The organism is Mycolicibacterium sp. TUM20985, assembly GCF_030295745.1.
GTDB lineage: Bacteria > Actinomycetota > Actinomycetes > Mycobacteriales > Mycobacteriaceae > Mycobacterium.
The window spans coordinates 1,535,337-1,648,803 of the sequence record NZ_AP027291.1; the positions used below are offsets into that span (position 1 = coordinate 1,535,337).

105 protein-coding genes, 1 tRNA gene and 3 rRNA genes (2 of these 109 only partly in view) are annotated in these 113,467 nt (G+C 66.7%); 62 read left to right on the forward strand and 47 right to left on the reverse strand.

The features are described 5' to 3' along the window. The 5 genes in view from atpA to QUE68_RS07615 are tightly spaced (at most 45 nt apart) and all read left to right on the forward strand, a layout consistent with a single transcriptional unit that may run on beyond the window. Positions 1-287, forward strand: partial view of a F0F1 ATP synthase subunit alpha gene (gene atpA, locus QUE68_RS07595; protein ID WP_284233405.1) — the 3' portion only. It extends 1,363 nt beyond the left edge of the window; 287 of the gene's 1,650 nt are visible here — the last part of the coding sequence; its start codon lies off the left edge, out of view; the stop codon is at positions 285-287. A gap of 5 nt (positions 288-292) precedes the next feature. After that, positions 293-1,216 (forward strand): F0F1 ATP synthase subunit gamma, encoded by a 924-nt coding sequence (locus QUE68_RS07600; protein WP_284225362.1) that lies wholly within the window; start codon positions 293-295, stop codon positions 1,214-1,216. A gap of 45 nt (positions 1,217-1,261) precedes the next feature. Next, entirely contained in the window at positions 1,262-2,695 is a 1,434-nt protein-coding gene (gene atpD / locus QUE68_RS07605) for a F0F1 ATP synthase subunit beta (protein ID WP_284233407.1), read from the forward strand. Between the two features lie 29 nt (positions 2,696-2,724). Then, positions 2,725-3,090, forward strand: a complete 366-nt coding sequence (locus QUE68_RS07610) for a F0F1 ATP synthase subunit epsilon (RefSeq protein WP_284233408.1) — start codon at positions 2,725-2,727, stop codon at positions 3,088-3,090. A gap of 7 nt (positions 3,091-3,097) precedes the next feature. Beyond that, positions 3,098-3,544 carry a DUF2550 domain-containing protein gene (locus tag QUE68_RS07615; protein ID WP_284225368.1) on the forward strand — a complete coding sequence of 149 codons (447 nt, stop codon included), beginning with the start codon at positions 3,098-3,100 and terminating at the stop codon, positions 3,542-3,544. Here the strand turns inward: QUE68_RS07615 and QUE68_RS07620 are convergent. After that, entirely contained in the window at positions 3,541-4,116 is a 576-nt protein-coding gene (locus tag QUE68_RS07620; RefSeq protein WP_284233410.1) for a cob(I)yrinic acid a,c-diamide adenosyltransferase, read from the reverse strand. The genes QUE68_RS07615 and QUE68_RS07620 overlap by 4 nt on opposite strands. 70 nt (positions 4,117-4,186) lie before the next feature. Here QUE68_RS07620 and murA point away from each other — a divergent pair, with 70 nt between their 5' ends. The 4 genes from murA (at position 4,187) to rrf (ending at position 11,064) form a co-directional block, all read left to right on the forward strand. Further along, entirely contained in the window at positions 4,187-5,440 is a 1,254-nt protein-coding gene (gene murA / locus QUE68_RS07625; protein WP_286275385.1) for a UDP-N-acetylglucosamine 1-carboxyvinyltransferase, read from the forward strand. Between the two features lie 347 nt (positions 5,441-5,787). Beyond that, positions 5,788-7,307: ribosomal RNA gene (locus QUE68_RS07630) — 16S ribosomal RNA — on the forward strand. Positions 7,308-7,691: 384 nt separating this feature from the next. After that, positions 7,692-10,825, forward strand: a 23S ribosomal RNA gene (locus tag QUE68_RS07635). A 126-nt stretch (positions 10,826-10,951) separates the two neighbouring features. Beyond that, a 5S ribosomal RNA gene (gene rrf, locus QUE68_RS07640) occupies positions 10,952-11,064 on the forward strand. The 16S, 23S and 5S rRNA genes sit together here, the layout of an rRNA operon. 73 nt (positions 11,065-11,137) lie before the next feature. Here the strand turns inward: rrf and QUE68_RS07645 are convergent. Together QUE68_RS07645 and QUE68_RS07650 are read right to left on the reverse strand one after the other, a co-directional pair. After that, on the reverse strand, positions 11,138-11,641 hold the full coding sequence (locus QUE68_RS07645; RefSeq protein ID WP_284225375.1) for a methylated-DNA--[protein]-cysteine S-methyltransferase: 504 nt from the start codon (positions 11,639-11,641) through the stop codon (positions 11,138-11,140). Beyond that, the gene (locus QUE68_RS07650) at positions 11,641-13,140 is read right to left on the reverse strand and encodes a DNA-3-methyladenine glycosylase 2 family protein (RefSeq protein ID WP_284225377.1); all 1,500 of its coding nucleotides are present in this window, start codon (positions 13,138-13,140) and stop codon (positions 11,641-11,643) included. Before QUE68_RS07650 ends, QUE68_RS07645 begins: the two co-directional genes overlap by 1 nt. 617 nt (positions 13,141-13,757) lie before the next feature. On the opposite strand from QUE68_RS07650, the gene QUE68_RS07655 reads away from it, so the two are divergent. Continuing rightward, positions 13,758-14,765 (forward strand): zinc-dependent alcohol dehydrogenase family protein, encoded by a 1,008-nt coding sequence (locus tag QUE68_RS07655; RefSeq protein WP_284225379.1) that lies wholly within the window; start codon positions 13,758-13,760, stop codon positions 14,763-14,765. 4 nt (positions 14,766-14,769) lie between these two features. On the opposite strand, the gene QUE68_RS07660 is transcribed toward QUE68_RS07655, so the two are convergent. The 3 genes from QUE68_RS07660 to QUE68_RS07670 all read right to left on the reverse strand — a co-directional run bounded on the left by QUE68_RS07660 (position 14,770) and on the right by QUE68_RS07670 (position 18,646). After that, positions 14,770-15,717: a GlxA family transcriptional regulator gene (locus QUE68_RS07660; protein ID WP_284225381.1), complete on the reverse strand. Its 948-nt coding sequence runs from the start codon at positions 15,715-15,717 to the stop codon at positions 14,770-14,772. Positions 15,718-15,948: 231 nt separating this feature from the next. After that, positions 15,949-17,442, reverse strand: coding sequence for an MFS transporter (locus tag QUE68_RS07665; protein ID WP_284225383.1), 1,494 nt, complete (start codon positions 17,440-17,442; stop codon positions 15,949-15,951). A 7-nt stretch (positions 17,443-17,449) separates the two neighbouring features. Then, positions 17,450-18,646 carry an FAD-dependent monooxygenase gene (locus QUE68_RS07670; RefSeq protein WP_349816693.1) on the reverse strand — a complete coding sequence of 399 codons (1,197 nt, stop codon included), beginning with the start codon at positions 18,644-18,646 and terminating at the stop codon, positions 17,450-17,452. Positions 18,647-18,800: 154 nt separating this feature from the next. Here QUE68_RS07670 and QUE68_RS07675 point away from each other — a divergent pair, with 154 nt between their 5' ends. Together QUE68_RS07675 and QUE68_RS07680 are read left to right on the forward strand one after the other, a co-directional pair. After that, positions 18,801-19,409, forward strand: coding sequence for a TetR/AcrR family transcriptional regulator (locus tag QUE68_RS07675; protein ID WP_284225385.1), 609 nt, complete (start codon positions 18,801-18,803; stop codon positions 19,407-19,409). A gap of 105 nt (positions 19,410-19,514) precedes the next feature. Then, the gene (locus QUE68_RS07680) at positions 19,515-19,727 is read left to right on the forward strand and encodes a hypothetical protein (protein WP_284225386.1); all 213 of its coding nucleotides are present in this window, start codon (positions 19,515-19,517) and stop codon (positions 19,725-19,727) included. A 47-nt stretch (positions 19,728-19,774) separates the two neighbouring features. Here the strand turns inward: QUE68_RS07680 and QUE68_RS07685 are convergent, their stop codons facing one another. Then, a complete protein-coding gene (locus tag QUE68_RS07685) occupies positions 19,775-21,028 on the reverse strand; it encodes an MFS transporter (protein ID WP_284225387.1) in 1,254 nt (417 codons plus the stop codon). A 147-nt stretch (positions 21,029-21,175) separates the two neighbouring features. Here QUE68_RS07685 and QUE68_RS07690 point away from each other — a divergent pair, with 147 nt between their 5' ends. Next, positions 21,176-23,371, forward strand: coding sequence for a S9 family peptidase (locus tag QUE68_RS07690; protein WP_349816895.1), 2,196 nt, complete (start codon positions 21,176-21,178; stop codon positions 23,369-23,371). A 31-nt stretch (positions 23,372-23,402) separates the two neighbouring features. Beyond that, positions 23,403-24,746 (forward strand): alpha/beta hydrolase, encoded by a 1,344-nt coding sequence (locus tag QUE68_RS07695; protein WP_284225389.1) that lies wholly within the window; start codon positions 23,403-23,405, stop codon positions 24,744-24,746. Here the strand turns inward: QUE68_RS07695 and QUE68_RS07700 are convergent. Then, positions 24,743-25,465: a helix-turn-helix domain-containing protein gene (locus QUE68_RS07700; protein ID WP_284225391.1), complete on the reverse strand. Its 723-nt coding sequence runs from the start codon at positions 25,463-25,465 to the stop codon at positions 24,743-24,745. The genes QUE68_RS07695 and QUE68_RS07700 overlap by 4 nt on opposite strands. Positions 25,466-25,531: 66 nt before the next feature. Between QUE68_RS07700 and QUE68_RS07705 the strand changes: the two genes are divergently transcribed. Both QUE68_RS07705 and QUE68_RS07710 read left to right on the forward strand, forming a co-directional pair. Continuing rightward, on the forward strand, positions 25,532-27,427 hold the full coding sequence (locus QUE68_RS07705; RefSeq protein ID WP_284225392.1) for a S9 family peptidase: 1,896 nt from the start codon (positions 25,532-25,534) through the stop codon (positions 27,425-27,427). Beyond that, positions 27,424-28,080, forward strand: a complete 657-nt coding sequence (locus tag QUE68_RS07710) for a DUF3159 domain-containing protein (RefSeq protein ID WP_284233424.1) — start codon at positions 27,424-27,426, stop codon at positions 28,078-28,080. The genes QUE68_RS07705 and QUE68_RS07710 overlap by 4 nt, the downstream gene beginning before the upstream one ends. 6 nt (positions 28,081-28,086) lie before the next feature. Here QUE68_RS07710 and QUE68_RS07715 read toward each other — a convergent pair whose 3' ends face one another. Further along, the gene (locus QUE68_RS07715; protein WP_284225394.1) at positions 28,087-28,530 is read right to left on the reverse strand and encodes a pyridoxamine 5'-phosphate oxidase family protein; all 444 of its coding nucleotides are present in this window, start codon (positions 28,528-28,530) and stop codon (positions 28,087-28,089) included. Next, entirely contained in the window at positions 28,527-28,946 is a 420-nt protein-coding gene (locus QUE68_RS07720) for a Rid family hydrolase (protein WP_284225395.1), read from the reverse strand. Before QUE68_RS07720 ends, QUE68_RS07715 begins: the two co-directional genes overlap by 4 nt. Before the next feature lie 124 nt (positions 28,947-29,070). Here QUE68_RS07720 and QUE68_RS07725 point away from each other — a divergent pair, with 124 nt between their 5' ends. After that, a complete protein-coding gene (locus QUE68_RS07725; RefSeq protein WP_284225396.1) occupies positions 29,071-29,577 on the forward strand; it encodes a MarR family winged helix-turn-helix transcriptional regulator in 507 nt (168 codons plus the stop codon). Between the two features lie 35 nt (positions 29,578-29,612). Here the strand turns inward: QUE68_RS07725 and QUE68_RS07730 are convergent, their stop codons facing one another. After that, a complete protein-coding gene (locus tag QUE68_RS07730; RefSeq protein WP_284225397.1) occupies positions 29,613-30,752 on the reverse strand; it encodes an SGNH/GDSL hydrolase family protein in 1,140 nt (379 codons plus the stop codon). Positions 30,753-30,828: 76 nt separating this feature from the next. Here QUE68_RS07730 and QUE68_RS07735 point away from each other — a divergent pair, with 76 nt between their 5' ends. The 3 genes from QUE68_RS07735 (at position 30,829) to glsA (ending at position 34,915) form a co-directional block, all read left to right on the forward strand. Continuing rightward, a complete protein-coding gene (locus QUE68_RS07735; RefSeq protein WP_286275386.1) occupies positions 30,829-31,602 on the forward strand; it encodes a hypothetical protein in 774 nt (257 codons plus the stop codon). Positions 31,603-31,678: 76 nt separating this feature from the next. Then, positions 31,679-33,607, forward strand: coding sequence for a hypothetical protein (locus QUE68_RS07740; RefSeq protein WP_284225399.1), 1,929 nt, complete (start codon positions 31,679-31,681; stop codon positions 33,605-33,607). 21 nt (positions 33,608-33,628) lie between these two features. Next, entirely contained in the window at positions 33,629-34,915 is a 1,287-nt protein-coding gene (gene glsA / locus QUE68_RS07745) for a glutaminase A (protein ID WP_284225400.1), read from the forward strand. A 1-nt stretch (position 34,916) separates the two neighbouring features. Here glsA and QUE68_RS07750 read toward each other — a convergent pair whose 3' ends face one another. Both QUE68_RS07750 and QUE68_RS07755 read right to left on the reverse strand, forming a co-directional pair. Then, the gene (locus QUE68_RS07750; protein ID WP_284225401.1) at positions 34,917-35,219 is read right to left on the reverse strand and encodes a hypothetical protein; all 303 of its coding nucleotides are present in this window, start codon (positions 35,217-35,219) and stop codon (positions 34,917-34,919) included. A gap of 90 nt (positions 35,220-35,309) precedes the next feature. Further along, the gene (locus QUE68_RS07755) at positions 35,310-36,914 is read right to left on the reverse strand and encodes an adenylate/guanylate cyclase domain-containing protein (protein WP_284225402.1); all 1,605 of its coding nucleotides are present in this window, start codon (positions 36,912-36,914) and stop codon (positions 35,310-35,312) included. A gap of 47 nt (positions 36,915-36,961) precedes the next feature. Here QUE68_RS07755 and nucS point away from each other — a divergent pair, with 47 nt between their 5' ends. Together nucS and QUE68_RS07765 are read left to right on the forward strand one after the other, a co-directional pair. Next, positions 36,962-37,633 (forward strand): endonuclease NucS, encoded by a 672-nt coding sequence (gene nucS, locus QUE68_RS07760; protein WP_284225403.1) that lies wholly within the window; start codon positions 36,962-36,964, stop codon positions 37,631-37,633. A 17-nt stretch (positions 37,634-37,650) separates the two neighbouring features. Then, a complete protein-coding gene (locus QUE68_RS07765) occupies positions 37,651-37,947 on the forward strand; it encodes a hypothetical protein (RefSeq protein ID WP_284225404.1) in 297 nt (98 codons plus the stop codon). A gap of 13 nt (positions 37,948-37,960) precedes the next feature. Here QUE68_RS07765 and mce read toward each other — a convergent pair whose 3' ends face one another. Next, positions 37,961-38,434: a methylmalonyl-CoA epimerase gene (mce, locus tag QUE68_RS07770; RefSeq protein ID WP_284225405.1), complete on the reverse strand. Its 474-nt coding sequence runs from the start codon at positions 38,432-38,434 to the stop codon at positions 37,961-37,963. Positions 38,435-38,516: 82 nt separating this feature from the next. On the opposite strand from mce, the gene QUE68_RS07775 reads away from it, so the two are divergent. The 3 genes from QUE68_RS07775 (at position 38,517) to QUE68_RS07785 (ending at position 41,041) form a co-directional block, all read left to right on the forward strand. Next, on the forward strand, positions 38,517-39,698 hold the full coding sequence (locus tag QUE68_RS07775) for an acetyl-CoA C-acetyltransferase (RefSeq protein ID WP_284225406.1): 1,182 nt from the start codon (positions 38,517-38,519) through the stop codon (positions 39,696-39,698). 76 nt (positions 39,699-39,774) lie between these two features. Next, positions 39,775-40,137: a DUF3817 domain-containing protein gene (locus QUE68_RS07780; protein ID WP_284225407.1), complete on the forward strand. Its 363-nt coding sequence runs from the start codon at positions 39,775-39,777 to the stop codon at positions 40,135-40,137. Positions 40,138-40,150: 13 nt separating this feature from the next. Then, on the forward strand, positions 40,151-41,041 hold the full coding sequence (locus QUE68_RS07785; RefSeq protein WP_284225408.1) for a tetratricopeptide repeat protein: 891 nt from the start codon (positions 40,151-40,153) through the stop codon (positions 41,039-41,041). 39 nt (positions 41,042-41,080) lie between these two features. Here QUE68_RS07785 and glgB read toward each other — a convergent pair whose 3' ends face one another. Both glgB and QUE68_RS07795 read right to left on the reverse strand, forming a co-directional pair. Beyond that, positions 41,081-43,318, reverse strand: coding sequence for a 1,4-alpha-glucan branching protein GlgB (gene glgB / locus QUE68_RS07790; protein WP_284225409.1), 2,238 nt, complete (start codon positions 43,316-43,318; stop codon positions 41,081-41,083). Then, positions 43,315-45,414 (reverse strand): alpha-1,4-glucan--maltose-1-phosphate maltosyltransferase, encoded by a 2,100-nt coding sequence (locus QUE68_RS07795; RefSeq protein WP_284225410.1) that lies wholly within the window; start codon positions 45,412-45,414, stop codon positions 43,315-43,317. The genes glgB and QUE68_RS07795 overlap by 4 nt, the downstream gene beginning before the upstream one ends. A gap of 159 nt (positions 45,415-45,573) precedes the next feature. Here QUE68_RS07795 and glgP point away from each other — a divergent pair, with 159 nt between their 5' ends. The 3 genes from glgP (at position 45,574) to QUE68_RS07810 (ending at position 49,859) form a co-directional block, all read left to right on the forward strand. Beyond that, complete coding sequence (gene glgP / locus QUE68_RS07800; RefSeq protein ID WP_284225411.1) at positions 45,574-48,201, forward strand: alpha-glucan family phosphorylase; 2,628 nt, start codon at positions 45,574-45,576, stop codon at positions 48,199-48,201. After that, positions 48,198-49,046 (forward strand): virginiamycin B lyase family protein, encoded by an 849-nt coding sequence (locus tag QUE68_RS07805; RefSeq protein WP_284225412.1) that lies wholly within the window; start codon positions 48,198-48,200, stop codon positions 49,044-49,046. Before glgP ends, QUE68_RS07805 begins: the two co-directional genes overlap by 4 nt. Before the next feature lie 105 nt (positions 49,047-49,151). Then, complete coding sequence (locus QUE68_RS07810; RefSeq protein WP_284230758.1) at positions 49,152-49,859, forward strand: MspA family porin; 708 nt, start codon at positions 49,152-49,154, stop codon at positions 49,857-49,859. Positions 49,860-49,931: 72 nt separating this feature from the next. On the opposite strand, the gene QUE68_RS07815 is transcribed toward QUE68_RS07810, so the two are convergent. The 3 genes from QUE68_RS07815 to QUE68_RS07825 all read right to left on the reverse strand — a co-directional run bounded on the left by QUE68_RS07815 (position 49,932) and on the right by QUE68_RS07825 (position 54,737). Further along, a complete protein-coding gene (locus tag QUE68_RS07815) occupies positions 49,932-51,368 on the reverse strand; it encodes a neutral zinc metallopeptidase (RefSeq protein WP_284225413.1) in 1,437 nt (478 codons plus the stop codon). Positions 51,369-51,485: 117 nt separating this feature from the next. Next, a complete protein-coding gene (locus tag QUE68_RS07820; protein WP_284233430.1) occupies positions 51,486-53,387 on the reverse strand; it encodes an ATP-dependent DNA helicase in 1,902 nt (633 codons plus the stop codon). 84 nt (positions 53,388-53,471) lie between these two features. Then, positions 53,472-54,737, reverse strand: coding sequence for a nicotinate phosphoribosyltransferase (locus QUE68_RS07825; protein ID WP_286275764.1), 1,266 nt, complete (start codon positions 54,735-54,737; stop codon positions 53,472-53,474). A gap of 116 nt (positions 54,738-54,853) precedes the next feature. On the opposite strand from QUE68_RS07825, the gene clpS reads away from it, so the two are divergent. From clpS to QUE68_RS07880, 11 genes are all read left to right on the forward strand, one after another. Continuing rightward, positions 54,854-55,168: an ATP-dependent Clp protease adapter ClpS gene (clpS, locus tag QUE68_RS07830; RefSeq protein WP_284225416.1), complete on the forward strand. Its 315-nt coding sequence runs from the start codon at positions 54,854-54,856 to the stop codon at positions 55,166-55,168. A gap of 18 nt (positions 55,169-55,186) precedes the next feature. Beyond that, complete coding sequence (gene aosR / locus QUE68_RS07835; RefSeq protein WP_284225417.1) at positions 55,187-55,768, forward strand: oxidative stress transcriptional regulator AosR; 582 nt, start codon at positions 55,187-55,189, stop codon at positions 55,766-55,768. Positions 55,769-55,838: 70 nt separating this feature from the next. After that, positions 55,839-56,909 carry a P1 family peptidase gene (locus QUE68_RS07840; RefSeq protein WP_284225418.1) on the forward strand — a complete coding sequence of 357 codons (1,071 nt, stop codon included), beginning with the start codon at positions 55,839-55,841 and terminating at the stop codon, positions 56,907-56,909. Between the two features lies 1 nt (position 56,910). After that, positions 56,911-57,333 (forward strand): M67 family metallopeptidase, encoded by a 423-nt coding sequence (locus QUE68_RS07845; protein WP_284225419.1) that lies wholly within the window; start codon positions 56,911-56,913, stop codon positions 57,331-57,333. A 13-nt stretch (positions 57,334-57,346) separates the two neighbouring features. Then, on the forward strand, positions 57,347-57,619 hold the full coding sequence (locus QUE68_RS07850) for a MoaD/ThiS family protein (RefSeq protein WP_284225420.1): 273 nt from the start codon (positions 57,347-57,349) through the stop codon (positions 57,617-57,619). A gap of 13 nt (positions 57,620-57,632) precedes the next feature. Further along, positions 57,633-58,601 (forward strand): PLP-dependent cysteine synthase family protein, encoded by a 969-nt coding sequence (locus QUE68_RS07855; protein WP_284225421.1) that lies wholly within the window; start codon positions 57,633-57,635, stop codon positions 58,599-58,601. Next, complete coding sequence (locus QUE68_RS07860; RefSeq protein WP_284225422.1) at positions 58,592-59,251, forward strand: rhomboid family intramembrane serine protease; 660 nt, start codon at positions 58,592-58,594, stop codon at positions 59,249-59,251. Before QUE68_RS07855 ends, QUE68_RS07860 begins: the two co-directional genes overlap by 10 nt. 161 nt (positions 59,252-59,412) lie before the next feature. After that, on the forward strand, positions 59,413-60,186 hold the full coding sequence (locus QUE68_RS07865) for a cyclic nucleotide-degrading phosphodiesterase (protein ID WP_284225423.1): 774 nt from the start codon (positions 59,413-59,415) through the stop codon (positions 60,184-60,186). A 20-nt stretch (positions 60,187-60,206) separates the two neighbouring features. Beyond that, positions 60,207-60,989, forward strand: a complete 783-nt coding sequence (rph, locus tag QUE68_RS07870; RefSeq protein ID WP_286275387.1) for a ribonuclease PH — start codon at positions 60,207-60,209, stop codon at positions 60,987-60,989. Continuing rightward, complete coding sequence (rdgB, locus tag QUE68_RS07875; protein WP_286275765.1) at positions 60,986-61,585, forward strand: RdgB/HAM1 family non-canonical purine NTP pyrophosphatase; 600 nt, start codon at positions 60,986-60,988, stop codon at positions 61,583-61,585. The genes rph and rdgB overlap by 4 nt, the downstream gene beginning before the upstream one ends. A gap of 157 nt (positions 61,586-61,742) precedes the next feature. Next, a complete protein-coding gene (locus QUE68_RS07880) occupies positions 61,743-63,104 on the forward strand; it encodes an MFS transporter (RefSeq protein ID WP_286275766.1) in 1,362 nt (453 codons plus the stop codon). A gap of 12 nt (positions 63,105-63,116) precedes the next feature. Here the strand turns inward: QUE68_RS07880 and QUE68_RS07885 are convergent, their stop codons facing one another. Together QUE68_RS07885 and QUE68_RS07890 are read right to left on the reverse strand one after the other, a co-directional pair. Further along, positions 63,117-63,497 carry a DUF3817 domain-containing protein gene (locus tag QUE68_RS07885; RefSeq protein WP_286275388.1) on the reverse strand — a complete coding sequence of 127 codons (381 nt, stop codon included), beginning with the start codon at positions 63,495-63,497 and terminating at the stop codon, positions 63,117-63,119. After that, on the reverse strand, positions 63,494-63,880 hold the full coding sequence (locus tag QUE68_RS07890) for a hypothetical protein (RefSeq protein ID WP_286275389.1): 387 nt from the start codon (positions 63,878-63,880) through the stop codon (positions 63,494-63,496). The genes QUE68_RS07885 and QUE68_RS07890 overlap by 4 nt, the downstream gene beginning before the upstream one ends. A 145-nt stretch (positions 63,881-64,025) precedes the next feature. On the opposite strand from QUE68_RS07890, the gene QUE68_RS07895 reads away from it, so the two are divergent. Then, a tRNA-Leu gene (locus QUE68_RS07895) sits at positions 64,026-64,110 on the forward strand. A 16-nt stretch (positions 64,111-64,126) separates the two neighbouring features. Here QUE68_RS07895 and QUE68_RS07900 read toward each other — a convergent pair. From QUE68_RS07900 to QUE68_RS07950, 11 genes are all read right to left on the reverse strand, one after another. Next, positions 64,127-64,465, reverse strand: a complete 339-nt coding sequence (locus tag QUE68_RS07900; protein ID WP_286275390.1) for a hypothetical protein — start codon at positions 64,463-64,465, stop codon at positions 64,127-64,129. A 118-nt stretch (positions 64,466-64,583) separates the two neighbouring features. Next, positions 64,584-66,398, reverse strand: a complete 1,815-nt coding sequence (locus QUE68_RS07905) for a sulfatase-like hydrolase/transferase (protein WP_286275391.1) — start codon at positions 66,396-66,398, stop codon at positions 64,584-64,586. After that, complete coding sequence (locus tag QUE68_RS07910) at positions 66,391-66,858, reverse strand: SRPBCC family protein (RefSeq protein WP_286275392.1); 468 nt, start codon at positions 66,856-66,858, stop codon at positions 66,391-66,393. The genes QUE68_RS07905 and QUE68_RS07910 overlap by 8 nt, the downstream gene beginning before the upstream one ends. A 40-nt stretch (positions 66,859-66,898) precedes the next feature. Beyond that, positions 66,899-69,304, reverse strand: coding sequence for a lysylphosphatidylglycerol synthase domain-containing protein (locus tag QUE68_RS07915; RefSeq protein WP_286275393.1), 2,406 nt, complete (start codon positions 69,302-69,304; stop codon positions 66,899-66,901). Between the two features lie 113 nt (positions 69,305-69,417). Next, the gene (locus QUE68_RS07920) at positions 69,418-70,227 is read right to left on the reverse strand and encodes an SDR family NAD(P)-dependent oxidoreductase (protein ID WP_284225432.1); all 810 of its coding nucleotides are present in this window, start codon (positions 70,225-70,227) and stop codon (positions 69,418-69,420) included. Between the two features lie 48 nt (positions 70,228-70,275). Beyond that, entirely contained in the window at positions 70,276-71,859 is a 1,584-nt protein-coding gene (locus QUE68_RS07925) for an FAD-binding protein (protein WP_284225433.1), read from the reverse strand. A 9-nt stretch (positions 71,860-71,868) separates the two neighbouring features. Next, the gene (locus QUE68_RS07930; RefSeq protein WP_284225434.1) at positions 71,869-72,687 is read right to left on the reverse strand and encodes a mycofactocin-coupled SDR family oxidoreductase; all 819 of its coding nucleotides are present in this window, start codon (positions 72,685-72,687) and stop codon (positions 71,869-71,871) included. Between the two features lie 6 nt (positions 72,688-72,693). Then, a complete protein-coding gene (locus QUE68_RS07935) occupies positions 72,694-73,527 on the reverse strand; it encodes an oxidoreductase (RefSeq protein WP_284225435.1) in 834 nt (277 codons plus the stop codon). Position 73,528: 1 nt separating this feature from the next. Further along, entirely contained in the window at positions 73,529-74,782 is a 1,254-nt protein-coding gene (locus QUE68_RS07940; protein ID WP_286275394.1) for a hypothetical protein, read from the reverse strand. Continuing rightward, complete coding sequence (locus QUE68_RS07945) at positions 74,775-76,010, reverse strand: sulfotransferase family protein (RefSeq protein WP_284225438.1); 1,236 nt, start codon at positions 76,008-76,010, stop codon at positions 74,775-74,777. Before QUE68_RS07945 ends, QUE68_RS07940 begins: the two co-directional genes overlap by 8 nt. Before the next feature lie 4 nt (positions 76,011-76,014). After that, entirely contained in the window at positions 76,015-76,458 is a 444-nt protein-coding gene (locus QUE68_RS07950; protein ID WP_284225439.1) for a nuclear transport factor 2 family protein, read from the reverse strand. Positions 76,459-76,539: 81 nt separating this feature from the next. On the opposite strand from QUE68_RS07950, the gene QUE68_RS07955 reads away from it, so the two are divergent. After that, positions 76,540-77,430, forward strand: coding sequence for an SDR family NAD(P)-dependent oxidoreductase (locus QUE68_RS07955; protein ID WP_284225440.1), 891 nt, complete (start codon positions 76,540-76,542; stop codon positions 77,428-77,430). 6 nt (positions 77,431-77,436) lie between these two features. Here QUE68_RS07955 and QUE68_RS07960 read toward each other — a convergent pair whose 3' ends face one another. The 5 genes from QUE68_RS07960 to QUE68_RS07980 all read right to left on the reverse strand — a co-directional run bounded on the left by QUE68_RS07960 (position 77,437) and on the right by QUE68_RS07980 (position 82,628). Then, positions 77,437-78,234, reverse strand: coding sequence for an oxygenase MpaB family protein (locus QUE68_RS07960; protein ID WP_284230762.1), 798 nt, complete (start codon positions 78,232-78,234; stop codon positions 77,437-77,439). 149 nt (positions 78,235-78,383) lie between these two features. Further along, positions 78,384-79,358 (reverse strand): acyl-CoA dehydrogenase family protein, encoded by a 975-nt coding sequence (locus QUE68_RS07965; protein WP_286275395.1) that lies wholly within the window; start codon positions 79,356-79,358, stop codon positions 78,384-78,386. Continuing rightward, positions 79,355-80,548 (reverse strand): acyl-CoA dehydrogenase family protein, encoded by a 1,194-nt coding sequence (locus QUE68_RS07970; protein WP_286275396.1) that lies wholly within the window; start codon positions 80,546-80,548, stop codon positions 79,355-79,357. The genes QUE68_RS07965 and QUE68_RS07970 overlap by 4 nt, the downstream gene beginning before the upstream one ends. Next, complete coding sequence (locus QUE68_RS07975; protein WP_286275397.1) at positions 80,545-81,477, reverse strand: acyl-CoA dehydrogenase family protein; 933 nt, start codon at positions 81,475-81,477, stop codon at positions 80,545-80,547. Before QUE68_RS07975 ends, QUE68_RS07970 begins: the two co-directional genes overlap by 4 nt. Continuing rightward, positions 81,474-82,628, reverse strand: coding sequence for an acyl-CoA dehydrogenase family protein (locus tag QUE68_RS07980; protein ID WP_286275398.1), 1,155 nt, complete (start codon positions 82,626-82,628; stop codon positions 81,474-81,476). The genes QUE68_RS07975 and QUE68_RS07980 overlap by 4 nt, the downstream gene beginning before the upstream one ends. 46 nt (positions 82,629-82,674) lie before the next feature. Here QUE68_RS07980 and QUE68_RS07985 point away from each other — a divergent pair, with 46 nt between their 5' ends. Beyond that, positions 82,675-83,451 (forward strand): FadR/GntR family transcriptional regulator, encoded by a 777-nt coding sequence (locus tag QUE68_RS07985; RefSeq protein ID WP_284225447.1) that lies wholly within the window; start codon positions 82,675-82,677, stop codon positions 83,449-83,451. Here the strand turns inward: QUE68_RS07985 and QUE68_RS07990 are convergent. The 4 genes from QUE68_RS07990 to QUE68_RS08005 are packed head-to-tail and all read right to left on the reverse strand — an operon-like array spanning position 83,448 to position 86,775. After that, complete coding sequence (locus QUE68_RS07990) at positions 83,448-84,086, reverse strand: DedA family protein (protein ID WP_455013417.1); 639 nt, start codon at positions 84,084-84,086, stop codon at positions 83,448-83,450. The genes QUE68_RS07985 and QUE68_RS07990 overlap by 4 nt on opposite strands. Before the next feature lie 51 nt (positions 84,087-84,137). Next, the gene (locus tag QUE68_RS07995) at positions 84,138-84,449 is read right to left on the reverse strand and encodes a hypothetical protein (protein WP_284225449.1); all 312 of its coding nucleotides are present in this window, start codon (positions 84,447-84,449) and stop codon (positions 84,138-84,140) included. After that, the gene (locus tag QUE68_RS08000; protein WP_284225451.1) at positions 84,446-85,942 is read right to left on the reverse strand and encodes a class I adenylate-forming enzyme family protein; all 1,497 of its coding nucleotides are present in this window, start codon (positions 85,940-85,942) and stop codon (positions 84,446-84,448) included. Before QUE68_RS08000 ends, QUE68_RS07995 begins: the two co-directional genes overlap by 4 nt. Continuing rightward, on the reverse strand, positions 85,939-86,775 hold the full coding sequence (locus QUE68_RS08005; RefSeq protein ID WP_286275400.1) for an SDR family oxidoreductase: 837 nt from the start codon (positions 86,773-86,775) through the stop codon (positions 85,939-85,941). The genes QUE68_RS08000 and QUE68_RS08005 overlap by 4 nt, the downstream gene beginning before the upstream one ends. A gap of 218 nt (positions 86,776-86,993) precedes the next feature. Here QUE68_RS08005 and QUE68_RS08010 point away from each other — a divergent pair, with 218 nt between their 5' ends. From QUE68_RS08010 to QUE68_RS08025, 4 genes are read left to right on the forward strand one after another with little or no spacing between them, the layout of a single operon-like run. Further along, positions 86,994-88,583, forward strand: coding sequence for a methylmalonyl-CoA mutase family protein (locus QUE68_RS08010; RefSeq protein WP_286275401.1), 1,590 nt, complete (start codon positions 86,994-86,996; stop codon positions 88,581-88,583). Further along, a complete protein-coding gene (locus QUE68_RS08015) occupies positions 88,583-88,981 on the forward strand; it encodes a cobalamin B12-binding domain-containing protein (RefSeq protein ID WP_284225456.1) in 399 nt (132 codons plus the stop codon). Before QUE68_RS08010 ends, QUE68_RS08015 begins: the two co-directional genes overlap by 1 nt. A gap of 49 nt (positions 88,982-89,030) precedes the next feature. Beyond that, the gene (locus QUE68_RS08020) at positions 89,031-89,987 is read left to right on the forward strand and encodes an LLM class F420-dependent oxidoreductase (RefSeq protein WP_284225457.1); all 957 of its coding nucleotides are present in this window, start codon (positions 89,031-89,033) and stop codon (positions 89,985-89,987) included. After that, positions 89,984-91,015, forward strand: coding sequence for a CaiB/BaiF CoA transferase family protein (locus QUE68_RS08025; protein WP_284225458.1), 1,032 nt, complete (start codon positions 89,984-89,986; stop codon positions 91,013-91,015). Before QUE68_RS08020 ends, QUE68_RS08025 begins: the two co-directional genes overlap by 4 nt. On the opposite strand, the gene QUE68_RS08030 is transcribed toward QUE68_RS08025, so the two are convergent. Further along, positions 91,003-91,311, reverse strand: coding sequence for a 2Fe-2S iron-sulfur cluster-binding protein (locus QUE68_RS08030; protein ID WP_284225459.1), 309 nt, complete (start codon positions 91,309-91,311; stop codon positions 91,003-91,005). The two genes, QUE68_RS08025 and QUE68_RS08030, sit on opposite strands and share 13 nt — an antisense overlap. Positions 91,312-91,411: 100 nt before the next feature. Here QUE68_RS08030 and QUE68_RS08035 point away from each other — a divergent pair, with 100 nt between their 5' ends. From QUE68_RS08035 to QUE68_RS08050, 4 genes are read left to right on the forward strand one after another with little or no spacing between them, the layout of a single operon-like run. Next, positions 91,412-92,824, forward strand: a complete 1,413-nt coding sequence (locus QUE68_RS08035) for a class I adenylate-forming enzyme family protein (RefSeq protein ID WP_284225460.1) — start codon at positions 91,412-91,414, stop codon at positions 92,822-92,824. Continuing rightward, the gene (locus QUE68_RS08040) at positions 92,809-93,624 is read left to right on the forward strand and encodes an acyl-CoA dehydrogenase family protein (protein WP_284225461.1); all 816 of its coding nucleotides are present in this window, start codon (positions 92,809-92,811) and stop codon (positions 93,622-93,624) included. The genes QUE68_RS08035 and QUE68_RS08040 overlap by 16 nt, the downstream gene beginning before the upstream one ends. Then, complete coding sequence (locus QUE68_RS08045) at positions 93,611-94,699, forward strand: acyl-CoA dehydrogenase family protein (protein ID WP_284225462.1); 1,089 nt, start codon at positions 93,611-93,613, stop codon at positions 94,697-94,699. The genes QUE68_RS08040 and QUE68_RS08045 overlap by 14 nt, the downstream gene beginning before the upstream one ends. Positions 94,700-94,703: 4 nt before the next feature. Continuing rightward, positions 94,704-95,468, forward strand: coding sequence for an enoyl-CoA hydratase/isomerase family protein (locus tag QUE68_RS08050; protein WP_284225464.1), 765 nt, complete (start codon positions 94,704-94,706; stop codon positions 95,466-95,468). A 234-nt stretch (positions 95,469-95,702) separates the two neighbouring features. On the opposite strand, the gene QUE68_RS08055 is transcribed toward QUE68_RS08050, so the two are convergent. Then, positions 95,703-96,467, reverse strand: coding sequence for an SDR family NAD(P)-dependent oxidoreductase (locus QUE68_RS08055; RefSeq protein WP_284225465.1), 765 nt, complete (start codon positions 96,465-96,467; stop codon positions 95,703-95,705). A gap of 146 nt (positions 96,468-96,613) precedes the next feature. Between QUE68_RS08055 and meaB the strand changes: the two genes are divergently transcribed. From meaB to QUE68_RS08075, 4 genes are all read left to right on the forward strand, one after another. Beyond that, positions 96,614-97,501, forward strand: a complete 888-nt coding sequence (gene meaB, locus QUE68_RS08060) for a methylmalonyl Co-A mutase-associated GTPase MeaB (RefSeq protein WP_284225466.1) — start codon at positions 96,614-96,616, stop codon at positions 97,499-97,501. A 69-nt stretch (positions 97,502-97,570) separates the two neighbouring features. Beyond that, positions 97,571-97,984 carry a Zn-ribbon domain-containing OB-fold protein gene (locus tag QUE68_RS08065; protein ID WP_284225467.1) on the forward strand — a complete coding sequence of 138 codons (414 nt, stop codon included), beginning with the start codon at positions 97,571-97,573 and terminating at the stop codon, positions 97,982-97,984. An 11-nt stretch (positions 97,985-97,995) separates the two neighbouring features. Beyond that, positions 97,996-99,141: a thiolase family protein gene (locus tag QUE68_RS08070; RefSeq protein ID WP_286275402.1), complete on the forward strand. Its 1,146-nt coding sequence runs from the start codon at positions 97,996-97,998 to the stop codon at positions 99,139-99,141. A 58-nt stretch (positions 99,142-99,199) separates the two neighbouring features. Beyond that, positions 99,200-100,105: an enoyl-CoA hydratase gene (locus QUE68_RS08075; RefSeq protein ID WP_286275403.1), complete on the forward strand. Its 906-nt coding sequence runs from the start codon at positions 99,200-99,202 to the stop codon at positions 100,103-100,105. A 51-nt stretch (positions 100,106-100,156) separates the two neighbouring features. Here the strand turns inward: QUE68_RS08075 and QUE68_RS08080 are convergent, their stop codons facing one another. Then, on the reverse strand, positions 100,157-101,794 hold the full coding sequence (locus tag QUE68_RS08080; protein ID WP_286275404.1) for an FAD-dependent oxidoreductase: 1,638 nt from the start codon (positions 101,792-101,794) through the stop codon (positions 100,157-100,159). Between the two features lie 20 nt (positions 101,795-101,814). Beyond that, a complete protein-coding gene (locus tag QUE68_RS08085) occupies positions 101,815-102,522 on the reverse strand; it encodes an IclR family transcriptional regulator (RefSeq protein ID WP_284225471.1) in 708 nt (235 codons plus the stop codon). A gap of 106 nt (positions 102,523-102,628) precedes the next feature. On the opposite strand from QUE68_RS08085, the gene QUE68_RS08090 reads away from it, so the two are divergent. From QUE68_RS08090 to QUE68_RS08120, 7 genes are read left to right on the forward strand one after another with little or no spacing between them, the layout of a single operon-like run. Continuing rightward, positions 102,629-103,498 carry an alpha/beta fold hydrolase gene (locus QUE68_RS08090; RefSeq protein WP_286275406.1) on the forward strand — a complete coding sequence of 290 codons (870 nt, stop codon included), beginning with the start codon at positions 102,629-102,631 and terminating at the stop codon, positions 103,496-103,498. Continuing rightward, complete coding sequence (locus QUE68_RS08095; protein ID WP_284225473.1) at positions 103,495-105,204, forward strand: bifunctional 3-(3-hydroxy-phenyl)propionate/3-hydroxycinnamic acid hydroxylase; 1,710 nt, start codon at positions 103,495-103,497, stop codon at positions 105,202-105,204. The genes QUE68_RS08090 and QUE68_RS08095 overlap by 4 nt, the downstream gene beginning before the upstream one ends. Then, on the forward strand, positions 105,152-106,069 hold the full coding sequence (locus QUE68_RS08100; protein WP_284230764.1) for a 3-carboxyethylcatechol 2,3-dioxygenase: 918 nt from the start codon (positions 105,152-105,154) through the stop codon (positions 106,067-106,069). Before QUE68_RS08095 ends, QUE68_RS08100 begins: the two co-directional genes overlap by 53 nt. Before the next feature lie 59 nt (positions 106,070-106,128). Continuing rightward, a complete protein-coding gene (locus QUE68_RS08105) occupies positions 106,129-107,817 on the forward strand; it encodes an FAD-binding protein (protein ID WP_286275767.1) in 1,689 nt (562 codons plus the stop codon). A gap of 2 nt (positions 107,818-107,819) precedes the next feature. Next, positions 107,820-109,130 carry an LLM class flavin-dependent oxidoreductase gene (locus QUE68_RS08110; RefSeq protein ID WP_286275407.1) on the forward strand — a complete coding sequence of 437 codons (1,311 nt, stop codon included), beginning with the start codon at positions 107,820-107,822 and terminating at the stop codon, positions 109,128-109,130. A 17-nt stretch (positions 109,131-109,147) separates the two neighbouring features. Next, positions 109,148-109,975 carry a coniferyl-alcohol dehydrogenase gene (locus tag QUE68_RS08115; protein WP_284225475.1) on the forward strand — a complete coding sequence of 276 codons (828 nt, stop codon included), beginning with the start codon at positions 109,148-109,150 and terminating at the stop codon, positions 109,973-109,975. Beyond that, positions 109,972-110,958 (forward strand): cyclase family protein, encoded by a 987-nt coding sequence (locus QUE68_RS08120; protein ID WP_454786464.1) that lies wholly within the window; start codon positions 109,972-109,974, stop codon positions 110,956-110,958. Before QUE68_RS08115 ends, QUE68_RS08120 begins: the two co-directional genes overlap by 4 nt. Positions 110,959-110,965: 7 nt before the next feature. On the opposite strand, the gene QUE68_RS08125 is transcribed toward QUE68_RS08120, so the two are convergent. Together QUE68_RS08125 and QUE68_RS08130 are read right to left on the reverse strand one after the other, a co-directional pair. Next, a complete protein-coding gene (locus QUE68_RS08125) occupies positions 110,966-112,162 on the reverse strand; it encodes a cytochrome P450 (protein ID WP_284233488.1) in 1,197 nt (398 codons plus the stop codon). 8 nt (positions 112,163-112,170) lie between these two features. Continuing rightward, positions 112,171-113,007: a mycofactocin-coupled SDR family oxidoreductase gene (locus QUE68_RS08130; RefSeq protein WP_284233489.1), complete on the reverse strand. Its 837-nt coding sequence runs from the start codon at positions 113,005-113,007 to the stop codon at positions 112,171-112,173. A gap of 166 nt (positions 113,008-113,173) precedes the next feature. Between QUE68_RS08130 and QUE68_RS08135 the strand changes: the two genes are divergently transcribed. Next, positions 113,174-113,467, forward strand: the 5' portion of a protein-coding gene (locus QUE68_RS08135) for an alpha/beta fold hydrolase (RefSeq protein ID WP_284233490.1). Its footprint extends 537 nt past the window's final position; 294 of the gene's 831 nt are visible here — the first part of the coding sequence; its start codon is at positions 113,174-113,176; the stop codon falls past the right edge of the window.

Genomic DNA, 113,467 nt, shown 5'->3' on the forward strand with positions numbered 1-113,467 from the left:
ACCTGGATTCGGTCCCCGTGGAAGACGTCCAGCGCTTCGAGTCCGAGTTCCTCGAGCACGTCGGCGCGAGCCACGAGGGCATCTTGAGCGACATCCGGGAGAGCAAGAAGTTCCCGGAAGAGGCCCAGGAGAAGTTGACCGAGATCGTCAACGACTTCAAGAAGGGATTCGCCGCCACCGACGGTAGCTCCGTTGCCGTCAACGAGGCCGAGACCGAGGCGATGGACGAAGAGGACGTCGAGAAGGAATCGGTCAAGGTTCGCAAGCCGGCGCCGAAGAAGAAGTAGGAGACATGGCAGCCACACTGCGCGAGCTACGCGGACGCATCCGCTCCGCCGGGTCGATCAAGAAGATCACCAAGGCCCAGGAGCTCATTGCGACGTCGCGGATTGCCAAGGCGCAAGCGCGCGTTCAGGCAGCTCGGCCGTACGCAGAAGAGATCACCAACATGCTCACCGAGTTGGCGGGTGCCAGTGCGCTGGATCATCCGCTGCTCGTCGAGCGGGAGTCGCCCAAGCGCGCCGGTGTGCTCGTCGTGTCCTCCGACCGGGGGCTCTGCGGGGCCTACAACGCCAACGTGCTGCGGCAGTCCGAGGAGCTCTTCGCGCTGCTGCGTGACGAGGGCAAGACGCCCGTGATCTACGCGGTGGGACGAAAGGCCTTGGGCTACTACAACTTTCGTCAGCGCGAGGTCAAGGATTCCTGGACCGGCTTCTCCGAGCGACCCACCTACGACCAGGCCCGTGAGATTGCCGACGTGCTCGTCGCCGCCTTCATGGCGGGGGTCGACGACGAAGACGGGGACGCTGGCGACGACGGCATTCTGGGCGTAGACGAACTGCACATCGTCTTCACCCAGTTCAGGTCGATGCTGTCTCAGTCGGCAATTGCCCTGCGGGTCGCGCCGATGGTGATCGAGTACGTCGGTGAGCACGAAGACGGTCCGCAGACGCTGTTCTCGTTCGAGCCGAACGCCGAGCAACTGTTCGACGCGCTGCTGCCGCGCTACATCGCCACTCGGGTCTACTCGGCACTGTTGGAAGCCGCGGCCTCCGAATCCGCGTCGCGGCGCCGCGCGATGAAGTCGGCCACCGACAACGCCGACGATCTGATCAAGGCGTTGACGCTGGAGGCCAACCGCGAGCGTCAGGCTCAGATCACCCAGGAAATCAGCGAGATCGTCGGCGGCGCGAATGCGCTCTCCGACGCCAAGTAGCCCTCGATACCCACATCCCCGGAAGCGAAGAGAAGCGAAGAGACAATGACTGCCACCGCAGAAGATTCCAAGACCGCCGGTCGCGTGGTCCGCATCACCGGCCCGGTCGTCGACATCGAGTTCCCGCGGGGGTCGGTGCCCGAACTGTTCAACGCGCTACACGCCGAGATCACCTACGAGCAGATGGCCAAGACGCTGACGCTCGAGGTGGCTCAGCACCTCGGTGACAACCTGGTGCGCACCATCTCGATGCAGCCCACCGACGGCCTGGTTCGCGGTGTCGAGGTGACCGACACGGGCGCCTCGATCTCCGTACCCGTCGGCGACGGTGTCAAGGGCCACGTCTTCAACGCCCTCGGTGACTGCCTCGACGACCCGGGCTACGGCACGGACTTCGACCACTGGTCGATCCACCGCAAGCCGCCGCCCTTCTCCGAGCTCGAGCCCAGAACTGAAATGCTCGAGACCGGTCTGAAGGTCGTGGACCTGCTCACCCCGTACGTGCGTGGCGGCAAGATCGCCCTGTTCGGTGGTGCCGGCGTCGGCAAGACCGTGCTCATCCAGGAGATGATCAACCGCATCGCCCGCAACTTCGGTGGTACGTCGGTGTTCGCCGGCGTGGGGGAGCGCACCCGTGAGGGCAACGACCTCTGGGTCGAGCTCGCCGACGCCGACGTGCTCAAGGACACCGCGCTCGTGTTCGGCCAGATGGATGAGCCGCCAGGCACGCGTATGCGAGTCGCCCTGTCGGCCCTGACCATGGCGGAGTACTTCCGCGATGAGCAGAAGCAGGACGTGTTGTTGTTCATCGACAACATCTTCCGGTTCACCCAGGCGGGTTCCGAGGTCTCGACGCTCCTCGGTCGCATGCCGTCCGCGGTGGGTTACCAGCCGACGCTGGCCGACGAGATGGGTGAGTTGCAGGAGCGCATCACCTCCACCCGCGGCCACTCCATCACCTCGATGCAGGCCGTCTACGTGCCCGCCGACGACTACACCGACCCGGCGCCGGCGACCACGTTCGCGCACTTGGATGCCACCACCGAGCTCTCTCGCGCGGTGTTCTCCAAGGGCATCTTCCCGGCGGTGGACCCGCTGGCCTCCAGCTCGACGATTCTCGACCCGGCGGTGGTTGGCGAGGAGCATTACCGCGTCGCCCAGGAAGTCATTCGAGTCCTGCAGCGCTACAAGGACCTTCAGGACATCATCGCCATCCTCGGCGTCGACGAGCTGGCCGAGGAGGACAAGCAGCTGGTCAACCGGGCACGCCGCATCGAGCGCTTCCTGAGCCAGAACATGATGGCGGCCGAGCAGTTCACCGGCCAGCCCGGCTCGACGGTGCCGCTGAAGGAGACCATAGAGGCCTTCGACAAGCTGACCAAGGGTGAGTTCGACCACCTGCCCGAGCAGGCGTTCTTCCTCATCGGCGGCCTGGACGACCTCGCCAAGAAGGCCGAGAGCTTCGGCGCAAAGTTGTGATGAGCGCTCTTACCGAGAGGTGGTGACCGGTGGCTGAGATTCACGTCGAGATCGTCGCCGTCGAGCGTGAGTTGTGGTCGGGTGACGCGACATTCGTGTTCACCCGCACCACGGCGGGCGAGATCGGCATCCTGCCCAGGCACATCCCGTTGGTCGCCCAACTGGTCGACGACGCCATGGTGCGTGTCGAGCGCGATGGCGAGGACGACCTCCGCATCGCCGTCGACGGAGGCTTCCTGTCCGTCACCGAGGAAGCCGTTCGGATCCTGGTCGAGAACGCTGAATTCGAGTCGGAGATCAACGCCGACCAAGCCAAGCAGGACGCCGAGTCGGATGACGAGCGCACCGCGGCATGGGGCCGGGCCCGCCTGCGCGCACTAGGCGAACTCGACTGACGTCGCGATGAGCGCGTCCATGCTGATCATGGTCGTGCTGGTCGGTGTGTTGGGGCTGGTCGTCGTGGCGCTCAGCTACCGGCTGTGGAAGCTACGTCAGGTTGGCGGATCGGCAGCGATCCTGCGCGACGTTCCCGCGGTCGGCGGGCACGGGTGGCGCCACGGAGTAGTCCGCTATCGCGGTGGTGAGGCCGGTTTCTACCGGCTGTCGAGCCTGCGATGGTGGCCCGACCGGCGGCTTTCCCGGCGTGGCATCGAGGTGGTGTCGCGCCGCGCGCCACGAGGTGACGAGTTCGACATCATGAGCTCGGAGATCGTCGTCCTCGAACTCCGCGACACCGGTCCGGAGAGCCGCAGGGGGTACGAGATCGCCCTCGACCGTGGCGCTTTGACCGCGTTCACCTCGTGGCTCGAGTCGCGGCCGTCCCCCAGGGCCCGCAGGCGACCGAGCTAGCTCTTCGTCCGGCCGGGCTGCCAGAGCACATCGCCATCGGGATTGGCGACGCGCGACAGGATGAACAGTAGGTCCGAGAGCCGATTGAGATATTTGGCGGGCAGCAGGCTGATCGAATCCCCGTGCGCGTCGATCGCTTGCCACGCGGAGCGCTCCGCTCGTCGCGCCACCGTCCGCGCCACGTGCAGCAGTGCGGACAACGCGGTCCCGCCCGGCAGCACGAACGAATTCAGGGCCGGGAGAGGCTCATTGAACTCGTCGCACCAGGTCTCGAGGCGGTCGACGTAGTCCTGGGTGATGCGCAAGGGCGGATGTTCCGGGTTGTCGACGACGGGTGTGGACAGGTCGGCACCCGCGTCGAACAGGTCGTTTTGGATCTGGCGTAGGACGCCGAGGATCCGCTCGTTGGGCGCGCCAAGCGACACCGCGACGCCGATCGCGGCGTTGGTCTCGTCGCAGTCGGCGTAGGCCTTCAGCCGGGGATCGTTCTTCGACACCCTGCTGAAATCGCTGAGGCTGGTGGATCCGTCATCGCCAGTTCGCGTGTAGATGCGGGTCAGGTGGACTGCCATGGAAGAAACCGTACCCGGGCCCACCGGGCGAAACGGACCTCGGTCGTCCCCGCTGTTTACACTGAGCTCCGTGAGCGAGCGATTCGTGGTGACCGGTGGTACTCGGTTGTCAGGCGAAGTTGCCGTCGGGGGAGCGAAGAACAGTGTGCTGAAGCTGATGGCCGCGTCGCTTCTTGCGGAGGGCACCAGCACCATCACCAACTGCCCCGACATCCTGGACGTTCCGCTGATGGCCGAGGTGCTTCGAGGTCTAGGAGCCACGGTCGAGCTCGACGGCGACACCGTACGGGTCACCTCACCCGACGAGCTGAAGTACGACGCGGACTTCGCGGCGGTACGGCAGTTCCGGGCGTCGGTATGCGTCCTTGGCCCGCTGGTCGGACGGTGCAAGAAGGCGAAGGTCGCGCTGCCGGGGGGTGACGCGATCGGATCGCGGCCGCTCGACATGCATCAGGCCGGCCTGCGCCAACTCGGCGCACGCTGCAACATCGAGCACGGTTGCGTGGTGGCCGAGGCGGATCATCTGCGAGGTGCGGAGATTCAACTCGAGTTCCCGTCGGTCGGCGCCACCGAGAACATCCTGATGGCCGCCGTTCTCGCCGAGGGCGTCACGACGATCCACAACTCCGCGCGCGAACCCGACGTGGTCGATCTCTGCACGATGCTCAACCAGATGGGGGCGGAGATCTCCGGGGCGGGTTCACCGACAATGACGATCACCGGGGTGGATCGACTGCATCCCACCGAGCACCGGGTAATCGGCGACCGGATCGTGGCCGCCACCTGGGGTATCGCCGCCGCGATGACGCGCGGCGACATCTCGGTGACCGGCGTCGACCCGCAGCACCTCCAACTGGTGCTCCACAAACTTCACGACGCCGGCGCGACGGTCACGCAGGACGACAACGGGTTCCGCATCGTGCAGTACGAGCGGCCCAAGGCGATCAACATGGCCACGCTGCCGTTCCCGGGCTTCCCGACGGATCTGCAGCCGATGGCGATCGGTCTGGCGAGCATCGCCGACGGAACGTCGATGATCACCGAGAACGTGTTCGAAGCACGTTTCCGCTTCGTGGAGGAGATGATCCGGCTCGGTGCGGACGCGCGCACGGACGGGCATCACGCCGTGGTCCGCGGCATCAAGCAGCTCTCGAGCGCGCCGGTGTGGGCCTCGGACATCCGCGCCGGCGCCGGCTTGGTGCTGGCCGGACTGGTGGCGGATGGGGACACCGAGGTGCACGACGTCTTCCACATCGACCGCGGTTACCCCTTGTTCGTGGAGAACCTCGTCAGCCTGGGGGCCGAAATCGAGCGCGTGTCATAGCTTTTCGCCAGAAAACGGCGCTGGCGTGCAGTTTTGGGATATGGGCATTCCCGGGGTAGTCTCTATTCAGTGCCTACGGCCCCGGTCCTAGACCGGAAGGACGAGGATTGACGTCACCGCCACTATGAAGTACAGTGGCAGGGTTGCCTGAAATCCGGGTGTGTTGTTTGAGAACTCAATAGTGTGTTTGGTGGTTTTTGTTTGTTGTTTTTGGCTGCCTGTGGTGGGGGACTCCTCGTCTTCCTTTTTTCATGGGTGGTTTTGTTTTTTTGCCAGTTTTGACTGGTTGCTTGGTCAGGCTTGTTCTGATTCGGATTCCACCTGTCCCTTTGGGGGTGGGTTGTTTTTGTTTGGAGAGTTTGATTCTGGCTCAGGACGAACGCTGGCGGCGTGCTTAACACATGCAAGTCGAACGGAAAGGCCCTTCGGGGTACTCGAGTGGCGAACGGGTGAGTAACACGTGGGTGATCTGCCCTGCACTTCGGGATAAGCCTGGGAAACTGGGTCTAATACCGGATATGACCTCAGGATGCATGTCTTGTGGTGGAAAGCTTTTGCGGTGTGGGATGGGCCCGCGGCCTATCAGCTTGTTGGTGGGGTCACGGCCTACCAAGGCGACGACGGGTAGCCGGCCTGAGAGGGTGTCCGGCCACACTGGGACTGAGATACGGCCCAGACTCCTACGGGAGGCAGCAGTGGGGAATATTGCACAATGGGCGCAAGCCTGATGCAGCGACGCCGCGTGAGGGACGACGGCCTTCGGGTTGTAAACCTCTTTCAGCACAGACGAAGCGCAAGTGACGGTATGTGCAGAAGAAGGACCGGCCAACTACGTGCCAGCAGCCGCGGTAATACGTAGGGTCCGAGCGTTGTCCGGAATTACTGGGCGTAAAGAGCTCGTAGGTGGTTTGTCGCGTTGTTCGTGAAAACTCACAGCTCAACTGTGGGCGTGCGGGCGATACGGGCAGACTGGAGTACTGCAGGGGAGACTGGAATTCCTGGTGTAGCGGTGGAATGCGCAGATATCAGGAGGAACACCGGTGGCGAAGGCGGGTCTCTGGGCAGTAACTGACGCTGAGGAGCGAAAGCGTGGGGAGCGAACAGGATTAGATACCCTGGTAGTCCACGCCGTAAACGGTGGGTACTAGGTGTGGGTTTCCTTCCTTGGGATCCGTGCCGTAGCTAACGCATTAAGTACCCCGCCTGGGGAGTACGGCCGCAAGGCTAAAACTCAAAGAAATTGACGGGGGCCCGCACAAGCGGCGGAGCATGTGGATTAATTCGATGCAACGCGAAGAACCTTACCTGGGTTTGACATGCACAGGACGTATTCAGAGATGGGTATTCCCTTGTGGCCTGTGTGCAGGTGGTGCATGGCTGTCGTCAGCTCGTGTCGTGAGATGTTGGGTTAAGTCCCGCAACGAGCGCAACCCCTATCTTATGTTGCCAGCGCGTCATGGCGGGGACTCGTAAGAGACTGCCGGGGTCAACTCGGAGGAAGGTGGGGATGACGTCAAGTCATCATGCCCCTTATGTCCAGGGCTTCACACATGCTACAATGGCCGGTACAAAGGGCTGCGAATCCGCGAGGTGGAGCGAATCCCTTGAAAGCCGGTCTCAGTTCGGATCGGGGTCTGCAACTCGACCCCGTGAAGTTGGAGTCGCTAGTAATCGCAGATCAGCAACGCTGCGGTGAATACGTTCCCGGGCCTTGTACACACCGCCCGTCACGTCATGAAAGTCGGTAACACCCGAAGCCGGTGGCCTAACCCCTCGTGGGAGGGAGCCGTCGAAGGTGGGATCGGCGATTGGGACGAAGTCGTAACAAGGTAGCCGTACCGGAAGGTGCGGCTGGATCACCTCCTTTCTAAGGAGCACCACGAGTTTCGGGCCGGCCCGCATGTCGCGGATCACCGTGTCCCGGACGAATCGTGAGATGGCCGGCGCCTGTAGTGGGCGCGGGTCTGGTGCACATGACGAACGTCAAAAACCTGCTGGCTTCGATTCGTCGAGGTGGGTGGGATCATCAAACACACTGTTGGGCTTTGAGACAACAGGCCCGTTCTTCCCTGGCCACTGCGTGTGGTGGGAGGCGTGTTGTTGCCCCAGGTTTTGGTGGTGGGGTGTGGTGTTTGATTCGTGGATAGTGGTTGCGAGCATCAACTCGCAGCAGTGCGGGCTGCCTTCGGGTGGTCTGTCGTGTTGTGGGTTGTTGTGGTGTAATTTCGATTTTTGACAATTGGTTTTTGTGTTGTAAGTGTTTAAGGGCGCATGGTGGATGCCTTGGCATCAGAGGCCGATGAAGGACGTAGGAGGCTGCGATAAGCCTCGGGGAGCTGTCAACCGAGCGTTGATCCGAGGATGTCCGAATGGGGAAACCCAGCACGAGTGATGTCGTGTTACCCGTATCTGAATTCATAGGGTGCGGGAGGTAACGCGGGGAAGTGAAACATCTCAGTACCCGTAGGAAGAGAAAACAATAGTGATTCCGTGAGTAGTGGCGAGCGAAAGCGGAGGATGGCTAAACCGTATGCATGTGATACCGGGTAGGGGTTGTGTGTGCGGGGTTGTGGGACCCATATTTCTAGGACTACCTTCCTGGAGGGCAGTAAGAAAGTGTCGTGGTTAGCGGAAGTGGTCTTGGGATGGCCTGCCGTAGACGGTGAGAGCCCGGTACGTGAAAACCCGACGCCTGCCTTGTGTGGTGTTCCCGAGTAGCAGCGGGCCCGTGAAATCTGCTGTGAATCTGCCGAGACCACTCGGTAAGCCTGAATACCTTCTGATGACCGATAGCGGATTAGTACCGTGAGGGAATGGTGAAAAGTACCCCGGGAGGGGAGTGAAATAGTACCTGAAACCGTGTGCCTACAAGCCGTCAGAGCCCTCTCCTAGAGTGGGGTGATGGCGTGCCTTTTGAAGAATGAGCCTGCGAGTCAGGGACATGTCGCGAGGTTAACCCGTGTGGGGTAGCCGCAGCGAAAGCGAGTCTGAATAGGGCGTATCCACACAACAGTGTGTGGTGTAGTGGTGTGTTCTGGACCCGAAGCGGAGTGATCTACCCATGGCCAGGGTGAAGCAGCAGTAAGATGTTGTGGAGGCCCGAACCCACTTAGGTTGAAGACTGAGGGGATGAGTTGTGGGTAGGGGTGAAAGGCCAATCAAACTCCGTGATAGCTGGTTCTCCCCGAAATGCATTTAGGTGCAGCGTTGCATGGTTCTTGCCGGAGGTAGAGCTACTGGATGGCCGATGGGCCCTAAAAGGTTACTGACGTCAGCCAAACTCCGAATGCCGGTAAGGCAACAGTGTGGCAGTGAGACGGCGGGGGATAAGCTCCGTGCGTCGAGAGGGAAACAGCCCAGATCGCCGACTAAGGCCCCTAAGCGTGTGCTAAGTGGAAAAGGATGTGCAGTCGCGAAGACAACCAGGAGGTTGGCTTAGAAGCAGCCACCCTTGAAAGAGTGCGTAATAGCTCACTGGTCAAGTGATTGTGCGCCGATAATGTAGCGGGGCTCAAGCACACCGCCGAAGTCGCGGCAACGAGTACACCTTCGGGTGTGACGTTGGGTAGGGGAGCGTCCTGCACACCGGTGAAGCCACCTAGTGATGGTGTGGTGGAGGGTGTGGGAGTGAGAATGCAGGCATGAGTAGCGATAAGGCAAGTGAGAACCTTGCCCGCCGAAAGACCAAGGGTTCCTGGGCCAGGCCAGTCCGCCCAGGGTGAGTCGGGACCTAAGGCGAGGCCGACAGGCGTAGTCGATGGACAACGGGTTGATATTCCCGTACCCGTGTGTGCGCGCCCGTGACGAATCAGTTCTGCTAACCGCCCAAAAGGTGGTTCATCAATCCCTTCGGGGGGCGAGGACCGCTGGCTGCGCGGGACCCGAGTTGGTAGTAGTCAAGCGACGGGGTGACGCAGGAAGGTAGCCGTACCAGTCAGTGGTAATACTGGGGCAAGCCCGTAGGACGAACGATAGGCAAATCCGTCGTTCACGTAGTCCGAGAGGTGATGCATAGCCGAGTGAGGCGAATTCGGTGATCCTATGCTGCCAAGAAAAGCCTCTAGCGAGTGCTCACACGGCCCGTACCCCAAACCGACACAGGTGGTCAGGTAGAGAATACCAAGGCGTACGAGTGAACTATGGTTAAGGAACTCGGCAAAATACCCCCGTAACTTCGGGAGAAGGGGGACCCCTTACTGTCATGGCACTTGCTGCCGGCAGCGGTGGGGGGTCGCAGAAACCAGTGAGAAGCGACTGTTTACTAAAAACACAGGTCCGTGCGAAGTCGCAAGACGATGTATACGGACTGACGCCTGCCCGGTGCTGGAAGGTTAAGAGGACCGGTTAACCCGTAAGGGTGAAGCTGAGAATTTAAGCCCCAGTAAACGGCGGTGGTAACTATAACCATCCTAAGGTAGCGAAATTCCTTGTCGGGTAAGTTCCGACCTGCACGAATGGCGTAACGACTTCTCAACTGTCTCAACCATAGACTCGGCGAAATTGCACTACGAGTAAAGATGCTCGTTACGCGCGGCAGGACGAAAAGACCCCGGGACCTTCACTACAACTTGGTATTGGAGTTCGTTACGGTTTGTGTAGGATAGGTGGGAGACTGTGAAACCGATACGCCAGTATTGGTGGAGTCGTTGTTGAAATACCACTCTGATCGTATTGGGCTTCTAACTTCGAACCGTATATCCGGTTCAGGGACAGTGCCTGGTGGGTAGTTTAACTGGGGCGGTTGCCTCCAAAAAAGTAACGGAGGCGCCCAAAGGTTCCCTCAACCTGGACGGCAATCAGGTGTTGAGTGCAAGTGCACAAGGGAGCTTGACTGCGAGACGTACATGTCGAGCAGGGACGAAAGTCGGGACTAGTGATCCGGCACCCCCGAGTGGAAGGGGTGTCGCTCAACGGATAAAAGGTACCCCGGGGATAACAGGCTGATCTTCCCCAAGAGTCCATATCGACGGGATGGTTTGGCACCTCGATGTCGGCTCGTCGCATCCTGGGGCTGGAGCAGGTCCCAAGGGTTGGGCTGTTCGCCCATTAAAGCGGCACGCGAGCTGGGTTTAGAACGTCGTGAGACAGTTCGGTCTCTATCCGCCGCGCGCGTCAGAAACTTGAGGAAACCTGTCCCTAGTACGAGAGGACCGGGACGGACGAACCTCTGGTCTACCAGTTGTCCCACCAGGGGCACGGCTGGATAGCTACGTTCGGACAGGATAACCGCTGAAAGCATCTAAGCGGGAAACCTCTTCCAAGACCAGGTTTCTCACCCATTCAGTGGGATAAGGCCCCCCGCAGACCACGGGATCGATAGACCAGACCTAGAAACCCCGCAAGGGGCGCAGGGAACTGGCACTAACCGGCCGAAAACTTACACACACCCAAAAGAGCCAATTGGCCAGGAATCGTGTAACACCACACTGACCTCGCAACCACACCATGTTCACGAAACGAACAGACCACACCCCACCACCAAATAACACGGGGCTGAAAATAAAATAGAGTTACGGCGGCAACAGCGGTAGGGAAACGCCCGGACCCATTCCGAACCCGGAAGCTAAGCCTACCAGCGCCAATGATACTAACCATACGGTTGGAAAAGTAGGACACCGCCGAACACCCTTTAAGCCCTGAGGCCCCCAATTCATTTTGGGGGCCTCAGGCATTTCTATATGTAGATGTCTTACTTAGTTAATCGAAGAGTGTCGCGACGGGATACGCGCGATTCTTCTCCATGTCGAGCAGCTGTTTCTTCCGCTCCAATCCACCGCCGTAACCGGTCAGGCTGCCGTTCGCCCCGATGACGCGGTGGCACGGGACGATGATTCCGATCGGATTGTGCCCATTCGCCAGCCCGACGGCCCTCGATGCTCCCGGTGCGCCTATCTGACGGGCGATCTCCCCGTATGAGCGAGTTTCGCCATACGGAATGGTGGTCAACGCAGTCCACACGCGACGCTGGAAATCCGTGCCCACCATGTCGAGGTGGAGATCGAAGTCGACCAGGTCACCGGAGAAGTACGCCTCCAGCTGTCGGACCACGTCTTCGAACATCACGGGATCGGGCTCCCAGCCCACTCGATCGGGTTCATAGGTCTGGTCGACCATCCGGAGGTGCCGCAGGCGGCCCTCGGTGCCTGCCAGGGTCAACGGCCCCACGGGGCTGTCGACAGTGCGGTAATGCAGGGTCTCCATTACTTCTCCTTCGCGGCCGTCTTGGGCGGCCAGATGTTGACTTCGTGGTCTAGCGCTGTCCAAAGGTGTTGGGTCGCATATGCTCTCCACGGCCGCCAGCGGCTGCTGTGTTCGGTCAGAGCCCGCGGATCCGCCGGCAAGCCGATGGCCTTCGCCGCCGCGAGCACGCCGAGATCGGTGACCGGAAACGCGTCCGGATCGCCAAGGGCGCGCATCGCAATCACTTCTGCCGTCCATGGCCCCACCCCGGGCAGGGCAAGCAGCTGCTCACGGGCACGGTTCCAATCGCAGCCCGGATTCAGGGCGACGTCCCCGTCGGCCAAGGCGCGGATCATCGTGATGAAGGTTTGCTGCCGGGACTTGGGGAAGGCAATGTGGGTCAGGTCGAGGTCGGCGAGCTGTTCCACGCTGGGAAACGTATGCGTGAGAGCGCCTTTGGCATCGTCGACGGGTGATCCGTAGATTCGCGCGAGACGACCGGCATGCGTTCGCGTGGCCTTGACCGAGATCTGCTGTCCGATGACGACGCGCAACGCAAGTTCCGATTCGTCGACCGTCCGTGGGATGCGCTGACCCGGCGCCTTGGCGACCAGCGCCGTCATCTGCGGATCACGGCCGAGCACGTCGACGACCGCTTCGGGGTCGGCGTCCAGATCGAGCAGTCGGCGGCATCTGGCGATGGCCGACGACAGATCCCTGAAGTCGTCGAGCGTCAGCTCGCAATGGACGTGGTCCGGCTGCGGGGTCAGGCTGACGACGCCGTTGCCGGACGCGAGCCGCAACGTCCGGCGGTAGGCGCCATCGCGGAATTCCTCGACCCCGGGCACGCCGCTCGCCGCGAGATGACCGAACAAGCCCTCGTAGGCGAACGGCGTTCGGACCGGCAAACGCAGCACCACCACACCCGCACCCGCCGACTTGCCGGGGCCGAAACGTGTTCGCGCACGCTGGCGTAGCGCAGTCGGCGTCAAGGCCGTCACCGACATCAGCGTTTCGTTGAACTGGCGGATGCTGGAGAAGCCGGCGGCGAAGGCTACATCGCTGAACGGGAGCTCCGTCGTCTCGATCAGTATCCGGGCGGTCTGCGTCCGCTGCGCACGGGCCAGCGCAAGGGGGTTCGCGCCGACCTCGGCCTGCAGCAGGCGTTCGAGTTGCCGCGTGGTGTACCCGGTTCGGGTGGCCAGTCCGGTCACCCCTTCACGGTCGACGGTGCCGTCGGCGATCAACCGCATGGCGCGCGCCACGACGTCACCGCGCACATTCCATTCGGGCGACCCGGGAGAGGCGTCGGGCCTGCAGCGCTTGCAGGCCCGGAACCCCTCTCGCTGCGCCGCCGCGGCTGTCGGGTAGAAGCGGACGTTGCGGGCGAACGGAGGCCGCACGGGACAGCTGGGCCGGCAATAGATCCGAGTCGTGAGGACGCCCGTCACGAACCAGCCGTCGAACCGGGAATCCTTCGACTGGACGGCCCGGTAACACCGGTCGAAGTCTTCGTGCATGGTTCGACTCTTACACGCGGACTCCGCGAGCACTAGCGGAAAACCGACATGTGAGTGTCGCCGGACACCCGCCAACCCGCTGTAGGTTCTCATGCTGCGCTCATTGCTCGGGTTGCGGACTTCGACCTCTCCGAGTTGTCTCTCGACAGCCGCATGGCGGTTGGACTACCGCCGAATGCGGCGGCAACGCCGCCTCGGGCGGCTCACTCCGTCGAGTTTGAGTCAATCAAGAGCGTCGCTCACGCGGCCTGAATCGCGACCCCCGCCCGTCAACTGAACTGGGGGCAGTCCCCTGCTGCTTCGTGGCCTCACCAGCAGCGACGACAGAACAGACTTGTGCGAATCGGCCGTGCAATCACCGGTCGGTGGTGGCGGACGGGGCCGTGGTGACGTGGCCCTCGTACACCTTGTATCTGGATTCGAGCTGGAGATCGCGGCGATCGTCACCGCGGCATCCCCCAAGGAGCACTCCGGAGCGCCGTGCAGCTGTGTGTCACTATCCTCGCGGATATTGGCATTGTCGCCACTAGAAGTGACTGGATCGTGCGCGCGACACTGAGGGAGAACCGCCCGTCCCGGCACGTCGCGCGCCCAGAACCACGATGAGGAACACCGATATGACTGATCTGATGAAGGCCGTCGTGCTCACCCGTTTCGGCGGTGCCGACGCCTTCGAGCTGCGCGAGGTCTCCGTACCGAAGGTCGAACCTCGCCAGGTACGGGTGCGCGTCCATGCGACCGCCGTCAACCCGCTCGACCTCCAGATCCGTCGCGGAGACTACGCCGATCACGTGCCGCTCCCGGCGATCATCGGGCACGACATCTCCGGCGTGATCGAGGAAGTCGGATCCCACGTGACCGACTTCCGGGTCGGCGATGCGGTGTACTACACGCCCCGGATCTTCGGCGGCCCCGGCTCCTACGCCGAGCAGCACGTCGCCGACGTCGACCTTGTCGGCCGTAAGCCCGAGAACCTCAGTCACCTGGAGGCGGCGAGCCTGACCCTTGTCGGCGGAACGGTCTGGGAAGCCCTAGTGACCCGAGCTCAGCTCACCGTGGGGGAGACGATCCTCATCCATGGAGGCGCGGGCGGTGTCGGCACGATCGCGATCCAGATCGCGACGGCGATCGGCGCACGCGTGATCACCACCGCAAAAGCCGGCGACCACGAGTTCGTGCGCTCCCTCGGAGCGGATGCGGCGATCGACTTCACGTCCGCGGACTACGTCGACGCCGTGGCCGAGATGACGCGAGGCAAGGGGGTCGACGTCGTCTTCGACACGATCGGTGGCGACGCGCTCACGAGAAGCCCGCTGGCGCTCGCCGACTTCGGACGCGTCGTCAGCATCGTCGACATCGCGCAACCGCAGAACCTCATCGACGCGTGGGGCAAGAACGCCGCCTATCACTTCGTCTTCACACGACAGAACCGAGGAAAGCTGGACGCGCTGACCACAATGGTCGAGCGTGGTCTCGTGAAGCCCGTCATCGGCGCGACTCTTCCGCTCGCGCGAATGGGCGAGGCTCATGAACTCCTGGAGAACAGGCGGTCCTATGCACTCCGCGGCAAGTTCGCGATCGACGTGGCGGGCGAGACCGTTGCGCTTCCCCGCCGCATCTCGTAGCGGATCAACTCCGCCCGGCGAAGGTGGCGCGGTACTCCGAGGGGGACACATCCAGGAGCCGGCGGAAATGCAGTCGGAGGTTCGATCCGGTTCCCAGCCCGACCTGGTCCGCGATGCGGTCGACCGACAGCCTCGTGCTCTCGAGGAGTCCGCGGGCGGTGTCGACCCGCGCCCGCAGGATCCACTGCAGCGGGGTGCTGCCGGTCTCGTCGGCGAAGCGGCGCAGGAACGTGCGTGGCGACATTTGCGCGTGTGCGGCGAGTCCGGCGATCGTGAGCTGCTGGTCGAGCCGCGCCATGGCCCATTCCCGCGTCGCGGCGAGGGTTTCGCCCTGGGCTGCCGAGCTGGTCTTCGGCAAGTACTGGGCCTGACCCCCGGTCCGATAGGGCGCGGTGACGAGTCCTCGTGCGATCTCGTTCGCCGCGCTCACGCCGAGGTCGCGCCGAACGATGTGCAGGCACAGGTCTAGACCGGCGGCGGCCCCCGCCGAGGTGAGGACGGATCCCTCGTCGACGAAGAGCACGTTCGGCTCGACCGTGATCTGCGGATAAAGCTTCGCGAGCTTCTCCGCCGCATCCCAGTGCGTCGTCGCCCGCAGGTCGTCGAGCAGGCCGGCATCCGCGAGGGCGAATGCGCCGTAGCAAATCGACGCGATACGTGTCCCGCGGGATGCGGCAGTCCGGAGCGCTTCGCGCACCTCCACCGGTATCGGCCGACCCGCCGGCGCATACCCCGGGACGACGATCGTGTCCGCGTCGGCCAATGCATCCAGGCCCCGCGGGACCGCGTAGCCGAAGCCCCCGTGGGACGGCACCGTTCCGGCGGTGACCCCGCAGGCCGACACCTCGTAGGGATACCCCGACTCCGGATGGAACACTTCCGCCGGGATCCCGACGTCCAGCGGGAGCGCCCCGTCGAGTATGAGGACCACCACCTGATGCGGTCGAAGCATCACCCGACTCCGATCCGGTCGACGCGGGCCGACCGCGTCATCATCCTCGCACGTGTGGGCATTCCCGCCATGCGTGCGCATCTCGCCTCGCGGCGCTCACCGAGCATCGCAGCTGGTGGCTAGCGTCATGAGTGTGATCGATTTGCAGAACGGCGTCCGTTTCGAGCGCGGGCCGGGCGGCCCTTGCGCCGAACGCCGCCGAACTCGCATTGGTCGAACCGTTGTGAGCGTTTACTTTTCAGCTGCACTGGAACGCAGCCGGTCCTCCGCTGATCGCGGTGTCGTCTCCGAAGATGCCGCCGCCGGGTTTCGCATCAGCATGATCGCCGGCATTGCAGCGAGGACGAAGAGCACTCCTGCCATGACGACGTAGACATAAACGCCGGTCGCCGCGCTCGCGGGGGCATCGTCGGTCGAGGTGCCAGAAATTTGGGTCGCCTTGAGCACCTCACCCCCGGCAAAGTTGACGACGACCGAGCTGAGGGCGATCACGACCGACACCACACCGGCGATGGTGCCCTGCCGCTGGGGGGCTTCGAGGCTGGTCGCGAGGTTGTAACCGGAGGCGCCGATCGCACCGGCGGCCATGCCGAGCATGGCGCTGCAGGTGATCGCCAACGGGAGGACGGATACGCCCGCCAGCATCGCGAAGGTCGCCACCATCCCGAGGACGATTCCGCCGAGGAGGGGCAGTGCAGGACCGCACCGCCCTGCGATCCATCCGGCGCCGATGCCACCGATGGCGATCCCGAAGTTGGCCGCCGCGAACAGGACTGCGATCGCCTCGCCGTCGCCCAGCCCGTAACCGAGCCCCGCGTCGGGGGGCACTTGGGCGACGATGCTGATCAATTGCAGCATGCTCCGGAAGGAGCCTGCCGCCAGTACCAGGGCCAGTAGCGTCAGCAAGATCGGGCGGCTCAGCGCCTTAATGTCGATGATGGGTTCGTCGACCCGCAGCGCGAGGACGGCCCAACCCGCCAACGCGGCGGCACCAGCCGCCGCCAAGGTGATCATGCCCCCGGACAGCCATCCGAAGTCACCGCCAAGGCTGAGGTAGGCCAGCACCGCGCCCAGGCCGCCGCCGAGCAGGAGCGCCCCGCCCACGTCGATGTGGCCGGTGTTGCGGACCGGCGACTGCGGGATGAAGGAACGCACGCTCAGCGCGGCCACCGCCGCGAGCAGCGCCGCCACGATGAACACGCTTCGGTACCCGAATACGTCGATGACCGGTTGCATCAGAAACGGTTCGACGATCCCGACGATCGACGAGCCGGACGTCACGAGTCCAACCACGGCCATCGCCACCCGCGGGGGGCAGATCTGGCGGGTGAGGGCCACCGTGAGGAAGATCGCGGCGAAGGCGGCGCCCTGGAGGAAGCGCCCCATCAGGAAGATCCAAACGTTGGGGGCGACGAGGCAGACCAGCGCCCCCACGCCTGCCAGGAGCAGGGTTTCGATGAGTATCCGGCGCGAGCCGAAGATGTCGGAACTCTTCGCCAGCAGCGGCGACCAGATGGCCCCGGCCAGCATTGCACTGGCATTCAGCCACGCGGCCTGGTCGGTGTCGAAGTGCTCCAGCAACTGGGGCAGGACCATCATCGGCGAGCCGATGACCACGTCGGATAAGACGTTGGCGAGGGTGAGAACGGTCGCCCACACGATGAGCCGTTTGCTCCAGTGGTGCTCTCGGGCGTCGGGGGAGGATGTCTCCTTCGTGTCTTCCACGAGTTCTCTACCGTGCGTCGACGGTTGAAGGATCCGGCGCACCGCGGTCGGCACCGGGTGCCTTCAGCGCCGCGTTGCGGGCGGCAATGGCCGCCCACGTGGTCGGCAGCATGCGGTCGCGGCCGCTGGAAGCACGACTCTGGGCGAGGGTGACGTAGGGGCGCTGCCGGGCCTCGTACCGCGCGAACGCGGTGGCGTGGTCGTTGCCGCACCCTTCGAGTTCTTCGGCAAGGAAGCGGGCGCCGGTGAGCGCAAGTGAGGTGCCCCGACCGGACAGGTAGGCCGGGCAGTAGCCGGCGTCCCCGACGAGGACGACGCGGCCGCGTTGCCAGGCCGGCAGGTGGACCTGGCTCGCGGCGGTGAAGTAGAAATCAGGATCGGCGCGCGCGGCATCGAGCAGCTCCGGGATCCGCCACGAGCGGTATTCCGCGAAGGCGTCGAGGAGGATTTCCTTCTGGGCGTCCAGGTCGTGGTGGTCATAGGCGATCGGTTCCGAGCGGAACTGAAATGCCCCGACGGCCTTGCCGTTGTACCGGAAGATGCCTGCCATTCGGCCGGGCACGTTGTGTATCGAGTTGGTGCCCTCCGATTGCGCATCGCCGGGGAGATCGGCGAGGGCGAAGTAGACACCTAGGTGCCGCAGGAAGTGCTTCTCGGGCCCGAACACCAGCCTGCGTACCGCGGAGTGTTGGCCGTCGGCACCGATCACCAGGTCATATCGTCCGGTGCGGCCCGCGGTGAAACGTACGTCGACGCCGCCGGCGCCGTGGGTCAGTGTCTCGATCGAGTCGCCGAAGCGGATTACGGCAGTGTCCGGGAGCGCATCGGCGAGGATGTGTACGAGATCCTCACGGAGAAGCTCGATGTCGTCGCCAAAGTCGCTGATCTCCGCCATCGGTATCCCCCCCACCGGCTTGCCGCCGCTGTCGACGAACTGGGTGAGCTCGGACATCCGGACCCGTCGCTGCTGGATCTTCGGGAGCAGTCCCATCCTGTTCACGGCCTCGATGGCGTCACCGCGGATGTCGATGGGTGTGCCGGTGACCCGGAGGTGGCGGGCAGACTCGACGACGGTGACGTCGTGGCCGAGGGTGCCGAGGGTGAGTGTGCAGGCGAGCCCGGCGATACCGGCTCCCGAGATGAGGATTTTCAGTGTGCGCTCCAGATTTCGCTGAGGTCGGGGTCGATCGGATCGGCGGATCAGACGCCGAACCCGCGGCGGAGCGACGTCCCTGCTTAAAAAGACAAAATGTTGCTTTAATCAGGACACTACCGATCATCGGCTTGCACGGCAACGCCGCACCTGGCGACAATCGGTCCCGGGCAGAGAACGGAATGTGAGTGTGGTGGGCGGCGCGATGGACAAACGGAGCAGCGATCGGCCGCCCGCGCGGCGCCCCGGCGGCCGCAACGCGCGGGTGCGCGCGCGAATCCTCGACGCTACGGCCGAGCTCGTGGCACGCGACGGCATCGCGGGCTTCCGCTACGAGGAGGTCGCCGAGCTCGCCGGCGTACACAGGACCAGCGTGTACCGAAATTGGCCCGACCGCGAGGAGCTGGTCACCGAGGCGCTGTTGCAGTACGCCGAGGACCTCGCGTCCATCGCCGACACCGGCGACCTCCATCGCGACCTGGTGGACTATCTGATGGCCCTCGCCGGGGGCCTGGACACGCCGTTCGGCCGGGCGCTCGAACTGGCGATGCAGCCCACCCGAGAAAACCCCGCGGTTCGGCAGACGGTCGCCAACATCCTCGAGCAACGCGGAGCAGACACGCAGCGGCGGGTGAACCTCGCCGTCGGCCGGGGCGAGCTGCCACCGGTCGACAGCGTCTTCCTCGGCGAGATGCTTTCCGGCCCGGTACGCCTGATCGTCAACCGCGGCATACGACCCTTCACCCTGATGGACGCGGAGCGCATCGTTGACGTGGTGCTCGCCGGCATCCGTGCCACGACACCGCATGTCTGAGCGCTCGCGACCCCGGAAAACACTTTCCGTCGTCGAGAACCGGGAACCCCTCCGGGTGGTAACGGACTCAACGTCGTTCATCAAGCGCGCCTATGGTCGGGTGCCATGACCGATCTCAGTGGGAAGTCGCGCGAGACCCTGGTAGCCGAACTGGTCAAGTTCGATCGCAAGAACGTCGTCGCCCAAGCGCAATTGCACGACCTGGACCCCGACGACACCGACGACCGCGTGATGGCCGAAGCCATGGGCAAGGTGGCCTACACCGAGCGCAAGCACCGCGAGGTCCTCGCCGAGCAGGAGAAACGGGGCACTGCGTAACGAGGGTGAACGACGAGCGGAACTCACTGAGCCACGGTGGGCCTACCTCAACTCCCGACCCGATTGGCCGAGGCAACGTCGGCCGTATAGCCGGCGGACTTGGCCTCAGGTTCGAGGTCTACCAGTGCTCGGGACAGGGCGACGGTGATGAGGACGACTAGCCACACGGCGATGATGGTGAGGCCGGCCGCGATGGGCGAACCGTACTCGGCAACGACCCCGGCCAGGCCGATGCCCGCTGGAGTAGCGACGTGTAGGCATGCGTTCTGCAGACTGAGCACCCGACCGCGGACCGCGTCCGGGATGCGTTCTGCCTGAAGGACTCCGAGCACCGCTCCCTGCACGGCGACGGCAACACCGAGCAGTGCGGCACCGACGAACACCACTGCCGGCGAGGCCAGCGTCGCGATCAGCACGAAGCCGGCCGTCGTCCCAGCCAGTGCGGCGGACACCCAGGACCAGCGTTTCCCGTTGGCGCCGATGATTGCGAAAATAGTTGTCCCGGTTAGCATTCCGGCAGCGAGCGAGGTCAGGACGAATCCAAGCAGGTCCGGCCGTGCGATGGCGCTGAAGTACAGTGGCAGCACCAGGCCCTGCAGCCCGCCCAGCGTCACCGCCATGCCTACCGTCAGAGCGACGGTGCCGGTCAGAAGACGACTGCGGCGTAGCACCGCGGCACCTGACCCGAACTGCGCCCGCGGCGAGTCTCGTTGGTGGGGGCTGGCAACGACGGCGCCAAGGCGATGTGGCATGGCGGCGGTGAGCAGCGCAGCGGCACCGGAAGTTGCCGCGGTGACGAGCAGGACCGCTGTGCCGTCGAACAGCGTGAGCAAGGTGCCGGCGGCTGCGGGTCCGATGATCAGTGCCATCGAGGTCATCGACTGGCGCAGGCCCACCAGTCGTTCCAGTGGCATGCCGGTGTGTCGGGCCACCGCCGGGGCGAGTACCTGCCGCGCAGTCATTCCCGGGACGTCGCCGAAGGAGCCAATGATCGCGAGTGCGATCAGCGACCACAGGTTCAGGCCCCAGAGCACGTCGACCAGCGGGACGGCGCCGACCGCGCCAGCCGAGACGACGTCGGCGAGTATCGAGCACGATCGGCGGTTGACTCGATCCAACAGGACACCGGCGAACAGCCCGACGAGCAGCGCTGGTGCTGCCGTCGCAATGGAGACTGCTCCCATACTCAACGGGCTCAAGCCTGTCTGTAGGACGATCAGGGGTAACGCGACGGCGAGAATTCCGTTGCCGAGCAGGCTCAGGAAGTGCGAGCCGAGGTAGACGATCGCGACTCGTGGCATGCGTCCAGCAGAAACTGTGACGCTGCGGCGGAGTCAACCACTTGACTGTGCCGCTACGTCCGGGTGTTCCATCGAATAGTGACGCTCAACGACACAACACAGACACAGATTCACTTGACGGACTCCGACTACGCGCGTGCTGAGCAGATGCTCGCCCCCTACCGGATGCGGCGGGTGCCCGGAAGTTCGATACAGCCACAGTGGTTTTCCGAGGGTAAGCGATTTTGGTATCAGGTGGGGACGCGCTTCATCGTGGTGGATCTCGATGGTGGCGGTCGCCGCGACGCGTTCGACCACGATCGGTTGGCAGCTGCACTGTCGCTGGCGTCTGGCCACGCAGTGAGTGCCGCCGACCTACCCATCACGGCCGTCGAGGTTGGAGAATCGTTGCGGTTCAGTGCATTCGAGTCGCGGTGGGCGTGGTCGGACGACGCGGGCACGTGCGTTCAGCTCGACGGTGACGAACCGTCTCCGTTCGGCGAGGTGGTGTCCCCGGACAAGTCTTGGGTGGCGTTTCGCCGGGACGGCAACATCTGGGTCCGGAGTCTGGATCGTGAGCAGGAGTTCCCGCTCACCGACGATGCCGAGCCGCAGTTCGACTACGGCGGGTTGCCCGATGCCACCGGGATGCGGGCGCTGATGCGACTGTTAGGTCTGCCACCGCTTTTCCACGTGTCGTGGTCGCCGGACTCGACCCGAATCCTGGTGCAGCGCATCGACCAACGCGACCTGCCCGAACTGGTGCTCGTCGAATCGTCTCCCCGCGATGGAGGCCGCCCGGTGGAGCACCGCACCCGCTACCCGATGCCCGGGGAAGAGGCGCAAGCGACGATGTCGTGGACGGTCCTGGACGTCGCCGAGCGCACCGTGGTCCGACAGCAGGACGAGCCGACCGTAATCACCCACCCGACTGCCATCGTGTACGCGTGGTGGACTGGGAAGGCGGGCGAGGCGGTGCACTTCCTGCGTCAAGCCCGCGATGCCCGCACACTGGAGCTGCGGCGTCTCGATCCCGCCAGCGGCGTCACCACCACGTTGATCAGTGAGACCGGTGAAACCCGGGTCGACCCGACTCCGCAGCTGGGCGACCCGGCGATGGTGCGGGTACTGGACTCCGGCGAGATCCTGTGGTGGTCGCAGCGTGACGGCTGGGGACACCTCTACCTGTATTCGGCTGATGGGCTACAGGTCACGCAGGTCACCATGGGGCAGTGGCTGGTACGCAGCCTGCTCTGGGTCGATGAAGATCAGCGCCAGGTGTGGTTCCTCGCGGGCGGGCTCCTCGAGCACGACCCCTACGTCCGCCAGATCTGCCGGATCGGTCTCGACGGCACCGGGTTCACCCGACTGACCGACGACCACCTCGACCACGACGCGGTGAGCCCAGACGAGGGCGGCTACCTCGTCGACCGAGCCTCCACGTCGAGCCAGCCGCCCCGTTCGGAGGTGCTCGACGGTGACGGGCAGGTTCTGGTCGAGCTCGAATCTCCCGACGTGGCTGCCCTGGAAGCCCTCGGCTGGAGTCCCCCCGAGCGGTTCCGCGCGACCGCCGCCGACGGCAAGACCCCGATCTACGGCCTGTTGTGGCGACCGCATGGTTTCGATCCGCAACGGCGCTATCCGGTGATCGAGCACGTCTATCCCGGGCCGCAGAACTTCCGGGCTGGCCCCTCGTTCAACGAGATGCACTACGGCGAGCCGGAGGCGTACGCCGCCCTAGGGTTTGCCGCGGTTGCGATAGACGGTCGGGGTACCGCGGGGCGTAGCAAGGCCTTTCACGACCACTCCTACGGTGACATGGGCAATGCCGGTGCCTTGGACGACCACATCAGCGCCATCCGCGAACTGGGCCACCGGTATCCCTGGCTCGACACCGAGCGGGTCGGGATCACCGGCCAATCCGCAGGCGGCTTCGCCGCCGCCCGTGCTCTGCTGATGTACCCGGAGTTCTACCGAGTCGCAGTAGCGGTGTCCGGCAACCACGACAACGGCGTGAACCTGACGATGTGGGCCGAGCACTACCACGGCGACGCCAGCGACGAGGGCAAGCGAGCCATCTCCAACGTAACTCTGGCCGCCAATCTGGAGGGCAAGCTGCTGCTCATCCACGGGGAGCTCGACGACAATGCGCATACCTATCAGACGATGCGCCTCGTCGATGCACTCATCAAGGCGGACAAGGACTTCGACATGTTGCTCATCCCGGGGGCCGAACACGCCCTGGTCGGCCGCCAGCACTACTTCCTACGACGAACCTGGGACTACTTCACCCGTCACCTGCACGGCTCCGAGCCACCTACGTATCGGCTCGCGCCGTTGCCGATGCCAGCGCTAGGGGGCTGAGTTTTGGTAGAGCAGTGGTCAGAACCCATGGATGAGCCTCGGCGAAGGCCAGACACGAGCAAGGGGATTCGCGATGGAACGGGATGCTGTCACGACTGGTATGACGGTGATGCAGATGCTGCAGGCGGGCCGGTTCGCCGATGTCTGCGAGCTGCTCGTCCCGGCGCTGCGCGAGCTGGTCTCGCCAGACACATTGCGGGCCCCCTGGCAGGGATTGATCGCGGCGCACGGCCCGGTCACGCTGGTCGGTACACCGTTGAGTGAGTCGGCCGGTCCGAACAAGACGATCGTGCAGATTCCCGTGACGTGTGAACGCGGCGCTATCACCGTGGTCATGGCGATCGACAAAGCGGGCAGCGTGGCGAGTCTGCAGTTCGCTCCGCCGGAAGCGATTCAACCGTGGCAACCGCCGCCCTACGTGGACCCGACCAGCTTCACCGAGCACGAAGTCACGGTCGACTCCGGGCCGCTGGCGACACCGGGCACGCTGAGCCTGCCGAAGTCGCTGCGTCGGCTGCCGGCCATCGTGCTGCTCGCCGGTTCCGGGCCGCTCGACCGGGACGCGACACTTGGCCGCAACAAAGTGATGAAGGACCTCGCGTGGGGCCTCGCGAGCCGGGGAATCGCGGTGCTGCGCTTCGACAAGGTCACCTACACCCACGGCGATTCGCTGGCTGGTGTCATCGACTTCACCGTGATCGACGAATACGTGCGGCCCGCGGTCGCGGCGGTTCGGCTGTTGCGGGAGCACCCATCGGTCGACGCCGCGCGGGTGTTCCTGCTCGGTCACAGCCAGGGCGGCACCGTGGCCCCACGTATCGCAGCCGCCGAACCGGCCGTCGCGGGGCTGGTCGTCATGGCCGGCGCCACACAGCCACTGCACCACGCGGTGGTGCGCCAGTTTCGTTACCTCGCAGCCCTTCGTGAGCCTGGGGCGGACGTCGCCACCGATCCGGCAGTGCAGACGATTACCGGGCAGGCCGCGCTGGTCGACAGCCCCGCCTTATCCCCTTCCACACCAGCCCGCCTGTTGCCATTGGGCGTCCCCGCCCCGTATTGGTGCGATCTACGCAGCTATGACCCGGTCGCGATGGCCGCGGAGCTAGACAAACCGATGCTCATCGTGCAAGGCGGACGCGACTACCAGGTGACCGTCGCCGACGACCTCGTCGGCTGGCAGACCGGCCTCACTCATCGCAGCGACGTCACCATCCGCATCTACGATTCGGACAACCACTTGTTCTTTCCGGGCGCCGGACCATCCACACCCGCCGAATACGAACCGGCGCAACACGTCGATGAAGCCGTCGTCGCCGACATCGCCGTCTGGTTTGCCCGCGGCGGCGAGCCTGACCAGACTCATGACTCTCGCTAAGCCTGCAGGAGCTCATTCGCCCGGCGAAGTACGTCGAGTTGGGCCGCGTTGTACAGCTCCGCTACCGCTGCCGCGATGGTCTCATCGGCGAAGTGGGCCCCTCCAGGGGCGTCGGTTCGCGCTTCGGGCAAGCCGGGGTGCGCCGCACGCACCGCCCGGATGTGCGGGACGAGGTGTTCGGCAACCTCCTGTCGGGTCGACTCGTCGGCGTCGGCCGGTAGGTCGTCGAAGACGGCGACCGCAGGCTCGGCCGGGGCATCCTTCAGAAGGTCGGCGTAGACCTGCAGGCCCCGCGGTCCGAGCACGCGACTCAGGACGACGACCAGCGAGCGGTCGGCGTCGGACAACGTGGCCACGGTGTCCGGTGCAATGAACTCCGGGGACAGGTCGGTGGGTGCCGAGCTCTGCAGAATCAGCCCCAGTTCCTCACGCGCCCGCTGCAGCCGTGCAATGGTGGCGGCGAGTTCGGCGTCCAACGCCCGCAGGGCATCTTCTGGGTGATCGCTGGTGTCGCCCATGTCGGCGATTTGGGGGAGGGCGAATCCGAGATCGGTGAGTCGTTTGATCCGCACCAGCCGAACGAGGTGAGCGACGCCGTACTGCTTGTAGCCGTTGGAGTTCCGTTCGGGCTCGGGGAGCAATCCGATCTGGTGGTAGTGCCGCACCGCCCGCAGGCTGGTGCCTGCCAGCTCGGCGATTTCACGGGTGCTCCATGCCACTGCTCCAGTGTGGCCCACGCCGACCGGACTTGACTATGCCGCAACGTCCGGGTGTGTCCTGGTGACATGGCAACACACGAACACCTTTCCGTCGACGATCTGTTTCGTTCTCCGACTCGGGCCCTGGCGACCATGTCGCCGGACGGCACCAGGATCGCCTACCTGGCGCCGTGGAAGGACCGCCTGAATGTGTGGGTACATAGCGTTGATTCCGATGGAGACGCACGATGCATCACCGCCGACGAAACCCGCAGCGTGGTCAACTATCAGTGGACCGACGATCCGCGGTGGATGCTCTATACCCAGGACAACGGTGGCGACGAGAACTGGCACGTCTATCGCATCGATCTGACCGACCCGTCAGCGGCTGCCGTCGACCTCACACCGTTCCCCGGGGTCCGGACGTATTTCGAACTGCTGGCCGGACGCCCCGGCAAGGCGCTGGTCGGCATGAACAGGCGCACCCCGGAACTCGCCGACGCCTATGAACTCGACATCGCCACCGGCGAACTGACCCTGCTCGCCGAGAACCCCGGCAAGGTCGCCGGGTGGTTCGCCAGCCGCAACGGCGATCTGTTCGCGCTCTCGACCACCGTCAAGGGCGACGTCGAGCTGTCAACCTGGGAGCCGGCAGAGCGCACCCTGCGGTCCATTGCGCTCTACGACGGCGCCGACTACACGGTGGGGATCTGGCCCATGGCCGTCACCGCGGATGGCAAGGGCCTGCTGCTCGGCTCGAACCGGAACCCGGACCGGACGACGCTGATACGGCTGGACATCGCCACCGGCGAAGAGACCGACGTCGACAGCCATCCGACCCTCAGCATCGACCCGAGGGCCGCGGTTTCTCCGACGCTGCCCTCGCCCCTCATCCTCAGCCAACGGACGGGTGACCTACTCGGGGTGCGCTATCTCGGTGAGCGACAGGTCATTCGCACACTGGATCCTGAATTCGCCGACGTGCTCGCCAATCTGGAAAAGCTGTCTGACGGCGACGTATCCGCGATCTCCTCCGATGACGCAGGCCGGCTCTGGGTGGTCACCTTCACCCACGACCGTCAACCCGGCGTGACCTACTTCTACGATCACACCACCGGGCAGAGCCGGGAGCTGTTCCGCCCCTTCCCGCATCTGAATGCCGCGACGCTGGCACCCATGACACCGGTCACGATCCGTTCCCGCGACGGGCTGGACCTGCACTCGTACCTGACGTTGCCAGTCGGTCTCGAGCCGCAGGGTCTGCCGATGGTGCTCGCGGTGCACGGCGGGCCGTGGGCGCGCGACACCTGGGGCTATCAACCCGATGTGCAACTGCTGGCCAACCGTGGATATGCGGTGCTGCAGGTCAACTTTCGCGGCTCCACCGGCTACGGCCAAGGATTCGTCAAGGCGGCGGTCGGCGAGCTCGCCGGCAAGATGCACGACGATCTCATCGACGCGGTGAACTGGGCCGTCGAGCAAGGCGTTGCCGATCGCGATCGGGTGGCGATCTATGGGGGCTCCTATGGCGGTTACGCCGCGCTGGTCGGCGTGACCTTCACCCCGGATGTGTTCGCGGCGGCAATCGACTACGTGGGCATCTCCAGTCTGGCGAATTTCATGCGGACCCTTCCTGACATCGCGCGGCCGCACCTGGCCAACAACTGGCACCTGTTCGTAGGTGACCCCGACATTCCGGAGCACGAGGCGGACATGCTGGCCCGTTCGCCGATCACGCGGGTGGATCAGATTCGCACCCCGCTGCTGGTGATCCAGGGCGCCAACGACTCTCGCGTCGTCAAGGCCGAATCAGACAACCTCGTGGAGGCGCTACGCGACCGCGGGGTCGGCGTCGAGTACATGGTCAAAGACGACGAGGGCCACGGTTTCCTCAACCCGGAGAACGTGATCGACATGTACCGACTGGTCGATCGATTCCTCGCCGAGCACCTGGGCGTTTGGCGCAAGGAGCTCACGGCATGACCGAGGCAGTCACCGATGACCGGGTACCGACCTTGCTCGAGCGGATGGGCGGTGTGTCGGGACTGGTGGTCGGCGCCGTACCGACCTTCGCCTACGTGATCGCGAATGCGATCGCTGGGTTGGACGCGGCGGTCTTGGTGGCCGTCAGCATCAGCATCGGGCTGATCGTGCTGAGGAGAATCCGCAAAGAGTCGATCCAGCCGGCTGTCTCCGGACTGCTGGGTGTGGTGGTCGCGTCGCTGATCGCGTTCTACACCGGATCAGCAGAAGGCTTTTTCCTGCCGGGCATCTGGGTGAGTCTGGTGATGGCCGTCGTCTTCGCGGCCTCCGTGCTGGTGCGACGGCCCCTGGTGGGAGTGATTTGGAACGTGCTGACCAGTGCCGGTGAGCGGAAATCATGGCGCACCGAGAAGGGCGCACTCCACGCGTTCGACATTGCGACGCTGGCGTTGGTGGCGGTCTTCGCCGCGAGGTACGTCGTCCAGGACTGGCTCTATGATGCCGGCTCCACTGGCTGGTTGGCCTTCGCGCGAATCGCGATGGGGTATCCGATGCTCGCTCTGGCTCTACTCGTCACCTACTGGGCGGTCCGGCATGCACGCAGAAAGCTCGACGTGGTGACCGACGAACAGTACGAGAAGCTGGCGACGTGACGGTGCTTACTCCATCGCATAGCGGCTCACGGATTCCGGGTGGATGACGAGGCGAACCTGATCTTCGGCCAGGATGCCGGCGAGGTCGCCGGAACGTGCCGGATCGTCGAGGTCCCAATAACGCGCTGCGAGGCGCGCGGAGAGTTCGCGCGCTCCGTCGGGTTCCACGACGGTGCGGCCGGTGACCGTCACCCACCGTTCGCGTTCACCGACCGGGGCGGCGACGACGATCGAGGCGCGAGGGTCCCGGCGCAAGTGACGAACCTTGAGAGTATCTGGGCCGGTGAACAATTGGATCGTGCCTTCGGCGGTAGCCTCGAACCACACCGGCCGAGGCTGGGGTGGTCGTGGCCCTGCGGCAACGGTCAGGAATCCGTACAGGGGGCGTCGGAGGAACTCGAGGTCATCCGCGGTCAGCAAAGCGGTCAGCGACGCGACGTCGGCGGTCATATTTGACCGACGATGGCGGTAACCCGGATCTCGACACGCATCTTCGGGGCCCCTAGGGCGGCGACGCCTATCTCGGTCCAGATGGGCGCTTGGTCGCCCATCCGCTTGCGAAGTTGCTCCACCATGACTCGGTTGTGATCGTCTCCGATCGAGTCGCTAGAAGTGGGGATGTGGAACGAGTCCACGGCGATGACGTCACCCCAGGTAGCGCCGGCCAGGGCGATGGTGCGCTCGAGGTTGTCGAATGCCCGAACGATCTCGTCCTCGAGGGCCTCGGGGAAATTGAAGTCGTCGTCCCAACCCCCTTGCCCGGAGGTCTCGACACGGTCGCCGATTCGGACCGCCTGGTGGTAGTGCATGTTGGCCAGCTGAGTGTCGCCGTACCCGGGGGTGGCGAAGAACTCCGTCGTTGACATGTTGGGTCCTTTCGATTGCGCTTATCCCGAAGACGATGCGCCTTGAGGCATCACTTCAAGCGTGAACTCAATATAGCACGTAGTTACTTCACGGGTGAAGTGTGGTCCGAGATAGCATGGCCCCATGGCCGCCGATGTGCACTCGACTCCGAACCCTGGCGCAGACCTCCCCGACGAGGGGCTTTGGTTGACCGCCGACGAGAAGGAGGCATGGACCGGGCTGGTCTCGCTGGTTCTCCTGCTGCCGGGTCGACTGGAAACGCCGTTGCAGAGCGGTGCTGGTCTGACACTCTTCGACTACCTGACGCTGAGCCACATCTCGGAGGCTCCGGAGCGGAGTTTGCGGATGAGTGAGCTGGCGTATCTCGCCAACGGCTCTCTGTCGCGGCTGTCAAACGTCGTCAAGCGGTTCGAGCACAAGGGTTGGGTGGAGCGATCGCCGGACCCGAGCGATGGTCGCTTCACGATCGCGGCTCTCACCGACAGCGGTTACGCGGTCGTCGTGGCCGCCGCGCCCATCCACGTGCGGACGGTGCGCGAGTTCGTGCTCGACCCACTCAACGCCACCGACCGGCGTGCGCTCGCCCGCATCGCCGCCAAGCTCCGAGCACGGCCCGTCGACCTGACCTAGTGGTGCGGTGGGCTGCGACATGGCCTGCTGATTGGCTAGGCCAAGAACGCGACCCGCGCGAAGCGTTGACCGATTAGATGATGGGTCGATGCGTCGGGGTGGAGGTTGTCGGGAAGGGGATGATCGTCGATGTCGCCGGGGCCGTAGAGGTCTCGGCCGTCGAGGTATTTCAGCGTGGGGTCGTCAAGCATCCGTTCGGACACGATGTGAGCGAGCTGGTCGCGGATGACGGACAGGGTAAGGCGGCCGCGGGCCGTGTCGGCGGGGTCGCCGGTCGCACGGAACCTGACCTCGCCGAGGGCGAGGGCGTCCAGGTCGAAGGTCACCGGCCCGGGGGTGTGTTCGTGCATGGGGCAGGACAATGGCCCGACGACGAGCAGCGGTGTGTCGGGGTGTCCGTCACGGATGGTGTCCAAGAAGCCGTGGACCGCCGGGCCGAAGGCGCGCTCCCGCATGACGTCGGCGTTGACGAGGTTGATGCCGATCTTGACGCTGAGGAAGTCAGCCGCAGTGTCGCGCATCGTGCGGGCCGTGAAGGGGTCGAGCATCGCGCTACCCGACAACCCGAGATTGATCAGCTCGACGCCGCCAAGCGACGCGGCGAGCGCGGGCCACGTGGTGCTGGGGCTCGCCGCGTTGGAACCCTGGCTGATGGAGCTTCCGTGGTGCAGCCAGGTTCGACGTTCCCCGGTCGGCGCACGAGTGATCGGTTCATCGGTGCGTACGGCGACGAGTTCGACTCGCTCGTAATGCGGCAGCCACATCGCCACGTCCTTGTCGTGCGCAGGCAAGGCGTCGAAGCGCACGGTCCCCGGCGCGCCGCGCTCGATCTCGGTCCGACCCGACGCCGGGTCGGTTCGCATGACGTCGCCGCCGGTGGTCCTCGCTTGCCGCGCCAACTTCCCATCGAGCAGGAGGTCGACGGTGCCGTCTGCGCGATCGGGCACTCCGACGAGGACTGCCGTTGTCCGCAGCAGATCGAGTTCGATGACCGTGGCGCGGGTGCGAAAGACCAGCCGCACCCCTGCGGGTTGGGCCTCTACCGCGCGGAGCTGTGGATCGGGACATTGAGCGCGGGCGCGGGCAGGCAACCGGTGGGGCAGCCATCCTCGCTCGGTCCGTTCGAGTTCCGCCAGTCCGCGAAGGAGGCCGAGGTCGATGGAGTGGTCAATCATCCAATGCAGCTCCTTCCGCGACAGGTTGTGGCATCGAGAATCGACATGGTCGTTTAGAAGAGTAGGTCGCGGCGCCATGAGCGAGAATTTGGCCATGCCACTCATCCCCATGCCCACCGCCGAGATCGACGATGCCGACGTAGCCGGCGTCCTGGACCGTGCCGTTCGGATCATCAACCCCGTGATCGACGTGCTGTCCCGGGTCGACCCGTTCGGTCTGAAGGGCCGCAGCCACCATCTCGGAGACGCCGACGGCTCGGTGGACAAGGCGCTCGACGCGTTGGCCTGGGTGCTCAACACCGCCGACGTCCCCGGTACTCAGGCGTGGGCGGGCATGACGCTGGACGATCGGGTCCACTGGTGGGTGCGCAGGGTCGGCGCCGTGGACACCGTCATCGTCGCGTTCCCCGGGGTCTTCGGCGTGGTGGCCGACCGGCTGCCCGTCCAGGACGTCCTCGGTTTCGCCAGTCAGGCCATCGTGTTGTGCGCCGTGGCCCGTGAATGCGGCATCGACGACTACGGACGACAGGTCCGCCTCCTCGCCTCGGTGATGTGTCACCGCGAGATCGGTGCCGCAGACGAGGCCGAGCCCTCCGCAGAGCCGGAGTCCCCGGACGCAGGCAGTGGGCCAGGCGCCTTCGTGGCCGCCCTGTGGCGGATCGCCGGGGTGATGCGGGCCATCGGCGGGGAGATCGCCAAGCGTCCGCGGCCGCGGCGCATCTTCCGCTATCTGGGCATGCTGCCTGCGGTGGGTGCCGTCGCCGACTACTTCGGTGAATACGGAGCCTTGGTCCGAGCGGCGAAGGCGGGACGCAAGTGGATCGAACAGCAGACGGTTCTCGTTCCGTAGCTGCCATCGCCATCGGGCGGCCGCCGATGCTGCTATAACCAGTCCAAGAGGTCACCCACAACGGAGTGGAGCGTCGATGTCGATCTCGAATCACGCCCGATACGTCGGCCGGGTGGGTGCCTTGGCCGTCGCGCTCGGGATCGGCGCAGCCATCGCCGGCGTCACTGGTACCGCGTGCGCCGACGACGGTGAGTCCGGCTCGTCGCCCGGCCCGTCCGCCTCCTCGACCTCGACCTCGACCTCGACGGACACCCACGAGTCCACCGCGACCGCCGACCACGTGCGGCCCGATGCGCCTGCTACGGCTCGGGAGGACACCACCCGGGACGACGCTTCGACATCCGAACCGGCTACCACGCCGGACGAACCGGTGACGTCGAAGAAGAGCAAGCGCTCGAGCACCGCGGCCGCCGAGAGTGCGGTCGCCGATAGCCAGGCCGAGGAGAGCCAGGCCGAGGGGGAGAGCGAGGGGGCCGCTGCGCGCCAGGTCGACAGCGCGCCGAAGACGCTCGCGCCCGCTGACACCGCGACGCGTCAGGTCTCCATCCCATCCGCCCCCGTCGTGAGTGCCGCGGCGGTGCCGATGACGGCCGCAGCGCCGGCGGCGGCCGTGACCGTGACCAGTCCGCTGGCGACACAGCAGCAACTCGACGCCGAGCGGTTGGCCACCCGCACCGTCAACACCCTGCCCGTCGCGCTGATGCAGTTGGTCCTGCGGTTCGGGTTCCTCATGGCGGCCCAGCAACAGTTCGCCCAAGTCGGCGGTCCCGATCGGGGCAACCTCGACCAGCTCGACGCTGCCGTGAACGAATACGCCATGGGTGCGGCGTTCCAACAGCAGATCCTGAACTCCAACGACCCCAGCGTCGTCATGCAGGTGGCGCCACCGCACACCTGGTACGGGATGGCGGTGCCCGGTTCGCGGATCTTGTACGACAACCCCGACACGATCTACCGGTTCATGGGGGTCAACGCTGCCTCGTCCTACGTCATCCGTGGGCAGTTCACTGGCGACCGGCCCGCCGATACGACCTTCAGCGTCCTTACCGGGCTGTCGGGGAACACCGCGTCGGTCCTCGGCGGTCGCGACCTCGTGGTCGATCAGGACGGTACCTTCACCATCACGGTCAGTCGCGACGCCGCGGCACCAGGTCAGACCAATCATCTTCAGCTGACCAATGATTCGACGCTGATCGCCACCCGGAACACATTGTCTGACTGGGGTGCCGAGGTGCCGATGACGCTTGCGATCGAGCGGATCGGTGGCCCGCCGAACAGCCTCTTCAGTCAGCTCGGCGGGTTCGCTATTCCCGGTCTCGGACCGCTTGTGGTGGGCAATTCGGCGCTCACGACGTTGGTGTCATTGATACCGCCGCTGCCCTACACGCCTCCGCTGCTGCGGGGCGCCGTCGCCGCCGTGATCATGGCGCTGGGAATTCAGCGCGAGGCCACCTACATGGCGGTGGCCACGACCGATCCGGTGACCGGACAACGGATTCCGCCCAACGTCTTGAAGGACCCCGCCCGCAACGCGGAATTCCTTGCCACGCAACTGCAGAGCGCAGGCTACTTCCAATTGGCCGACGGCGAAGCACTGGTCGTCACGATCGATCCGGGCAACGCCGGCTACTTCGTCCTGCCGGTGACCAACGACTGGACCATCTCCAAGGACTACTGGAATCAACAGACCAGCCTGAACGATTCGCAGGCGATCGCCAACGCCGACGGCACCTACACGTTGGTGATCTCGAAGACCGATCCCGGTGTGGCGAACTGGGTGTCCACGGGCGGCCTCGACCAGGGGACCATCTCCATGCGGTTCCAGGATCTCGATCCCGACTCCTCGGATCTGCCCACGGTGAGATCGCAGGTGGTGGCGCTGGACCTGTTGGGCACCGTGCTGCCCCCCGGCACGGTGTACTACACCGAGGCGCAACGCGGCGCGCAGCTGTCCACCCGCAAGTCCGGCTACGACAACAGGTTCGCGCCGTACCCGCAGCCGTAGCCGAGAACCTAGAATCCGAACGTGGCCCGACTGGTACAGCGTTACCTGGACCGCATCCTCGACCAACACCGACCGGTGACCGAGGGCGCGCTCGCCAGCTACATCCCCGAGCTCACGCGCGTCGACCCGAACGGATTCGGCCTGACGCTGTCATCGGGCGACGGCTTCGTCTACGAATGCGGTGACGCGGGAATCGAATTCACGATTCAATCGATCTCGAAGCCGTTCACGTACGCGTTGGCGCTCGACCGGATCGGGCAGGACGCCGTCGACGCCAAGATCGGTGTCGAGCCCTCTGGTGAGGCGTTCAACGAAATCAGCGTCGACGAGACCACCAAGAGGCCGAAGAATCCGATGATCAACGCCGGTGCGATCGCGGCGGTGTCGCTGGTTCCGGCCGGCTCTGCTGACGAACGCTTCGCGATGATCGCGGAGTTCTACTCGGCGTGTGCGGGTCGTCGGCTCGAGCTCGACCACGACGTCTACACCTCCGAGCGGGCGACGGGTAGCCGCAACCGCGCGATCGCCTACATGCTGCAGAGTTTCGGCGTCCTCGACGACGATCCCGACGACGTGCTCGACGTGTACTTCCGGCAGTGTTCGTTGAAGGTCACGTCGACCGATCTGGCGCGGATGGCGGCCACGCTGGCCCGGGGCGGCGTCAATCCGCTGACGGGGCGGCGGGTGACCAACGCCTCGGTGGTCAGGCGCACGCTGTCGGTGATGGTCACGTGCGGTATGTACGACGCGGCGGGTGACTGGGTCAGCGCCGTCGGCATGCCGGCCAAGAGTGGGGTGGGCGGTGGCATCGTCGCGGTCCTTCCCGGCCAGCTCGGCATCGGGGTGTACTCACCTCTACTGGATGCCAAGGGCAACAGCGTGCGCGGAGTTCGCCTGTGCCGCAGCCTGTCCGAGCAACTTGGTCTGCACTTCCTGACGGTGGCCCGCGACTCGCGTGCCACGCTGCGGGCGGTGTACGAACCGCATGACGGCATCCGGGTCTACGAGACGCACGGCGATCTGCTGTTCAGTGGTGCCGAGCAGGTGGCCCGCACCATCGACCGCGAGCGCGATGAGTTCGCAGCGGCCATCCTCGACGTGTCGAGGGTGGACGACATCGACGATGCCGCCCGAGAACTGCTGTCCGGCACCAGCGCTGCGCTGCGTGCGGAAGGCAAGATCGGCCTTCTCGTCGATCCGCAGGGAATCGTGATTCGCCACGAGCCAGGCTACGAGGCCATGCGCCATGCCACCGTCGACGACGCCGTGGCGGCAGCAGGAGACGCTCTGCGACGCGGTGGAAGGTGAGTCAGCCGTGGGTGATTGGACACGCCACGCTGACGTCGACCGCTCTGGTCTTCGTCGGGTCGGGCGTCGGCATGCCCGGATTGTGAATCGACGTCACGGTGCACGTGGTGAGCAGTGAGATGTCGCCGGCGGGGGATCCGTTCACCGTCACCGGATATCCCTGTTTCTGCAGCTGGTCGATGACGGCCGCCGCCGATTCGCCGTCGCTGGTCGGTTCCGCCGCGCCGGGTGCCGCGAGACCGACTGCGGTGACGGCACCCAAGACGACCAATGCGGAGGCGAGACGTCGCGGTACCAGCGACATGAGGTCTGTCCTCTCGGCAATGCTCAACTTCCGGGCCCCACCTGGGGAAACGGTCAGAGCCTAACTGCTGGGAGGAGCTGTTCCCGGCTTCTACACGGGTACGGCGAGCCGTGTCGGCTCGTCATGGCCGCGCAGCGTGACGGTCTCGCCAAGAGTCCAATGCGCGCTCTCGGCTTCGGATGCGCGGGCGACGACGGCGGACGAGGCGACGAGGTGCCCGTCGACCGTCTTCGAGAGCTCGCACAGCCGGGCCGCCTCGTTGACCGGTTCGCCGATCACCGTGTATTCGAAGCGATCCTTGGCGCCGATGTTGCCCGCCACGACCTGGCCCGCGGCCACCCCGATGCCGGCCTCGCACTCGGGCACCTCGACGCGCAGCCGCTCCGCCATGCCACGGGCCGCGGCCAGGGCCTCTTCCTCGGCGTTTTCGAGTGTCACCGGGGCGCCGAACACGGCCAGCACCGCGTCGCCCTCGAATTTGTTGACCAAGCCGTGATGCTTGTCCACCTCGTCGACGACGACGGCGAAGAAGCGGTTGAGCAACTCGACGACTTCGACCGGAGGTCGGCTCGTCACCAACCGGGTCGATCCGATGATGTCCACGAAGATGACGGCGGCAGGCCGTTCCTCGCCACCGAGCTTGGGCCTCTCCTTCTCCGCAAGTGCCGCTACCTCGCGACCCACGTGTTGGCCGAACAGGTCCCGGACCCGTTCCCGCTCCCGCAAACCGGCGACCATCGAGTTGAATCCCCGCTGCAGCTGTCCCAATTCCGTGCCGTCGAAGACCACCAGGTTGGTGTCCAGGTCACCCTGCTCGACGCGGTTGAGCGCCGCGCGGACCACCCGGACCGGGGTGGCGATCAACCATGCCAGGATCCACATCAGGATGAAGCCGAACACCAACGCGAAGACTGCGAGAACTACGATCGCCCAGGCGAACTGGGTGGGGGTGAGATTCTCCAGGGTCAGGGCGAAGATGGCGGCCAAGAGGATGCCCAGTACGGGCACACCCGATCCGAGCAGCCACACCAGCATGATGCGGCCCATGACACCGGGGGCGAAGCGCTGCGGCGGAGGGCCGACCTCGAGGGCCTGGGCAGCCACGGGGCGCAGCGCGAACTCGGTGAAGAGGTAGCAGCTGGCGGACACGACGATGCCGGGAAAGCTAATGCCCAGCAGCCACTTCGGGATGAACTGACTGTCGACGAGTCCGTACATCGTGGTGAACACGACGGTGCCGGTGCCCCACAGGATCAGCAGTACGCGCGTCAGCCGCCACGGTGCGAAGAACGTGTGGTGCTGATCCGCCTTGGTGGGTTCGCGCTCCTCGATGGCCCAGCGGACGTTCATCATCACGCGCCGGGTGGCCCAGAACGTACCGACGATCAACGCGCAGAACAGATAGACCGGAACCGCGATGAACGTGATCCACCGGACGTCCGGAGCGAACACGTTCGGGCTGGGGAAGGCGACGATCACGACGAGCGCCGCAACGCCCATCCCGATCAGGTTCGCAATGATCACGAACGTCGTGAGGATGACCTGGATGCGAACGCGCCGGCGGACCTGGCTCTCGGAGACGCGACCAAGGATCCACGAGCCGTATTCGGGAGTGGTCGTCACCCGTGTGCTCTGATGTGTCACCGTCTCGAGGACCCGGCCGAGACGCTGAGCCGTGCTCATCTTCTCCGTCATCGTGGCGTCAGCCTAGCCACCTCGTTGCCGCCATCTATGGTGGTTCGGTGCGCCTCGTCATCGCCCAGTGCACCGTCGATTACGTCGGCCGCCTCACCGCCCATCTGCCCTCCGCGCGTCGGCTGCTGCTGATCAAGTCGGACGGGTCGGTCAGCGTGCACGCCGACGACCGCGCCTACAAACCGCTGAACTGGATGAGCCCGCCGTGCTGGATCGTCGAGGAAGCCGGCGGCCCGAGTCCGGTCTGGGTGGTGGAGAACAAGGCCGGCGAACAGCTCCGCATCACCGTCGAGGACGTCGAGCACGACTCCAGCCACGAACTCGGCGTCGACCCGGGTCTGGTCAAGGACGGTGTGGAAGCTCATCTGCAGGTGCTGCTCGCCGAGCACGTCGAGTTGCTTGGCGTCGGGTACACGCTCGTGCGGCGGGAGTACATGACCGCGATCGGCCCGGTGGACCTGATGTGCCGCGACGAACTGGGGCGTTCGGTGGCCGTCGAGATCAAGCGCAGGGGTGAGATCGACGGAGTCGAGCAGCTGACCCGTTACCTCGAACTGCTCAACCGCGACACCGTGCTGGCCCCGGTCAGTGGTGTCTTCGCCGCCCAGCAGATCAAACCGCAGGCCCGAACTCTGGCCGTCGACCGTGGAATACGCTGTGTCACATTGGATTACGATCAGATGCGCGGATTGGACAGCAACGAGTTCCGGTTGTTCTGACGCCGTAGGATGGTCGGATGGCCAAGCGCCGCAGCCCACCACGAAAGCAGCGGACGATGCCGCCGCTCCCGGCGCCGCGCCGCATCGAGGTCGGGCCGGACGGGTACGACTACGACGTCAAGGTGGTCGCCGCGTCGAGGGCCGTCAAGACCTATCGATGCCCAGGTTGCGACCACGAGATCAAGCCGAGCGTGTCGCATGTGGTGGTGTGGCCGGCCGATCTTGGCGAGTCCGCGGTCGAGGACCGCCGACACTGGCATACGCCGTGCTGGACCAACCGGTCGAACCGCGGACCGACCAGGACGTGGTCCTAGCCGTTAGTGCCGGTCAGTCCTCGTCGGCGGCGGGTTCGACGAGTTCGACGAGCACACCACCGGAGTCCTTGGGGTGGATGAAGTTGATCCGCGACTGCGCGGTGCCGCGTCGTGGCGTGTCGTAGATGAGCCGCACGCCGTCTTCGCGCAACCGCTCGGACAACGCATCGAGATCGCTCACCCGGTAGGCGAACTGCTGCAGTCCAGGTCCGCGCTTGTCGATGAACTTGGCGATGGTGGACGTCTCGTCCAGGGGTGACATCAGCTGGATCTGGGTGCTGCCCTTGGCGGCGCCACGGACCGACAGCATGGCCTCGCGGATGCCCTGATCGTCGTTGACCTCTTCGTGCAGCACGATCATCCCGAGGTGGTCGTGGTACCACTTGATCGCGACGTCCAGGTCGGGCACGGCGATGCCCACGTGGTCGACGGCGGTTACCAGTGCGCTGGCGAGGGCCGGACGTGCACCAACATGCTCGGTGGTCATTTAGTCACGGTAACCTTTACCCGATTGTTTACGTAAGTGTGATAGGCCACACAGTCCTTCACAACGCCTCTGGAGGTAGCACATGACGACGTCGGTGATCGTTGCGGGAGCTCGCACGCCGGTCGGCAAGTTGATGGGTTCGCTCAAGGACTTCTCGGGCAGTGACCTGGGTGCGATCGCCATCGCGGGCGCTCTCGACAAGGCCGGGGTGGCGGCCTCGGCGGTGGAGTACGTGATCATGGGTCAGGTCCTGACCGCGGGCGCAGGGCAGATGCCCGCTCGTCAGGCCGCGGTGGCCGCAGGCATCGGCTGGGACGTGCCGTCGCTGACCATCAACAAGATGTGCCTGTCCGGTATCGACGCGATCGCGCTTGCCGACCAGTTGATCCGGGCGGGCGAGTTCGACGTCGTCGTCGCAGGTGGCCAGGAGTCGATGACGCAGGCGCCGCACCTGCTGATGAACAGTCGGGCGGGGTACAAGTACGGCGACGTCACCGCGCTCGACAGCATGGCCTACGACGGTCTGCACGACGTGTTCACCGACCAGCCGATGGGCGCCCTGACCGAGCAGCGCAACGACGTCGACGAATTCACCCGGGCTCAGCAGGACGAGTTCGCCGCACTCTCGCATCAGAAGGCTGCGGCGGCCTGGAAGGACGGCGTGTACGCCGACGAGGTGGTGCCCGTGCAGATCCCGCAGCGCAAGGGCGACCCGATCGAGTTCACCACCGACGAGGGCATCCGCGCCAACACCACCGCCGAATCGCTGGCCGGGCTCAAGCCCGCGTTCCGCAAGGACGGCACCATCACCGCAGGCTCGGCATCGCAGATCTCCGACGGCGCGTGCGCCGTCGTGGTGATGAACAAGGCCAAGGCCGAGGAGCTGGGCCTGACCTGGTTGTGTGAGATCGGCGCGCACGGCGTGGTCGCCGGACCCGATTCGACGCTGCAAAGCCAGCCCGCCAACGCGATCAAGAAGGCCATCGCCAAGGAGGGCATCAGCCTCGACGACCTCGACGTCATCGAGATCAACGAGGCGTTCTCGGCGGTAGCGCTGGCGTCGACGAAGGAGCTGGGCATCGCAAGTGAACGCGTCAACATCAGCGGCGGAGCGATCGCCATCGGGCACCCGATCGGAATGTCCGGCGCCCGGATCACCCTGCACGCGGCGCTGGAGTTGGCCCGCCGTGGTTCGGGGTATGCGGTCGCCGCGTTGTGCGGGGCCGGCGGGCAGGGCGACGCGCTGATCCTGCGGCGACCCTGAGGGTTGCCGGACCGGTCGGCCCGACCTCAAACGACGCGACGTAGTAGCTGACGTCGCCGTCGGGCACAATGGGGCCATGAAGACCACCGTCGATCGTCACAGGGCTGCTGGCTGGTTCCGGATCATCGCCTTCACCGAAGCCGTCACCTGGGTGGGGCTGCTGGTCGGGATGTACTTCAAGTACCTGGGCTCGCCGCGCACCGAGGTCGGTGTGAAGATCTTTGGAATGGCCCACGGCCTGGTGTTCGTCGCGTTCGTCGCAACGGCGCTGCTGGTCGGAATCGCGTTCAAGTGGGCGGTGTCGACCTGGCTTCTGGCGTTGCTGGGGAGCATCGTGCCGCTGGGCAGTGTGATCTTCCTCATCTGGGCGGAACGATCGGGTCGGGTGAGCTTCGGCGGTACCACCGTGGCCACTCCGCCCGTCGCCGAAACGACGTGACAAACTTGACCGCGTGACACGACCACGACCTTCCGTCGGCCCCGCGCTGGCGGGTGCGGTTGACCTCTCGGCGCTCAAGCAACCCCCACCATCGCGTGAGGGCGCGGCCAGCGCCGGCCCCGTGGGTCTCGACATCACCGAGGCGAACCTCGAAGCCGAGGTGCTCGCCCGGTCCAACCAGGTTCCCGTCGTCGTGCTGCTGTGGACCCCGCGCAGCGAGGCCAGCACCCAGCTTGGCGATGCGCTGGCGGCTCTCGCCAACGCCGATGGCGGCACGTGGGCACTCACCACGGTCAACGTCGACACCGCGCCTCGGGTCGCGCAGGTGTTCGGCGTGCAAGCCGTGCCCACGGTGGTCGCCGTCGCCGGTGGCCAGCCCATCTCGAGCTTCGAGGGCGTTCAGCCCCCGGAGCAACTGCGACGCTGGATCGACTCGCTGCTCGGTGCCACGGCGGGAAAGCTGGCGGGCGACGAATCCGAGAACGCCGAGGAGGTCGACCCCGAGCTCGAGCGGGCGCGGTCCCTGTGGGACGACGCGGAGTTCGATGAGGCCATCGCCGCCTACCAGGCGATTCTGGACGCCCAGCCCAATCACGTCGAGGCCAAGGATGCGCTCCGCCAGATCGCGTTCCTCAAGCGTGCGACCGTCCAGCCCGCCGACGCCATCGCCGTCGCCGACGCCGCACCCGGCGACATCGAGGCCGCCTTCGCCGCCGCCGACGTCGAGGTGACCCAGGATCTGGTCGTCGAGGCCGTCAACCGCCTGATCGGTCTGGTGCGAACGACCGCCGGTGACGATCGCACCACGGTGCGCACTCGGTTGGTCGAGCTGTTCGAGCTGTTCCCGCAGGACGACCCGCGGGTCATCGCCGGCCGGCGCAACCTCGCCAACGCGCTCTACTGACTCGCGATTTCGGCGCGTAAACGTTCGCTCAGCGAACGTCTACGCGCCGAAATCGCTTGGAGGACTTGGAGTAGAGGGTTCGAACCAGACCGCGGCCAGCGGTGGTAGCACCATGACCGCCGACGCAGGGCGCCCGTGCGACGGCTCGTCGGTGGCCTCGACCGCACCGAAGTTGCCGATGCCCGAGCCGTTGTACACGTCGGAGTCGGTGTTGAGCACCTCACGCCAGGTGCCGACGTGTGGCAGCCCGAGTCGGTAGTGCGCGTGCTCGGCTCCGGAGAAGTTGAACACGCAGGCCAACACGGACCCGTCGTCGCCGTACCGAAGGAAGCTCAGCACGTTGTTCGCCGAGTCGTTGGCGTCGATCCACGAGTAGCCCTCGTGGCTGGAGTCCCGCGACCAGAGGGCCCGACGGGACTTGTAGACCTCGTTGACGTCGCGAACCATGCGCTTGATGCCGCCGGAGAAGCCGTCCTCGTCCAACTGGAACCAGTCCAGGCCACGCTCCTCGGACCATTCGGCGCGTTGACCGAACTCCTGACCCATGAACAGCAGCTGCTTGCCCGGGTGAGCCCACTGGTAGGCGAGGAGACCGCGCACGCCGGCCGCCTTCATGTGGTCGTCACCCGGCATGCGTCCCCACAGAGTGCCCTTGCCGTGCACGACCTCGTCGTGGCTGATGGGCAGCACGAAGTTCTCGCTGAACGCATAGATCATCGAGAATGTGATCTCGTGGTGGTGAAAGGTGCGGTGGATCGGGTCGCGCTGGATGAACGCCAGCGAGTCGTTCATCCAGCCCATGTTCCACTTCATCGAGAAGCCAAGGCCGCCAAGGCTCGTCGGTCGGGTGACGCCGGGCCACGACGTCGACTCCTCGGCGATGGTCACGATGCCGGGAGCGATCTTGTGGACGGTCGCGTTCATCTCCTGCAGGAACTGCACCGCCTCGAGGTTCTCGCGCCCGCCGTAGATGTTGGGACTCCAGCCGCCCTCGGGTCGGGAGTAGTCGAGGTAGAGCATCGACGCGACGGCGTCCACCCGCAACCCGTCGACGTGGTACTCCTGCAGCCAATAGAGCGCATTGGCCACCAGGAAGTTGCGCACCTCGGCGCGGCCGAAGTCGAATACGTAGGTGCCCCAGTCCAATTGCTCACCACGGCGGGGATCGGAGTGCTCATAGAGCGGGGTGCCGTCGAACCGCCCCAAAGCCCACGCGTCCTTCGGGAAGTGGGCGGGCACCCAGTCGACGAGTACGCCGATCCCTGCCTGGTGCAGCGAATCCACCAGGAAGCGGAAGTCATCGGGACTGCCCAGCCGCGACGTCGGCGCGTAGTACGAGGTGACCTGATAACCCCACGAACCGCCGAAGGGATGCTCGGCGACGGGCAGCAACTCGACGTGCGTAAATCCCTGTTCCACGACGTAATCGGTGAGCTCCGTGGCGAGTTCGCGATAGGTCAGACCCGGCCGCCACGACATCAGGTGCACCTCGTAGGTGCTCATCGGTTCGAACACCGGATTCTTCATGGCGCGTTCCGACATCCAGTCGTCGTCGCTCCACGTGTACTCGCTGATGTTGACGCGCGAGGCCCGCTGCGGCGGCACCTCGGTCGCGAACGCCATGGGGTCGGCGCGCTCGGTGACGACGTCGTCGGCACCGTGGATGCGGAACTTGTAGAGCCCGTCGGTCGGGAAGCCGGGCCAGAAGACCTCCCAGACGCCCGTCGACCCGAGTGTGCGCAGCGGAGCCTCGTTGCCCGCCCAGTGGTTGAAGTCTGCGATCAGGCTGACGCCCTTGGCATTCGGCGCCCACACGGCGAAGGAAACACCTTCGACCTCGCCGTCGGGAGTGGTGAAGCTGCGCGGGTGGGCACCGAGGACCTCCCACAGCCGCTCGTGCCTGCCCTCGGAGAACAGGTGCAGGTCCATCTCGCCGAGGGTCGGCAGGAAGCGGTACGGGTCGGCCGCGGTGTGAACGTGGGGAGTGTCACCCTCGCCCGCATAGCTGACCTCCAGTCGGTAGTCGGCCAGGTCGGTGTACGGCACGGCCACGGCGAACAGGCCGGACTCGACGTGGGAGAACGGGAATCGTTCACCTCCGACGATCGCGACTACTGCCTGGGCATTCGGACGGAGCGTGCGGATGACGGTGTGGTCATCGTATTCGTGCGCTCCCAACACCGAGTGGGGATCGTGGTGGTGTCCACCCAGCAGGCGGCCGAGGTCGGCGTCGTCGGGGCGCAGGCGCGCTGTGGCGAGGTCATTGGTGCGGGTCATGAGAGTTTTTCCCTCCGAAGCAACTCGAGCCGCTTGTCGATCGGTATTGACGGCATGTTCAGGACGTGGGCGACGGCGCGCACTGGGTCGATGCGAACGTAATTGGCGTTGCCCCATTGGTATTCGTCGCCGGTGATTTCATCGCGCACCCAGAATCGGTCGTAGTCGGCCATCCCCAGCGCGGCCATGTCGAGCCACAGGGTGGATTCCTCCGGGCCGAACGGGTTCAACGTCACCACCACCAGCACGCAATCGCCGGTGATGGGGTCGAACTTGCTGTAGGCCAGCAGCGCGTCGTTGTCGATGGCGTGGAACTTGATGGTGCGCAGTTGGCTCAACGCGGGGTGGAGTTTGCGGATTTCGTTCAGGCGCGTCAGGAACGGCTCGAGCGATCGACCCGACGCCAGGGCGGCATCGAAGTCGCGGGGTCGCAGTTCGTACTTCTCGGAGTCCAGGTACTCCTCGCTGCCCTCCCGGACGGCCTGATGCTCGAACAGTTCGTAGCCGGAGTAGACCCCCCACGTCGGGCTCATCGTCGCGGCCATCGCCGCCCGGATCGCGAACATTCCGGGCCCGCCGTACTGGAGGCTCTCGTGCAGAATGTCTGGCGTGTTGACCCACAAACTCTGGCGGGCGTAATCGGCGTGCTCGGCGATCTGCTCGCCGAACTCCTGCAACTCCCACTTGGCCGTGCGCCAGGTGAAGTAGGTGTACGACTGCGTGTATCCGAGCTTGGCCAGCCCGAACAGACGCGCGGGGCGGGTGAAGGCCTCGGCCAGGAACAGCACGTCGGGGTCGACGTTCTTGGCCTCACCGATCAGCCAGGCCCAGAAGTTCGGCGGTTTGGTGTGCGGGTTGTCCACCCGAAACACCTTGACGCCGTGAGACATCCAGAACTTGACGACGCGAAGCACTTCGGCGTAGATGCCCGCCGGATCGTTGTCGAAGTTGACCGGATAGATGTCCTGGTACTTCTTGGGCGGGTTCTCGGCGTAGGCAATGGTGCCGTCGGGCAGGACGGTGAACCACTCGGGGTGGTCCTTGGCCCACGGGTGGTCCGGCGCGCACTGCAATGCCAAGTCGAGCGCGACCTCGAGGCCCTCGCCGCGGGCTTGTTCGACGAAGTCGTCGAAGTCCTCGATCGTGCCGAGGGCCGGATGCACCGCGTCGTGCCCGCCCTCGTCACTGCCGATCGCCCACGGCGAGCCCACGTCCCTCGGCGCCGCGGTCACGCTGTTGTTGCGCCCCTTGCGGTGCACCTTTCCGATCGGGTGGATCGGCGGCAGGTAGACGATGTCGAAACCCATCCGGGCGATGCGCGGCAGCGTCTTGGTGGCCGTCGCGAACGTGCCGTGCACGGGTTTGCCGTCACCGTCCCAGCCACCCGTCGAGCGCGGAAAGATCTCGTACCAGGCGCTGAAGCGCGCCAGGGGTCGATCGACCCACACGCCGTACTGGTTTCCGCGCGTGATCAACTCCCGCAGCGGATAGTCGTGCAGCAGCACGGTCACTTCGGGGGCGAGCGCGGCACCGGCCCGGGTGAACGGGTCGCCCGCTGTGCGGAGGTTCTTCGCCGCCTCCAATAGGGGATAGCGGTCTTGGCGCGGCACACCGGTAGAGGCGCGTTCGAAGAGTTGCGCGCCGATCAGGAGGTCGTTGTCGAGTTCGGCCTCACCTTGTCCGGCGTTCAGCTTGGCCGTGACGTTCTTGCGCCACGTGGCGATCGGGTCTCCCCAGCCGTCCACCCGGAACGTCCACAGCCCGACGGTGTCGGGAACGAACTGCCCGTGGAAGAAGTCGGGTTCAGCACCCGGCTCCATGGGCAGTCGCTGTGGCTTGACCCGCTGGGAGAGGCCGACGACCTCCTCGATCGGCACCGCCTCCACGTGGGGGGCGGCCAATCCGGCGGGCGCCGCCGCCAGCTGGGGATAGGTGTCTCCGTGATAGCGGACCACCAGCGTCGCAGACACCGCGTCATGGCCCTCTCGCCAGACCACCGCATTGACCGGGACCACTTCGCCGACCACGGCCTTGGCCGGATACCGGCCATGCGAAACCACGGGCGCGACGTCATCGATCTCGATTCGTCCGGCCACCACTTCTCCTCACGCCCACGGATCGACCGGGGGCTGTCGTGTCATCGATTACCTCGTCGCGCCCTATACCCACCGTAGTGTCCGGCTCAACCCCATGGGCCGGATGTCATCACGATCGGTCTCCCGCGCGGACCCGTCGAGTCGGTAGGGTGAAGTCGCGTGAAGGCGCTACGAAGGTTCACCGTCCGTGCCCACCTACCCGAGCGTCTCGCGGCACTCGAACGACTCTCGGTCAACCTGCGATGGTCGTGGGATACGCCGACGCAAGAGTTGTTCGCCACAATCGATTCCGACCTGTGGGAACAGTTGGGTCAGGACCCGGTCGCGCTTCTTGGCGGGGTGAATCCCAAGCGACTCGACGAGCTTGCCGGCGATGACGCGTTCCTGAGTCGGCTCGACTACCTGGCGGCTGCGTTGGACACCTATCTGACCCGTCCCATGTGGTATCAGGAGATGCAGAAGGATGACGCGACAGGCTCCTGGCCGACCGGCATCGCCTACTTCTCCATGGAGTTCGGCGTCTCCGAGGTGCTGCCGAACTATTCGGGCGGGCTTGGCATCCTGGCCGGCGACCACCTGAAGTCGGCATCCGACCTCGGGCTTCCGCTGATCGCGGTGGGGTTGTACTACCGGTCGGGATACTTCCGCCAGTCCCTGACCGCCGACGGTTGGCAACACGAGGACTACCCACCACTCGATCCGCAGGGCTTGCCGTTGCGACTGTTGACCGACGCTGCGGGGCAACCCGTGCTGATCGGCCTCGCCATGCCCGACGCCGGCGAGCTCAAGGCCAGGGTGTGGGTGGCGCAGGTCGGACGAATTCCGTTGCTGCTGTTGGATTCCGACATCCCCGAAACCGAACACGAACTGCGCTCGGTGACCGATCGGCTGTATGGCGGCGATCAGGAGCACCGGATCAAGCAGGAACTCCTGGCCGGCATCGGCGGCGTGCGGGCGATCAGGGCGTTCACCGCCGTCGAGGGGTTGCCGGAACCGCAGGTGTTCCACATGAACGAGGGCCACGCCGGATTCCTGGGCGTCGAACGGATCCGTGAGCTCGTCACCGACGGGGGGCTCGACTTCGACACGGCGCTGGCCGTGGTCCGGTCGAGCACGGTGTTCACCACCCACACGCCGGTGCCCGCAGGCATCGACCGGTTCCCCGTCGAGATGGTCGAACGGTACTTCGGCGGCCGCGGGACGACGGCAGATCTTGCAGCCAGTGACTCCTCCGCGCTGCTGCCCGGCGTGCCCGTCGATCGGATCATCGGGTTCGGCGCCGAGGAGGAGGACCCGTCGAAGTTCAACATGGCCCACATGGGTCTGCGGTTGGCGCAGCGCGCCAACGGGGTGTCTCTCTTGCACGGCCGGGTGAGCCGGGGCATGTTCAACGATCTGTGGCCGGGGTTCGATCAGGACGAGGTGCCCATCGGGTCCATCACCAACGGCGTGCACGCCCCGACGTGGGCTGCCCCGCAGTGGCTGGAACTCGGCCGCGAACTCGTCGGCGACGAAGGGTTGCGCTCGCCCAACGAGCCCGCGGTCTGGCAGCGGCTGCAGGAGGTCGACCCGGGGCACCTGTGGTGGATCCGGTCCCAGCTGCGCTCGCTGTTGATCGACGACGTGCGGCGACGGCTGCGGCGTTCGTGGCTGGAGCGGGGTGCGGCCGATGCCGAATTGGGTTGGATCGCAGATGCCTTCGATCCGAACGTGCTGACGGTCGGATTCGCCAGGCGGGTGCCGACCTACAAGCGGCTGACGTTGATGTTGCGGGACCCGGAGCGCTTGGAGAAGCTGCTACTCGACGAGCAGCGACCGGTGCAGTTGATCGTGGCGGGCAAGTCTCATCCCGCCGATGACGGCGGCAAGGCGTTGATCCAGCAGGTCGTGCGGTTCGCCGACCGGCCCGAGGTGCGCCATCGCATCGCCTTCCTACCCGACTACGACATGTCGATGGCCCGGTTCCTCTACTGGGGTTGCGACGTGTGGCTCAACAATCCGCTGCGACCTTTGGAGGCGTGTGGCACGTCGGGGATGAAGAGCGCCCTCAATGGTGGTCTGAACCTGTCGATCCGCGACGGGTGGTGGGACGAGTGGTACGACGGCGAGAACGGCTGGGAGATCCCGACGGCCGACGGACTCGCCGACGAGGCGCGGCGCGACGACCTGGAGGCCGCCGCCCTCTACGAACTGCTCGAGAAGTCCGTGACGGCGCGATTCTACGAACGCGACGAACACGGGATCCCGCGTCGTTGGATGGAGATGGTGCGGCACACGCTGCAGGTGTTGGGGCCAAAGGTGTTGGCGTCGCGGATGGTTCGCGACTACACCGAGAAGTACTACGTACCGGCGGCGCAGTCGCTGCACCGCACCGTGGAGGCGGTCGAGGGCGTGCCGTTCGGCGCGGCACACGACCTGGCGGCGTACTGCGAGCGCGCCCGGAACGCCTGGCCGAAGGTGAAGATCACCGACGTCGACGGCTACGGGTTGCCGGACACTCCGCTGCTCGGCTCGGAACTGACGCTGACCGCCATGGTGCACCTCGAGGACCTGCGGCCCGACGAGGTGGTCGTCCAGGCCGCCGTGGGCAGGGTGGACGCCAGCGATGCGCTGCTCGATCCCGTCACGGTGCCGATGACCCACACCGGCTCCGCCGACGGCAAGGAGATCTTCTCGACCACGACCGCTCTGCAGGTCGCCGGCCGGGTCGGATACACCGTTCGGGTGCTCCCTCACCATCGGTTGCTCGCCGCCGACGACGAGCTGGGTCTCGTCACGTTGGCGTGAGCCGCATCTTCGAGGTCGCCGTCGACGGGGGGCCGTACGCGCTGGCGGCGGGATCGGACGGTGCCATGTGGGTGACGCTGGTGCACCGGGGTGCGATTGCGCGGGTCACCCACGACGGGGACCTGGAGGTGTATCCGCTGGCGCCGGACAGCAAGCCGTCGATCATCACGGCCGGGCCCGACGGCGCGCTGTGGTTCACGTGTGCGGGCGACGACCGGATCGGGCGGATCTCGACGGAAGGTGAGCTCACGGCCTTCGAATTGCGTTCGGGCAGTGTGCCTCTCGGCATCACCGCCGGGGCGGACGGGGCGCTGTGGTTCGCCGCGTCGGGCACCGGCGTGATCGGCCGGATCACCGTCGACGGCGAGATCGGCGAGGTGGCCGCGCCGGGTGGGATGCCGTCGATGATCGCGTCCGGACCCGACGGCGCGCTGTGGTTCACGTTGAACCAGGCCAACGCGATCGGTCGACTCGACCGCGACGTGGTGACCCTGCGCAAGCTGCCGACGCCGGGCGCCGGCCCCGTCGGCATCGCGGGCACGCACGACGACGCGGTGTGGTTCACCGAGATCCTCGCCGACAAGGTGGGGCGCATTCCGTTGCACGAGGCGATGCAGGAGCTGGATCTGCCGGGCAAGCCGCACGCGGTGATCGCCGATCCGGTCGGTGGGGTGTGGGTCAGCCTGTGGGGTGCCGATCAGATCGCCCGCGTCAGCGCCGATGGCGAGGTGGCGATCATCGATCTCCCCGCGGGCAGTGATCCGCACGGGCTGGCGATCGGGCCCGACGGAGCATTGTGGGTGGCGCTGGAAGCCGGCTTCGTCATGCGTCTGCCGACGGTGTGATCGACACGTTTGGGCACTCCGCGTAGCAGGCCCTACTACGCGCTGTAAGTTCGGCCAGAACCGTCAATGAGGGAGTTCGTCGTGCGCCGTCGCCACCTGGAAGTCATGGCCGTCTGCGTGTCGATCGTCGTGTTGACTCCCGTGCCGGTGGCCGGCGCCGACCCCGATCCGGGTGGCCAACCGGTGGCGGCCGTGGAACCGGCACCCGACGCGGCGCCGCCCATCGACGACGGCCGTGTCGTATCGCCGCCGCCGCAGATGCTCAAGACGCCGGACGGCTGGACGCTGACCTTGTCGGCCAAGGACGAGACGCAGATGATCAGTGCACCTCTGACCACCGCGCTCTCCTCACGCGAATACGTGGTCGGCGGGACGTTCACGGGTTCGCTGGCCGGCCCCGAGGAGGCCGAGGTTCCTGGCGGCACGATCGAGGTGGGCTACCAGATCGGCTGCGGCATCGACATGAGTACGTCGAACGGTGTCTCGCTGACCGGCACGGTCGGGCTCAACTCGTCGTTGGGCATCCTCGGGACCGATGTCATCTCCCCTGAGCCGGACGGCATCCTGCCGGGCATCGGCGGCAACATCGGCGGCGGTGTGACCGTAGGTCTGAAGCCGGGCATCATCAACGTCGTCCCGGTGACGAAGAAGGATTACGAGGGCGCCGAACCGTGGGTCATGATCAGTAACTTCCACGTCAAGATCGACGGCTGCGTGGGCCAGTCCTTCATTCGGTCGTACGCGTTCTTGAGCCGTTCGACCAAGATGTCCGACGCGATCGTGGCCTACTACGGCGAGACCAAGGTCGTCTGAGCCCAGCGATTTCGGCGCGTTCCCGTTCGCTCAACGAACGTTTTCGCGCCGAAATCGCGACGGGTGAGGGGTTTAGTCGAAGCGTTTGAAGCAGCGGTCCAGGTCGCCGAGCACGCCCACCCGGAAGGCGTCGATGCGCGAGAAGCCCGACGGCACCGAATCGCCGTTGACGTCGCTGGCCACCAGACCGTTGACCAGGATGCCCGACACGGCCTCGTCGACGTCGCCGGCCGTCAGCGCGATGGTGTCTCCGCCGGGGGTGGTGATGTTCTCGGTCATCTTGACGGTCGCGACTCCGGTCAGACACGCGGTGCGCAGCGCGGCCTCGGCGTTGTCGAGCGCAACGCCGCCGCGTTCGTTCTGGATCGACTGCATGAAGCGCGAGACCACCACCGAGTAGGCCGTGTTGTCGCCGGTGACGACCCCGCTGTCATCGGCGTTCTGCGCGCCCAACTCCTGGAGGGCGGGCAGGTCGACCGTGATCGTGTTGGTCGCCGGGCAGTACGACGCCGGTCCGCCGACGCGGGCGTCGGGGCACTCGCCGTCGGTGAAGCTCAGCTGCGGCGGATCGGCGGGGCTGAAGACGACGTTCATGGCGTCGACGATGGACTGCACCGACTCCCTGGTGACCGGCAGCTCGCCGGTCTGGTCGTCGGGCAGTAGCAGCGGCAGATCGCCGCGGCGCTGCTTGATCTCCTCGAGGTCGATCGCCGCGCACGACGCCGCGCCGTCGGTGAACCCGAACTGGAACGCCGACACCCGCTCGAAGGCCGAACCGTGTTCGTCCTCGCCGACCTCGGAGTCGCTCTCGTTGAGCAGCGGGTCGCGGAAGGCGATCACCGCCGCGAGCAGGTTGTTGAGGCCGTCGGCGGTGCTGAGCGTGAAGCGCGGGGAGTTGCCCTCGGCCACCCAGCGCATGTACACCCCCGCCAGGCAGTCGGCCTGCTGCTCGCCGACGATGGTCGGCGTCTTCTCACTGGTCAGATCCGCCTGGTGCGCCACCGAGTGCCCGTACTCATGGGCCAGCACCATGCTCACCGCCATGTCGCCGTTGGCGTCGCGCAACTGCGGAAGCAGCTCACCGCGGTCCCAGCCGATGGTGTTCTCGTCGAAGCAATACCCGGCGTTGACCAACCCGGCGACGTTGTCGCCACAGAACGCGACGTCCTCGTAGTCGGTGGAATCCCACGAGACCAGCTCCTCGACGGGGGTGAACTCCCCGTCGAAGGTCTCACCGAAGCGGCTGGCCCAGAACTCCTCGATATCGCTGACCGCACTGGCGGCGAGGTCGTCGATCTTGCCGCCGTCGGTGTTGCTCACGTCGCGAGACGGAGCCTCGGCGTCATCGCGCAGGCCCGTCGGGCCGTTCACCGCGGGCATGCCCGCCACGCTGAAGGGGTCGGCGAACACCGAGACCGGCGTGCCCTGCAACGTCGTCGCGCACGACGTCAGGAGCAGGGTGGTGCCGACCAGACCCAACACGCTGCCCGCGAGGTGCCGTCGCTTCATCGCCGCCCTTTCGTCTCCGTCCGGCCGGGACGGCGCGCACGTCAATTTCAGCCAGGATAGTGACAGCGGAGCACCCCGATCCCAAGTTCGGCCGCCGACGCCGACGTGACCTGCGCCTCACGTCGTGCGCAAGCGCTCCAGCGCCTTGCGGACCTGCCCCGGATCGGTGGTCGCCCAGAACGGCGGCAGCGAGGCACGCAGGAAGCCCGCGTAACGGGCGGTGGCCATCCGCGAGTCGAGAACGGCGATGACACCGCGGTCGTCGACGTGGCGGAGCAGTCGTCCGGCGCCCTGGGCGAGGAGTAGCGCGGCGTGGCTGGCCGCGACCGCCATGAACCCGTTCCCGCCGTGCGCGGCGACCGCGCGCTGGCGTGCGGTGATGAGCGGGTCGTCGGGGCGGGGGAACGGAATTCGGTCGATCAGCACCAACGACAGCGACGGCCCCGGCACGTCGACGCCCTGCCACAGCGACAGCGTGCCGAAGAGTGACGTCTCGGCGTCCTCGGCGAAGCGGCGAACCAACGCCGAGGTGGTGTCCTCGCCCTGGCAGAGCACCGGTGTGTCGAGTCGGCCCCGCATCGCCTCGGCGGTGGCCTTCGCGGCGCGCATCGACGAGAAGAGCCCCAACGTCCGGCCCCCGGCCGCGGTGATGAGCCCCTCGATCTCGTCGAGTTGCTCGGCCGATCCGCTGCCGTCGCGTCCCGGCGGCGGCAGGTGGGCGGCGACGTAGAGGATGCCCGCCTTGGCGTGCGCGAAGGGGGAGCCGACGTCGATCCCCTTCCAGCCGGTCTTCGACTCGCCGTCCATCGCGAGCCCCCACGCCCGCGCCATCGCATCGAAGTTCCCGCCGATGGTCAGGGTCGCGGACGTGAGCACGACGGTGCCTTGCTCGAACAGCCTGTTGCGCAACAGATTCGCCACCGACAGCGGTGCCACCCGCAGGATTGCGCGTTTGCCCGATGCCCGTCCCTCCTCGTGGTCCAGCCACACCACGTCGGAACGGTCGGGGATGGCAGGCCCGTACGACGTCAGGATGCGCGAGGCGATATCGCTGACGTCGTTCAACGCCGTCACGGCCTCGTTGCGCGCGGCAGCGGCCTTGGGATCGGTGGGCGCGGTGTCGATCGCCGAGCGGACCTTGTCCGCGGCGTCCCTCAGCACGGTCAGGTAGGTCGACATCTCCTCGTCGAGGACGTCCTTGCGCCCGGGCTCGGCGTCGTAGAGGGCCGACGAGAAGGTGGCGGTCGCGGCCTCGAACCGTTGCGCGAGTTCGGGATCGACGAGCCGGGACGCGCGGCGCAGAGCGACGCCGAGCATGGTGGCCGACAACTCGCCGGTGGCCACACTGGTCACTCTGTCGACGAGTTCGTGGGCCTCGTCGACGACGAGAAGTTCATGCTCGGGCAGCACGTTGACCTCGGAGATGGCGTCGATGGCCAGCAGTGCATGGTTGGTGACGACGATGTCTGCCGAGCCGGCGGCACCCCGTGCCTTCTCGGCGAAGCAGTCGGTGCCGAAGGGGCAGCGCGCCGCGCCCATGCACTCCCTGGCCGAGACACTGACCTGGCTCCACGACCGGTCGGCGACGCCTGGCGTGACCTCGTCGCGGTCACCGGTCTCGGTGTCCGACGCCCATTCGGTCAGGCGCTTGACCTCGCGGCCCAGTGCCGTCGTGGCCACGGCATCGAACAGCTCATCCTGCGGCACGTCGTCGGCGGACTCGGCTGAACCATTGTGAATCTTGTTCAGGCACAGATAGTTTCCGCGTCCCTTGAGAAGTGCGAACTCGGGGCGGCGGGGTACCTCGCCGGTCAGGGCGTCGGCCAGTCGCGGCAGGTCGCGGTCGAACAACTGACGTTGCAGCGCGATGGTGGCGGTCGAGATGATCACCGGCTCGGCGCGTTCCATGGCCCGTTTGATGGCGGGCACCAGATAGGCCAGCGACTTCCCGGTCCCGGTGCCTGCCTGGACGGCGAGGTGCTCACCGGTCTCGAAGGCATGATCGACCGCCTCGGCCATCTCGATCTGACCGCTCCGCTCCGTACCGCCGAGGGCGGCAACGGCCGTGTCCAGCAGCTCTCTGACGCCGCCCGTGTCTCCTCCTCAGGCCTGGCGCGTGGCGTCGACCATGCGGGTGGGAATCGCGGGCTCGCCGCGGGAGAGCTTCAACCCGTCCCACGGGAGGCTGTGCAGACTCGCCGCGACACGCTCGCGAGCCCGGGCGATGTCGAGGTCGGCGACCGTCTGCCCGCCGCGCACGAGCGGCTGGGCCAGCTCGGTGGCGACCAGTCCCCGGGGCGTCGCGGGGGGCTGGTCGGCCAGGTGCACGATCTCCTCGACGACGGTGCCGGTCGACTTGGCCAGCCGGTGGGCCTGCTTGCGGCCGCCGTGAGACTCCTTGTGGCTGCTGCGCTTCGCGACCGGAATGCCATCGACCTCGACGAGTTTGTAGACCATGCCCGCCGTCGGCGCGCCAGACCCCGTGACGAGGGACGTGCCGACCCCGTAGGAATCGACGGGTTCGGCGCGCAGGGCGGCGATGGCGAACTCGTCGAGATCGCTCGTCACGACGATGCGGGTGGCTGTGGCGCCCAACTCGTCGAGCTGGCTTCGGACCTGCCTGGCGAGCACGCCGAGATCGCCGGAGTCGATGCGGACGGCGCCCAACCCGGGACCCGCGACGGCGATGGCATTCGCCACGCCCGCACTGATGTCGTAGGTGTCGACGAGCAGGGTGGTGCCGACGCCGAGGGCGTTGACCTGCGCGCGGAACGCGGCCCGTTCGTCGGGCCCGTCGGGGGAGGCGTACAGCAGGGTGAATGCGTGGGCGCTGGTGCCCAACGCGGGAACGCCGTACCGCCGCTGCGCCTCGAGATTCGACGTACCCGTGAAGCCTGCGACGTACGCGGCGCGGGCGGCGGCGACGGCGGACATCTCGTGAGTGCGCCGCGACCCCATCTCGATGAGAGGCCGCCCCTCGGCCGCGCTGACCATGCGCGCAGCTGCCGAGGCGATCGCGCAGTCGTGATTGAAGATGGACAGCGCCAAGGTCTCCAACAGCACGCACTCGGCGAACGTGCCGTGCACCGACAGCACCGGGGAGCCGGGAAAGTACAGCTCACCCTCGGCGTAGCCGTCGACGTCGCCGGTGAACCGGTAATCGGCCAGATACGCCAAGGTGTCCGGGTCCAGGAAGTCCGCGAGCACCGCGAGCGCGGTGTCGTCGAAGGTGAACTGCGGCAACACTTCCAGGAACCGGCCCGTGCCGGCGACGATGCCGTATCGCCGACCGTCGGGGAGCCGGCGCGCGAAGATCTCGAACGTGGTCCGTCGGTGGGCGGTGCCGTCGCGAAGTGCGGCCGCCAGCATCGTCAGCTCGTACTTGTCGGTGAGCAGAGCCGTCGCCGCATGCACCTGATCGGTAGCCACAGCGCCAACCGTAGCCGTTCGGACCGTCGCCGAGGTCGGTGTCTATCCTGGGCGGCATGGTTACGCCGGCGCGAACCCAGCCAGGGACTCGCGAGGAACGCGTGGTGGATCCGGCGACGGACGAGCAGGAAGCCACCGACAGTCCGTGGGTGACGCTGGTCTGGGACGATCCCGTGAACCTGATGTCGTACGTGACGTACGTGTTCCAGAAGCTCTTCGGCTACAGCGAGCAGCACGCCAACAAGCTGATGCTCCAGGTGCACGAGGAAGGCAAGGCCGTGGTCTCGTCGGGCAGCCGCGAATCCATGGAGGTCGACGTGACCAAACTGCACGCAGCGGGGCTCTGGGCCACGATGCAGCAGGATCGCTGAGCTCCGGGAGTACATGGCGTGCGCAAGTGGAAGCGTGTTGAGACGGCTCAGGGTGTGCGTTTTCGGTCGACCCTCGCCGCCCACGAGGCGACGTTGCTGCAGAGCCTGGTCAACTCGTTGATGGACATGCTGGTCGATCGCGAGAGCTCTTCGCCCACAGATGAACTCGAAGAGTTGACGGGTATGCGGACCGGTCATTCGCAGCCGCCCGACGATGACACGATGTTGCGCCTGCTGCCCGACTTCTTCCGGCCGCAGCATGACCACCCCGCCGGTTCCCGTACCGCCGAGAGTCTCAACAGTGCGCTGCGCAGTCTGCACGAACCGGAGATCATCGACGCGAAAAGACATGCCGGACAACGACTGTTGGCCACGCTACCCCTGGCCGGCGGCAGGTTCGAGATCACCGAGGACGACGCGCACTGCTGGACCGCCTGCGTCAACGACATCCGGCTCGCACTCGGCACGATGCTCGAGATTGGCCCCGAGGGTCCGGACCACCTGCCCGCCGAACATCCGATGGCCGGGCATCTCGACGTATACCAATGGCTGACCGTGCTGCAGGAGTACCTGGTTCTCGGGCTGATGGGCAAGCGCTGATGCGCGATTTCGGCGCGCAAACGGTCGCTGAGCGAACGAAAGCGCGCCGAAATCGCGGGGGCGGGCGGACGTGACGGGCTCGATCACCGACGTGTCGGGCATCCTCGTCGGGAACCATCACCGGTTGGACGCCGATGCGACGCTGGGCACCGGCTGGGCGTGCGGCACCACGGTCGTCCTCACCCCGCCGGGCACCACCGGTGCGGTCGACGTGCGCGGCGGCGCGCCCGGCACCAGGGAGACCGACCTGCTCGATCCGGCCAACAGCGTCCGCTACGTCGACGCCGTCGTCCTGACGGGCGGCAGCGCGTACGGACTCGCCGCGGCCGACGGTGTCATGCAATGGCTCGAGCAGCACGACCGCGGCGTGGTGATGGATGGCGGCCTCGTCCCGATCGTGCCCGCCGCGGTCATCTTCGACCTTCCGGTCGGCGGCTGGCAGTGCCGCCCGACCGCGGAGTTTGGGTTCGCTGCCGCAGAGGCGGCGGGGGTCGAGGTGCCGGTCGGCAACGTCGGCGCGGGCGTCGGTGCGCGCGCCGGAGTCCTCAAGGGCGGCCTGGGCACGGCATCGGTGACCCTCGACGAACTCGGGGTGACCGTCGGCGCGATCGTGGCGGTGAACTCCGCGGGCAACGTCGTCGATCCGCAGACCGGACTGCCGTGGATGGCCGACCTCATCGCGGCGCTAGGGCTGACGGCACCGCCCGCCGACGAGATTGCCGCCTACGCCGCACGCGACGCTGACGAGTCGCCGCTGAACACCACCATCGCCGTCATCGCCACCGATGCCGCGCTCAGCAAGGCCGCCTGCAAGCGGGTGGCCGTGGCCGCCCAGGACGGCCTGGCGCGCACCATGCGGCCCGCGCACACGCCGTTGGACGGTGACACCGTGTTCGTGCTCTCGACCGGCGCCGTGGAGATCGTGCCGACGGGCAAGGGGGTCACCCCGGCGGCGATGTCCCCCGAGACCAAGTTGACGACGATCGTCGGGGCGGCCGCCGCCGACTGTCTGGCGCGTGCGGTGATGGTCGGCGCGCTGGCCGCCGAGACGGTGGCTGGAATACCCACCTACCGCAGCATGTTGCCCGGAGCGTTCGCAAACGTGCGGGCGACGGGGCAATACCGGGAAGGGCCGTCTTGACGTGCTGACGATTCGACGCGAGTTGGTGGAGGCCATGGTGGCCCATGCGCGCGCCGATCACCCCGACGAGGCGTGTGGAGTGATTGCCGGGCCAGAGGGGACCGCGCGGCCGGAGCGCTTCATCGCGATGGACAACGCCGAGCGGTCCCCGACGTTCTACCGCTTCGACTCGGGTGAACAGCTCAAGGTGTGGCGCGCGATGGACGACGCCGACGAGGTACCCGTCGTCATCTACCACTCCCACACCGCGACCGAGGCCTACCCCAGCCGGACCGACGTGAGCTACGCCTCCGAACCCGACGCGCACTACGTCCTCGTCTCGACGCGCGACCCCGACGAGCACGAGCTGCGCAGCTACCGCATCGTCGACGGCGTCGTCACCGAGGAACCCGTCACCATCGTCGAGCAATACCAGAAGATCTGAAGGAGACCGTCACATGTCCGTTTCTGTGTCCATCCCGACCATCCTGCGCACCCACACCGGCGGCGAGAAGCGTGTCACCGCCACCGGTGACACGCTTCAGGCCGTCATCACAGACCTCGAAGCCAACTATTCGGGCATCACCGAACGCATCGTCGACGGCGACAAGTTGCACCGATTCGTCAACGTCTACGTCAACGACGAAGACGTCCGGTTCTCCGGTGGGCTGGCGACGGAGATCGCCGACGGCGACTCGGTGACGATCCTGCCCGCCGTAGCTGGCGGGTGAGTGAGAGGTACGCATGCGTTACGACACGCTGCTCGAGGCGCTCGGCAACACACCGCTGGTGGGGTTGCAGAAGCTCTCGCCGCAGTGGCACGACGAACCGGACAGCCCCCATGTGCGCTTGTGGGCCAAGCTCGAAGATCGCAACCCGACGGGCTCCATCAAGGACCGCCCGGCCCTGCGGATGATCGAGCAGGCCGAGCGCGATGGGCTGTTGACCCCGGGGGCGACGATCATGGAGCCGACGAGCGGCAACACCGGCATCTCGATGGCCATGGCCGCGCTCATCAAGGGCTACCGCATGATCTGCGTGATGCCGGAGAACACGTCGATCGAGCGGCGCCAGCTGCTCGAGCTGTACGGCGCGAAGATCATCTACTCACCTGCGGAGGGCGGTTCGAACACCGCGGTCGCGATGGCCAAGGAACTCGCCGCCGAACACCCCGAGTGGGTCATGCTCTACCAGTACGGCAACCCGGCCAACGCGGCGGCGCACTACGAGGAGACCGGGCCGGAGATCTTCGCCGATCTCCCGGAGATCACGCACTTCGTCGCGGGGCTGGGTACGACGGGCACGCTGATGGGCACCGGGCGCTACCTGCGCGAGAAGGCGCCGGGCGTGCAGATCGTGGCGGCCGAACCGCGCTACGGCGAAGGCGTGTACGCGCTCCGCAACATCGACGAGGGCTTCGTGCCCGAGCTGTACGACCCCGACGTGCTGACGACCCGCTTCTCGGTCGGCTCGTTCGACTCCGTCAGGCGCACCCGCGAGCTGGTCCAGGTCGAGGGCATCTTCGCGGGCATCTCGACGGGGGCGATCCTGCACGCCGCGCTGGGCATGGCGACCAAGGCGCGCAAGGCCGGCGAGCGTGCAGACATCGCGTTCATCGTGTGCGACGCCGGGTGGAAGTATCTGTCGACCGGCGCCTACGCCGGTAGCCTGGACGATGCGGAGGACGCATTGGAAGGGCAGCTATGGGCATGAGTGGACTTACGCCGGCCGTCGCCGAGAAGAAGCGGCCGGGCTGGATGGTCGGCGGCGTCACGATCGTCAGCTTCGTCGCCCTGCTCTACGTCATCGAGGCCGTCGATCAGGTGTCGGGAAGTCGACTGGAGGAGGACGGCATCCGGCCGCTCGAGGTGGACGGGCTGTGGGGCGTCCTCTGGGCGCCGCTGTTGCACGCGAACTGGGCCCATCTGGTCGCGAACACGGTCCCGGCGTTGGTGCTCGGCTTCCTGGTGTCACTGGCCGGCATGTCTCGGTTCATCTACGCCACCGTGATCGTCTGGATCCTCGGTGGGCTCGGGACGTGGCTGATCGGGAACCTCGGTGCTCCCTACGGTGTGGAGACCAACCACATCGGCGCCTCCGGGTTGATCTTCGGCTGGCTGACGTTCCTGATCGTCTTCGGGTTCTTCACCCGCCACGCGTGGCAGATCATCGTCGGGATCATCGTGTTCCTCGTGTACGGCGGCATCCTCTGGGGTGCACTCCCCGGCACGTTCGGGGTGTCCTGGCAGGGGCATCTGTGCGGCGGGATCGCCGGCGTCGTCGCCGCCTATCTGCTCTCGGGACCGGAGCGCAAGGCCAGGGCCACGCGCACGACCGGACCTGCCCAGCAGCTGTCGATCTGACCCCTTGCTGAATTGAGGCGTTCGCCACACCGGCCCGCGCGGGGGCCTCTGCATCGCGATCGCCCCGTCGCAGGTCACGCGTCACGATGGCGTCAGATCATGACACTCGGTGCGCAATGCGGTGATGTTTTCGTCACACGCTCATCGGGCATGGCAAGCTAATGGGCGTGCGAATCACCGTACTGGGCTGTTCCGGTAGCGTCACCGGGCCGGATTCGCCTGCTTCGGGCTATCTGGTGACGGCGCCGCACACGCCCCCGCTGGTCGTCGACTTCGGCGGCGGCGTGCTGGGCGCGCTGCAGCGTCACGCCGACCCGGGCACCGTCAGCGTTCTCCTCTCGCACCTGCACGCCGACCACTGCCTGGACCTTCCCGGCCTCTTCGTCTGGCGCCGCTACCACCCGTCGCCTCCCGAGGGTCGTGCGCTGATGTACGGCCCGGCCGATACGTGGTCGCGGCTGGGGGCGGCGTCCTCACCCGAGGGCGGCGAGATCGATGACTTCTCCGACATCTTCGACATCCATCAGTGGGTGGACAACGAAGAGGTTCAGATCGGCGAGCTCACCGTCTTGCCGCGGCTGGTGTGCCACCCCACGGAGTCCTACGGCATGCGCTTCACCGATCCGTCGGGCGCGACGCTGGTCTACAGCGGCGACACCGGGTACTGCCCCCAGCTGATCGAGCTCGCCCGCGATGCTGACGTCTTCCTCTGCGAGGCGTCGTGGACCGATTCCCCCGACCGGCCTCCGCGACTGCACCTCTCCGGTGCCGAAGCCGGACGTACCGCGGCCAAGGCCGGTGTGCGCGAACTGCTGCTGACGCACATCCCGCCGTGGACCTCGCGTGAGGACGTCATCAGCGAGGCGAAGGCCGAGTTCGACGGACCGGTGCACGCCGTGGTGTGCAACGAGACCTTCGAGGTCGTCGCGCACTAGTCGTCGTTTAGGGTTGGCCGGTGTCCAGACGAGAAGACGGACGACTCGACGACGAGTTGCGACCGGTAGTCATCACCCGTGGTTTCACCAAGCATCCGGCCGGATCGGTGCTCGTCGAGTTCGGTCAGACCAGGGTCATGTGCACGGCCAGCGTCACCGAGGGCGTGCCGCGCTGGCGCAAGGGCTCGGGCCAGGGCTGGCTGACCGCGGAGTACGCCATGCTGCCCGCCGCCACCCATACCCGTTCGGACCGTGAATCGGTCAGGGGCAAGGTCGGCGGTCGGACCCAGGAGATCAGCCGCCTCGTCGGGCGGTCGCTGCGGGCGTGCATCGACCTCGGTGCACTCGGCGAGAACACGATCGCCATCGACTGCGACGTCCTCCAGGCCGACGGCGGCACCCGCACCGCGGCGATCACCGGTGCTTACGTGGCGCTCGCGGATGCAGTGACCTATCTTTCGGCGGCCGGGCGGCTGTCGGACCCGCGGCCGCTGTCGTGTGCCATCGCCGCGGTATCCGTCGGCGTGGTGGACGGGCGCGTGCGCACCGACCTGCCGTACGAGGAGGATTCGCGCGCCGAGGTCGACATGAACGTGGTGGCCACCGACACCGGAACGTTGGTCGAGATTCAGGGCACCGGCGAGGGCGCGACGTTCCCGCGGTCGACGCTGGACAAGATGCTCGACGCGGCCCTTGCCGCGTGCGAGCAGCTGTTCGTCGTGCAGCGTGAGGCACTCGAGCTGCCGTACCCCGGTGAGCTCCCGGAGCCGACGTCCCCTAGCAAGAAGGCATTCGGAATCTGACCGAATTGCTGGTCGCCAGCCGCAACCCCAAGAAGCTGGCCGAACTCCGCCGCGTGCTCGACGGCGCAGGCGTGACCGGTTTGCAACTGCTGTCATTGGCCGACGTCGCTCCGTTCGACGAGGCTCCCGAGACGGGCGCGACGTTCGAGGCGAACGCGTTGGCCAAGGCGCGCGACGCGTTCACCGCATCCGGACTCCCGGCCGTTGCCGACGACTCCGGGCTCTCGGTGGACGCACTGAACGGGATGCCCGGCGTGCTGTCGGCCCGGTGGGCGGGCGCGCACGGTGACGACGGGGCGAACCTTCGATTGCTCCTCGGTCAACTGGGGGACGTACCCGATGACCGTCGCGGCGCGGCGTTCGTGTCGGCCTGCGCGCTGGTGTCTGCCGCGGGGGAGACCGTGGTGCGGGGGGAGTGGACCGGCAGCATCGCGAGAGCGCCGCGCGGTGACGGCGGGTTCGGCTACGACCCGATCTTCGTGCCGGACGGTTCGAATCGTTCGGCTGCCGAGCTGAGCCCGGCCGAGAAGGACGCGGCGTCGCATCGAGGCCGCGCGCTCGCACTGTTGCTCCCGGCGTTGCGTGCCCTGGTCTGACGGTCCTCGCGGCGGAAGTTTTGCCTAGCGCAACTAACGTGTAGCGTTCGGCCACGTGGGTCGACGCGCCTCTGGGCCTGAATCGCAGTCCTCGGCGACGGCGCATCCCGGCATCCTGGTCGCCGTGTTGTCCGCGGCTGGCATCAGCGTGTCGCTGATGCAGACGTTGATCATTCCACTGATTCCCGAACTACCGAAATTGTTGAACGCCAACCCGTCCGATGCGTCATGGGCGATCACGGCGACGTTGTTGACGGCCGCCGTGGCGACTCCGGTCTTCGGCAGGCTCGGCGACATGTACGGCCCCAAGCGGATCCTGACCGCCTGCGCGCTGATCCTCACCGCCGGGTCGCTCATCGCGGCGCTGACCAGTTCCCTGCTGCCGTTCATCGTCGGACGTGGCCTTCAGGGTTTCGGCATGCCGATCATCCCGCTGGGCATCAGTGTGCTGCGTGCCTGTGTACCCGCCGAGAGGGTCGGGGCCGCAATGGGATTGATGAGCGCATCGCTGGGAGTCGGCGGCGCGCTCGGGTTGCCGCTGTCCGCGGTGATCGCACAGCAATTCGACTGGCACGTCCTGTTCTGGTTCGCCGCGGCCCTCGGAGTCACGTCGTCGCTGCTGTTCTTCTTCCTGGTGCCCGGCGTGGCCGCCGTGTCCGCGGACCGGCTCGACGTCCCCGGCGTGATCGGCCTCGCCGCCGGCCTGGTGACGCTGCTGCTCGGCATCACCAAGGGACAGACCTGGGGCTGGACCAGTCCGACCACACTGGCCATGTTCGGCGCGTCGGCCGTGGTGTTCGCACTGTTCGGCTTCTGGCAGCTGCGGTCGGCGTCGCCGATCGTCGACCTGCGCACCACCGCTCGGCGGCCGGTGCTCACCACCAACCTGGCGTCGATCGGCATCGGCTTCTCCATGTTCGCGATGTCGCTCATCGGACCGCAGATCCTGGAGCTACCCGCCGAGACGGGGTACGGCCTGGGACAGTCGATGCTCCACACCGGTTTGTGGCTTGCGCCAGGCGGATTGGCGATGATGCTGGCAGCGCCGATCGCGGCGAGGATCGCGGGCCGTCGTGGTCCCCGGTTCACCCTCGTAGTTGGGGGCGCCATCATCTGCGTCGCATACCTGGCCGGGCTGTGGATGATCGGCAGCGCGCCGCTGATGCTGGTCTTCAACGTGGCGGTGAGCGTCGGTGTCGGCTTCGCGTTCGCGTCGATGCCCGCGCTGATCAACGCGTCCGTACCCGTGTCGGAGACGGCGGCCGCCAACGGGATCAACTCCCTGGCGCGATCGCTTGGCACGTCCATCTCCAGTGCGGTGATGGCCGCCATCCTGGCGGGGTTGACGATGTCCTTCGCGGGCGGCGAGCTACCGACGTTGACGGCGTTCCGGATCGCCGTGCTGGTCGCTGCGGCTGCCGCGGGCGTGGCCGTGGTGTTCGCGCTGCTGATTCCCACCGCCGGTGCCGAGCCGGGGCGCGACCGCCTCTACGAGCAGCGGGCGGCCGTCGACGTCTGACGGACCGCTGACTCAGAGGTCGTAGGCGGCCTTGATCTGCTTGGTCTGAAAGTGCTCGACGATGATGCCGAGAAACGGGATGGTGCCGGCGAGCAACACGCCGATGGTCTTGCCAATGGGCCAGCGCACCTTCACCGCAAGGTTGGCGGCGGACAGCAGGTAGACGAAGTACACCCAGCCGTGCACGACGCCGATCCAGCTCGGCGGATCGTCGACCTTGACGATGTACTTCAGCACCATCTCGTAGCAGAGCGCGATCAGCCACAGGCCCGTCGTCCAGGCCAGCACGCGGTAGGCGGTCAACGCCTTGCGGACGACGTCCTTCGGAGTCGTCGGCGACGGGTTGTCGGCTTCCGGTGCGTCGCTGGGGGCTTCGGGGTCCGGGCTGCTCATCTCGTCGTCCTGTCGTCGGTGTCGGGGCGGCAATCGGCCTTGGCGAGCTCGGCCAAGTAGGCGTTGTACTCGGTGAGTGTCGGGTCGGCGTCGAGTGAGGTGTCGGCCTTCGGCCGCTCGGGCAGCAGACCGTCGGGGATCTCGGTCGGCTGGTTCTGGTCTGGCTTCGGCGGCGGCGCCTCTTCGTAGCGGACGAATTTGTAGTACGCGTAGAAGCAGAAGCCGGCGAACATCGGCCACTGCAGGGCGTAGCCGAGGTTCTGGAAGGACCCCGATGCGGACTCGTACCGTGTCCACTGCCACCAGCCCAGGGCCAGGCAGCCCGCGGCGCCGATGACGACCAACGCGATGAGCGCCGGCCTCCTACGGCGTGTAGTGGACATTCGTCCACGGTACCGCGATGGCCTTGGGTCCGATGAACTCGTCGAGCCTCGCGGTGTCGGCCTTGCGGCTGCCTTCCTGTCGGGAAGGTACGACTCAGCACCGACAGGGTTTCGAAACGGGGAAGCGGGTACGATCTCTCGCATTGCGGGCGTGGCGAAATTGGCGATACGCGCGGGCTTTAGGTGCCCGTGTTCGAAAGAACGTGTGGGTTCGAGTCCCACCGCCCGCACGAGTAAGAGCGTCGGTCAGTACCCCAGGAGCTTGCGAAACCGTTGGCCGACCGCCATCGACTGGCCCATCCTGACCACCCAGCCATCGAGGGCAGCCTGCGTGTCCGCCGGATCCCACCCGCGCTCCTCGCCCAGCCTCACCATGCCGGCCATGTCGGTGATGCCCTTGGCTTGGGCGTCGCGAGCGAGGCCGGCGTAATCCTCGAGCGAGATGCCGTTGATCGGCGCCCAGATCGGGTCGTCCGATGCCACCGACCGGGTCGACGGCCCGCCCAGGATGGCCGGGTCGACCAAACCCGCGCCCTTGACGTGAACCATTCCGGCGGCGTCCTTCGCCTTCTTGAAGATGCCCATGTCGATACTCTCCGATCCTCGTGCCCAACGTTGCGCCGGGTCTGCGTCGATTGTCGCGCTCCAGTACACGGCGGAGGGGCGACTACCGATCACGAGAAGGGGAGCGGGCCGGAGTGAGCTACAACCCGACGCGCCCCAGCACCCGTCGGACCACGCCCTCGGACTCCCCGGTCGGCGGTTGCCGATCGGCGTAGGGCCACGGCCGGTTGCGTTCCGGCACCGACGTCGCCCGCGCCTGCTTGAGCTGCATCCGCAGGTGGGCTCGCAGCTCGTGCAATGCCGGGTCGGCCCAGCGGTTCTCGGCCTCGATGGGGTCGGCGGTCAGGTCGTAGAGCTCCCACTGATCGTCGAGCGGATCGGTTCGGTAGGCCTCGCCGCCGATCCCGTTGGTGGCCAGTTGGCGCACACCCGGTTCGGTCCACGTGGACGGATCGTCGAAGGTGCGCACCAGCTTCCACAGATGTCCAGCGCCGAGTGGCGCGTCCGCGTCGTCGACGCGGACCACCAGACCCTCGAAGTTGGAGGCGACGTGCGCGGGGATTCGGATCCGCAGTGGCGCAGGGGGATTGACGTCTAGTCCCATGCCCCTGGCTGCCGCCGAGGCGCCGGTATCACCTTCGAGCACGTTGTCCCGCGTCATCAGATAGATGGCCCGCTCCTCGTCGGCCGGCGCTCCGTGCACCACCGGCATCAGGTCGCGCCCCGGCAGGGGGTGGACTTCCGAGAAGGACTCGGAGAGCACGTCGGCGACCACGTCGACGTCGACACCCGCCGCGCCGAGCAGGGTCGGTACCAGGTCCACGTGTGACGTCGGTGCCGAGACGACGCGTGGCTGGGTCGGGCCCTCGCCGATGCGCGCGATCACGAAGGGCACCCGGGTGGCCTCGTCGTAGAGGTTGAACCACTTCTGATGCAGTCCGCCGTGCGCGCCGAGCAGATCGCCGTGGTCGGAGGTGCGCACCAGGACGGCGTTCTCCGAACCGCCCTCGGTGACCGCGCGGCGCACCCGGTCGAGTGGCCCGTCGACTTCGGCGTGCAGGCGGTAGTAGAGGTCGCGGTACTTCTGCGCATTGCGCTTGTAGCTGCGGCTGATCGCGGGGGCGGGGCCGTACCCGGAGTAGTACGCCTCGCGGAACGCGATCTGCGCGGCCGGCTTGGTGCGCAGGTCCTCGTCAGCGGTCGGCGCCGCGGGGACGTGCGGTGGGTCCATCGAGGTATAGGGCGTCAGCGGGTTGCGTCGCACCCACGCCGGAAACAGCACGATGTCATGCGGGTTGACGAAGCTGGCCACCAGGAGGAACGGCCGCAGGGCGGCCGTATCGCCAGCGCGACGGCGCTCATACCGGTCGCTCAGCCAGGCGACGATGCGGTCGGCGAACAACGGGTCGCGTCGAAAACCGCTGTTGGACATGGCTGCACCGTGTGGTTCGGGTCCCACCCAGCCGGAGAACCCGTAGGGCCCAAGGGGATCGGCGTCGAGGTAGCGTTGCACGGCGGCGGGGTCGACCGTACCTCCGTCGTCGTTGGTCGCCAGGGGTTCGCCCGTTTCCGGGTCCTCCAGATCGGCATGCGAGATGTGCCACTTGCCGTCGTAGTGCGTGTCGTAACCCGCGGCGCGGAACCAATTGCCGAGCGTCGGCACCTCGCCGGCCCGCAGCCACCGCAGCCGCGAGTCGTCGTACCGCTTGCCGATGCCGTCGGTCTGGGTGACGCCGTGCAGATCGGGATACTGCCCGGTGAAGATGGTCGGGCGGCTCGGCACGCAGGCCAGCGAGCCCGTGTAGTGCCGGGCGAAGCTGATGCCGTGCTCGTCGAACCAACGGCGCCCGCCGAGGGCGCGTCGGCGCCAGGCCAACACGTCGGGCGCCTCGTACGGTGGTATAGCGCGCTCCTCGTCGGTCATGATGATGACGATGTCGGGCCGATCAGACATGAAGCTCCTCCGTTCGTCGCGCCAAACCCGCGAGCATCGAGTCCGACGCCTTGGCCAGGCCCCGGCACACGGCCCATTCCGCCGTCCGGGCAAGGGGACCCGCACCGATTTCCACCGTGCTCGTCAGCGTGACCTCGGTGGCCTCGCCCACCGGCCGCAGCGTCCAGCGGTTCGCGACGGCGCGCAACCTGCGGGGCAGACCCTCGATGTCGTAGGCCAGCACGGAAGGCGGGGCGAACTCGCTGATGCGCTCCACCAGCACGTTGCGGCCGACCTGTACACGGCGCGTCGTTCCCACAGTGGCGCCGTCCGGACCCCGGTTGAGGACGCACGAATGATCGACGTCGACCGCCCATGAACTCAAGGAACCGAAGTCGGCGAGTACGTCCCAGATGGCCTGCGGCGGGGCGGATATCGTTCGGCTGCGGCTGATGTCTGCCACACCGTCATCAAACACCATCGCAGGCGTCGATGTGGCGCGACGTCGAGACTGGTGACCTCTAGATCATGTCGTTTCTGGTGAGCCACCTCATCACCGGCCAGCCGACGAACACCGGCAGCCAGCAGGTGAGGACCCGGTACAACAGCACCGACGGGACGGCGACGGCGGCGGGCACGCCGAAGGCCGCCAGACCACCGATCAGCGCTGCCTCGACCGCGCCGACACCGCCGGGGGTCGGGGCAGCCGAGGCCAGTGTTCCGCCGATCATCGTCACGACGGTGACGGTGACGAAGGTGGTGCCGCCGCCGAAGGCCTCCACACTGGCCCACAACGCCAAGGCCGCACCGAGAGTCGTTGCTGCACAGCCGAGCACGATCAGCGTCAGCCGCTTGGGCTCACGGGCCAAATCGACCAGTTCGCCACCCAGTTCCTTGAGCCGGGGCCGCAGTTCGGTGCCGAGCCAGCGTCGTAGCGTCGGCACGAACGTGAAGGTGCCGACGATTCCCAGGGCCACGCCTCCGATTAGGTACAGCACCGTCGTCTTCGGCACGAAGTGCTCGAGGTTGGCCGAGGTCCCGGCGATCACGCTGAAGAGGACCAGCAGTGCGACGTGCGTGATGACCTGTACCGACTGCTGCATCGCGACCGCCGCCGTCGCCCGCAGCGCACCGAGACCACCCTTCTGCAGAAAGCGCGTGCTCAGCGCCAGGCCGCCGACACCGGCAGGCGTCGTGGTGGCCGCGAACGTGTTGGCCACCTGCATGATCGCCAGGTTGCGGAAGCTCACCAGCCCCGAAGCGCAGGCCCACAGCGCCGCCGCGGCACCCAGGTACGTCAATGCCGACACCGCCAGTCCGAGCAGCGCCCACCACCAGTTCGCGGTGCGCAACTCGGAGAAGAAGGCAGGCACCGTGCTGATGAAGGGGTAGGCCACGTAGACCAGTGCGACCAGCAGCACCAGTTGGATCACCTGAGTTCTGGTGAAGCGGGTGATCGTCTCGGCCTTTATCTGGTCGGCGCCGGTCTGATGCATCACCTCGTCGCGGGCCGCCGTCATGACGGTCCCCGGATCGGCGACCGAGGCTCGAACATGTTTGGGGAGAGCGGATTTCGTCAGACGACGCGAAGCGGCGAGGACGGTGCCCTCGCCGAACTCCACGATGGCGGCGCGCACCGCGGCCCCGGCGCCGAAGATGGCCGTCGTCGACACCAGCAACGCGGCGATGTCTGCCTGCAGGAGGACGTCGGTCGCGCCGTACTCGGCGCTGCCGAAGCCCCCGAATCGGGCCTCGCCATCGTCGAGGGTGATCTCCTTGCCACGGAGGTCGCCGTGCGAGATCTGATGTCGGTGAAGGACTCCGAGCGCCTTCCACACCGGACCCACGAGGGACTCGTCGGCGCTGCAGTCATCGAGCGGGACACCCCGCACCGGGGTGTGGGCGTACAGCGTCCAGCCTCGGTCGAGTGCCGCCAGCGCGACGGTCGTACTGTTCGCCAGGTCGAGATCGCCGATGGCGATGGCCATCAGCCCGCGGTGCTCGACGGCGCGGCGCATGGAGGCGTGCAGGGGCGCGGTCTCGCTGTTGCGCAACCGCACTCGTCGCCAGACCTGGCTCATGATGCCGCCGCTGCGCTGGTTCGGCCCGTACATCTCGACGATCACCCGCGCCGGATCGCCTGCCGCCGACTCGTCGCGATCCGCCCCGTCGGCCGCCGCCCACAGCACCAGCGGCCCCGGTCCGGCCGGCCGCACCACGGTCAACCCCGTCACGGCGAACCCACGCCGTCGCAATGCCCGTACCGCGCCGTCGAGCGGCACCTCCAGCGCCGGGGTGCCGACGACGAGGACCGTCAGCGCGCCGACGAACCAGCCCACCGCAAGACCCAGTAGTGACCGCGCCGGAACCACGGCGCTGACGACGAGGTGGATGGGGACGAAGGCCAGCAGCAGGGTCCACCACCAACGACGCCACCGCGCGTCCAACCACGGGCCCGACACCGTGAGCACCGCGGCGAGCATGGCAATCCATCGCGGATCGTCCAGAAACTGTGAGAGCAGGGTCCGCAACCGGTCGTTCAGATCGAAGTGCCATCGCGGTGCGGCAAAGCCGCTCGAGTTGATCGACAGCGCCAGTACCGCGATCACCCCCGCCGCGGCGTACGCGCCGAGCAGCCGCCACTGACGGGCGGTGATCAGCCCGATGAGGATGGCGAAGGGCAAGACCAGGATGGCGACCCCGTAGGCCAGATACACCAGGTTGGACTGCGTCGGGGTGAGGAATTCGACGATCCCCGAGATCGACCGCTCCAGGGCGACCCAGTCCCTGCGCGTGATGAGCGAGCTGATGACGACGACGGCCAGGAAGGCCGCCGCCAGGACGAGGCGGAAGATGTCGTTGGTCCGCCGAACGAGCGGCTGAAGCAAATCGCCGGTAACGGAGACATCCCGCCCGTCAACTCGCATGTTTGAGGATCTCTCGGATCGGTGCCGGCACCGCGTGGGTCAGCGGCGTGCGGCCAACCTATCCCAGCCCGCGGTCTGTGCCCCCGATTGTGTCCCGCAGCGTCGGACCCGAGCTAGGTGTGGGTACCACCGTCGACCCGCACCTCGGTGCCCGTGATCCAGTAGGCGTCCGACGATCCCAGCATCGCCACGACACTGGCCACCGCGTCGGGCCTGGCGAACATCGCACCGTCGTCGGTCGGCAGCACGGACATGATCTTGCCCAGCAATGAGAAGTCCATGTCGTCGGGCAGTCCCGGCCCCACGCTCTGCTTCGACTCACCGACGCCGTCGGTCATGCCGGAGGAGATCGAACCCGGTTGCACGCAGTTGAACCTGATGCGCTCCTTGCTGAATTCCAGCGCCAGGGCGTGCGTCATCGCCTGGATGCCGCCCTTGGAGGCGGCATAGGCCGCCATGTAGGGGTGGGCGAAGTTGGCCGAGGTGGAGCTGAAGTTGACGACGGCGGCCGCATTGCCTTGTCGCAGAGCGGGAATGGCTTCACGCGTGACGAGGAACGTGCCGATCAGATTCACCCGCACGATCGTCTCGAAGTCGGCCAGCGTGGTGTCGACGAAGTGCGACGACCGCAGGATGCCCGCCGCGTTGACCAGCGTGTCCAGCCCGCCCGCCAGGCCGACCGCCTCGGCCACCCCCGCCTGCACCGACGATTCGTTGCCGACGTCCATCTGCACCGTCGACAGCCGCGTGCGGTACGCGTCGGCCTTGGCGACGGTGTCCTTCAAACCGGAGTCGCTGATGTCGGCGGCCACGACCCGGCCACCCTCTTCGAGGAGGCGCAGGACGGTCGCCTGGCCGATGCCCGAGCCGCCGCCGGTGACGAGGACGCGGCGGTCGGCGTAGCGCGCAAGTGTGGAAGACATGGGCCGAATGATGCCTGCCAAAAACGTCGGTGTCAGCCGGTCGGCGGATCAGCGTGGAGCCGGGCGTCCGGCCATGTGCAGTGCGGCGAGGTGGCTGAACAACATGGAGGCGCCGATCGGGTTGCCGCCGCCGGGGTACACGGTGCCACTGACGGCGGCCATCGTGTTGCCGGCGGCGTACAGCCCGGGAATGGGCCGACCGTCGTCGTCGAGCACGCGCGCGTCGGCGTCGGTGACCAGCCCGCCCTTGGTGCCCAGGTCGGACAGGCCGAACGCCGCGGCGTGGAAGGGCGGCTGATCGATCGCTACCAGCGGCGAGGCACCGCCCGTGAAAGTGCGATCGTAGGCCTCGTCGCCACGTCCGAAGTCCCGGTCGACGCCCTCGGCGACCAGCTCGTTGAAGCGCGCGACCGTGGCCTGCAGTTCGGCGGGCGGTACCCCGATGATCACGGCGAGGTCCTCCAGAGTGTCTGCGGTGTGCCACAACCCGGCATCGCGATAGCGTTCGGTCGCCACCAGCGATACGCTGGCCGACTTCACCGGTGGCACCCCGCCGTCGGCGTCGTCGTAGATCATCCAGAACGGCAAACCCACTGCGCCAGCGGCAATCTGGTCGACGACCGTCCGCCCCAGCCGGTCGTACGGGCCGGATTCGTTGACGAACCGCCGCCCGCCGGAGTCGACGAAGATGCCGCCGGTGAACCACAGCGAGAACGTCGACCGGCCGTCGGGGTGCGTCAATCCCGGTGACCACCATGCCTGATCCATCAGGTCGGTGGCCGCGCCGACGCCGATGGCGGCCCGGTGCGCGGCGCCGTCGTTGCCCGGCGCGCCCATCGTGTCCGCGACCCTGCCGGGGACGCCGAACGAGCGACGCATCTCCGCATTCTGCTCGAAACCGCCTGCGGCGAGGAGCACGCCGCGTCGGGCGCGGATGCGCACCTGCTCGCCGTGGCGCTGCACGACGGCTCCGGTGACGACGCCGTCCTCGAGCACCAGATCGGTGAGCGGAGACTCGAGGTGGATCGCTGCGTCGGGGAAGCGGCGAAGCGCGGCAAGGAAGCGACCGATCAGGGCGCGACCACCCGTGAGCAGATCCGGTGCGGGCACGCCGAGACGTTCGGTGTCCAACGGTCCACGGACCCGGTCGGCGTAGGGGCCGAGGGCGTCCGCATGCAACGCCCGGGACACGATGTGGCGCATACCGTCCAGGCGTGCGCCGGGCGCACCACCGAAGTAGTCGGGCCACGGCAGCACCTTGAACTTGAACGTCCCCTCCTCCGGGTCCGCCTCGAGGTATTCGATGAGCCGCGCGCCACCGCGAACGTAGGCGTCCTGCAGTGCACGTGGCGTGCGGTCGCCGACGACGGCGTGGAAGTACTTCAGGGCCTCGTCGATGGTGTCGTCGACGCCGGCGCGGCGCAACACCGGATTGCACGGGAACCACATGCCGCCGCCGCCGGAGTAGGCCGTGGTCCCGCCGAACTGGTCACTCCCCTCGACGAGTGCGACGGACAAGCCCTCCCGTGCGGCGGTATAGGCGCCCGTGATCCCGCCGCCAGAGCCGACGACGACGACGTCGACGGTCTCGTCCCAGTCGGGGGAGGTGGCGGCTGACACTTCGGTGGTCATGGCGAATTCCTAACTCCGGAGGGTGAATCCGGCATCCAGCGGCCACGACGTGCCGGTGATGAACGCTGCGTCGTCGGAGACCAGCCAGGCCACCGCGGTCGCGATCTGCTCGGGCTGGAGCAGTGCTATCGGGAGGGCATTGAGCTGGCTGGCGAGCCAGGGGTCACCGGCGGCGGACAACCTCATCGTGGTCTCGTTGAGGATCATGTCGGTCGCCACGCCGCTGGGGTGGATCGTGTTGACCCGGATGGAGTGCTCGGCGAGTTGGTCGGCCCACACCTGCATCAGGGCGACCAGGCCGCGCTTGGACGCGGCGTACCCCTGGACGCCCGCACGCTCGGTGCCCGCGGCCCTGATGCCCTGGGTGGAACTGACCAGCACGATGGAGCCGCCACGGCCACCGGCGATCAGGGCGGGGATGGCCGCATCCACGGTGTTCCAGGCGCCGATCAGGTTCACCTCCACGACGTCGCGGAACGTGGTGGCCCGCTCGAGGGTGTCGCTGACGCGGATGATGCCGGCGTTGGCGATGACGACGTCGAGGCGGCCGAACTCCTCGACGCCGGCTGCGACGGCCTCGCCGACCGCCTCGGGATCGCGTACGTCGGCTTGGCGGACCAAGATTCGACGTCCCCGACCCTGGACCAGTCCGACCGTCTCGGCGAGGTCGTCGGCGGTCGAGCCGGGGTAGTCGGTGGAGTCGAACTCGGCGCAGACGTCGATCGCGATGACGTCGGCGCCCTCGCTGGCGAGCTTTACGGCGTGCGCGCGACCCATCCCGCGTGCGGCTCCGGTGATGAGCGCGACCTTGCCGGTCATGGTTGCCATGTGTACTCAGTCCTTGGGGAAGTTGACGTTCTTGGTCACGGATTCCCACTCGTCGATCGACGCGGAGAAGGCGGCGAGCTTGTCGCGCACCGCCTTCAGCACGTCCCTCCCGAGCAGCAGGCGAAGGGGTGGCTCGTCGAGGGTGGTCACCATGAGCACGGCCTCGGCGACCTTGCGGGGATCGCCGGGCAGGTGGTTGGCGAACTCCTTGATCATCGTCTTGCGGGTGCCGACGCCGTCGTCGTAATCGCCGATCGGAGTGGCCGACTCCCACATGGACCGAGCCGCCCAGTCGGTGCGGAACGCTCCGGGCTCGATCGCGGTCACCTTGATGCCGAACGGCTTGACCTCTTGCGCCAGCGCCTCGGTCAACGCCTCGAGGGCGAACTTCGTCGAGGAGTAGTACGCATTGGGCGGGTTGGCCACCAAGCCCGTCATCGACGAGATGTTCACGATGTGCCCGGACTGGCGGGCCCGCATGCCGGGCAGCACGGCCTTGATGGTGTCCACGACCCCGAAGTAGTTGGTGTCGAACAGCTTTCGGACCTGCGCGTCCTCGCCCTCCTCGATCGCGGACAGGTAGCCATTGCCCGCGTTGTTGACCAGGACGTCGATCCCGCCGAACGCCTCGTCGGTGGCGCGCACCGCCGCGGCGATCTGGTCGGAGTCGGTGACGTCGAGGGCGACGACCACCGCGCGGTCGCCGAAGTCCTCGGCGAAGTCGGCCACGGTCTCGGTGCGGCGCGCGGTCACGACCACGGAGTGGCCGGCTTCCAAGGCAGCACGGGCGATCTCGCGACCGATGCCGGTGGAGCACCCGGTGATCAACCAGCGGCTCATGTCAAAGTGTCCCTTCGGGAAGGCGCCGCAGATATGCCGTGCGGCGATCGGCGAGCTGTTGCGCGCGTTCGGCTTCCGAGACCCGGCGCAGGCCCGGCACCACCCGTGCGAGGTCATCGAGCCTCACCACCCGGCCCCGGGCTCCGAGGTCGGCGGTCGGACCGTCGCCACCGAATTCGGCCATCCGCAGCGTCAGGATGCCCTCGTGGAGGCCATCGGAGTCGATCCAATTGGCCACGCCGGGATCGGTGGGGGCGATGACGTAGGTGTAGCTGCCGTCCTCGTTGGCTTCGGACTGCGCCTTGTTCAGGCTGCCGGTGCGATCGACGAGGTTCAACGTGGTGCCCCAGATGTTGCTCAGCGGCACGGTGAAGTACTCGGCGCCGCCGTCGCCGACGTCGACGACGAAGGCCTCGCCGGGGTTCAGCTCGAACCGGCCCATGACGTACACCTGGCTGCGCATCGCCCCGACCTTGTCCGCCGACCAGGCCAGGTCGAAGTGGTTGGGTGCCATCTTGTAGACGCCGTGGCTGAGCTTTCCCGTGAAGTTGGCGAAGTGCGCCATCATCGCCGCCGTGGCATCGGCCTGTTCGTCCAAGGTCCTGGCCGCAGTGCGCGGAGCATCGCCGAGTCGTTGCACGACGAGATGATTCGCGTCGTCGCGGTCCCAGTTCAGCAGCACGTCGCGGATGTAGAACTCGTGGGCGTCCGGCGTGGACTGCACGTGGTTGGGGCGGTCACCCGCCGGGTCGGCGTCGACGGTGATGGTGAAGGACCCGTCGGCGTCGACGTCCATGGTGCGGCCGTTGAGCACCGCGACGGTGCCCATGTTCGCGTCCCACAGCGTGAAGTAGTTCTCGGTCATGCGATGTTCGCCGACTCGACCGTGAATCTCGTAGCGTTCGTCACCGGAGATCGGGATCACGCGGTAGACGCTGTCGGGATTGTCGATGCCCCAACGGGATCCGGGGATCTGGCGGTCCGCCACCGGGTGGGCCAGCCGGGTGATGCAGCTGACCTTGGGCCGGAGCTTGTCCTGGTTCGACGACCACACCGCGGCGGAGAACATCACTTCGGCGAACGCGTCGTCGAAGCGCTCGCGCATGGCCACCGACGCCTTGGCCCGCCCCAGCCACGTCTCGGCCACGCTGCGGTACGCCGCCCTGACGGTCGGGTGATTGGTGAGTTCGAGCGCCGCCAGCTCCTGCTCGTGCTGCGACGTCGTGGCTACCGGGTCACCGGTGAAGTCAGGCATGGTTCCCTCCTCGGGATCGGGCGCCCGTGCGGAACCGGGCATCGTAGCTGGTGAACCGCTCGTCGATCTGGGCGTCGGTGAGCCCGAAGTCGTTGGCGGCGTAGGCCGGTCGGGCGGCCTCCCGCGGACGCTCGACGAGCCAGCGTCGCATCGCCGTCTCCGCTTCGACACTCAGCGGCACGCCGATCGCGTCGTAGACCCGGGACACCTGACCGATCGGATCGGCGACCGCGTCGGTGAACTCCACGTCGGTACAGACCGCGGATTCGTCGGCCCATCGGTCCCGGGTGGCCATCGCGCGGTCGTTCGTCCAGCCCATCCGGTGCAGCCATTCGACGCCGACACGATGCCGGTCGACCCGGTCGGCGTGCATCGCGTGCAGCGTGGCGTTGAGGCTGGCGCCGGACGGGATGGTCTCGCGGGGGTCGCGGTGCATGTGGACGACGTGGAGGTCGGGGAATTGGGCGCGTAGCGCGTCGAGGTACCCGAGGTGGGCCGGCGACTTCAGCACCCAGCGCTCGGCGTGGCTCGAACCGTCCCGGCCCGCCTGGCGCTTCTGCCACTGCAGGAACTGCAGCATCCGGTGCAGATACGCGTACGCGGGGGCGAAGTCCTGACGGTCGAGCCAGGACCGGTAGCGCGGCACGTGCGCGCCGGACTCCGGTACGTGCGACAGGAAGGCGTCGGAGAGGAACACGATCTCCTCTTCGGGTTCGCGGGCGTACATGGGGTGGATGGCGAACAGTTCGGGGGCGAGCTCACGCGTCGCGGCTTCACGCTTCTCGCTGACGACGATGCGAGGGTCTTCGGTCGCCTTGGCGAGCGAAGCGCCGGCAGGATGATCCGACCACCGGTAGTCGAGTTTCGGCGCCACCTCGACGACCTCCCAGCCGTACGCACAGTGAAAGCGGTTGTCTGCGGCCAGGAGTCGTTGCAGCAGCGTGGTGCCGCTGCGCATCATGCCGACGACCACGATGGGCGCGACGATCGTCTCCTCGAGAATCTCGGGATGCCGCCGGATCCATTCCTGCGCCCGCAGACGCATCCGCAGACTGTGCACCAGACCGGAACGCAGGATGTGCACGCCGACGTCGTTGAGGTCTGCGGCGGCGTAGTCCTCGGTCAGGACGGCGAGCGCCGCCTCGAACGGCACGGGACCCCCGTCGGCCAACCCCTCCTTCTGCTGCGCGCTGTGCAGGAGCAGCGCCGGGTCGAACGGATGCGGCACGGGCTCAGAACTTCAAGTGTTGGCTGGTGTCGCCGATCTGATCGACGTACATGGTCCTGGTGTCGAACCACCACGAGCCGTCGATCCGCTGAAAGGTGTCGTGATAATGGCCCGTCACGATGACCTGCAGAGGCAGTTCGGGCGTGGCCTGGGTGACGCAGTAGTAGGCGCTCGAGCGCGCCGTGCCCGCGTCATCGTCGACGTGCACGTGCACGTTGGTGGTCAGATGCTTGGTCTTGGGGGTGCCGTCGTCGTAGATGCGCGTGGCCATCTCGTACAGCCGACGTACCCCGGTGGCGCCGGTGAACACCGTCTCCGGTGGGCCGTCCTCGACACCGCAGATGCGGCCGTGCTCGAAGAGCGCGGCAACCCCGTCGAGATCGCCTGCATCGAGTCGCTCTGCGTAGGTGTAGAGAAGGTTCTCGATCGTGCGTGCGCTGTCAGTCATCAGCGCCAGTTTGGTAGACATGACCGGATTTGTGTCTAGTTTCCGGGAAAGCTCTCTCGAGAGTGCAGTTAGTCTCAGCCGGTGACGTCACTGTGGTCTCCGACCCGACTCGGCAATCTGACCGGCAAGCGCATCATCGTGACGGGAGCCACCAACGGCGTAGGTCTGGCGACGGCAGGTACCCTCGCCCGCGCGGGTGCCCACGTGATCCTCGCGGTGCGCAACGTCGAATTGGGCGCCCAGCGCGCTGCCGAGATCGGTGGCGACACGTCGGTGGTGAAGCTCGACCTCGCCGATCAGGCGTCGGTGCGGGCCTTTCCCGATCTGTTCGACGGTGACGTCGACGTCCTGATCAACAACGCCGGGGTGGTCGTGCAGAGCCGGTCGGACACCGTTGATGGTTTCGAGATGACGCTGGGTACGAACTTCCTCGGCCCGTTCGCGTTGACCAATCTCCTGTTCGGCCGGGTGCGTTCGCACATCGTCAACGTTGCCTCCGACGCGCACAGGTCGGCCGTGATCGCGATGGACGATCCGCATCTGCGCACCCGCAAGTGGTCGGCGTTCCCCGCCTACGGACGCTCGAAGCTCGCGGTGATGCTGTGGGGTCTCGAGCTCGACCGTCGGCTGCGCGCCGCGGGGTCACCGGTCACCAGCCAACTGACCCATCCCGGCTGGGTGGCCTCCAACCTGTCGAACGTCTCCGACAAGCGGGTGATGTCGGCATTCCACGCGGTGGTGAAGTCGGCGGCAGGAGTGCTGGCCAATGACCTCGACGCGGGTGCCGCGCCGACTCTGTACTGCATCAGCGAACCGATTCCGCCGGGAAGCTACGTGGGCATCGACAGCAGATTCGGGCTCAAGGGCGGTCCGACGTTGAGTGGGCGTTCGGCGGGGGCCTGTGATTACGAGCTCGCCGCTCGATTGGTGACCTTTGCCGAGAAGGAAACGGGCACAACGATTCCCGTCTGATCAACCTCAGCCGCGGTCGAGGGCCCAGCGGATGCCACCGACCAGGGTCCGGCCGGCCACGCGCACGGCAGTGCCCTCCAGCGGCGGTAGGTAGGGCAGTCGCAGCGGCAGCCGCGCCCAGGCGGGCAGCATGGCCACCGAAGTGGCGGCGAGGACCGCATACGGCGGTTTGGCCAGCAGCGGTAACGGCGGGGTCAGCAGCAGGAACTTCGCGGCCTCCCGCGCCGCCGCGGTGCCGATCAGTTCGGGCCGATAGTCCGCCAGCCGCTGCTTCAACTCGCGCTCGGTGCGTGGCGGGTCGAGCACCCCGAGCGCGGCGGCGACCCGCGCGGTGTCGGCGACGTAGCCGTCACGGCCCTCCTGATCCAAGGGGTTGGCCCCGTAGAGCTGATGCGCCATGAGGAAACTGTCGATCTCCGCGATGTGCACCCATTCGAGGAGATGCGGGTCCGACGCGGCGTACGGACGCCCGTCTTCGGCCGTTCCCTGCACCCGCCGGTGGATTCCGCGGACCTTGTCGACGGCGCGCTGAGCGTCGTCTTCCGGGCCGAACGTGGTGACGGCGAGGAACGTGCTGGTGCGCTGCAGCCGACCCCATGGATCGCCCTTGTAGTCGGAGTGACCGGCGACCCCCGCCATCGCCAGGGGATGCAGTGACTGGAGAAGGAGTGCTCTCAGTCCGCCGACGAACATCGACGCGTCACCGTGAACCCGCCTGATCGGGCGGTCCTCGCCGAACCACCGCGGCCCGGGGGTGTCATGGATGCGGGCTCGATTGGCGGGGCCGTCGGGACCGGCGACCATGCCGAAGAGTCTCTGACCGAGGCCGTCGCGGACCGTCGTCAATCCAGGCAATGCCACGCCTTCGACAGTACGCCCGGCGTCCCGGGGTGGGATTTGGCGAAGGTGCGACGGAAGGGTGACGCCGTGGCGATGCCGTCCTCATCGACCGTCTAGCGGTACCTCGCGGCCAACTGCCGTCGATGCGAGGCGGGGGAGCCGTACAGCGAGCGGTTCAGGATGGCGCGTTTGAGGTACACGTGGAGCCCGCTCTCCCAGGTGTAACCGATGCCACCGTGCAGCTGCATGGCCTTCCCGACGACGTCGACCGCGGCGGCGCAGGTGTAGGACTTCGCCATGGCCGCGGTGGTCTTCGAGTCGCCCGTGGCCAATGCCTCGGCGGCGGCGGCGACCAACTCCCGGGCCACCGAGAGCTGCACCAGCATGTCCGCACACGCGTGCTTGACCGCCTGAAAGGACCCGATGGCCCGGTCGAACTGCTGACGGACCGACGCATACTCCACGGTCGCGGCGAGCATCGCCTCCGCCACGCCAAGGCTGTCGCAGGCGATGGCGACTGCCGCCCGATCCCGCAACGCACCGACATCCGTTGTCAACGAACAGGTCTCGTACACGTCGGCGGAGTCTGCCGTCACGGTGGCCAGCGCCCGCGTCTCGTCGAGCACCGGCTGCGGGGTGACGGACAGGCGCTCGGCGAGGACCACGACGGGGGTGCCGCCGACGTCGGCTTGTAGCAGCAGGACGTCCGCCCCCGACGCGTCGGGCACGAATTCGGCGCAGCCCGACACGGTGTCGCCGGACATGGTGAAGCCGGTCGCGAACGCGGCGGTCGCTCCGGCGCCGATGCGCTCGAGCAACTCGTCGCGAATGGGGTGGGCCGCGCAGGCCGTCAGTGCGCCGACGGCGAGAACCGTTCCGAGGCAGGGTGTCTGCGCTGCGGCGCGACCCATCTCCTCGAGCACGATGGCCGTCTCGACGAACGATGCTCCGGCGCCGCCGAGCGATTCGGGAATCTCCAACGCCAACAAGCCCGCATCGACGACCTGCCGCCACGCGGCGCCCCGTCCCACCACCTGCCGGGCGATGGTGCGCAGTTCGTCGTGGAACTCGCCGAGTTCGGAGGTCACGAGCTCACCGGTTCCCGAGGCAGGCCGAGCCCGCGTTCGCCGATGATGGTGCGTTGGATCTCGCTGGAGCCGCCGGGAATGGTCCACTCCCACGACCCGATGAAGTCGAGCGCCCACGCGCCGGATTCCCAGCCGCTCGACATCGGCTTGGTCAGCACGGTGTGGGCGGCCAGGCCCGAGACCTCGGTACCGAAGTCGGTGAACCGTTGCAGCAGTTCGCTGTAGAACAGCTTGACGATGGAGGGGTCCGCCGGTCCGGCGGCGCCGGTGTCGTGGCCTTCGACGACCTTGCGGCACAAGCCTCTAAGGCCGGCGATCTCGATGTCGAACTGCGCGAGCCGGTCGGCCACCACGTCGTCGTCGATCGGCCGTGTGCCGTCCGGGCGGGCGGTCCGGCACTCCTGCACCAAGCGTTGGAAACCCGCGTTGCCGAGTCGCTCAGCCAGCTCGAGCATCGTCATTCCGCGTTCGGCGCCCAGCGTGGCCTGCGCCACCTGCCAGCCTGCGTTCTCGGCACCGATCAGGTGCTCGGCGGGAATGAGGACGTCGTTGAGGAAGATCTCGCAGAAGTGGGACTCGCCGATCGCGTTGCGGATCGGGCGGACGTCGATACCCGGTGACTGCATGTCCATCAGGAAGTACGAGATACCCCTGCGCTTCGGGGCGTTCTGATCGGTGCGGGCCAGTAGCAGGCACCAGTCGGCATGCAATCCGCCACTGGCCCAGAGCTTTTGACCGTTGACGAGGTAGCCGTCGTCGGTGCGCCGGGCGGTGGTGCGCAGGGAGGCCAGATCCGAACCGGCTTCGGGTTCGGAAAACCCCTGCACCCAGATCTCGCCGTCGAGGATCGCCGGCAGGTGCCGTCGGCGCTGTGCGTCGGTGCCCGCGGCCAGCAGGGTCGACGCGGCGTGGTGGATGCCGACGAACGCCAGCACCAGGCGCGGCGCGTCGTGTGCCGCGAGTTCCTGGTACAGCACGATCTGCTCGGCAACCGGCATGCCGCCACCCCATTCGCGCGGCCAGTGCGGCACGGCGTAGCCAGCAGTGTGCAATTCGGCGAACCACGACTTCTGGAAGGTGACGAACTGGTCGTCGGCCACCCCGGTCTGGGCGCGGCGCCAGTCCGTCGGGACGTGCTCCCGGCACCAGGCCCGAACGTCCCTGCGGAAGTCGTCGAGGTCCGCGGTCACGACACGCTCTCGCGGTCGGCGCCGTACGGGCCGGTCAGACCTCGCGCACCCAGCCTCTCGGTGAGCAGCGCGCGGGTGGCGGACAGCCCCTGCGGCAGCCGACGCAGCGGCTGGCTGTACCGCGACAGCCACGACAGCGTCGTCTCGTCGCAGAAGCCGACGGCGCCGTGCAACTGATGGGTGATCCGGAAGACGATCTCGGCCGCCTCCAGGGCGGCCATCCGCAGCGCGAGCGCGTCGTTCAGTGCCTCGTCCCGGTCCTCGGCGACGCTCCAGATAGCGTACTTGGCGAGCATCTCCAATCCCGCCCGTTCGACCTCGCCGTCGGTCAGTTGGAATTGCACGCTCTGGAAGGCCGAGAGGGGCTGACCGAACTGTTGACGCATCCGGACGTGATGGATGGTCAATTCCAGTGCGCGGTCGAGCATTCCGAGAAGTGTCCAGCAGGGCAGCACCAGCGCCGCGGGGAGGTCGGCGAGTCCGTCGCCGTCGGTGACCGTGACGGCCAGCCGCGTCACGAAGGCGGCTTCCGGCTCGCCGATCGCAACGGCCGCCCCCCGGCGTCCGTCGAGCGTCACGGCGGCCCAGTTGGCGTCCAGACCCGCAACCGCGCCTGCCGGCCTGGTGTCGGCGACGACGATGAGTCCGTCGTCGTCCGCCGTTCTGCAGAGCCGCTCGGCGACGGGGTAGGGCAGCGCCCAGTAGCCGGCACTGCGGCACAGCGCGGCCGCCGCCTCGAGCTGTTCGGCGTCACCTCTCGGTTCGAGTTCCCACGCGCCGAGCTCGGCGAGGACGTGCTCGACGAGCGCGGCGCGCGCCGTCGGATCGGCTTCGGCCCGTTGCACCAGCTCGTCGCCGCCGGCGGATTGGAACGCCCGAAGGGCTTGGCGCCCATACTCCTTGGCCTCGTCACCCAGGTCGGTGATCATCGTGCCGCCAGCAGGGAGCGGGACAGCAGGATGCGTTGCATCTCGATGCTGCCCGAGGAGACGGTGGAGGCCTGCGAGTAGCGCCAGTGGTCTTCGACCTCGCGGCGGAACAACGCGGTGCCCGCCTCGGGCGCCTCGGCCGCGATCTCCATCAGAACCTCGGCGCTGTCCTGGTCCAGTTTCGTGACGGCGATCCGATATGCCGCGACATCGGTGGGCTGCACGCGCCCCTCACTCTGCAGCGATACCAGGCGATACGCCAGCAGTCGCGCGCGGCGGCAGTGGGTGAGCATCCGCGTCCACCGTCCGCGCAATTCGGCGGGCAGCTCGGTCCAGCGTTCGTCGAGTAGCTCCGGAGCCATCTGCAGCAGTCGTTCGCAGCGGGCGTAGCGGGCGATGCCGAGGCGCTCGAAGGACAGCACGTCGGCCACGATCGACCAGCCGCCGTCCAACGTGCCGAGGATGTCGGCCTCCGTCACCCGAAGGTCGTCAATGAACACCTCGTTGAGGTGGTGGGGGCCCATCATGCAGCCGATCGGCCGCACGGTGATGGCGGGGTCGTCCATCGGTACCAGGAAGATGGTGAGGCCAGCCTGCTTCTTCGTTGTCGCCTTGTCCCACTTCGTCGTTCGCGCGAGCAGGAAGCACCACTGCGCCATCGTTGCGTATGACGTCCAGATCTTCTGGCCGTTGATCCGCCAGCCGTCCCCGTCCGGGGTGGCCGCGGTGCGCAGCGACGCCAGATCCGAGCCGGCCTCCGGTTCGCTGAAGCCCTGACACCAGATGACGTCGCCGCGCGCGATGGGCGGCAGGTGTCTGCGCTGCTGTTCGGCGGTGCCGTGACGCATCAGCGTCGGCCCCACCCAGTTGACGCCCATGTACTGGGCGCCGCGCGGCTCGTGGTGGGCCCACATCTCCTCCCGCACCACGGTCTGTTCCCAGACCGATGATCCGCGTCCGCCGAACTCGGGTGGCCAGGACATGCACAGCAGGCCGCGGTCGGCGAGCAGGTGACAGAAGTCCTGGGCGACCTCCAGGTCGGCGGGATCGTCGGTGAATGCACCGAGGAAGTCCTCCGGCACATGAGCTTTCACCAGGTCGCGCAGTTGCCGGCGCAGGTTGTCGGCGTCACGACCCATATCGAAGTCCACCCGGCGATCTTAGGTCAATCCTTATAAGGATTGCTAGTATTCGTTCGTGCCACCCGGACGGACCCCCCAACGTCGCATCGCCGAGACCGTCGCGAGCGAACTGCGAGAGGCCATCCTGGCGGGACGCATGGCCGACCGGCTCCCCACCCAGGACCAGCTGGTGAGTGACTTCGGCGTGAGTCATCCGTCGGTGCGCGAAGCCCTTCGGATCCTCGAGACCGAGGGGTTGATCACCGTGCGGCGAGGCAGCGTCGGAGGCGCCGAGGTGCACCGGCCCGATCGATCGTCGGGCGCGTATCACCTGGGGCTGCTCCTGCAGGGCGCGGAGGTCACGCTCGGCGACCTGGCCCGAGGTCTGTTGCTGCTGGAACCGTTGTGCGCCGCCGAGGTGGCCCGGCGAGCGGACCGTGGGACCGCCGTCGTCCCGGCGCTGACCGCCAACGTCGAAGCGTCCGCGGAGGCAGTGTCCGACGGCGTCGCCTTCACCCGCATCGCCCGCGAGTTCCACGACCTGGTGGTCGGTTTCACCCCGAATGACACCATGCGTCACGTGGTGCGGAGCCTGGTGGCGTTGTGGTCGGCCCAGGAACGGCAGTGGGCGGTCACGCAGACCAGGCGTGGTGAATACCCGTCGCCGAGTGCCGCGCGGGGCGCGGTGCGTACCCACCGGCGGCTCGTCGACGAGATCGCCGCCGGCCGTGCCGACGAGGTGCAGTCGATCGCCCGCAGGCACTTGGCCGCGACGCAGGCCCTGGTGCTGGACAGGTTCACCGACGACGTCGTCAACGCGTCCTCGGCGCGTTCGGGCCGCGCGGCGTTCTAGGTCTTACGCAGCGTGTCCCAGTCGTGTTCGCCCTCCAGCTTGGCGATCGCCGTGGCCGTGCGCTCCTTCATCACCAGCGTGAAGGCGATGCCGAGCAGGACGGCGATGACCAGCGCGACCCAGGAGAACCGCGACAGCCACTTCTCGGCGGCCAGACCGAGGTAGTAGACGACGGCGGTCGTGCCGCCGGCCCAGAACAGGGCGCCAGTGGCGTTGGCGATCAAGAACTTTCGATACGGCATCTTCAATGCGCCGGCAAGCGGTCCGGCGAAGATCCGGAGGAGCGCGATGAACCGGCCGAAGAACACCGCCCAGACGCCCCACCGGGTGAACAATTGCTTGGCCAACGCGACGTGTCCGGGACCGAAGTGCTTGGGAAACCGTCGGCCCAGTCGTTCGAAGAGGCTCATGCCATAGCGATGGCCGATGGCGTACCCGATGGTGTCACCGACGATGGCGCCGATCGTGGCCGCGGCACCGACGCCGACGGGATTGATGTCGAGGGTGTGTCGCGAGGCGAGCAGCGCGGCACTGACGAGCGCGATCTCACCGGGCAGCGGGATGCCGAGGCTCTCTAGCCCGATGATCACACCGACTACCACGTACACCGCGAGCGGCGGGATGGTCTGCAACATCGCGTCGACGGTCACGCGCTAAGGATGCCCGATGGAGGCGGCGATGCGTACCTAGTCGCTGGCGGGCAGCGGCTTGGCTTCCTTGATCGCCAGCGGTGTCGTGCCAACGCTGAGCGTGCCCTTGCCCGCCTTGGTGACGAGCACCTCGGCGCCGCCGTCGTCGACGTAGCGCTTGCCCATGAGATTGCCGTCGGACAGCGTGGCGTCCAAGGTGATGTCGCCGTCGACTGCTGGATCCACTGAGCCGATGGGCACCATGGGTGCCCCGCCGGCGCGGAGGTCGTCGAGGCTCTCGGCGCTGCGCACCACGATGACCTGGGTGTCGCACACCTGGCTCTGCAGGCGGGTGCCGTTCTTGATCATGCTGACTCCTTGCTTGCGTTCAGCTCGTCGACGAGTTCGCGGCGCAATACCTTGCCCGTCGCATTGGTGGGGAGTTCGTCGCGGAACACTACGCGGTCGGGGGTGCGCGAGCCGCGAAGCTGGGCGCGGACATGGTTGCGCAGGTCGTCCGGGTCGGGCGCGGTGCCGTGCGTCGGAACGACGATTGCGACGATGATCTGTCCCCACTCCGGGTCGTCGGCACCCACCACCGCGCAATCGCGGACCGCAGGGTGCTCGATGAGGACGTCCTCGATCTCCGCGGGTGCGATGTTCTCGCCGCCTCGGATGATGGTGTCGTCCGAGCGGCCGCCGATGAACAGGTACCCCTCGTCGTCGAGCATGGCGACGTCCCTGGTGGGAAACCAGCCATCGGCGTCGAGCACGGAACCGATGTCGGTGTACCTGCCGGACACCTGCTCGCCCCGCACGTAGAGCTCACCCGTCTCGCCGGGACCCAGGACGGTGCCGTCGTCGGCGCGGATCTCGACCTCGATGCCCGGGACCGGCTGGCCTACCGATGCGAGTCGGCGTGCCAGCCCGTCGTCGGACGCACTCAGAGCAGCCCGATGGTCGTCGGGGGTCAACACCGCAATGGTGGAACTGGTCTCGGTGAGGCCGTACGCATTGACGAAACCGACGTCGGGCAACAGCGACAGCGCCTTGCGGACCAGGGGGAGCGCGACCTTGGACCCGCCATAGGCCAGCGTGCGTAGGGAGGGCAGCGCCGTCTTGGTGGAGTCGAGCACACCAACGATGCGATCCAGCATGGTCGGCACGACCGTGGCGGCGGTGACGTTCTCGGAACCGATCAGTCGCACCCATTCCCCTGCATCGAAATGGCTCAGGTACACCATCTTTCGGCCCGCGTACAGGTTGGATAGCGCGGCTCCGACTCCGGCGATGTGATACGGCGGCACGCACACCAGCGCGGCGTCCCCCGGATCGGCGGAGGCGAACTCGACCGTCCCGGTGACGTAACTGGTCAGGTTGTTGTGGGTGAGCTCGACGGCCTTGGGCTGCGACGTCGTGCCGGAGGTGAACAACACCACCGCCACCGAGTCGGGGTCGGCGAACTCGACCGTCGGCTCGGCGATGCGGGCGGCGTCGACGAATTCGGCCGAGCCCATCACCCGGTAGCCCTCGCCGATGGCGTCGCGGTAGTCGTCGTCGACGATGACCAGGACGTCGGGCAATCTGTCGAGCAGGGCCCGCAGCGCGTCGGCGGACAACCGGTAGTTCAGCGGTGTCATCGGCACCGCGGCGCGTGCCGAGGCGAACAGCAGCAGCGGCAACATCGATCCGCCGACCCCGACGTAGGCGACGTGCTGGGCGCCGGAGGCGGCGATCACCCCGGCTCCGCCATCGGCAAGGGTGCTCAGGTCCTCGGTGCTGAGTCGAACGTCGCCGGACACCACCGCCGTCCGCTCGGGGTCACTCGACGCTGCCATCTCGAGCAGCAGGGAGATGCTCATGGCTTGTCCACGAAGATGTCCCACATCGGGTCGTCGCCGCCCCCGTACCTGGAGAGGTCGGTGACGCCGGACTCGACGAGGACGTCGGCGTCGATGAAGCACTGACCGTTGACCTGCTCCGCGGGCGTGGTCAGGATGGCTGCCGCGGCGTCGGCCATGATCGCCGGACTGCGGGAGGCGGACACCAGGGCATCGCCGTCCGCGAGGTTCGTCACCGCCGACGTGGCGATGTAGGTCTGCGGCCACAGGCAGCTGAAGCCGATTCCGGTGTCGGCGTACTCAGCGGCCCAGCCCAGCGACAGGAGCGTCATGCCGTACTTCGACAACGTGTACACCGGGTGCGCGCCCAGCCAATGCTGGCTCAGGTTGAGTGGCGGCGCCAGGGTCATCACGTGGGCGTTCGGCGACTGGCGCAGGTGCGGCAGCGCGGCCTTGGTCAGCAGGAACGTGCCGCGCACGTTGATGTCCATCATCAGGTCGAACTTCTTGGCCGACAGCCGTTCGGTGGGATCCGTGGAGATGGCGCTGGCGTTGTTGACGACCATGTCGATGCCGCCAAAGCGTTCGACGGCCACCTCCACCGCGCGCTGCACGTCTTCTTCGTTGCGGACGTCGCCTACCACGGCGAGGCCCTTCCCGCCCGCGGCCTCCACCTCTGCGACGGCGGTATGCACGGTGCCGGGCAGCTTCGGGTGAGGCTGGCTGGTCTTGGCGAGCAGTACCGCGTTGGCACCGAGTCTGGCGGCGCCGATGGCGATGGCGAGACCGATGCCCCGGCTGCCGCCCGACACCAGCAGGGTGCGGTCAGCTAGTGGATGGTGCTGGCTCGACATCGTTCTCCTCGGATTGCGTGCCCTCGATGCTAGCCGAACGATAGGGGCATTCTCATTTTTGGCAAGTCCCATGCTCGTCTTATCCCGAAGAGGCTTGGCTACAGGTAGCGACTTGAATGCTCCCGTAGCGTCTGACGTGGCGCGGGACGTCTACCTCACGGGGCGTTTCCGCTCAGCGGTATTGGCATTCTCATTTTCAGCAAGTACGTTATCCCTCGATGAGCGACCACGTCATACCTCGGGTGGAGACGCCCTCCGGGCTCCCGTTGGAGCCCGTGTACGGACCGGGCGACCGCGCGGCCGACCCGCCGCCGCCCGGCGAGTACCCCTTCACGCGGGGCAACTTCGCATCCGGATACCGGGGCAAGACCTGGACCTTCCGTCAGTATTCGGGGTTCGGCACCGCCGAGGAGTCCAACGGCCGCTACCGATATCTGCTCGGTCAGGGTGGTACCGGCCTGTCGGTTGCCCTCGACCTGCCCACGCAGTGCGGTTACGACTCCGACGACGAGGAGTACGGCGAGGAGGTCGGTCGCGTCGGCGTCGCCGTCGACACGCTGGCCGATATGGAGGTGCTGTTCGACGGCATTCCGTTGGACGAGATCAGCACCAGCTTCACCATCAATGGCACCGCCGCGATCCTGCTGGCCCTCTACGTTGCGGCCGCCGAGAAGAAGGGGGTGCCGCGCGAGAAGCTCACCGGCACCATCCAGAACGACATCCTCAAGGAATACGCGTCGCGCGGCACCTGGATCTGGCCGCCGGAACCCTCCCTGCGTCTGATCGCCGACACCATCGAGTTCTGCGCGGCCGAGGTGCCCAGGTTCAACGCGATCTCCGTGGCGGGCGCCCACTTCCGCGACGCCGGCGCCAACGCCGTTCAGGAGATGGCGTTCACCCTGGCCGACGGCGTCACCTACTGCGACACCGTCGTCGAACGCGGTCGCATGACCATCGACAAGTTCGCGCCGCAGATCTCGTTCTTCTTCTACACCCACGGTGACTTCTTCGAGGAGATCGCCAAGTACCGGGCCGGCCGGCGCAGGTGGGCGACCATCGTGCGCGAGCGCTACGGCGCCACGACCGACAAGGCGTCGATGTTCCGGTTCGGCTGCGTCGCCGGCGGGGCGTCGCTGTACGCCCCACAGGCACAGAACAACCTCGTTCGCGTCGCCTACGAATCGTTGGCGGCGGTGCTCGGCGGGGTTCAGTCCATGTTCACCGCCGCGTGGGACGAGCCGTTCGCGCTGCCCAGCGAGGAGTCGGCCACGCTGGCGCTGCGCACCCAACAAATCCTCGCCTACGAGACCGGCGTGACGAAGGTCGCCGATCCCCTCGGCGGCTCCTACTTCGTCGAGGCGCTGACCGACGCGACCGAGGCCAAGATCATCGAGATCATGACCGACCTTGACGAGCACGGCGGCATGGTGCGCGCCATCGAGGATGGCTATCTGCAGGGCCTCATCGCCGACGAGGCCTTCAAGATTCACCACGAGGTGGAATCCGGCGAACGCCCCGTCGTTGGGGTTAACAAGTTCGTCACCGACGAACCTGCACCCGACATCGACACCTACGAGCTGAACGCCGAAGGCCGCGATCTGCAGCTGAAGCGGCTGGCAAAGGTCAAGGCGGAGCGCAGTGACGTGGCAGTCAGGGAGACATTGGCGGCTCTCTCCGCTGCGGCCGAAGGGACGGAAAACCTGATGCACCGATTGGTGGACTGCGCCAACGCCTACTGCACGGTTGGCGAGATGGTGTCCACGCTGAAGGCCGTGTGGGGCGAGTTCCAGCAGCCGGTGGTGTTCTGATGGGCACTCGTGTCCTGGTGGCGAAGCCAGGCCTAGACGGTCACGACCGGGGAGCCAAGATCGTCGCGCGGACGTTGCGCGACGCCGGCTTCGAGGTCATCTACACGGGGATCCGCCAGCGCATCGAGGACATCGTGTCGATTGCGCTGCAGGAAGACGTTGCGCTGGTGGGGCTCTCGATCTTGTCGGGCGCTCACGTGGGTCTGACCACCCGGGTGGTCGATGCACTGCGTGCCGCGGACGCCGGTGACATCGCGGTGGTGGTCGGAGGGACGATTCCGCAGGCCGACGTCCAGAAGTTGTTGGATGCCGGTGCTGCCGCGGTCTTTCCGACGGGGACGTCGCTGGAGACCCTCGTCCGCGACGTGCGGGCCCTGACGAAGGATGCTGGCGAATGACCGGCGCCGCCGTGCCGTCCTCTTCCGTAAAGATCGAGGGAGTGATCCGATGAGACTTGGCGTGATGATCGGTGCCGAGCGTGGCGACTCCGCGCGCAAAGTGGCGAAGCTCGTCTCCGACATCGAGTGGGCCGAGGCCGCGGGGATGGACACCGCATGGATGCCGCAGGTACCCAACGACTTCGACGCGCTCACGATGGTGGCGTTGATGGCCGCGCACACCACGCGCATCGAACTGGGCACCGCGGTGGTGCCGCTGCAGGCGCAGCACCCGATCGCCCTGGCCCGCCAGGCGCTGTCGGTGCACGCCGTCGCAGCCGTTCGGCTGGCGCTCGGCGTCGGGCCGTCGCACCACTGGATCGTGCGCGACATGCTGGGTCTGCCATACGAGAAGCCCGCCGCCTACACGCGGGATTATCTCGAGGTGTTGCACGCGGCGTTCCAGAATCCCGGGCCGGTCGACGTCGAGAACGATACGTTCACCGTGCACAATCCCCTTGATCTGCCACCGGTTTCACCGCTGCCGGTGCTCGTCGCGGCGCTCGGTCCGGTGATGCTGAAGATCGCCGGCGAGCACGCGGACGGCACCGTGTTGTGGATGGCCGACGAACGCGCCATCGGCGACCACATCGCCCCACGGATCACCAAGGCGGCAGCCGACGCGGGCAGACCCGCGCCGAGGATCGTCGCCGGCATCCCAGTCTGCCTGTGCGCCAACTCCGAGATCGACGCCGCGAAGGACCGGGCCAACCGAATCCTGTCCGAAGCCGAGACGTCGCCGAACTATCAGAAGCTGCTGGACCGGGGCGACGCCCGCAACGTCGGCGATCTGTGTGCCGCGGGCGACGAGAACGCGATCCTGGCGCGATTCAAGCAGTTCGCCGATGCCGGGGTCACCGATCTGTCGGTGCGGCTGTTGCCCATCGGCGATACCCGCGACGAGCTGGTGGCGTCGAAGTACCGCACCAGGGAAGTGATCGGCGAGCTCGCCAAGGCCGTGCGATGAGTGGTCCGCTGGCCGGCATCCGCATCCTCGAGGTCGGCCACATGCTCGCAGGCCCGTACGCCACGATGATGCTGGCCGACCTCGGCGCCGAGGTCACCAAGATCGAGCCGCCGGGTGGGGACATCTCGCGTCAGGTGAGCGACAGCTACTTCGCCAGTTTGAACCGGAACAAGAAGAGCATCTGCCTCGAGCTGGCCACCGACGCCGGGCAACGGAGGCTGGGTGAACTGGTGGCGGAATCCCATGCGCTGCTGGTGAATCTGAAGCCATCGGGTATCCACAAGCTCGGTCTGACGTACGAGGCGCTTCGGCGGCACAACGACAGGATCGTATGCGTCGCCTTGACCGGTTACGGGCTCGAGGCGGGCGATGACCCGGCGTTCGACTACGTGATCCAGGCCGCCACGGGAATCGCCTCGTTGACCGGCGATCCCGACGGTCCGCCCACCCTGCCGGGATATTCGTCGGCCGACAACTCCACCGGGCTGACCGCGGCGCTCGGTCTGCTCGCGCAGATCGTGTCCGGCCGAGGAGGTCAGGTCGACGTATCGCTGCGCGAGGTGATGCTGTCGCAGTTGAACTATCGGGCGTCGGCGTATCTGAACGACGGCATCGAACCGCGTCGGCATCCGAACGGCGCCCACTCGTACTACGTTCCGGCGCAGTTGTTTCCGACCCTCGGCGGCTACCTGGCCCTGTTCATCACCCACGACGCCTTCTGGCGGCTGTTCTCCGCCGAGGCCGGTATCACCGGCTTCGCGACGATGGCCGAACGTGCCGCGAACCGCAACGAGGTACTCGCGGCGGTGTCTGCTGCACTGGCCAAGGACACGGCATTGGGCTGGGAGGAGCGGCTGCGTCCGCTGGGCATCCCAGCCGCGGCGGTGCGCACGCTGCCCGAGGCGTTGGCCGTGACTCCCGAGGTGATCGTGACGGCGGGGGACCACCGACTGGTGCGTAGCCCCATTCACATCGCGGGCCATGATCCCGTGTACCGGGCCGCACCGCGACTGGGTCAGTCCTCGTAGTCGACGATGACGTTCGCCCCGTCGGGCACGGCCTGGCATGTGAGGACATAGCCGTCGGCGACCTCGTCGTCGTCGAGTGCATCGTTGACGCGCATGGTCGCCGAGCCCTCGGTGAGCTTGGCCATGCAGGTGCCGCAGTTGCCCGCCTCGCACGAGAACGGTGGCGTCAGACCGGCCCGCCGGGCGGTCTCGAGGAGCGTCTCACCCGGCCTCGCGGCGACGGTCGTCGTCGTACGGTCGAGCAGGATGGTCACCTCGCCGCCGGCCTGGTGGGTCGGCACGGGGTCTGCGGTCATCGAAGCACTCCTGGCATCATCATTCTGTCTATGGGAGAATACTATTCTCCATAATCGACAGGATATTCTCAAGCTCGGGGTGGCGGAGGGAGGTGGGTCAGTGATCGAAGGATCGCACATCGATGCACCCGTCCTCGCCTTCGGTGAGCGGGAGTATTCCCGCACCGAGATCGACGCGTTGGTCAGCGGCATGGCCACCGTGCTCGAACACCGCGGGGTGCGCGCCGGGGACCGCGTCGCCCTCATGTCCTCCAACCGGCCCGAGTTCGTCGTCGCCATGAAGGCCATCTGGGCATTGAATGCCGCGGTCGTACTGGTGAGTTCGTCGTGGAAGCGGGCCGAGGTCGAGCACGCGCTTGCCCTGACCCGACCAGCGCACGCAGTTGGCGACAACGCGGTGCTCGCCGGTCTGATGCCCATGTTGCACCTCGACGAGCCCGTCACGCCTGGTCGTCGGGAGTTCACGGCCACCGGTCCCGAAGCCGATGCGTTGTTCGTCTTCAGTTCGGGGACCACCGGTATGCCCAAGGCCGTCCGGCATACGCACGGCGCGTTCGTGGCGGCAGTCGCGCACTGGCGTAACGCGCTAGGTCTGACCTCGACCGACCGCATGCAGATCATGACCCCGCCCTCGCACATTCTCGGTTTGCTCAACATCGTCACCGCCATGGACGCCGGCGCATGGATCCGGCTGCATCCCCGGTTCGACGTCGAGAAGATGCTGCAGCACATCGAATCCGACCGCATCACGGTCGAGATGGCCGTGGCACCGATCGCCCTCGCGCTGGCTGCCCACCCCGAGTTGGAGTCCTACGATCTGTCGTCGCTGCGCTACGTGATGTGGTGCGCCACGCCCGTCACGAAGAGCGTCGCCGACGAAGTGACCCGACGCAGCGGTGTGTCGTGGGTGACCGCCTACGGCGCCAGTGAGTTGCCGGTGATCGCGTGCAACTCGCTGGACGGCGGACACTTGGACACCGTCGGCCGTGCGGTTCCGGGTGTCGAGATACGCGTGGTTTCGCTGGTCACCGGCGAACCGGTCTTTCCAGGTGAGGTCGGCGAGATTCAGGTCAGGTCGCCATCGGCCATGGCGGGGTATCTCCCCGACGAGGCCACGGCGACGGCCTTCGACGACGGTTGGTATCGCAGCGGCGACGTCGGCTACCTCGACCCCGAGGGGTGGTTGCGCGTCACCGACCGCGCCAAGGAGATGATCAAGGTGCGTGGGTTCCAGGTGGCACCCGCCGAGATCGAAGCGGTTCTGCACGGTCATCCCTCGGTCGCGGACTGCGCGGTGTTCGGGGTGCCCGATGACGCAGGCGGCGAAGCGGTCGTCGCGGCGGTCTCGCGCTGCGGGGGAGTCGAGGCCGACGAACTGATCCGGCTGGTCGGCGACAGCCTGGCGTCCTACAAGCGGCCGAGCCAGGTGCTCTTCGTGCCCGAAATCCCGCGTCTCCCTTCAGGGAAGGTGTTGCGCCGAGTGCTCAAGGAGCGACTGTGGACGTCCGTCTGACCTCCGAACAACGACAACTGCGGGACGCGGCGGCCGAACTCGCCAAGGACCTCGGACCGGGATCGGTCGCCGATCTCGAGGACGGCGGTCGCATCGCGAGGCTCGAGAAGACGATCCAGTCGACCGGGTGGCGGTCGCTGCGCTCCGACGAGGCGTCGGGCGTGGAGGTCGCCCTCGTGGCGGAGGAGTTCGCCAGGGGGCTCGTCGACGTCCCCTTCCTCGGGCCCGTCCTCAACGACGATCTCGCGCGTCGACTCGGGCGCGATTTAGCGGCACCCGCGTCGGAGCCGGAGTCGATCGATCTGACCAAGAGCCTTGCGGGAGCAGTCGAGTCGCCCGCCGAGCTCGACGAACTGTCCGAGGAGGACGCCGGCCGCTGGTATGCGCTCGCGCTGACCGCGACCACCGCCGACCTCGTCGGTGCGGCCCGCGGCACCCTTGCGCTGGCCAGTGACTACGCCAAGGTGCGTGAGCAGTATGGCGCGACGATCGGCTCCTACCAGGCGGTCGGACACCTGTTGGCCGAAAGCCTCGCCTTGATCGAAGGATGTGTCAGCGTGCTGCGCCACGCCGCGTGGGGCGTCGACGAACTGCCCGTGGTCGAGGCCATCGAAGCGGGCAAGGTGGCCAAGATCTACTGCGCGCGATCGGCTCTCACCGTCTGTGAGACGTCGATTCAGGTTCACGGCGGCATCGGCAACACCTGGGAGTGTCTCGCCCACGTGTACTTGCGCCGAGTACTTGCCGCCACGGAGTCGTGGCCGGTGTCGCTGAAGGAGTTGACCATTGGACTTTCGTGATTCACCCGAAGAAGCTGCCTTCCGGGACAGGTTGCGGGGCTGGCTGACCGAACAGAAGGGCAAGTTCCCCACCTCGGGAGACGAGTACTGGGCCAAGGCGGGGGAGTGGCATCAGGCGCTCTACGCCGCGGGCTTCTTCGGCACGTCGTGGCCTTTGGCGTATGGCGGACAGGATCTTCCGCCCGTCTACGACGTCATCGTCGATGAGGAGATCGCCAAGGCGGGCGCCCCGGCGCGACCGAGTCTTGGCTATCTCGTCGTCGGCCTCAGCCATCACGGTGACGAGGCACTCGCGCAACGGTTCTTGCCGGGCATGATCAACGGCACCGAACGCTGGTGCCAGGGTTTCAGCGAGCCGGGCGCCGGTTCGGACCTGGCGTCCTTGGCGACGACGGCGGTCAAGGACGGGGACGAGTACGTCATCCATGGACACAAGATCTGGACCAGCTACTCCGACGTCGCCGACTGGTGTCTGGTGTTGGCCCGCACCGACAGGGACGTGCCCAAGCACAAGGGCATCTCGGCGTTCATCGTCCCGATGCATCAGTCCGGCATCGAGCAGCGTCCGCTGAAGATGATCAGCGGGGTGACCAAGGAGTTCGGCCAGGTCGAGTTCGACGGAGCCCGGGTGTCGGCCGACAACATGGTCGGCGCACCCGGCGACGGGTGGAAGCTCGCGATGACCGTGGTCAGCCACGAACGCGAGCCGTCGACGCTGGGGTTCTCGGCGAGGTACGGAAAACTGGTGCGCCAGTTGTCTACTCGCATCGATGGAGCCGCCCCCGACGAGCTGTCGTGGGCCTGGGTGCAGACCGAGATGCTACGGCTGCACGTGCGACGGCGGTTGTCCGAGCAACTGGACGGCATTACGCACGGGCCCCAGGGGTCATTGGACAAGCTGCTGATGACGTGGGTCGAGCAGTCCGTCGGGCACGCCGCGATCGCCACCGTTGGCACCGGCGACGCCGAGTTGTTCGGCGCCTACATGTACAGCCGCGCCCAGAGCGTCATGGGTGGCACCTCGCAGATTCAGAAGAACATCATCGCGCAACGCATTCTCGGATTGGGAGCCTGAATAGATGTATGACCTACCAGACGAAATCGACGTCGCCGCCGATGGCGGCCTGCGCATCATCACGCTGAACCGGCCCGACGAGCTCAATGCGGTCAACGACGCGTTGCACGTCGGGCTGGCCAAGATCTGGGCGGCGCTCGACGAGGACGCCGATGCACGCGCGGCGGTGATCACGGGTGCGGGACGGGCGTTCTCGGCGGGTGGTGACTTCAACTACCTCGACGAGTTGCGCCACGATGAAGCGTTGCGCCAGAAGACGATCAAGCACGGCCGGGAGCTGGTCATCGGCATGGTGCGATGCCGCATACCCGTGATCGCCGCGGTCAACGGTCCGGCGGTCGGGTTGGGCTGCAGCCTGGCTGCGCTGTCCGACATCGTCTACATCGCCGAGACGGCGTTCTTCGCCGACCCGCACGTGCAGATCGGTCTGGTGGCCGCCGACGGTGGGCCGCTGGTGTGGCCGTCGCAGATCAGCCTCTTGCAGGCCAAGGAATTCGCCTTGACGGGCGTGCGGATCAAGGCGCAGCGGGCCGTCGAGCTCGGCTTGGCCAATCACGTGGTGGCCGATCCGCTGGCCGAGGCGATCGCGTGTGCCAAGAAGATCATGGGGCTGCCTCAGCAGGCGGTCGAAGCCACCAAGCGCCTGATGAACATTCAGCTCGAGAAGTCGGTCATGGCCTCACTGGACTACGCCAACCTCGCGGAGTACGTCTCCTTCGGGACTGCGGACTTCAACACGATCGTGGACGGGCTGATCAACAAGAAGTAACTCCCTCTTTGCCCCCCCTTGCCGCGAGCGTGCGTGTCTGAGGCCAACACGCCGCTGAAAAATCGGAGTTTGCGCACACCCGCGGCAGGGACGGTGTTCGGCTAGCGCCGCGAAGGGTTGGCGCGAGCGTGCGCAAAGTCCCGAAACTTCTCGGCGTGTCGCCCGCAGACGCGCACGCTCGCGCGAGAGGGCGCGCGAGAGGGCGCGCGAGAGGGGGCGGGGGCGGGGGCGGGGCTACTTGGGTGGGAACCGCAACGCGCCGTCGAGGCGGATGATCTCGCCGTTGAGGTAGTCGTTCTCGATGATGCTCTGTGCGAGCTGCGCGTACTCGGTCGACCTGCCCATGCGCTTGGGAAACGGCACCTGGGGGCCCCAGTACTGCTCGAGCTGGTCGCCCGCCTTGCCGTACGCCGGGGTGTTGATGGTGCCCGGGGCGATGGTGACGACGCGGATTCCCAGCGGCGACAGATCGCGCGCGGCCACGAGCGTCATGCCGAGCACCCCGCCCTTGGCAGCCGAGTAGGGCAGCTGGCCGATCTGACCCTCGTAGCCCGCGATCGACGCGGTGTTGACGATGACCCCGCGACCGCCCTCCTCCAGGGGCTCGGTCTTGGCGATCGCCGCCGCCGCCAGCCGCATCACGTTGAACACGGCGGTCAGATAGAACTCGATGGTCGTCTTGAAACCTTCGAGGTCCAGCGGGGAACCGTCCTTGCCGACCAGCCGGCCGCCGCTGGCCGGACCGCCGTGCGTGTCCACCGAGATTCGCAGCGGCCCAAGCGATTCTGCCTCGGTTATGGCCGCGAGGACGGACTCCTCGGAGGTGGCGTCGGTCTGGACGTAGCGCACGCCCAGTTCGCTCTCGAGCGCCTTGCCCTTGTCGTCGGCCATGTCGGCGACGACGACCTTCGCGCCAGCGCCATGCAAACGGCGTACCGTCGCCTCGCCCAAGCCGCCGGCGCCTCCGACGACGATGGCGGAGTTGCCTTCGATCAACATGTGGTCCCCTTCTTGCAACTGTGACTCTTCAGAGGAGAGAATAACATTCTCATGCCAGGCCCGAGAAAGTTGCCAATGGACCGCGAACACGGCACTGGAGCAGTGCCGTCATCAACGCTTCACGCCCCGTAGGCTCGGTCCATCTGATGACCATCGAAGAACTCGTCGCCGCGGCGCGCAGCGGGTCCACCCGCGCGGCCGGTCGGCTGCTGAGCCTGGTCGAGAGCAGCAGGCGCGACGAGGTACTGGCCGTGGTCGGCAACGGGGCGGTGCGCGTCATCGGCATCACCGGACCGCCTGGAGCGGGTAAGTCGACGACGATCGCGGTACTCGTGGGCGCGTATCGCCGGCGGGGCAACCGGGTGGCCGTACTCGCGGTGGACCCGTCGTCGCCGTACAGCGGGGGCGCCCTTCTCGGCGACCGCATACGGATGTCCGCCCACATCAACGACTCCGACGTCCTGATCCGATCCGTGGCGACACGCGGCCATCTCGGCGGACTTGCCGAAGGTGTGCCCGCGGCGATCCAGGTGCTCGCCGCACTCGGCTATGACGTGATCCTCATCGAGACCGTTGGGGTCGGCCAGTCCGAGATCGAGATCGCCGCGGTGGCGGATCCGGCCGTGGTGGTCTTGAATCCCGGCGCGGGCGACGCGATTCAGGCCGCGAAGGCGGGTCTGCTGGAGGTCGCCGACATCGTCGTCGTCAACAAGGCCGACCGCGACGGTGCCGACCAGACGGTGCGCGACCTCCACGCCGAGACCAGTGCACCCGTCCTGAAGATCATTGCGGCGCAGGACCTGGGCATCGCGGAACTCGTCGAGGCAATTGACGCTCACTTGCGTGCCGACAGCCCCGAACGCCGTGCCGCCCGAGCCCGCGCGCAGGTGTTGTCGCTGGCCCAGAGCGCGCTGCGCGCACACCCGGGGCTGGACGACCTGGCCGCCGGGGTCGCCGAGGGCCGGCTCGACGTCTACCGCGCCGCGAGGTCGCTACTGGGCTCCGACGAAGCGGCGCCCGCTCGACGAGAATGAGCTTTCCGTTTTATAGAAAGCATGTTGTACGATTTCGCCAACGTATTCTTTAGAGTGTCAGGAGGCGTCGTGCAGAAGGCGATCGACCCCAGCATTTCCACGTGGCCGGACGCCGATCCGCAACTGATCGGCAGTGGTTGCGGGGCCTGCGGAGCGACGGTGTTTCCGCGCCAGTCGCACTGTCCGAAGTGCAGTAAGGCCGACATGAGCGACGTCCTACTGCCGCGCCGTGGCACGGTGATCGCTTGGACGACGCAGGGTTTCCCCCCGGGCGCGCCCTACATCGGTCCGACCGGAAAGGACTTCGTCCCGTTCGGAGTCGGGCTGGTGCAACTCGGTGACGTGGTGCGGGTCGAGGGACGCCTCACCGAGAACGACCCCGCGAAGCTGTCCTATGGCATGGACGTCGAACTCACCATGATTCCGTTCGCCACCGACGCCGAGGGCAACGAGATCGTCACCTTCGCCTTCCAACCGGTCTAGAGAGGTCGACCATGACGAATGACGTAGCGATCATCGGCGTCGGCATCCATCCCTTCGGCCGCTTCGAGAAGTCAGCGGTCGAGATGGGCGCCGAGGCCATTCAATCGGCACTCCTAGACGCCGGAATCGAGTGGGGTGACGTGCAATTCGGGTTCGGTGGCAGCTACGAGGTGTCCAACCCCGACTCGGTGACCAGACTCGTCGGGCTGACCGGCATCACGTTCACCAACGTCTTCAACGCCTGCGCCACGTCGGCGAGTGCCATCCAGCAGACCGCCGACACCATTCGCCTCGGCAAGTACGACATCGGCATCGCGATCGGGTTGGACAAGCACCCCCGCGGCGCGTTCACCGACGATCCGGCCAAACTCGCCCTGCCGCAGTGGTACGCCGAGAACGGGCAGTTCGTCACCACCAAGTTCTTCGGCATGAAGGCCAACCGCTACCTGCACGACCATGGCATCTCCGAGGAGACGCTCGCCAAGGTGGCGGCCAAGAACTTCCGCAATGGTGCGCTGAACCCGAACGCGTTCCGGCGCAAGCCGATCTCGGAAGCCGACATCATGGCGTCGCCGGTGCTCAACTACCCGCTGCGGCAGTTCATGTTCTGCGCCCCCGACGAGGGTGCGGCCGCGGTGATCATGTGCCGCGGTGACATCGCCCGCCGTTACACCGACAAACCAGTGTTCGTGCGCGCCACAGAGATTCGCACTCGCCGTTTCGGCGCCTACGAAGTGCACGCGACGTCGTCGCCGCTCGAGGAGGACTTCTCGCCCACGGTGTACGCCGCGCGGGCCGCCTATGAGGTCGCCGGCATCGGACCCGAGGACGTCGACGTGGCGCAGCTGCAGGACACCGACGCCGGCGCCGAGGTCATCCACATGGCGGAGACGGGGCTGTGCGCCGATGGTGATCAGGAGAAGCTGATCGCCGACGGCGCCACCGAGATCGGCGGATCGCTACCGGTCAACACCGACGGGGGTCTAATCGCCAACGGCGAGCCGATCGGGGCGTCGGGCCTGCGTCAGATGCACGAGCTGGTGCGCCAGTTGCGCGGCGAGGCCGGTGAACGTCAGATCCCCGGTGCGCCGCGGGTCGGGTTGGCTCAGGTCTACGGCGCGCCCGGCACGGCGTCGGCGACCATTCTGTCGCTGTAGTCCGGCGCACTCGACCCGCGTCGGTAACGCCATTCTCACGAGAATAGAGTCCCAACACATGGCCGACTACCGCTACATCACGTACGAGACCCTCGACGAGGGAACCATCGCGCGGATCATGCTCAACCGCCCGGACCAGCGCAACGCCCAGCAGCGCGGTCTCCTCGTCGAGCTCGGCGAGGCATTCCTCCGAGCGGAGGCCGACGACCAGGTTCGGGTAGTCATCCTCGGCGGCAATGGGCCGATGTTCTCGTCCGGCCACGACCTTGGCTCCAAGGTCATGATGAGCGAGTACCAGCCGGGTCCCGATCAGCATCCCAGCTTCAGCGAGAACGGCGCGACCCGCGAGGGCGCCGAGAAGTTGATGCTTCAGGAGTGGCACCACTTCTTCCAGAACACGCTGCGTTGGCGGAATCTGCGCAAGATCACCGTCGCGCAGGTCCACGGTGACGTCTACGCCGCGGCCCTCATGTTGATGTGGGCGTGTGACTTGATCGTCGCCGCCGACGACACCCGCTTCGCCGACGTCGTCGGCACCAGGCTGGGCATGTGCGGCGTCGAATACTTTGCGCACCCTTGGGAATTCGGCGTCCGCAAGACCAAGGAGCTGATGCTCACCGGTGACACCCTCTCGGTCGACGAGGCGTATCAACTCGGCATGGTGTCCAAGGTCTTCCCCGCCGCGGAATTGGCCGACAAGACCCTCGAGTTCGCCCGCCGCATCGCGAAGGTGCCGACGATGGCCGCGCTGCTGATCAAGGAATCGGTCAACCAGACCCAGGACAATCAGGGCTTCTACAACTCCCTGAACGCCTGCTTCACCATGCACCAACTCAATCACAGCCACTGGTCGCAGGTGCACGGCGGCGGGTTCCCCGTCGCCAACGAGTCCGATGGCGTACCCAACTGGAGGGACGCGCCGCCGGTGGTGCCCTCGGTCAAGGACAGGGTCCGCGCCGACTAGTCCGCGCAACGACCGTAGTGTCGGCGGGCGCAGCCGAGGGGTCAGGCAGGGTCAGGTGGTCAGGGCCCGTCCGACGCGGTAGCCGAAGACCATTGCAGGGCCAAGAGTTCCACCGGCTCCGCCGTACGCCTTGCCCGTCACGCCGGCCATCGCATTCCCCGCCGCGTAGAGCCCGTGAATGGGATGACCGTCGACATGCATCACGCGGCCGTCGGCGTCGGTTCGCGGGCCACCCTTGGTTCCCATGGCGCCGACCGTGACCGGTACGGCAAAGTACGGCGCGGTGTCGATCGGTCCGAGCGTCTGCAGGGCAGGCGACGCGGCGGTGTTGTCACCCCAGTAGCCGTCGTAAGCGCTTGCGCCGCGCCCGAACTCGGGGTCGGACTCATCCTCCACGCAGCGGTTCCAGGCGTCGATCGTCCGTGTCAGCCCCTGCGGGTCGATACCGGTCTTCTGCCCGAGCTCGACGAGATCGCTCGACTTGCAGTACCAGTCGGGCACCTCACCGTCGGGTTCGACGCCGAGGAAACCGTACTTCTTCAGATGCAGTGCGTCGAAGACGATCCACGCGGGATCGTTGAGGTAGCCGAATCGCGGATCGAGGTGGTGGAACGGCCCGGCCATCGAGTTGTACTCACCGGCTTCGTTGAGGAACCGGCGCCCCGCCCGGTTGACGATGATGCTGCGGGGACGCGTTCGCTCCAGGCGCACGCTGCGGCTGCGCTTATGACCGTCGATGGTGTCGCCGGGGATCTGGACGATCGGCACCCACCACGCCTCGGTCATGTTGGCCAGATCGGCGCCGTGGGCCATCGCCATGCGCAATCCGTCGCCGGTGTTGTTTGGCGGCGACACCGGGCCGTGCATCGGGCCCCGCAGGTGGGCCTCGACGAGCGCCGGGTCCCATTCGAAACCACCGGTGCCGAGCACGACGCCACGGCGAGCTCGAACCCGAATGGTCATGCCGTCCAGGCTGATTCGCACCCCGTCGATCCGTTCGCCGGAGAATCTCCCCGAGTCGCTTCGCTCCTGCCCGCCGGACCCGATCAGCTCCACCGCCCTCGCGCCCGTGACCGGCTCCACGCCGAGATCCAGTAGCCCCTTCAGAAGGCCGGCGACTAGCGCGGTACCCGCCACGCAGAGGTTGCCTGCGACATCATCGACTGAGGCGTGAATCCTGGCGCGGGTCTCGGCATCGATGCCGACGTTGCTCCAGTCCGCGGGAAACGACGTGATGCGGTCACTCCAACCGCCGAGCCTGTCGAGGTCGAATGGCTTGGCGTTCAGGGATCTGCCGCCGGATGGACGCCCGCCCGGGAGCTCCGGCTTGTAATCGGGGAAGCCCGAGGCGATCTCGAACTCCAGTTCGCTGTGCTCCTCCACGAAGTCGAGCATCTCGGGCCCTGTCCTGACGAGCGTCTCGACCAGGTCCGTGTTCATGGCGCCGAGTGACTGCGCTTCGAGATACCGCATGGCGTCATCGACGGTGAGCTCACCGTCGGGGGAGCGGCGGTGCGCCGGAATCCACACGATGCCACCCGATACGGCGGTGGTCCCGCCCACGGTGTCGGCCTTCTCGTAGATCGCCACCGACGCGCCGCCGACGGCTGCGGTCAGGGCCGCCGTCAGTCCGGCTCCACCGGTACCCAGCACCACGACGTCGACTTCGAGGTTCCAATCGGCATTCACGGAAGTTCTCCCATTCATTCTCAGCCGAGGATCCGCGACAGTTTCTCGGCGGCTTCGATCACGGCGTCACGGCCGGTGAGCAAGGCATCCTCGCGATGCGAGATGAGGTTGATGCAGGTCGGCGGCGACGGGGGTCGACGTTTGACCGGGACGGCGAGGCCGTAGGTGTCGGGTTCGACTTCACCGTGCGTCATCACCCATCCCTGCTTGCGGGTGAGCGGCACCAGATCACGCTCGCCCGGCCGCGGCTGCATGCTGGCGAGGAGGGCGATGCCCGCGGCACCGCGGTCCAGCGGATGGCGGCTGCCTTCGTGGAAGGACAACTGGTAGAAGACGAGCGTGGGGACGATGACGGCGACCGCCACCTGCTGGTCACCCTCGGCGACCAGTAGCGACACCGTCGTTCCGAGGTCGTCGGCGAGAGTGCGCAGGGTCGGCACACTGAGCTGGCGCAGGTTGTTGTCGAACGACGCGCCGAGGACGGCCAACATCGCCGCCGGCCGATAACGCCCGTCCTCACCCTTCACCAGGTAGCGGCTCTGCGCGAGCGTGGACAGCAGCCGGTAGGCGATCGTGCGATGGACGCCGATGTGGTCGGCGACCTGTTGCGCGGTCATTCCCGAAGGCGAACTCGCCACGGCCTGTAGCGCGGTCAGGCCCCTGGCCAGGGTCTGAGACCCCGCCGCAAGTCGATCGACGACCACGTCTTGGTCCTTGACAGACGTCATCGCGAGAGTGATGCTCTATGAATAGTGCACAGCATCGTGCGATATTAGCACATGTCGATAGTCGTAAATGAGAATGTCGTTTACGCTAAGTCGTGAAAGGGGTCGAATGAGCGAGCACGAGAGCATCTGGAGCGACCTCCAGGGCGTCCCGTTCTCCCAGGGCTACCTCGACGCCGGCGGTGTGCGCACGCGCTACCTGCACGCCGGTGACGAGAATGCGCCGACGCTGGTGCTGCTGCACGGCTCCGGCGGGCACGCCGAGGCATACGTTCGCAACCTCGAGGCGCACGCAGAGCACTTCTCGACCTGGTCGATCGACATGCTCGGGCACGGCTACACCGACAAGCCGGGTCATCCCCTCGAGATCGCGCACTACGTCGATCACCTGTTGGCCGTGTTCGACGCCATCGGCGTCCAGCGCGTCCATGTCTCCGGTGAGTCCCTCGGTGGCTGGGTCGCCGCGCGTGCGGCCGCCGCCCATCCCGAGCGCATCGAACGACTGGTCCTCAATACCGCGGGAGGTTCGCAGGCCGATCCGGAGGTGATGGAGCGGATCATCACGCTGTCCATGGCCGCCGCCGAGGATCCGTCGTGGGAGACGGTGCAAGCCCGGATCAAGTGGCTCATGGCCGACAAGTCGAAGGGATACGACGACATCGTCGCGAGCCGCCAGCGCATCTACCGCCAGCCGGGGTTCGTCACTGCGATGAGCGACATCATGGCCCTACAGCAGCCGGACATCAGGGCTCGAAACCTGCTCGGCCCCAACGACTACGGCGCGATCGTCGCACCGACGCTGGTCCTGTGGACCAGTGACGACCCCACCGCCGACGTCAGTGAGGGCGGCCGGATCGCGTCGATGATCCCCGGCGCCCGGTTCGAGGTAATGCCGAACTGCGGGCACTGGCCCCAGTACGAGGACGCCAAGACGTTCAACGGCCTGCACATCGACTTCCTCCTCGGGCGGAACCGATGAACGGCAAGGAACGCGTCGACGTAGTGATCGTCGGGGCCGGGCCGGTCGGGCTGACACTGGCGAACATCCTTGGGCTGCAGGGTGTCCGCACCCTGGTCATCGACGAACGGGACAGCCTCATCGACTACCCGCGGGGCGTCGGTCTGGACGACGAGGCGTTGCGCACATTCCAGTCGATCGGTCTGGTCGACCGGGTGTTGCCGCATACGGTGCCCAATCAGATCCTGCGCTTCTACGACGGCAATCGTCGACTGCTCGCCGAAATGGCCCCACCCGACGCACGATTCGGGTGGCCGAAGCGCAATGGCTTCGTCCAGCCCATGGTCGACGCCGAGTTGCTGCGGGGTCTGGACCGCTTCGATTGCGTCGAGGTCGCCTGGGGCCGCGCGATGGAGTCGTGCGAGGAGACCGCCGACGAGGTACGGATCGCCGTCGCCGGCGAGGCCATTCCCCTCACCGCCCGCTACGTCGTGGGCTGCGACGGTGGGCGCAGCGCCACCAGGCGACTCATGGGTGTGGCGTTCGAGGGCACCACCTCGCCGACACGCTGGCTCGTCGTCGACCTCGCGACCGATCCGCTCGGTCATCCCAACAGCGAAGTCGGGGCCGATCCGGCGCGGCCCTACGCCTCCATCTCGATTGCCCACGGAATCAGGCGATTCGAGTTCATGATTCACGCCAACGAGACCGACGAGCAGGTCGAGAAGCCCGACTTCATCGCCCGGATGCTGGCACCGTTCGTGCCACATCCAGATCGCGTCGACGTGATCCGGCACCGCGTCTACACCCACCATTCCCGGATCGCCGGGGCGTTCCGCAAGGGCCGGATGATCCTCGCGGGCGACGCCGCTCACCTGATGCCGGTGTGGCAGGGCCAGGGCTACAACAGCGGCATCCGCGACGCCGCCAACCTGGGGTGGAAACTGGCCGCCGTGGTCAAGGGCGAAGCCGGCGATGAGCTCCTCGACACCTATGACGTCGAGCGCCGCAAGCACGCCAGGGCGATGATCGACCTGTCGACCATGGTCGGCCGCGTCATCTCACCCACGAATGCCAGGGTTGCCGTACTGCGCGACAGAGTGATTCGCGCCGCGTCCGCGGTGCCGACGCTGAAGAGGTACATCCTCGAGATGCGTTTCAAGCCGATGCCCCGCTACGAGCAGGGCGCCATCGCGCATCTGCCAGAACACACGGCGGCTCCATCGCCCACCTCGCCCACCGGAACGCTGTTCATCCAGCCGCGCGTCGACACCCGCGCCGAGCAGAACGTCCTGCTCGATGACGTCATCGGGCCCGGGTTCGCCATGTTGGCCTGGAACAACAACCCGCGGGCGCTGCTCGATGACGCCACCCTCGCGCGGTGGAAAGCGCTGGGCACGACGTTCGTCACCGTCAGGCCACTCACGCAGCTGCACTGGACCGGCCACGACGACTCCGAGGTCACCGTTGTCGGCGATCGCACCGGCGCATTGAAGTCGTTCTTCGACGCCCACGCCGAGTCCGTCCTGTTCCTGCGGCCCGACAGGTGCATCGCGGGCGCGTGCATCGCACAACTCGCGCCCGAGATGAGCACCGCACTCTTCGACGTCCTCCGATTGCGGAAGGGAGGGAATGGTTCTCATGAAGATCGAGAAGCCGCTGGCGCTGTGCTGCATGTCGCACAGCCCGCTGCTGAATCTGCCGGGGCCGTCACGCGAGCTCCTTGACGACATCCGCTCCGAGATGGCGGCGGCGCGCGAATTCGTTCGCGCCTTCGATCCCGACGTGGTGGTCACGTTCTCCCCGGACCACTACAACGGGTTCTTCTACCGACTCATGCCGCCGTTCTGCATCGGTACCGCCGCCACGGCGGTCGGCGACTACGGCACCTACTCGGGCCCGCTGAACGTGCCGGCCGACATCGCGACCGCATGCGCGGAATCGTTGTGGGACCACGGTGTCGACGTGGCATTGTCGGCCAGCATGGAGGTCGACCACGGCACCGTGCAGCCGTTGCAGTCACTCTTCGGCGACGTGGCCGCGGTGCCGGTCGTGCCGGTCTTCATCAACTCGGTCGCCACACCGCTGGGCCCGCTCAAGCGGACCAGGGCGCTCGGCACCGCCGTCGGTCACTTCCTGACGTCACTGGGCAGGCGCGTCCTGGTGGTGGGTTCCGGTGGGCTATCCCATGATCCGCCCGTACCGACCCTGGCGACGGCGGCACCCGCTACGCTCGGCCGCATCGTGCGTGGCGAGCCCATGACCGGCGAGCAGCGCAGCGCCCGCCAGACCGCGGTGATGGCCGCGGCGCAGAACTTCGCACGCGGTGAAGGCCCGCTGCGGCCCCTCAACCCCGAGTGGGACCAGGCACTGCTCGAACTGCTCGACACCAACCGGGTGGCCGAGCTCGACGACTGGTCGAACGACTGGATCGCCGCCGAGGCGGGCAACTCGGCACACGAGGTGCGCACCTGGATCGCGGCGTTCGCGGCCCTGGCGACCCAGGGCCGGTACGAGACCAAGCAACGCTTCTACCGGGCGAGCCCCGAATTGATCGCCGGTTTCGCCATCCGGACGGCGGTGACCTCGTGATCGAGCCAGTCTTCGACCACGAGGTCGACGTGCTCGTCATCGGGTCGGGTGCCGGCGGTATGACGGCCGCGCTCAAGGCCAAGGCCGACGGCCTCGACACCCTCGTCGTCGAGAAGTCGCCGCAGTTCGGTGGTTCCACCGCTCTGTCCGGCGGCGGCATCTGGGTGCCAGGAGCGCCGTCTCAACGGCGCGCCGGTCACACACCATCCCCCGATGACGTGTTCACGTACCTGAAGCAGATCACCGATGGTCTCGTCAGCGATGCGCGATTGACGCAGTACGTGAACGCCGCCCCGGAGATGATGGACTTCCTGGAGAAGTCGAGCCCATGGTTCGAATTCGTCTGGAAGCCCGGCTATTCCGACTATTACCCGGAACTGCCCGGCGGGTCCGAACGCGGCAGCACCATCAACGTACCCGAGATCGACCTGCGGCAACTCGGCGAGGACGAACGTCATCTGTTGACGCCGCTGGCCTTGGCGCCCAAGGGAATCTGGTTCGCCCCCAAGGATCTGCGGCTCTTCTACCAGGTGCGGCAGAACTGGCGAGGCAAGGCCGTCCTGCTGAAACTCGTGTGGCGGATGATCCGCGCGCACGTGTTCGGTGACCGGATGGCCGCCATCGGCCAATCGCTGATGGCGCGAATGCGGCTGGCCTTGAGGGAACACGACGTTCCGCTGTGGCTGAACGCTCCCATGACGGAGCTGCTCACCGACGCCGATGGACGGGTCGTCGGTGCGGTCGTGGAGCGGTCCGGCGCCTCGTTGCGCATTGGAGCCCGCCGCGGTGTCGTGATGGCGTCCGGCGGTTTCGACCACGACATGAACTGGCGGCGCGAATACCTGCCGGAGCTCGAGAAGGACTGGAGCTTCGGCAATCCCGCCGCCACGGGTGACGGTATTCGGGCGGGGCAGAAGGTGGGCGCGTCGACCGACCTGCTCGATCAAGCATGGTGGTTTCCAGCGATGTGCTGGCCCGACGGCAGGCTGCAGTTCATGCTCAACGAGCGCATGATGCCCTCGCAGTTCGTCGTCAACGGTGAAGGCAAGCGGTTCATCAACGAGGCGGCACCGTACATGGACTTCGCGCACGCGATGATCGCCGGTGAGCGCACCGGTGTGAGCCACGTACCGTGTTGGCTCGTCACGGACATCGGCTCGTTCCACCGCTACGTCGTCGGCGGTCACCTGCCCATTCCCAAGGTGCCCTTTGCGCCGGTGCCGACGGGCCGGAAGGTGCCCGCGGCGTGGCTCGAGTCCGGTGTCGTCAGGCAGGGCAGCACCTTCGACGAACTGGCTGCGCAGATCGGCGTGCCTGCCGACAACCTGCGCGGGACCGCCGAGCGATTCAACGAACTGGCCCGCAAGGGGCACGACGACGACTTCAACCGTGGTGACAGTGCCTACGACAACTACTACGGCGACCCGACCCTGCCCAATCCCAACCTGCGTCCGCTCGGCAAGGGGCCGTACTACGCCTTCCAGATCATCCTGGGTGACCTCGGGACCTCCGGCGGCCTGCGCACCGACGAGTTCGCCCGCGTCCTCCGCGACGACGACTCGGTCATCGAGGGGTTGTACGCCACGGGCAACGCCACCGCGGCGGTGATGGGCCGCAGCTACGCAGGCGCAGGTGCAACCATCGGCCCGGCCATGACGTTCGGCTACGTCGCCGCGAAGCACATCGGCTCCACGACCGAGAACCACCACACGACAAACGATTCGACGCTCGACACCTATCGGAGGTAAACATGAAGATCTCGCTGTTCTACGAATTCGCGCTGCCGCGGCCGTGGACTCGGGACGACGAGCGGCAGATGTTCGCCGACGGTCTCGACGAAGTCGAGGCGGCCGACAAGGCGGGCTTCTCCACCGTCTGGCTGACCGAACATCACTTTCTCGAGGAGTATTGTCACTCCACCGCGCCGGAGATGTTCCTCGCTGCAGCGAGCCAGCGCACCAAGGACATTCGGCTCGGGTTCGGCATCATGCACCTGCCGCCCGCGGTCAATCATCCGGCCAGGGTTGCGGAGCGGGTCTCCACGCTGGACCTCCTCTCGAACGGCCGCGTCGAGTTCGGCACCGGAGAATCGTCCTCGGTCGGCGAGCTGGGGGGCTTCAACATCGACCCCGCCGACAAGCGCGGACAGTGGGAGGAAGCCCTCGAGGTGGCCATCCGCTGCATGACCGAGGAGCCGTTCACCGGCTTCAAGGGCCAACACATCGAGATGCCTGCACGCAACGTGATCCCCAAGCCGGCTCAGCAGCCGCATCCACCGGTGTGGGTGGCGTGCACCCGCCCATCATCGGTGCAGATGGCGGCGCAGAAGGCCATTGGCGCACTGAGTTTCGCGTACACCGGCCCCGGCCCGCTGAAGGAGCGGGTGGACGGCTACTACCGCGAACTCGGGGAGAAGGGCTCACCGATCACCCCGGTGATGAACCCCAATATCCTTGCCATCGGCGGTGACCTGTCGATGATGGTCGCCAAGACCGACGAGCAGGCCGTGCAGCGGCTCGGCCTCGGCGGCGGGTTCTTCTCGTTCGGCATCATGCACTACTACATGGCCGGTATGCACACCCCCGGCCGTACGGGCGTGTGGGAGAAGTACCTCGAAGAGGTCGACGCCGACCCCACGCTGGCCTACGGCCCCGGGCGCGGTGCGATCGGCTCGCCGGACACCGTCCGGGAATTCCTGCGCGGCTACGAGGCCAGCGGCGTCGACGAGATCATCCTGCTGCTCAACCCGCGCAGCCACGAAGGCACGATGGAGTCCATCGAGCTGATGGGCAAGGAGATCCTGCCCGAGTTCATCGAGCGCGATGAGAAGGCCGTCGTCGCGAAGGCCAAGCGCCTCGCGCCGGTGTTGGACAAGCTCGAGGCGCGTCGTGAGGGATCGAGCGCACCCGGTTTCGACGAGAACTATTCATTCGGCGGCCTTCCGACCGGCCAGGGTGGAAAGTTCACCTCGAGTGAGATCCCCGAGGCGATGGCCGAGATCAACGAAGGTCGCGTTCAGGCGGCGCAGTTGGAGAAGGAACTGAGGGAGGCGGCCGGCTGAGCGAGAGGCGACCGACCATGGGGCAGTTCAGCGACCTGGTGGATTACCACGGCCGGCGCACGGTGGTGACGGGCTGCTCGTCGGGTATCGGCGCGGCGCTGGTAGGACAGCTCACGGAACTCGGCGCTCACGTCATCGGCCTCGACGTCCGCCCCCCACCGATGAACCTCGACGACTTCCATCGGGTGGATCTGTCCGACCCGGCGTCCATCGACGCGGCGGTGGCCCGGGCCGGCGACCGGGTCGATTCGCTGTTCAACGTGGCGGGAGTGTCCTCGGGTATCGGTGATCCACTCCTGGTCGTGAAGATCGACTTCCTCGGTACCCGCCACCTCACCGAGGCGCTCATCCCGTTGATGCCACCCGGATCGTCCATTGCCAGCGTCTCGTCACTGGCGGCGTCACATTATGCCGAGAACGTCGGCGAAGTCGCCGGTCTGCTCCGTACCGGTTCCTTCGGCGACGGTGTCCAGTGGTGCCACGACCATCCCGATGCGCTGGCCGACGGCGGGTACCGGCTCGCCAAGGAAGCGCTCATCCTCCATGCCGCGGCGAACGCGGTGGCGTTGGGCGCCAGAGGAATTCGGATCAACTGCACGGGACCCGGCGTCACCGACACGCCAATCCTCGATCAGCTCAGGAGCAGATACGGTCGAGAGTATCTCGACGGCTTCCCGAAGCCGCTCGGGCGGGTGTCCCACCCGGCCGAGCAGGCAGCCGCGCTGGTGTTCCTCAACAGCCCGGCGGCCGGCTTCGTCACCGGACAGGTGCTGTGGGTCGACGGCGGTAACCTCGCCGCCCGCGTCGCCGCAACCATGGAGGGATCCGCATCGTGGCCAGCTTGAACGACTTTCGGCGCGCCGCCGACGACGTCCGCAACTGGGGCCGCTGGGGTGACGACGACGAGATCGGCACGCTGAACTTCATCACCTCCGACAAGGTCGCCGAGGCGGCAGGTCTCGTCAGGAAGGGCAGGGTGATCTCGCTCGGCGGCGACTTCGGCTCGTCGGGTCCGCAGGGCGCGTTCAAGTTCCGGCAGAATCCCGTTCACGTCATGACCGTGGACGGTGGCGACGCCAACACACTGTGCGAGTACGCGCCGGGATGGCTGCGCAATCCCGTAGCCCGGGACGTCAGTGCGTTCTTCGCCGACAACCTGTTCCGGTTCAACGACGACATGATCGTGATGCCGCTGCAAGCCGCCACCCAGTGGGACGCACTGGCGCACGTCTACTACGAGGACAAGCTCTACAACGGCTTCCCCGCCGGTTCGGTCACCAGCTTCGGCGCACGGCACTGCGGTATCGACAAGGTCGACGCCAAGGGCATCACGTCCCGCGGGGTCTTGCTCGACGTCGTGGCCCACCGCGGCGAGGAATCCTTCTGTCGACCCGGAAAGCCCATCACGCCAGCCGAACTCGACGACATCGCTGCGAAGCAGGGCGTGACCATCGGGCGGGGTGACATCGTCGTCGTGCACACCGGGTGGTGGACGCGCTTCCTGGCCACGCGCGACGGTGCCGAGGCCGGTTCGGGTCTGGACTGGACGTGCGCCTCGTGGCTGCACGACCACGAGGTTGCGGCCGTTGCCGCCGACAACCTAATGGTCGAGGATCCCGATCCGGCCAACGGAGTCGAGGGCACCTTCCTTCCGATGCACATGCTGTGCCTGCGCGACATGGGATTGATGCTCGGCGAGTACTGGGATCTGGGCGGCCTCGCCGCCGACTGTTCCGCCGACGGCGTCTACGAGTTCCAGTTGATTGCGCCGCCGCTGAAGGTCGTCGGCGCCGTCGGCGCGCCCGTCAGTCCGATCGCGATCAAGTGACCGAGGTCTAGGGCAGCAGTATTCGCAATTCCTCCCAGCCGCGGACCGTGGACGTCGGTGCGAGCCGGGCGGTGTCGTAGTCGATGCCCCAGTCCGGCCACCGATTGAGCAGTTCGTCGAGCGCGACGCGGCCCTCGAGGCGGGCGAGGTTGGCGCCGAGGCAGTAGTGCATGCCCTTTCCGAAGGTGAGGTGACTGTTGGTGCGATGGATGTCGAAGACGTCCGGATCATCGAAGCGCCGCGGGTCGCGGTTGGCGGCTCCAAACAGCAGGAGCATCGCGTTCCCGGCCGGGACCGTCTGGCCGTAGGCGTCGAAGTCCCTTGCGACCCAACGCGCGACGTGTGGACCGGTCGGCTCGAAGCGCAGCGTCTCGTCGATCGTGGGAGCCAGCAGGGAGCGGTCCGCTGCCACCTCGCGACGCTGATCGGGATGCTCGGCGAGCACCTTGGCCAGCCAGCCGATCAGTCGCCCGGTGGTCTCGTTGCCCGCGCCGGCGACCACCTGCGTGTAGTGCAGGACCTCCTTGCGCTCGAGCTTCCGCGTCACACCGTGCTCGTCGGTGAACTCCACGTTGAGCAGTGCGGTCATCAGGTCGTCGGAGGGATTGTCGGCCCGCCATGCGACGTACTCGGCATACATCCGGCCGTCGGCGATCCGGTCGGCGTTGGTGACCTTCATCGGCGCCCCGGGCTTGGTGCGCAGGTTCGCGTCGTTGGCGTCGCGGAACTCGGTCTGCGCGGATTCCGGGATGCCCAACAGCATGCCGATCACGCGCATCGGCATCATCGCGGCGAGTTCGGCGATCACGTCGAACCCGTCGGATCCGACGAGCGGGTCCAGGCAGCGCACGCAGTAGGCGCGGATCTGGTCTTCGATGGCTGCCATCCGCCGCGGCGTGAACACCCGGGCCATCAGGCCGCGCAACATGGTGTGCAGCGGTGGATCCTGAAACATCATCACCCCGGGCGGCATGTCGAAGTCCGACTGCACCAGTTCCAGGATGTCACTTCGGCTGTTGGAGAACGTCTCCCAGTCGGTCAGCGCCGAATCCACGTCGGCGTGCCGCGACAGCGCCCAGAAGTCGTACCGCTCGTTGTAGTAGAGCGGCGCCTCCTCGACCAGCCGGGCATAGACCGGGTACGGATCCGCGACGATGCCGGTGTCGTAGGGGTCGTAGTACACCGTGTCACTGGCCGTCGTCATGAGTTCCCCTACTTCAGAAGACTGCCGGCGTCCACCGGCAGCGTCACGCCGGTGACGTACCGGGCTTCGTCGGACGCCAGGAACAGCACGGCGTTGCTGATGTCGACGGGCTCGACCCACGGGATCGGCAGGAAGTGGAACGACTGGCAGATCGGTGCGAGGTCGTCGGGACCCGGATTCTCGAGGTCGGGCCGAAACAGTCGATAGGTGGCGTCGTTTAGCAGCAGCGGGCTGCAGACGTGGGTGGGATGGACGGTGTTGACGCGAATCGAGTGCTGGCCCAGTTCCACCGCGAAGGCTCGCATCAGGCCGACCACCCCGTGCTTGGCCGTCACGTAGTGACCGACCTGCGGGTAGGCCTTGGTGCCGCCGACGGAGCTGGTGATGACGATCGAGCCGCCGCGACCGCCGGCCAATAGATGTGGCACTCCGGCCTTTACGGTCTTCCACACCCCGGTGAGATTGACGTCGATGGTCTCCTGCCAGACCGGCTCCGGCATCCTGTGGAGCTTGACGCCCGTGGAACCGATGCCCGCGTTCGCGACGATGACGTCCAGGCGACCGAACTGCTCGACGCCGCCGTCGACGGCCGCCTTGAGCGCGGTGAAGTCACGGACGTCGACGATCTCGGTCACGATGCGCCGATCGAGGTTCTTGACCAGATCCGCGGTTTCGGCCAGATCTTCCGGCGTCGCGCCCGGGGCTGGCGAGCCCTCGAAGGCGCGACAGACGTCGACGGCGATGATGTCGGCGCCCTCCTGCGCGAGCCTGACCGCGTGGCTGCGGCCTTGCCCCCGTGCCGCGCCGGTGATGAACGCAACCTTGCCCTCCAGGCGTCCGGCCATGGCGCACCACCTCATGTTCTGAGCGACTGCTCAACAACCGTCGCAAGCCATGCCTAGCAGCCGCTGGGGTGGGCGGTCAAGGTCTCATCCGTTCAAGCGCCGCGGCCATTCAGGCCACTCGAGAATGAAGTTCTCCATTACGGCGAATGCCAGTATCGTCGGCACCGTGGAAGTCGAACGCAGGTCCATCGTGGTCGACGGGCTCGTCACCGGCTATCTCGAGGCCGGTGTTGGCGACCCCGTCGTGCTCTTGCACGGCGGTGAATTCGGCGCGAGTGCCGAAATCGGCTGGGAGCGCACCATTGGAGCCCTGGCGACGCGCTATCGCGTGCTTGCGCCGGACATGTTGGGGTACGGAGCCTCGGCCAAAGTCGTTGACTTCGTGGACGGCCGTGGGATGCGCATCCGGCACGTCGCCCGCTTCTGTGAGGCGATGGGCGTCGATTCGGCACACTTCGTC

What these genes read in the sequence shown, in the direction of transcription:
- QUE68_RS07600 (WP_284225362.1), top strand. Translation starts at nt 293, where the DNA reads ATGGCAGCCACACTGCGCGAGCTACGCGGACGCATCCGCTCCGCCGGG.
- atpD (WP_284233407.1), top strand. Translation starts at nt 1,262, where the DNA reads ATGACTGCCACCGCAGAAGATTCCAAGACCGCCGGTCGCGTGGTCCGC.
- QUE68_RS07615 (WP_284225368.1), top strand. Translation starts at nt 3,098, where the DNA reads ATGAGCGCGTCCATGCTGATCATGGTCGTGCTGGTCGGTGTGTTGGGG.
- QUE68_RS07620 (WP_284233410.1), bottom strand. Translation starts at nt 4,116, where the DNA reads ATGGCAGTCCACCTGACCCGCATCTACACGCGAACTGGCGATGACGGA.
- QUE68_RS07645 (WP_284225375.1), bottom strand. Translation starts at nt 11,641, where the DNA reads ATGGAGACCCTGCATTACCGCACTGTCGACAGCCCCGTGGGGCCGTTG.
- QUE68_RS07650 (WP_284225377.1), bottom strand. Translation starts at nt 13,140, where the DNA reads ATGCACGAAGACTTCGACCGGTGTTACCGGGCCGTCCAGTCGAAGGAT.
- QUE68_RS07655 (WP_284225379.1), top strand. Translation starts at nt 13,758, where the DNA reads ATGACTGATCTGATGAAGGCCGTCGTGCTCACCCGTTTCGGCGGTGCC.
- QUE68_RS07660 (WP_284225381.1), bottom strand. Translation starts at nt 15,717, where the DNA reads ATGCTTCGACCGCATCAGGTGGTGGTCCTCATACTCGACGGGGCGCTC.
- QUE68_RS07675 (WP_284225385.1), top strand. Translation starts at nt 18,801, where the DNA reads ATGGACAAACGGAGCAGCGATCGGCCGCCCGCGCGGCGCCCCGGCGGC.
- QUE68_RS07680 (WP_284225386.1), top strand. Translation starts at nt 19,515, where the DNA reads ATGACCGATCTCAGTGGGAAGTCGCGCGAGACCCTGGTAGCCGAACTG.
- QUE68_RS07685 (WP_284225387.1), bottom strand. Translation starts at nt 21,028, where the DNA reads ATGCCACGAGTCGCGATCGTCTACCTCGGCTCGCACTTCCTGAGCCTG.
- QUE68_RS07690 (WP_349816895.1), top strand. Translation starts at nt 21,176, where the DNA reads ATGCTCGCCCCCTACCGGATGCGGCGGGTGCCCGGAAGTTCGATACAG.
- QUE68_RS07695 (WP_284225389.1), top strand. Translation starts at nt 23,403, where the DNA reads ATGAGCCTCGGCGAAGGCCAGACACGAGCAAGGGGATTCGCGATGGAA.
- QUE68_RS07705 (WP_284225392.1), top strand. Translation starts at nt 25,532, where the DNA reads ATGGCAACACACGAACACCTTTCCGTCGACGATCTGTTTCGTTCTCCG.
- QUE68_RS07710 (WP_284233424.1), top strand. Translation starts at nt 27,424, where the DNA reads ATGACCGAGGCAGTCACCGATGACCGGGTACCGACCTTGCTCGAGCGG.
- QUE68_RS07715 (WP_284225394.1), bottom strand. Translation starts at nt 28,530, where the DNA reads ATGACCGCCGACGTCGCGTCGCTGACCGCTTTGCTGACCGCGGATGAC.
- QUE68_RS07720 (WP_284225395.1), bottom strand. Translation starts at nt 28,946, where the DNA reads ATGTCAACGACGGAGTTCTTCGCCACCCCCGGGTACGGCGACACTCAG.
- QUE68_RS07725 (WP_284225396.1), top strand. Translation starts at nt 29,071, where the DNA reads ATGGCCGCCGATGTGCACTCGACTCCGAACCCTGGCGCAGACCTCCCC.
- QUE68_RS07730 (WP_284225397.1), bottom strand. Translation starts at nt 30,752, where the DNA reads ATGATTGACCACTCCATCGACCTCGGCCTCCTTCGCGGACTGGCGGAA.
- QUE68_RS07735 (WP_286275386.1), top strand. Translation starts at nt 30,829, where the DNA reads ATGAGCGAGAATTTGGCCATGCCACTCATCCCCATGCCCACCGCCGAG.
- QUE68_RS07740 (WP_284225399.1), top strand. Translation starts at nt 31,679, where the DNA reads ATGTCGATCTCGAATCACGCCCGATACGTCGGCCGGGTGGGTGCCTTG.
- QUE68_RS07750 (WP_284225401.1), bottom strand. Translation starts at nt 35,219, where the DNA reads ATGTCGCTGGTACCGCGACGTCTCGCCTCCGCATTGGTCGTCTTGGGT.
- QUE68_RS07755 (WP_284225402.1), bottom strand. Translation starts at nt 36,914, where the DNA reads ATGACGGAGAAGATGAGCACGGCTCAGCGTCTCGGCCGGGTCCTCGAG.
- QUE68_RS07765 (WP_284225404.1), top strand. Translation starts at nt 37,651, where the DNA reads ATGGCCAAGCGCCGCAGCCCACCACGAAAGCAGCGGACGATGCCGCCG.
- mce (WP_284225405.1), bottom strand. Translation starts at nt 38,434, where the DNA reads ATGACCACCGAGCATGTTGGTGCACGTCCGGCCCTCGCCAGCGCACTG.
- QUE68_RS07775 (WP_284225406.1), top strand. Translation starts at nt 38,517, where the DNA reads ATGACGACGTCGGTGATCGTTGCGGGAGCTCGCACGCCGGTCGGCAAG.
- QUE68_RS07780 (WP_284225407.1), top strand. Translation starts at nt 39,775, where the DNA reads ATGAAGACCACCGTCGATCGTCACAGGGCTGCTGGCTGGTTCCGGATC.
- glgB (WP_284225409.1), bottom strand. Translation starts at nt 43,318, where the DNA reads ATGACCCGCACCAATGACCTCGCCACAGCGCGCCTGCGCCCCGACGAC.
- QUE68_RS07810 (WP_284230758.1), top strand. Translation starts at nt 49,152, where the DNA reads ATGGCCGTCTGCGTGTCGATCGTCGTGTTGACTCCCGTGCCGGTGGCC.
- QUE68_RS07815 (WP_284225413.1), bottom strand. Translation starts at nt 51,368, where the DNA reads ATGAAGCGACGGCACCTCGCGGGCAGCGTGTTGGGTCTGGTCGGCACC.
- QUE68_RS07820 (WP_284233430.1), bottom strand. Translation starts at nt 53,387, where the DNA reads ATGGCCGAGGCGGTCGATCATGCCTTCGAGACCGGTGAGCACCTCGCC.
- QUE68_RS07825 (WP_286275764.1), bottom strand. Translation starts at nt 54,737, where the DNA reads ATGCTGGCGGCCGCACTTCGCGACGGCACCGCCCACCGACGGACCACG.
- clpS (WP_284225416.1), top strand. Translation starts at nt 54,854, where the DNA reads ATGGTTACGCCGGCGCGAACCCAGCCAGGGACTCGCGAGGAACGCGTG.
- QUE68_RS07850 (WP_284225420.1), top strand. Translation starts at nt 57,347, where the DNA reads ATGTCCGTTTCTGTGTCCATCCCGACCATCCTGCGCACCCACACCGGC.
- QUE68_RS07855 (WP_284225421.1), top strand. Translation starts at nt 57,633, where the DNA reads ATGCGTTACGACACGCTGCTCGAGGCGCTCGGCAACACACCGCTGGTG.
- QUE68_RS07860 (WP_284225422.1), top strand. Translation starts at nt 58,592, where the DNA reads ATGGGCATGAGTGGACTTACGCCGGCCGTCGCCGAGAAGAAGCGGCCG.
- QUE68_RS07865 (WP_284225423.1), top strand. Translation starts at nt 59,413, where the DNA reads ATGGGCGTGCGAATCACCGTACTGGGCTGTTCCGGTAGCGTCACCGGG.
- QUE68_RS07880 (WP_286275766.1), top strand. Translation starts at nt 61,743, where the DNA reads ATGCAGACGTTGATCATTCCACTGATTCCCGAACTACCGAAATTGTTG.
- QUE68_RS07885 (WP_286275388.1), bottom strand. Translation starts at nt 63,497, where the DNA reads ATGAGCAGCCCGGACCCCGAAGCCCCCAGCGACGCACCGGAAGCCGAC.
- QUE68_RS07890 (WP_286275389.1), bottom strand. Translation starts at nt 63,880, where the DNA reads ATGTCCACTACACGCCGTAGGAGGCCGGCGCTCATCGCGTTGGTCGTC.
- QUE68_RS07900 (WP_286275390.1), bottom strand. Translation starts at nt 64,465, where the DNA reads ATGGGCATCTTCAAGAAGGCGAAGGACGCCGCCGGAATGGTTCACGTC.
- QUE68_RS07905 (WP_286275391.1), bottom strand. Translation starts at nt 66,398, where the DNA reads ATGTCTGATCGGCCCGACATCGTCATCATCATGACCGACGAGGAGCGC.
- QUE68_RS07910 (WP_286275392.1), bottom strand. Translation starts at nt 66,858, where the DNA reads ATGGTGTTTGATGACGGTGTGGCAGACATCAGCCGCAGCCGAACGATA.
- QUE68_RS07915 (WP_286275393.1), bottom strand. Translation starts at nt 69,304, where the DNA reads ATGCGAGTTGACGGGCGGGATGTCTCCGTTACCGGCGATTTGCTTCAG.
- QUE68_RS07920 (WP_284225432.1), bottom strand. Translation starts at nt 70,227, where the DNA reads ATGTCTTCCACACTTGCGCGCTACGCCGACCGCCGCGTCCTCGTCACC.
- QUE68_RS07925 (WP_284225433.1), bottom strand. Translation starts at nt 71,859, where the DNA reads ATGACCACCGAAGTGTCAGCCGCCACCTCCCCCGACTGGGACGAGACC.
- QUE68_RS07930 (WP_284225434.1), bottom strand. Translation starts at nt 72,687, where the DNA reads ATGGCAACCATGACCGGCAAGGTCGCGCTCATCACCGGAGCCGCACGC.
- QUE68_RS07935 (WP_284225435.1), bottom strand. Translation starts at nt 73,527, where the DNA reads ATGAGCCGCTGGTTGATCACCGGGTGCTCCACCGGCATCGGTCGCGAG.
- QUE68_RS07940 (WP_286275394.1), bottom strand. Translation starts at nt 74,782, where the DNA reads ATGCCTGACTTCACCGGTGACCCGGTAGCCACGACGTCGCAGCACGAG.
- QUE68_RS07950 (WP_284225439.1), bottom strand. Translation starts at nt 76,458, where the DNA reads ATGACTGACAGCGCACGCACGATCGAGAACCTTCTCTACACCTACGCA.
- QUE68_RS07960 (WP_284230762.1), bottom strand. Translation starts at nt 78,234, where the DNA reads ATGGTCGCCGGTCCCGACGGCCCCGCCAATCGAGCCCGCATCCATGAC.
- QUE68_RS07975 (WP_286275397.1), bottom strand. Translation starts at nt 81,477, where the DNA reads ATGATCACCGACCTGGGTGACGAGGCCAAGGAGTATGGGCGCCAAGCC.
- QUE68_RS07990 (WP_455013417.1), bottom strand. Translation starts at nt 84,086, where the DNA reads ATGTTGCAGACCATCCCGCCGCTCGCGGTGTACGTGGTAGTCGGTGTG.
- QUE68_RS07995 (WP_284225449.1), bottom strand. Translation starts at nt 84,449, where the DNA reads ATGATCAAGAACGGCACCCGCCTGCAGAGCCAGGTGTGCGACACCCAG.
- QUE68_RS08000 (WP_284225451.1), bottom strand. Translation starts at nt 85,942, where the DNA reads ATGAGCATCTCCCTGCTGCTCGAGATGGCAGCGTCGAGTGACCCCGAG.
- QUE68_RS08005 (WP_286275400.1), bottom strand. Translation starts at nt 86,775, where the DNA reads ATGTCGAGCCAGCACCATCCACTAGCTGACCGCACCCTGCTGGTGTCG.
- QUE68_RS08010 (WP_286275401.1), top strand. Translation starts at nt 86,994, where the DNA reads ATGAGCGACCACGTCATACCTCGGGTGGAGACGCCCTCCGGGCTCCCG.
- QUE68_RS08015 (WP_284225456.1), top strand. Translation starts at nt 88,583, where the DNA reads ATGGGCACTCGTGTCCTGGTGGCGAAGCCAGGCCTAGACGGTCACGAC.
- QUE68_RS08020 (WP_284225457.1), top strand. Translation starts at nt 89,031, where the DNA reads ATGAGACTTGGCGTGATGATCGGTGCCGAGCGTGGCGACTCCGCGCGC.
- QUE68_RS08025 (WP_284225458.1), top strand. Translation starts at nt 89,984, where the DNA reads ATGAGTGGTCCGCTGGCCGGCATCCGCATCCTCGAGGTCGGCCACATG.
- QUE68_RS08030 (WP_284225459.1), bottom strand. Translation starts at nt 91,311, where the DNA reads ATGACCGCAGACCCCGTGCCGACCCACCAGGCCGGCGGCGAGGTGACC.
- QUE68_RS08050 (WP_284225464.1), top strand. Translation starts at nt 94,704, where the DNA reads ATGTATGACCTACCAGACGAAATCGACGTCGCCGCCGATGGCGGCCTG.
- QUE68_RS08055 (WP_284225465.1), bottom strand. Translation starts at nt 96,467, where the DNA reads ATGTTGATCGAAGGCAACTCCGCCATCGTCGTCGGAGGCGCCGGCGGC.
- meaB (WP_284225466.1), top strand. Translation starts at nt 96,614, where the DNA reads ATGACCATCGAAGAACTCGTCGCCGCGGCGCGCAGCGGGTCCACCCGC.
- QUE68_RS08070 (WP_286275402.1), top strand. Translation starts at nt 97,996, where the DNA reads ATGACGAATGACGTAGCGATCATCGGCGTCGGCATCCATCCCTTCGGC.
- QUE68_RS08075 (WP_286275403.1), top strand. Translation starts at nt 99,200, where the DNA reads ATGGCCGACTACCGCTACATCACGTACGAGACCCTCGACGAGGGAACC.
- QUE68_RS08085 (WP_284225471.1), bottom strand. Translation starts at nt 102,522, where the DNA reads ATGACGTCTGTCAAGGACCAAGACGTGGTCGTCGATCGACTTGCGGCG.
- QUE68_RS08090 (WP_286275406.1), top strand. Translation starts at nt 102,629, where the DNA reads ATGAGCGAGCACGAGAGCATCTGGAGCGACCTCCAGGGCGTCCCGTTC.
- QUE68_RS08095 (WP_284225473.1), top strand. Translation starts at nt 103,495, where the DNA reads ATGAACGGCAAGGAACGCGTCGACGTAGTGATCGTCGGGGCCGGGCCG.
- QUE68_RS08100 (WP_284230764.1), top strand. Translation starts at nt 105,152, where the DNA reads ATGTCGCACAGCCCGCTGCTGAATCTGCCGGGGCCGTCACGCGAGCTC.
- QUE68_RS08105 (WP_286275767.1), top strand. Translation starts at nt 106,129, where the DNA reads ATGACGGCCGCGCTCAAGGCCAAGGCCGACGGCCTCGACACCCTCGTC.
- QUE68_RS08110 (WP_286275407.1), top strand. Translation starts at nt 107,820, where the DNA reads ATGAAGATCTCGCTGTTCTACGAATTCGCGCTGCCGCGGCCGTGGACT.
- QUE68_RS08115 (WP_284225475.1), top strand. Translation starts at nt 109,148, where the DNA reads ATGGGGCAGTTCAGCGACCTGGTGGATTACCACGGCCGGCGCACGGTG.
- QUE68_RS08125 (WP_284233488.1), bottom strand. Translation starts at nt 112,162, where the DNA reads ATGACGACGGCCAGTGACACGGTGTACTACGACCCCTACGACACCGGC.
- QUE68_RS08130 (WP_284233489.1), bottom strand. Translation starts at nt 113,007, where the DNA reads ATGGCCGGACGCCTGGAGGGCAAGGTTGCGTTCATCACCGGCGCGGCA.